The sequence below is a fragment of the Streptomyces sp. CG 926 genome (genome assembly GCF_003148825.1).
GTDB lineage: Bacteria > Actinomycetota > Actinomycetes > Streptomycetales > Streptomycetaceae > Streptomyces.
Genome location: NZ_QGGZ01000010.1, coordinates 278209 through 392065, shown reverse-complemented (window position 1 = coordinate 392065; position 113857 = coordinate 278209). Strand labels below are relative to the sequence as shown.

At 72.5% G+C, this 113857-nt stretch carries 100 protein-coding genes and 1 pseudogene (2 of these 101 running past the window's edge); 61 read left to right on the top strand and 40 right to left on the bottom strand.

Annotation, left to right across the window (positions count from 1 at the left end; genetic code table 11):
* Positions 1 to 1506: the 5' portion of a SpoIIE family protein phosphatase gene (locus BCL76_RS26995; RefSeq protein ID WP_258309930.1), read on the bottom strand. Its footprint begins 708 nt before the window's first position; the window shows 1506 of its 2214 coding nt (coding positions 1–1506); the start codon lies at positions 1504 to 1506; its stop codon lies beyond the left edge, outside the window.
* Between the two features lie 190 nt (positions 1507 to 1696).
* Here BCL76_RS26995 and BCL76_RS26990 point away from each other — a divergent pair, with 190 nt between their 5' ends.
* Positions 1697 to 2434 carry a class I SAM-dependent methyltransferase gene (locus BCL76_RS26990; protein ID WP_109781970.1) on the top strand — a complete coding sequence of 246 codons (738 nt, stop codon included), beginning with the start codon at positions 1697 to 1699 and terminating at the stop codon, positions 2432 to 2434.
* Between the two features lie 41 nt (positions 2435 to 2475).
* Here BCL76_RS26990 and BCL76_RS26985 read toward each other — a convergent pair whose 3' ends face one another.
* A complete protein-coding gene (locus BCL76_RS26985; protein ID WP_109781969.1) occupies positions 2476 to 3384 on the bottom strand; it encodes an alpha/beta hydrolase fold domain-containing protein in 909 nt (302 codons plus the stop codon).
* A 212-nt stretch (positions 3385 to 3596) separates the two neighbouring features.
* Between BCL76_RS26985 and tdh the strand changes: the two genes are divergently transcribed.
* The 4 genes from tdh (at position 3597) to BCL76_RS26965 (ending at position 9265) form a co-directional block, all read left to right on the top strand.
* Entirely contained in the window at positions 3597 to 4625 is a 1029-nt protein-coding gene (gene tdh, locus BCL76_RS26980; RefSeq protein ID WP_030772742.1) for an L-threonine 3-dehydrogenase, read from the top strand.
* A 229-nt stretch (positions 4626 to 4854) separates the two neighbouring features.
* Positions 4855 to 6063 (top strand): glycine C-acetyltransferase, encoded by a 1209-nt coding sequence (locus tag BCL76_RS26975; protein WP_109781968.1) that lies wholly within the window; start codon positions 4855 to 4857, stop codon positions 6061 to 6063.
* 48 nt (positions 6064 to 6111) lie between these two features.
* Positions 6112 to 7026 carry a LysR family transcriptional regulator gene (locus BCL76_RS26970; RefSeq protein WP_109781967.1) on the top strand — a complete coding sequence of 305 codons (915 nt, stop codon included), beginning with the start codon at positions 6112 to 6114 and terminating at the stop codon, positions 7024 to 7026.
* A gap of 325 nt (positions 7027 to 7351) precedes the next feature.
* The gene (locus tag BCL76_RS26965) at positions 7352 to 9265 is read left to right on the top strand and encodes a S41 family peptidase (protein WP_109781966.1); all 1914 of its coding nucleotides are present in this window, start codon (positions 7352 to 7354) and stop codon (positions 9263 to 9265) included.
* Positions 9266 to 9405: 140 nt separating this feature from the next.
* Here BCL76_RS26965 and BCL76_RS26960 read toward each other — a convergent pair whose 3' ends face one another.
* Positions 9406 to 10185, bottom strand: a complete 780-nt coding sequence (locus tag BCL76_RS26960) for a DeoR/GlpR family DNA-binding transcription regulator (protein ID WP_109781965.1) — start codon at positions 10183 to 10185, stop codon at positions 9406 to 9408.
* 157 nt (positions 10186 to 10342) lie between these two features.
* Here BCL76_RS26960 and BCL76_RS26955 point away from each other — a divergent pair, with 157 nt between their 5' ends.
* The 3 genes from BCL76_RS26955 to BCL76_RS26945 all read left to right on the top strand — a co-directional run bounded on the left by BCL76_RS26955 (position 10343) and on the right by BCL76_RS26945 (position 12706).
* A complete protein-coding gene (locus BCL76_RS26955) occupies positions 10343 to 11245 on the top strand; it encodes an SIS domain-containing protein (RefSeq protein ID WP_109781964.1) in 903 nt (300 codons plus the stop codon).
* On the top strand, positions 11242 to 12078 hold the full coding sequence (locus BCL76_RS26950) for a class II fructose-bisphosphate aldolase (protein WP_109781963.1): 837 nt from the start codon (positions 11242 to 11244) through the stop codon (positions 12076 to 12078). Before BCL76_RS26955 ends, BCL76_RS26950 begins: the two co-directional genes overlap by 4 nt.
* A gap of 88 nt (positions 12079 to 12166) precedes the next feature.
* Positions 12167 to 12706, top strand: coding sequence for a hypothetical protein (locus BCL76_RS26945; RefSeq protein WP_146228432.1), 540 nt, complete (start codon positions 12167 to 12169; stop codon positions 12704 to 12706).
* A 21-nt stretch (positions 12707 to 12727) separates the two neighbouring features.
* Here the strand turns inward: BCL76_RS26945 and BCL76_RS26940 are convergent, their stop codons facing one another.
* Together BCL76_RS26940 and BCL76_RS26935 are read right to left on the bottom strand one after the other, a co-directional pair.
* Positions 12728 to 13414: a hypothetical protein gene (locus BCL76_RS26940; RefSeq protein WP_109781961.1), complete on the bottom strand. Its 687-nt coding sequence runs from the start codon at positions 13412 to 13414 to the stop codon at positions 12728 to 12730.
* 73 nt (positions 13415 to 13487) lie between these two features.
* The gene (locus tag BCL76_RS26935; RefSeq protein WP_109781960.1) at positions 13488 to 14039 is read right to left on the bottom strand and encodes a DinB family protein; all 552 of its coding nucleotides are present in this window, start codon (positions 14037 to 14039) and stop codon (positions 13488 to 13490) included.
* Positions 14040 to 14164: 125 nt separating this feature from the next.
* On the opposite strand from BCL76_RS26935, the gene BCL76_RS26930 reads away from it, so the two are divergent.
* The gene (locus tag BCL76_RS26930) at positions 14165 to 15355 is read left to right on the top strand and encodes an acyl-CoA dehydrogenase family protein (RefSeq protein ID WP_109781959.1); all 1191 of its coding nucleotides are present in this window, start codon (positions 14165 to 14167) and stop codon (positions 15353 to 15355) included.
* 82 nt (positions 15356 to 15437) lie between these two features.
* Here the strand turns inward: BCL76_RS26930 and BCL76_RS26925 are convergent, their stop codons facing one another.
* Genes BCL76_RS26925 through BCL76_RS39155 form a run of 3 tightly spaced genes read right to left on the bottom strand, consistent with a single transcriptional unit; the run spans position 15438 to position 18737 of the window.
* A complete protein-coding gene (locus BCL76_RS26925; protein WP_146228431.1) occupies positions 15438 to 17471 on the bottom strand; it encodes a hypothetical protein in 2034 nt (677 codons plus the stop codon).
* Between the two features lie 4 nt (positions 17472 to 17475).
* On the bottom strand, positions 17476 to 18321 hold the full coding sequence (locus BCL76_RS26920; RefSeq protein ID WP_181382741.1) for an ATP-binding protein: 846 nt from the start codon (positions 18319 to 18321) through the stop codon (positions 17476 to 17478).
* 44 nt (positions 18322 to 18365) lie between these two features.
* Complete coding sequence (locus BCL76_RS39155) at positions 18366 to 18737, bottom strand: hypothetical protein (protein ID WP_181382740.1); 372 nt, start codon at positions 18735 to 18737, stop codon at positions 18366 to 18368.
* 446 nt (positions 18738 to 19183) lie between these two features.
* Here BCL76_RS39155 and BCL76_RS26915 point away from each other — a divergent pair, with 446 nt between their 5' ends.
* The 3 genes and pseudogenes from BCL76_RS26915 to BCL76_RS39985 all read left to right on the top strand — a co-directional run bounded on the left by BCL76_RS26915 (position 19184) and on the right by BCL76_RS39985 (position 20032).
* Positions 19184 to 19369, top strand: a complete 186-nt coding sequence (locus tag BCL76_RS26915; RefSeq protein ID WP_109781956.1) for a hypothetical protein — start codon at positions 19184 to 19186, stop codon at positions 19367 to 19369.
* Positions 19354 to 19608, top strand: a pseudogene (locus BCL76_RS39990) (DUF6308 family protein); the annotation flags it as partial. The gene BCL76_RS26915 and the pseudogene BCL76_RS39990, both read left to right, overlap by 16 nt.
* Positions 19609 to 19654: 46 nt before the next feature.
* Complete coding sequence (locus tag BCL76_RS39985) at positions 19655 to 20032, top strand: DUF6308 family protein (protein WP_258309924.1); 378 nt, start codon at positions 19655 to 19657, stop codon at positions 20030 to 20032.
* A gap of 142 nt (positions 20033 to 20174) precedes the next feature.
* Here BCL76_RS39985 and BCL76_RS26905 read toward each other — a convergent pair whose 3' ends face one another.
* A complete protein-coding gene (locus BCL76_RS26905; protein ID WP_109782022.1) occupies positions 20175 to 20537 on the bottom strand; it encodes a DUF1330 domain-containing protein in 363 nt (120 codons plus the stop codon).
* A 102-nt stretch (positions 20538 to 20639) separates the two neighbouring features.
* Positions 20640 to 21536 (bottom strand): LysR family transcriptional regulator, encoded by an 897-nt coding sequence (locus BCL76_RS26900; protein ID WP_109781955.1) that lies wholly within the window; start codon positions 21534 to 21536, stop codon positions 20640 to 20642.
* 139 nt (positions 21537 to 21675) lie between these two features.
* On the opposite strand from BCL76_RS26900, the gene BCL76_RS26895 reads away from it, so the two are divergent.
* Positions 21676 to 22494: an inositol monophosphatase family protein gene (locus BCL76_RS26895; protein WP_109781954.1), complete on the top strand. Its 819-nt coding sequence runs from the start codon at positions 21676 to 21678 to the stop codon at positions 22492 to 22494.
* A gap of 44 nt (positions 22495 to 22538) precedes the next feature.
* Positions 22539 to 23135 carry an NADPH-dependent F420 reductase gene (locus BCL76_RS26890; protein WP_109781953.1) on the top strand — a complete coding sequence of 199 codons (597 nt, stop codon included), beginning with the start codon at positions 22539 to 22541 and terminating at the stop codon, positions 23133 to 23135.
* A gap of 7 nt (positions 23136 to 23142) precedes the next feature.
* On the opposite strand, the gene BCL76_RS26885 is transcribed toward BCL76_RS26890, so the two are convergent.
* From BCL76_RS26885 to BCL76_RS26855, 7 genes are all read right to left on the bottom strand, one after another.
* Complete coding sequence (locus BCL76_RS26885) at positions 23143 to 23529, bottom strand: hypothetical protein (RefSeq protein ID WP_109781952.1); 387 nt, start codon at positions 23527 to 23529, stop codon at positions 23143 to 23145.
* A gap of 31 nt (positions 23530 to 23560) precedes the next feature.
* On the bottom strand, positions 23561 to 26515 hold the full coding sequence (locus BCL76_RS26880) for a CHAT domain-containing protein (RefSeq protein ID WP_109781951.1): 2955 nt from the start codon (positions 26513 to 26515) through the stop codon (positions 23561 to 23563).
* Positions 26512 to 27249 carry a DUF6338 family protein gene (locus BCL76_RS26875; protein WP_109781950.1) on the bottom strand — a complete coding sequence of 246 codons (738 nt, stop codon included), beginning with the start codon at positions 27247 to 27249 and terminating at the stop codon, positions 26512 to 26514. Before BCL76_RS26875 ends, BCL76_RS26880 begins: the two co-directional genes overlap by 4 nt.
* A gap of 33 nt (positions 27250 to 27282) precedes the next feature.
* On the bottom strand, positions 27283 to 27471 hold the full coding sequence (locus tag BCL76_RS26870; RefSeq protein WP_109781949.1) for a hypothetical protein: 189 nt from the start codon (positions 27469 to 27471) through the stop codon (positions 27283 to 27285).
* Positions 27472 to 27613: 142 nt separating this feature from the next.
* Positions 27614 to 28036: a VOC family protein gene (locus BCL76_RS26865; RefSeq protein ID WP_109781948.1), complete on the bottom strand. Its 423-nt coding sequence runs from the start codon at positions 28034 to 28036 to the stop codon at positions 27614 to 27616.
* Entirely contained in the window at positions 28033 to 28596 is a 564-nt protein-coding gene (locus tag BCL76_RS26860; protein WP_109781947.1) for a MepB family protein, read from the bottom strand. Before BCL76_RS26860 ends, BCL76_RS26865 begins: the two co-directional genes overlap by 4 nt.
* Positions 28597 to 28755: 159 nt before the next feature.
* Positions 28756 to 29148: a TOBE domain-containing protein gene (locus tag BCL76_RS26855; RefSeq protein WP_109781946.1), complete on the bottom strand. Its 393-nt coding sequence runs from the start codon at positions 29146 to 29148 to the stop codon at positions 28756 to 28758.
* Between the two features lie 154 nt (positions 29149 to 29302).
* On the opposite strand from BCL76_RS26855, the gene BCL76_RS26850 reads away from it, so the two are divergent.
* The 4 genes from BCL76_RS26850 to BCL76_RS26835 all read left to right on the top strand — a co-directional run bounded on the left by BCL76_RS26850 (position 29303) and on the right by BCL76_RS26835 (position 34570).
* Positions 29303 to 30208 (top strand): oxygenase MpaB family protein, encoded by a 906-nt coding sequence (locus BCL76_RS26850; RefSeq protein WP_109781945.1) that lies wholly within the window; start codon positions 29303 to 29305, stop codon positions 30206 to 30208.
* A gap of 26 nt (positions 30209 to 30234) precedes the next feature.
* Positions 30235 to 32346: a serine/threonine-protein kinase gene (locus BCL76_RS26845; protein WP_109781944.1), complete on the top strand. Its 2112-nt coding sequence runs from the start codon at positions 30235 to 30237 to the stop codon at positions 32344 to 32346.
* Positions 32343 to 33911, top strand: coding sequence for a phytoene desaturase family protein (locus BCL76_RS26840; RefSeq protein WP_109781943.1), 1569 nt, complete (start codon positions 32343 to 32345; stop codon positions 33909 to 33911). Before BCL76_RS26845 ends, BCL76_RS26840 begins: the two co-directional genes overlap by 4 nt.
* Before the next feature lie 251 nt (positions 33912 to 34162).
* Positions 34163 to 34570 carry a PPOX class F420-dependent oxidoreductase gene (locus BCL76_RS26835; protein WP_109781942.1) on the top strand — a complete coding sequence of 136 codons (408 nt, stop codon included), beginning with the start codon at positions 34163 to 34165 and terminating at the stop codon, positions 34568 to 34570.
* An 82-nt stretch (positions 34571 to 34652) separates the two neighbouring features.
* Here BCL76_RS26835 and BCL76_RS26830 read toward each other — a convergent pair whose 3' ends face one another.
* Both BCL76_RS26830 and BCL76_RS26825 read right to left on the bottom strand, forming a co-directional pair.
* Positions 34653 to 35102 carry a nitroreductase family deazaflavin-dependent oxidoreductase gene (locus BCL76_RS26830; protein WP_109781941.1) on the bottom strand — a complete coding sequence of 150 codons (450 nt, stop codon included), beginning with the start codon at positions 35100 to 35102 and terminating at the stop codon, positions 34653 to 34655.
* 40 nt (positions 35103 to 35142) lie between these two features.
* Positions 35143 to 36351 (bottom strand): FAD-dependent monooxygenase, encoded by a 1209-nt coding sequence (locus BCL76_RS26825; RefSeq protein WP_109781940.1) that lies wholly within the window; start codon positions 36349 to 36351, stop codon positions 35143 to 35145.
* A gap of 106 nt (positions 36352 to 36457) precedes the next feature.
* On the opposite strand from BCL76_RS26825, the gene BCL76_RS26820 reads away from it, so the two are divergent.
* From BCL76_RS26820 to BCL76_RS26805, 4 genes are all read left to right on the top strand, one after another.
* Positions 36458 to 37126, top strand: coding sequence for a TetR/AcrR family transcriptional regulator (locus BCL76_RS26820; RefSeq protein ID WP_109781939.1), 669 nt, complete (start codon positions 36458 to 36460; stop codon positions 37124 to 37126).
* A gap of 411 nt (positions 37127 to 37537) precedes the next feature.
* The gene (locus tag BCL76_RS26815) at positions 37538 to 38941 is read left to right on the top strand and encodes an alpha/beta hydrolase family protein (protein WP_109781938.1); all 1404 of its coding nucleotides are present in this window, start codon (positions 37538 to 37540) and stop codon (positions 38939 to 38941) included.
* 179 nt (positions 38942 to 39120) lie between these two features.
* Positions 39121 to 39678, top strand: a complete 558-nt coding sequence (locus tag BCL76_RS26810; RefSeq protein ID WP_258309923.1) for a hypothetical protein — start codon at positions 39121 to 39123, stop codon at positions 39676 to 39678.
* Between the two features lie 9 nt (positions 39679 to 39687).
* A complete protein-coding gene (locus BCL76_RS26805; protein WP_109781937.1) occupies positions 39688 to 40062 on the top strand; it encodes a VOC family protein in 375 nt (124 codons plus the stop codon).
* 36 nt (positions 40063 to 40098) lie between these two features.
* On the opposite strand, the gene BCL76_RS26800 is transcribed toward BCL76_RS26805, so the two are convergent.
* Complete coding sequence (locus tag BCL76_RS26800; protein ID WP_109781936.1) at positions 40099 to 42000, bottom strand: serine hydrolase domain-containing protein; 1902 nt, start codon at positions 41998 to 42000, stop codon at positions 40099 to 40101.
* Between the two features lie 298 nt (positions 42001 to 42298).
* Here BCL76_RS26800 and BCL76_RS26795 point away from each other — a divergent pair, with 298 nt between their 5' ends.
* The 4 genes from BCL76_RS26795 to BCL76_RS26780 all read left to right on the top strand — a co-directional run bounded on the left by BCL76_RS26795 (position 42299) and on the right by BCL76_RS26780 (position 47191).
* Positions 42299 to 43414, top strand: coding sequence for a nitronate monooxygenase (locus BCL76_RS26795; protein WP_109781935.1), 1116 nt, complete (start codon positions 42299 to 42301; stop codon positions 43412 to 43414).
* Positions 43415 to 43419: 5 nt separating this feature from the next.
* Positions 43420 to 45003 carry an acyl-CoA synthetase gene (locus tag BCL76_RS26790; protein WP_109782021.1) on the top strand — a complete coding sequence of 528 codons (1584 nt, stop codon included), beginning with the start codon at positions 43420 to 43422 and terminating at the stop codon, positions 45001 to 45003.
* Positions 45004 to 45271: 268 nt separating this feature from the next.
* Positions 45272 to 46375, top strand: a complete 1104-nt coding sequence (locus BCL76_RS26785; protein WP_109781934.1) for a calcium:proton antiporter — start codon at positions 45272 to 45274, stop codon at positions 46373 to 46375.
* Positions 46376 to 46456: 81 nt separating this feature from the next.
* Positions 46457 to 47191, top strand: a complete 735-nt coding sequence (locus BCL76_RS26780) for a hypothetical protein (protein WP_109781933.1) — start codon at positions 46457 to 46459, stop codon at positions 47189 to 47191.
* Between the two features lie 12 nt (positions 47192 to 47203).
* Here BCL76_RS26780 and BCL76_RS26775 read toward each other — a convergent pair whose 3' ends face one another.
* Positions 47204 to 49651 (bottom strand): penicillin acylase family protein, encoded by a 2448-nt coding sequence (locus BCL76_RS26775; protein ID WP_109781932.1) that lies wholly within the window; start codon positions 49649 to 49651, stop codon positions 47204 to 47206.
* A gap of 156 nt (positions 49652 to 49807) precedes the next feature.
* On the opposite strand from BCL76_RS26775, the gene BCL76_RS26770 reads away from it, so the two are divergent.
* On the top strand, positions 49808 to 51403 hold the full coding sequence (locus BCL76_RS26770; protein WP_109782020.1) for a fatty acyl-CoA synthetase: 1596 nt from the start codon (positions 49808 to 49810) through the stop codon (positions 51401 to 51403).
* A 52-nt stretch (positions 51404 to 51455) separates the two neighbouring features.
* Here BCL76_RS26770 and BCL76_RS26765 read toward each other — a convergent pair whose 3' ends face one another.
* Both BCL76_RS26765 and paaK read right to left on the bottom strand, forming a co-directional pair.
* Entirely contained in the window at positions 51456 to 52319 is an 864-nt protein-coding gene (locus BCL76_RS26765; protein WP_109781931.1) for a YhjD/YihY/BrkB family envelope integrity protein, read from the bottom strand.
* Positions 52320 to 52390: 71 nt separating this feature from the next.
* Positions 52391 to 53695, bottom strand: a complete 1305-nt coding sequence (gene paaK, locus BCL76_RS26760; RefSeq protein WP_109781930.1) for a phenylacetate--CoA ligase PaaK — start codon at positions 53693 to 53695, stop codon at positions 52391 to 52393.
* Positions 53696 to 53800: 105 nt separating this feature from the next.
* On the opposite strand from paaK, the gene BCL76_RS26755 reads away from it, so the two are divergent.
* Entirely contained in the window at positions 53801 to 54652 is an 852-nt protein-coding gene (locus BCL76_RS26755; RefSeq protein ID WP_109782019.1) for an alpha/beta fold hydrolase, read from the top strand.
* 146 nt (positions 54653 to 54798) lie between these two features.
* Positions 54799 to 55320 carry a hypothetical protein gene (locus BCL76_RS26750; RefSeq protein ID WP_258309921.1) on the top strand — a complete coding sequence of 174 codons (522 nt, stop codon included), beginning with the start codon at positions 54799 to 54801 and terminating at the stop codon, positions 55318 to 55320.
* Between the two features lie 27 nt (positions 55321 to 55347).
* On the opposite strand, the gene BCL76_RS26745 is transcribed toward BCL76_RS26750, so the two are convergent.
* The gene (locus BCL76_RS26745; RefSeq protein ID WP_109781928.1) at positions 55348 to 56976 is read right to left on the bottom strand and encodes an acyl-CoA synthetase; all 1629 of its coding nucleotides are present in this window, start codon (positions 56974 to 56976) and stop codon (positions 55348 to 55350) included.
* A gap of 198 nt (positions 56977 to 57174) precedes the next feature.
* Between BCL76_RS26745 and BCL76_RS26740 the strand changes: the two genes are divergently transcribed.
* From BCL76_RS26740 to BCL76_RS26720, 5 genes are all read left to right on the top strand, one after another.
* The gene (locus BCL76_RS26740) at positions 57175 to 57975 is read left to right on the top strand and encodes a crotonase/enoyl-CoA hydratase family protein (protein ID WP_109781927.1); all 801 of its coding nucleotides are present in this window, start codon (positions 57175 to 57177) and stop codon (positions 57973 to 57975) included.
* A gap of 225 nt (positions 57976 to 58200) precedes the next feature.
* The gene (locus tag BCL76_RS26735) at positions 58201 to 59160 is read left to right on the top strand and encodes a Zn-ribbon domain-containing OB-fold protein (protein WP_109781926.1); all 960 of its coding nucleotides are present in this window, start codon (positions 58201 to 58203) and stop codon (positions 59158 to 59160) included.
* On the top strand, positions 59160 to 60218 hold the full coding sequence (locus tag BCL76_RS26730; protein WP_109781925.1) for a thiolase domain-containing protein: 1059 nt from the start codon (positions 59160 to 59162) through the stop codon (positions 60216 to 60218). The genes BCL76_RS26735 and BCL76_RS26730 overlap by 1 nt, the downstream gene beginning before the upstream one ends.
* Positions 60215 to 61381 carry a thiolase domain-containing protein gene (locus tag BCL76_RS26725; RefSeq protein ID WP_109781924.1) on the top strand — a complete coding sequence of 389 codons (1167 nt, stop codon included), beginning with the start codon at positions 60215 to 60217 and terminating at the stop codon, positions 61379 to 61381. Before BCL76_RS26730 ends, BCL76_RS26725 begins: the two co-directional genes overlap by 4 nt.
* 145 nt (positions 61382 to 61526) lie before the next feature.
* The gene (locus BCL76_RS26720) at positions 61527 to 61754 is read left to right on the top strand and encodes a DUF397 domain-containing protein (protein ID WP_375137968.1); all 228 of its coding nucleotides are present in this window, start codon (positions 61527 to 61529) and stop codon (positions 61752 to 61754) included.
* Positions 61755 to 61821: 67 nt separating this feature from the next.
* On the opposite strand, the gene BCL76_RS26715 is transcribed toward BCL76_RS26720, so the two are convergent.
* Entirely contained in the window at positions 61822 to 62706 is an 885-nt protein-coding gene (locus BCL76_RS26715; protein ID WP_109781923.1) for a hypothetical protein, read from the bottom strand.
* Positions 62707 to 62791: 85 nt separating this feature from the next.
* A complete protein-coding gene (locus tag BCL76_RS26710; RefSeq protein WP_109781922.1) occupies positions 62792 to 63232 on the bottom strand; it encodes a hypothetical protein in 441 nt (146 codons plus the stop codon).
* A gap of 260 nt (positions 63233 to 63492) precedes the next feature.
* Here BCL76_RS26710 and BCL76_RS26705 point away from each other — a divergent pair, with 260 nt between their 5' ends.
* From BCL76_RS26705 to BCL76_RS26690, 4 genes are all read left to right on the top strand, one after another.
* Positions 63493 to 63900 carry an ACT domain-containing protein gene (locus BCL76_RS26705; protein WP_109781921.1) on the top strand — a complete coding sequence of 136 codons (408 nt, stop codon included), beginning with the start codon at positions 63493 to 63495 and terminating at the stop codon, positions 63898 to 63900.
* Positions 63901 to 64036: 136 nt separating this feature from the next.
* Complete coding sequence (locus BCL76_RS26700; RefSeq protein WP_375137966.1) at positions 64037 to 66865, top strand: ATP-binding protein; 2829 nt, start codon at positions 64037 to 64039, stop codon at positions 66863 to 66865.
* 233 nt (positions 66866 to 67098) lie between these two features.
* Positions 67099 to 67578, top strand: a complete 480-nt coding sequence (locus BCL76_RS40530) for a maleylpyruvate isomerase N-terminal domain-containing protein (protein ID WP_109781919.1) — start codon at positions 67099 to 67101, stop codon at positions 67576 to 67578.
* A gap of 133 nt (positions 67579 to 67711) precedes the next feature.
* Complete coding sequence (locus BCL76_RS26690) at positions 67712 to 68212, top strand: hypothetical protein (RefSeq protein WP_030758373.1); 501 nt, start codon at positions 67712 to 67714, stop codon at positions 68210 to 68212.
* A 33-nt stretch (positions 68213 to 68245) separates the two neighbouring features.
* Here BCL76_RS26690 and kstD read toward each other — a convergent pair whose 3' ends face one another.
* The 3 genes from kstD to BCL76_RS26675 form a co-directional block, all read right to left on the bottom strand.
* Complete coding sequence (gene kstD, locus BCL76_RS26685; protein WP_109781918.1) at positions 68246 to 70042, bottom strand: 3-oxosteroid 1-dehydrogenase; 1797 nt, start codon at positions 70040 to 70042, stop codon at positions 68246 to 68248.
* Between the two features lie 90 nt (positions 70043 to 70132).
* Positions 70133 to 70726: a hypothetical protein gene (locus BCL76_RS26680; protein WP_109782018.1), complete on the bottom strand. Its 594-nt coding sequence runs from the start codon at positions 70724 to 70726 to the stop codon at positions 70133 to 70135.
* A gap of 232 nt (positions 70727 to 70958) precedes the next feature.
* Positions 70959 to 72083, bottom strand: coding sequence for an aminoglycoside phosphotransferase family protein (locus tag BCL76_RS26675; RefSeq protein ID WP_109782017.1), 1125 nt, complete (start codon positions 72081 to 72083; stop codon positions 70959 to 70961).
* A gap of 231 nt (positions 72084 to 72314) precedes the next feature.
* On the opposite strand from BCL76_RS26675, the gene BCL76_RS26670 reads away from it, so the two are divergent.
* The gene (locus tag BCL76_RS26670; protein WP_109781917.1) at positions 72315 to 73802 is read left to right on the top strand and encodes a DNA-binding protein NsdB; all 1488 of its coding nucleotides are present in this window, start codon (positions 72315 to 72317) and stop codon (positions 73800 to 73802) included.
* Positions 73803 to 73904: 102 nt separating this feature from the next.
* On the opposite strand, the gene BCL76_RS26665 is transcribed toward BCL76_RS26670, so the two are convergent.
* Positions 73905 to 75326: a PP2C family protein-serine/threonine phosphatase gene (locus tag BCL76_RS26665; protein WP_109781916.1), complete on the bottom strand. Its 1422-nt coding sequence runs from the start codon at positions 75324 to 75326 to the stop codon at positions 73905 to 73907.
* A gap of 488 nt (positions 75327 to 75814) precedes the next feature.
* Between BCL76_RS26665 and BCL76_RS26660 the strand changes: the two genes are divergently transcribed.
* The 4 genes from BCL76_RS26660 to BCL76_RS26645 all read left to right on the top strand — a co-directional run bounded on the left by BCL76_RS26660 (position 75815) and on the right by BCL76_RS26645 (position 82234).
* Positions 75815 to 78115, top strand: a complete 2301-nt coding sequence (locus BCL76_RS26660; protein WP_109782016.1) for a xanthine dehydrogenase family protein molybdopterin-binding subunit — start codon at positions 75815 to 75817, stop codon at positions 78113 to 78115.
* A 21-nt stretch (positions 78116 to 78136) separates the two neighbouring features.
* Positions 78137 to 78592: a (2Fe-2S)-binding protein gene (locus BCL76_RS26655; RefSeq protein WP_109781915.1), complete on the top strand. Its 456-nt coding sequence runs from the start codon at positions 78137 to 78139 to the stop codon at positions 78590 to 78592.
* Between the two features lie 177 nt (positions 78593 to 78769).
* Positions 78770 to 80224, top strand: a complete 1455-nt coding sequence (locus tag BCL76_RS26650; RefSeq protein ID WP_258309920.1) for a PucR family transcriptional regulator — start codon at positions 78770 to 78772, stop codon at positions 80222 to 80224.
* 51 nt (positions 80225 to 80275) lie between these two features.
* A complete protein-coding gene (locus BCL76_RS26645; protein ID WP_258309919.1) occupies positions 80276 to 82234 on the top strand; it encodes an APC family permease in 1959 nt (652 codons plus the stop codon).
* Here the strand turns inward: BCL76_RS26645 and BCL76_RS26640 are convergent.
* Complete coding sequence (locus BCL76_RS26640) at positions 82134 to 83441, bottom strand: helix-turn-helix domain-containing protein (RefSeq protein ID WP_146228430.1); 1308 nt, start codon at positions 83439 to 83441, stop codon at positions 82134 to 82136. The two genes, BCL76_RS26645 and BCL76_RS26640, sit on opposite strands and share 101 nt — an antisense overlap.
* Positions 83442 to 83570: 129 nt before the next feature.
* Between BCL76_RS26640 and BCL76_RS26635 the strand changes: the two genes are divergently transcribed.
* The 9 genes from BCL76_RS26635 (at position 83571) to BCL76_RS26595 (ending at position 91935) form a co-directional block, all read left to right on the top strand.
* Entirely contained in the window at positions 83571 to 84134 is a 564-nt protein-coding gene (locus BCL76_RS26635; RefSeq protein ID WP_109781912.1) for a TetR/AcrR family transcriptional regulator, read from the top strand.
* A 56-nt stretch (positions 84135 to 84190) separates the two neighbouring features.
* Positions 84191 to 84811, top strand: a complete 621-nt coding sequence (locus tag BCL76_RS26630; protein ID WP_258309918.1) for a DUF6461 domain-containing protein — start codon at positions 84191 to 84193, stop codon at positions 84809 to 84811.
* A 110-nt stretch (positions 84812 to 84921) separates the two neighbouring features.
* A complete protein-coding gene (locus BCL76_RS26625) occupies positions 84922 to 85164 on the top strand; it encodes a helix-turn-helix domain-containing protein (protein ID WP_030723034.1) in 243 nt (80 codons plus the stop codon).
* A 161-nt stretch (positions 85165 to 85325) separates the two neighbouring features.
* Entirely contained in the window at positions 85326 to 85766 is a 441-nt protein-coding gene (locus BCL76_RS26620; RefSeq protein ID WP_109781911.1) for a hypothetical protein, read from the top strand.
* Positions 85763 to 86560, top strand: coding sequence for a hypothetical protein (locus tag BCL76_RS26615; RefSeq protein ID WP_109781910.1), 798 nt, complete (start codon positions 85763 to 85765; stop codon positions 86558 to 86560). The genes BCL76_RS26620 and BCL76_RS26615 overlap by 4 nt, the downstream gene beginning before the upstream one ends.
* 71 nt (positions 86561 to 86631) lie before the next feature.
* Positions 86632 to 87051, top strand: coding sequence for a roadblock/LC7 domain-containing protein (locus BCL76_RS26610; RefSeq protein ID WP_109781909.1), 420 nt, complete (start codon positions 86632 to 86634; stop codon positions 87049 to 87051).
* Positions 87052 to 87177: 126 nt separating this feature from the next.
* Positions 87178 to 87552, top strand: a complete 375-nt coding sequence (locus BCL76_RS26605; protein WP_030758398.1) for a hypothetical protein — start codon at positions 87178 to 87180, stop codon at positions 87550 to 87552.
* A gap of 195 nt (positions 87553 to 87747) precedes the next feature.
* Positions 87748 to 91326 carry a bifunctional glycosyltransferase/CDP-glycerol:glycerophosphate glycerophosphotransferase gene (locus BCL76_RS26600; protein WP_109781908.1) on the top strand — a complete coding sequence of 1193 codons (3579 nt, stop codon included), beginning with the start codon at positions 87748 to 87750 and terminating at the stop codon, positions 91324 to 91326.
* A gap of 126 nt (positions 91327 to 91452) precedes the next feature.
* The gene (locus BCL76_RS26595) at positions 91453 to 91935 is read left to right on the top strand and encodes a VOC family protein (RefSeq protein ID WP_109781907.1); all 483 of its coding nucleotides are present in this window, start codon (positions 91453 to 91455) and stop codon (positions 91933 to 91935) included.
* A 57-nt stretch (positions 91936 to 91992) separates the two neighbouring features.
* Here the strand turns inward: BCL76_RS26595 and BCL76_RS26590 are convergent, their stop codons facing one another.
* Positions 91993 to 92721: an SIR2 family NAD-dependent protein deacylase gene (locus tag BCL76_RS26590; protein WP_109781906.1), complete on the bottom strand. Its 729-nt coding sequence runs from the start codon at positions 92719 to 92721 to the stop codon at positions 91993 to 91995.
* A gap of 152 nt (positions 92722 to 92873) precedes the next feature.
* On the opposite strand from BCL76_RS26590, the gene BCL76_RS26585 reads away from it, so the two are divergent.
* From BCL76_RS26585 to BCL76_RS26570, 4 genes are all read left to right on the top strand, one after another.
* A complete protein-coding gene (locus BCL76_RS26585; RefSeq protein ID WP_109781905.1) occupies positions 92874 to 93302 on the top strand; it encodes a hypothetical protein in 429 nt (142 codons plus the stop codon).
* A 42-nt stretch (positions 93303 to 93344) separates the two neighbouring features.
* Positions 93345 to 94292, top strand: a complete 948-nt coding sequence (locus BCL76_RS26580; protein WP_109781904.1) for an ATP-grasp domain-containing protein — start codon at positions 93345 to 93347, stop codon at positions 94290 to 94292.
* A complete protein-coding gene (locus BCL76_RS26575) occupies positions 94289 to 95137 on the top strand; it encodes a GNAT family N-acetyltransferase (protein ID WP_109781903.1) in 849 nt (282 codons plus the stop codon). Before BCL76_RS26580 ends, BCL76_RS26575 begins: the two co-directional genes overlap by 4 nt.
* Before the next feature lie 79 nt (positions 95138 to 95216).
* The gene (locus BCL76_RS26570; protein WP_109781902.1) at positions 95217 to 95666 is read left to right on the top strand and encodes a sel1 repeat family protein; all 450 of its coding nucleotides are present in this window, start codon (positions 95217 to 95219) and stop codon (positions 95664 to 95666) included.
* A gap of 54 nt (positions 95667 to 95720) precedes the next feature.
* Here BCL76_RS26570 and BCL76_RS26565 read toward each other — a convergent pair whose 3' ends face one another.
* A complete protein-coding gene (locus BCL76_RS26565) occupies positions 95721 to 96164 on the bottom strand; it encodes a subtilase-type protease inhibitor (protein ID WP_258309917.1) in 444 nt (147 codons plus the stop codon).
* A gap of 327 nt (positions 96165 to 96491) precedes the next feature.
* Here BCL76_RS26565 and BCL76_RS26560 point away from each other — a divergent pair, with 327 nt between their 5' ends.
* Positions 96492 to 97229: an ABC transporter ATP-binding protein gene (locus BCL76_RS26560; protein WP_109781901.1), complete on the top strand. Its 738-nt coding sequence runs from the start codon at positions 96492 to 96494 to the stop codon at positions 97227 to 97229.
* Positions 97223 to 99721, top strand: a complete 2499-nt coding sequence (locus BCL76_RS26555; RefSeq protein WP_109781900.1) for an ABC transporter permease — start codon at positions 97223 to 97225, stop codon at positions 99719 to 99721. The genes BCL76_RS26560 and BCL76_RS26555 overlap by 7 nt, the downstream gene beginning before the upstream one ends.
* Before the next feature lie 36 nt (positions 99722 to 99757).
* Here BCL76_RS26555 and BCL76_RS26550 read toward each other — a convergent pair whose 3' ends face one another.
* Both BCL76_RS26550 and BCL76_RS26545 read right to left on the bottom strand, forming a co-directional pair.
* Positions 99758 to 100219 carry a Crp/Fnr family transcriptional regulator gene (locus tag BCL76_RS26550; RefSeq protein WP_181382739.1) on the bottom strand — a complete coding sequence of 154 codons (462 nt, stop codon included), beginning with the start codon at positions 100217 to 100219 and terminating at the stop codon, positions 99758 to 99760.
* A 164-nt stretch (positions 100220 to 100383) separates the two neighbouring features.
* Positions 100384 to 100698 carry a hypothetical protein gene (locus tag BCL76_RS26545; protein ID WP_109781899.1) on the bottom strand — a complete coding sequence of 105 codons (315 nt, stop codon included), beginning with the start codon at positions 100696 to 100698 and terminating at the stop codon, positions 100384 to 100386.
* Between the two features lie 241 nt (positions 100699 to 100939).
* On the opposite strand from BCL76_RS26545, the gene BCL76_RS26540 reads away from it, so the two are divergent.
* Positions 100940 to 102862: a glycoside hydrolase family 5 protein gene (locus BCL76_RS26540; RefSeq protein WP_109781898.1), complete on the top strand. Its 1923-nt coding sequence runs from the start codon at positions 100940 to 100942 to the stop codon at positions 102860 to 102862.
* A 21-nt stretch (positions 102863 to 102883) separates the two neighbouring features.
* On the opposite strand, the gene BCL76_RS26535 is transcribed toward BCL76_RS26540, so the two are convergent.
* Positions 102884 to 104380, bottom strand: a complete 1497-nt coding sequence (locus BCL76_RS26535; protein WP_109781897.1) for an MFS transporter — start codon at positions 104378 to 104380, stop codon at positions 102884 to 102886.
* 77 nt (positions 104381 to 104457) lie between these two features.
* Between BCL76_RS26535 and BCL76_RS26530 the strand changes: the two genes are divergently transcribed.
* Both BCL76_RS26530 and BCL76_RS26525 read left to right on the top strand, forming a co-directional pair.
* Positions 104458 to 105045 carry a helix-turn-helix domain-containing protein gene (locus BCL76_RS26530; RefSeq protein WP_109781896.1) on the top strand — a complete coding sequence of 196 codons (588 nt, stop codon included), beginning with the start codon at positions 104458 to 104460 and terminating at the stop codon, positions 105043 to 105045.
* Positions 105046 to 105217: 172 nt separating this feature from the next.
* Positions 105218 to 107947, top strand: a complete 2730-nt coding sequence (locus BCL76_RS26525; protein WP_109781895.1) for a DNRLRE domain-containing protein — start codon at positions 105218 to 105220, stop codon at positions 107945 to 107947.
* Between the two features lie 68 nt (positions 107948 to 108015).
* Here the strand turns inward: BCL76_RS26525 and BCL76_RS26520 are convergent, their stop codons facing one another.
* The 4 genes in view from BCL76_RS26520 to BCL76_RS26505 are tightly spaced (each overlapping or abutting the next) and all read right to left on the bottom strand, a layout consistent with a single transcriptional unit that may run on beyond the window.
* Entirely contained in the window at positions 108016 to 110532 is a 2517-nt protein-coding gene (locus tag BCL76_RS26520; RefSeq protein WP_258309916.1) for an acyl-CoA reductase, read from the bottom strand.
* Positions 110529 to 111677, bottom strand: a complete 1149-nt coding sequence (locus BCL76_RS26515) for a LuxE/PaaK family acyltransferase (RefSeq protein ID WP_109781894.1) — start codon at positions 111675 to 111677, stop codon at positions 110529 to 110531. The genes BCL76_RS26520 and BCL76_RS26515 overlap by 4 nt, the downstream gene beginning before the upstream one ends.
* Positions 111674 to 112822: a GNAT family N-acetyltransferase gene (locus BCL76_RS26510; protein WP_181382738.1), complete on the bottom strand. Its 1149-nt coding sequence runs from the start codon at positions 112820 to 112822 to the stop codon at positions 111674 to 111676. The genes BCL76_RS26515 and BCL76_RS26510 overlap by 4 nt, the downstream gene beginning before the upstream one ends.
* On the bottom strand, positions 112819 to 113857 hold the 3' portion of the coding sequence (locus BCL76_RS26505) for an MFS transporter (protein WP_109781893.1). The gene runs 278 nt beyond the window's last position; only the last 1039 of its 1317 coding nucleotides appear in the window; its start codon lies beyond the right edge, outside the window; its stop codon occupies positions 112819 to 112821. Before BCL76_RS26505 ends, BCL76_RS26510 begins: the two co-directional genes overlap by 4 nt.

Below are 113857 nucleotides of genomic sequence, written 5' to 3'. Positions count from 1 at the left end.
GGCGAGCGCCACCTCGTTGTCGTAGCGCCGGGCCCGGGCGAGCGCCTGCGCGATCAGACCGGCCAGCGCCGTCAGCACCGCACGTTCCTCCGGGCTGAAGCCGCGGGGCGAGTCGAAGCCGAGGATGCACGAGCCGACGGGACGTCCGGAGGCGATCAGCGGCAGGAAGGCGCGGGCGCCGACATCGGCGTCCAGCGGGATGCCCGGGTAGGCGGTGGCCAGGTGCTGCATCGACTCGAAGAACATCGGCCGGCCCGTGGTCAGAGTCTCCACGCCCGGCAGCCGGACATCGAGGGAGACCCCGTCGAACCGGTTGAGGAAGCCCTGCGGGAAACCGGTCTCCCAGGCCAGGTAGAGATGCCGTTCGTCCAGCAGGTAGATCGCCAGCTGGCGGCCGCCGAAGGCCGGCAGCAGCTCCTCGGTCACCACCGCCGACACCTGCCGGGCCGTGACCGCCTCCGTCAGCGCGATGGCGAGGGCCACCGGTCGGTACAGGGCCGAGGCCTCGTCGGCCGACACGTCGAGGTCCGGCTGCCCGTCCGCGTCCACGCCCGTGTCTGTTTCCGTGTCGGTGTCGGCGTTCGGGTCCTGCCGGGCCTGTGACTCGGGCGTGTAGGCCGGTTTCGCGGAGGTGCCCAGCGTCAGGGTCACCCCGTCGGCCGAGGGATACAGGTCCACCGACAGCCACTGCCCGGGCGCGTGCCGGCCGCGCCGGGCGGGGAAGTGCACGGGCTCGCCGGACATGAAACCGGCCCGGAAGTGGTCCTCGTAGGTGGGATGCCCGAGCCACGGCAGTGCCTCCCACAACAGCCGACCCTGCAGATGCGGCCCGTCGAGCCCGAGCAGCTCCTCCGCCGCGGTGTTCACATAGCCGATCCGGCCCTCCCGGTCCAGGGAGAGCACCGCCTGTACGAGCCGGTCCGCGGCCCTGCGGGCACCCTCGGGCCCGGCCTCGGGCGGTGGCGCCGGCACGCCCATCGGGTCGCCCTTCCACAGCACCGGCCCCCCGGCCGCCTCGAGGTCGGTGAGGTCGGCGGCCAGCCGCTCCGCGGCCCGGCGCAGCCGTTCGCGGTCCGCGGTCCCGACCGGGATCCCCGGCGTGGCCTCGCGCAGCACCACCAGCACACCGAACCGTTCCGTCCCGGCGGTCACCGGCTCGTACAGCGAGGCGAAGGGGAACGGCAGCCCGGCCATCAGCTGCGGGAAGCGGCTCATCGCCGACTCCGCGTCGGGCAGGAGCACGGCCTGCCCGGAGCGGTAGGCCTCGGCCACCGGATAGGGGCGGTTCACCTGCATCCGCCACCACGGCCGGAACAGCTGCAGCGGCAGCCCGGTGAACACGGCCAGCAACAGCAGCCCGGTGGTGGGCGAGCGCAGGTAGATCCCGCCCGCGTACCCGCCGACGGCCTCCAGCGCACTGATGACGGCCCGTACGAGCACCTGGGCCGTCGCATCGGGGGCATCGGTGGTATCGGGTGCGGGGCCGACGCTGTCCGCTCTGGCCATCACACAGCCAGGATGCGCCCTCGGCGGCGGCCCCTGCATCCCGGCCGGCCGCGACAGCGCCCGGCCGACCGCTAGGCCGACCGCTTCCCTCGTCCGGGGGACGCACGGGTGTGCGGGCCGTCCCCCGGACGTCGCCGCGGGCACGATACCCAGGCGTCACACCCCCCGGCAGGCCCCCGGAAGGCAGAGCATGCGGTTCCAGTACGACACCATCGGCGAGCGCTACGCGGAGTCCACGAGCACGGCGGCCTTCTCCGCGGCCGACACCTACACCCTGCACGGAGCCCTCGACGCGCTCGGCGGGGTGCGCGGGCTCGACGCCCTCGACCTCGCCTGCGGATACGGATACAACACGCGGCTGCTGGCCCGCGGCGGGGCCCGGCGGACCGTCGGTGTGGACGTCTCGGAGGAGATGATCCGCCAGGCCCGCGAGCACGCGGCGACCAAGGACCGGCCGGACGTCGAGTACCACGTCGCCGATGCCGCCGGCCTGCCGCACCTCGGCCCCTTCGACCTCGCGACCGCCGCGTACGTCTTCAGCTACGCGCCCGACCGCAGGTCCCTGCACGCGATGTTCCGGTCCGTCCGCGCCCACCTGCGCGCGGGCGGGCGGCTGCTGGCCATCGTCCCCAACGCGGGGGCGTTCCCCCGCGTGGACTGGTCGCCGTACGGGGTGCGCATCCTGGACCGGGTCCCGGACGGGGACGCTCCGCTGCTCAAGGCGCATTTCCTGACCGAGCCGCCGGTGCCCTTCGAATTCCGCGAATGGGCCCACGCCGACCTCGCCGAGGCCGCCGTCGAGGCGGGCTTCGTCACCGTCGGCTGGCAGCCGAACCGGACCCCGCCCGCCGACTCCGTACGCGACGAGGCGTACTGGACGGCGTACCGCGCCTGGCCGATCAGCTCACTGATGACCTGTACGGCGTAGGGGGCGGCCCGTACCGATCCGCCGCCACCGCCGTGCCCCCCTCAGAGCTCCGCCGTCGACCTGATCAGCTCGACGATCCGTTCCCGCGCCGCCCGCCCCTCCGGGACGGGCATCAGAGGGTACCCGTGCGGCAGCCCCGCCGCCTCGTGGAACTCCACCTCGGCCCCCTCCGCGCGGGCCCGGAGCAGCAGCTCCCGGCTGTCCGTGGTCAGCACGTCCCGGGTTCCGGTGAACACCGTCAGCGGCGCCAGCCCGGCGAAGCCCCCGTGCAGCGGGCTCACCCGGGGATCGTCGGCGTCCAGGGTCCCGGCGTACAACCGACCGGCCTCCAGCAGCCCCGGGCGGGCCAGCAGCGGATCGGCCGCCTCGATGGCCGCCTGGTCCGGATGGCTCATGGTCACGTCCAGCCAGGGCGAGATCAGCACGATCCGGGAGGGCTGGTCCCCGGTGCGGTCGCGCAGCCGCTGCGCGGCCGCCAGCGCCAGCCCGGCCCCGGCCGAGTCCCCGATCAGCACCGTGCCGGCGGAGCCGCCGCTCGCGATCAGCCCGCTCAGCAGGTCCGCGGCGACCGGGACGGTCCGGTCGGCGGTCCCGCGCGGAGCGAGGATGTACGCCGGTACGACGACCCGCGCCCCCGCCCGTGTGACCAGGGTCCGGATCAGCGCCCAGTGCGGGCGCTGCAGCTCGTGGACGTAGCCGCCGCCGTGCACGTACAGCACATGGGCCGTGGGCTCCGTCCCGAGCGGGGAGACGTCGTACACCGGCCAGGCTCCGACGAAGGTCCGCGAGATGTCGGCGACCCGTCCCAGCCAACGCGGCGGCAGATGGGAGGCGGGCCTGCGGGCGGACTCCGCCACCCTGGTCCGGACGGCATCCGCGCTCGCGTACCGTCTTCGCCGTCCCGCCGCGATCAGCGCCGCCGACAGCGCCCTGCTGCGCAGACTCGGCACGCCCCTCACCTCCCCTTTTCCCCCGCGCCGTCGCCGGCGCGAGCCCCTTCCCCATTACGGGAGGAGCATAGGCGTGAAGCTGTGCTGTCGACCCGCTTAAGAAAGTCTCGATGGACTGATCACCGCGCCGATCGGCAAATTGGTGCACGTCACCGCCGCCGTTCGGGCCCATCCGCCCGCGGCGTAACCTTCCGCATGCCTGGAGCCACCCCATGAAGGCACTCGTCAAGCACAAGGCAGAGCCCGGCCTGTGGCTCATGGACGTCCCCGAGCCCGAATACGGCCCCGGCGACGTGCTGATCAAGGTGCTGCGCACCGGTATCTGCGGAACGGACCTCCACATCCGCGCCTGGGACGGCTGGGCGCAGGGCGCGGTCAAGACCCCTCTCGTCCTCGGCCACGAGTTCGTCGGCGAGGTCGCGGCGCTGGGCGCGGACGTCCAGGACATCGAGGTCGGCGCGCTGGTCAGCGGCGAGGGCCACCTGGTGTGCGGCAAGTGCCGCAACTGCCTGGCCGGCCGCCGCCACCTGTGCCGCAGCACGATCGGCCTCGGGGTCGGCCGTGACGGAGCCTTCGCCGAGTACGTGGTGCTGCCCGCCCAGAACGTGTGGGTGCACCGCACCGCCGTCGACCTGGACGTCGCCGCGATCTTCGACCCCTTCGGCAACGCCGTGCACACGGCCCTGTCCTTCCCGCTGGTCGGTGAGGACGTGCTGATCACCGGCGCCGGCCCGATCGGGATCATGGCGGCGGCCGTGGCCAAGCACGCCGGCGCGCGCAGCGTGGTCATCACCGACGTCAGCCCCGAGCGGCTGGAGATCGCCCGCAAGGCGGGCGCCACCCTCGCCGTCAACGTCGCCGAGTCCTCGATCGCCGAGGCGCAGACCAAGCTCGGGCTGCGCGAGGGCTTCGACATCGGCCTGGAGATGTCCGGCCGCGCCGAAGCCATGCGCGACATGATCGACAACATGACGCACGGCGGCCGGATCGCCATGCTGGGCCTGCCGGCGCAGGAGTTCCCGGTGGACTGGGCGAAGGTGGTCACCTCGATGATCACCATCAAGGGCATCTACGGCCGTGAGATGTTCGAGACCTGGTACGCGATGACCGTGCTGCTGGAGGGCGGGCTCGACCTCAGCCCGGTCATCACCGGCCGCTACTCGCACCGCGACTTCCAGGCCGCCTTCGACGAGGCGTCGACCGCCCGCAGTGGCAAGATCATCCTGGACTGGACGGCGTAACCGCCCGCCGGACCGGCCGGGCAGGCCGGACCGGACAGGCCTCGCCGCACGAGCCGTGCCGCACGGGCCTTGCGGCACGGGCCGCCACCGGCCCCGCCGCACCGGCCGCCGCACCACCCACCGAACCATCTCCCTCGGGCCGGGCCCCGCCACCCTCCCCCCTCCGCGGGGCCCGGCCCCCTCCCTCGTCGCCCTCCGTCGCCCTCCGCCGCACAAGGAGAACCGCACCATGTTCGAGACCGTCCGCGAGGACCTGCGCGCCACCCTCGACGAGATCCGCGCCGCCGGCCTGCACAAGCCCGAGCGCGTGATCGGCACCCCGCAGAACGCGGCCGTCGCCGTCACCTCGGGCGGCGCCGCCGGCGAGGTGCTCAACTTCTGCGCCAACAACTACCTGGGGCTGGCCGACCACCCCGAGGTCGTCGCCGCCGCGAAGGAGGCGCTGGACCGCTGGGGCTACGGAATGGCCTCCGTCCGCTTCATCTGCGGCACCCAGGAGGTGCACAAGGAGCTGGAGGCGCGGCTCTCCGCCTTCCTCGGCCAGGAGGACACGATCCTCTACTCCTCCTGCTTCGACGCCAACGGCGGCGTCTTCGAGACCCTCCTCGGCGCCGAGGACGCGGTCATCTCCGACGCCCTCAACCACGCCTCGATCATCGACGGCATCCGCCTGTCCAAGGCCCGCCGCTTCCGCTACGCCAACCGCGACCTGGCCGAGCTCGAAGCCCGCCTGAAGGAAGCCACCGAGGGCGGCGCCCGCCGCAAGCTGATCGTCACCGACGGCGTCTTCTCCATGGACGGCTACGTCGCCCCGCTCGCGGAGATCTGCGACCTGGCCGACCGCTACGACGCCATGGTCATGGTCGACGACTCGCACGCCGTCGGCTTCGTCGGCCCCGGCGGTCGCGGCACCCCCGAACTGCACGGCGTCATGGACCGCGTCGACATCATCACCGGCACCCTCGGCAAGGCCCTCGGCGGCGCCTCCGGCGGCTATGTCGCCGCCCGCGCCGAGATCGTGGAGCTGCTGCGCCAGCGCTCGCGCCCGTACCTCTTCTCCAACTCCCTCGCCCCGGTCATCGCGGCCGCCTCCCTCAAGGTCCTGGACCTGCTGGAGTCCGCCGGTGACCTGCGCGAACACCTCGCCGCGAACACCGCGCTCTTCCGCACCAAGATGACCGAGGCCGGCTTCGAGGTCCTGCCCGGCGACCACGCCATCGCGCCCGTCATGATCGGCGACGCGGCGAAGGCGGCCAGGATGGCGGAGCTGCTTCTGGAGCGCGGCGTGTACGTGATCGGCTTCTCCTACCCGGTGGTGCCGATGGGCGCGGCGCGCATCCGCGTCCAGCTCTCCGCGGCCCACTCGACGGCCGACGTCGAGCGCGCGGTGGCCGCCTTCATCGACGCCCGTGCGGCCCTCGGGACCGCTGGGGCCTGAGGGAAGCACGAGGTTCGAGGGGTCGCTGCACCCTGAGACAATGGTGGGGTGATCGACCCCCGCCGGCTGCGCATCCTGCGGGCCGTGGCGGACCACCGTACGGTGACCGCCGCGGCCGCAGCCCTGTACCTCACCCCCTCCGCCGTCTCCCAGCAGCTCGCGGCGCTGGAACAGGAGACGGGCCACGCGCTGCTCACCCGCAGCGGGCGCGGCGTACGGCTCACCGCCGCCGGTGAGATCCTGCTCGGCCACGCCCACGAGGTGCTGGCTCAGCTGGAGCGGGCGGAGGCGGAACTCGCGGCGTACGCGGGCGGTTCGGCGGGCGAGGTCACCGTCGCCGCCTTCGCGACCGGCATCGCCGAAGTACTGGCCCCGGCCATCGCCCGGCTCGCGCTGGAACGGCCGGGCATCCGGCTGCGGGTCCGGGACGCCGAGGGCGACCAGAGCCTGCCGCTGCTGCTGGACGGCGAGGCGGACCTCGCGCTGGCCGTCGAGTACCGGGGCGGCCCGGGCGCCGACGACGCACGGCTGTCCGTCCTCCCGCTGTACGCGGAACCCTTCGACGCGGTCCTGCCCTCGGGGCATCCGCTGGCCGACCTCCCCGCGGTGTCGCTGGCCGAGCTCTCCGACTCGGACTGGGTGGGCCAGTACCCCGGCAACCCGTGCCACGACGTGACGCTGCTCGCCTGCGAACTGGCGGGCTTCCAACCCCGGTTCGTGCACTCCTCGGACGACTTCCGCGCGGTGACGGCCCTGGTGGGCGCGGGGGCCGGAGTGGCCCTCGTCCCGCGCTCGGCCCTGCGCGGCATGGACCTCAAAGAGGTCCAGGTCCGCCCGGTCACCGGCCCGGCGGCCACCCGCCGCGTCTTCGCGGCGACCCGCCGCGGCGGCGAGACCCACCCCCTGATCGCGCCTGTCCTGGCGGCCCTGGTCCGGGAGTCGGAGCGGCTGCCGGCCCACTAGGGTGCCGGCCCACCAGGCCGTCTCTTCCGGATCAGGCCGGGCCCGCGGGGCACGGCACCGCACCCGGCCGCGTCGTCGGGGCGACCGAGTACGTCCGGTACACGGGCGCCCCTGCCCCTGCGCCTTGCCGGGTACGGCGCCGGACGCCGCGGGTTCGGCCGCCACGATCCGAAAGAGACGGCCCGGGACCCGTCGGCGGAAGGGCGAATGGTTTCGCCACGCGACTGGACGGGTGAACTCCGGCGCGCGCTCTGTCGCGGCCGGTCATCGCGGTCGAAGACTGTGCCCCGAGCCGTCGGAGCCCCACCCCGATCACGGAGGCATCATGGGCCGATCCACCGCCGAAACCGCCCCCGAGTACCTCAGTCTCACGGCCGAACCGGTGCGTGAGCACCTGGCCGCCGCCACCCAGCTCGAAACCTTCCTGACGGGTGCGGGCACCCTCACCCTGGACCAGCGGATGCTCCTCGTCGACCAGGCGCTGGTGCTGCTGGAGCAGAACTACGTACACCTGCCCCTGAAGATCTCGATGCACGCCGTCAACCCCGTACAGCGGCTGCGCCTCGTCCGCCGGCAGCTGGAGCAGCAGACGGCGGCCACCATGCCGCCAGAGTGGATCTTCCACGCGGAGATGTCCAAGGTCTTCCACTCGGTCCGGGACCTGCACACCAACTACCAGCTGCCCGCTCCGTTCGCCGGGAAGATCGCCTTCCTGCCCTTCCTGGTGGAGGAGACCACCGACGGACCGGAGCCCCGTTTCCTGATCACCCGCGTCGTCCAGGGCTTCTCCGCGCCGGCCTTCGCGCCGGGCGTCGAGGTCACCCACTGGAGCGGCGTCCCCATCGAACAGGCCGTCGAGCTCAACGCCGCCCGGTTCGCCGGCGGCAACGCCGCGGCGCGCCGCAGCCGGGGCGTCGAGTCGCTGACGGTGCGCTCGCTCTCGGCCCATCTGCCCCCGTTCGAGGAATGGGTGACCGTCAGCTACGTCGGTACCGACGGCGTCGCCCGCGAACTGCGCGAGAACTGGCAGATCGTGGAGAACCGCCCGTCGGCGGCCGGTCCCGAGGGCGAGGCCTCGCTCGTCCTGGGCCTGGACCACGAGTCCGAGGAGGTCAGTCGGGCCAAGGTGATGCTCTTCGTCCCCCATGTCATCGAGCAGCAGCTGGCCGTGGACGCGGGGCGGTCCCCGGACACGGCGGCGGGCGAGACCGCGAGCACGATGCCGGAAGTCTTCACGGCCCGTACCGTCCAGACCCCCTCGGGCACCTTCGGCCACATCCGCATCCACACGTTCCACGTCCCCAACGCCGGTCCCTTCGTCGAGGAATTCGTCCGGCTGATCGGCGAGCTGCCGCAGAACGGCCTGATCGTCGACGTGCGCGGCAACGGCGGCGGCTCGGTCTGGGCCTCGGAACTCACCCTCCAGACCCTGACGCCCCGGCGGATCACCCCGGAACCGTTCCAGTTCATCAACACCCCCCTCAACCTGCGCATCTGCCGCAGCAACCCCAGCCTGCGGCCGTGGGTGAACTCCATGGAGCAGTCCGTCGAGACCGGCGCCACCTTCTCCGCCGCCCTGCCCCTGACCCCGGAGGACCTCGCCAACCAGATCGGCCAGCAGTACTTCGGGCCGGTCGTCCTCATCACCAACGCACGCTGCTACTCGGCGACCGACATGTTCGCGGCCGGCTTCCAGGACCACGCGATCGGCACCGTGCTCGGCACCGACGACAACACCGGCGCGGGCGGCGCCAACGTCTGGGAGCAGGGCCAGTTCATCGAGGACTTCCCGGTCACCTCCTCGCCGTACCAACCGCTGCCGAACGGAGCGGGGATGCGCGTGGCGATCCGTAGGTCCCTGCGGGTCGGCGAGCGGGCCGGTACGCCGCTGGAGGACCTCGGGGTCGTCCCGGACGAGCGCCACCGGATGACCCGCCGGGACCTGCTGGAGGGCAACGTGGACCTGATGGCACGGGCCGGCGAACTCCTTCGGGCCCAGCCCGTGCGCGAGCTGACCATCGCCGACGTCACGCGCGCCGACGGCTCGCTCCGCCTCAGCCTGAAGACGGCCAACGTCGACCGCGTGGACGTGTACCTCGACCGGCGTCCGCGCACGTCGGTGGACATCCCCGACGGCCGGGCCGACGTCACGGTACCGGGCGCCGGCGCCGCCACGTCGGTACGGGTGGACGGCTTCGCCTTGGGCGAGCTCGTCGCCAGCAGCAGCCGGCGGCTGTAGGGGACGTCCGTGGCCGACGGCAGCGGGGACGGGAGCGGGGACGGGAGCGGGGACGGGAGGGCGGCCGGGTCCCGGGGGCTCGGCCGCCCTCCCGTCCCTCGCACCCGCGCGCCCGCGCGCCGGTGCGGGGGCGCGCGCCCTCACACCCGCAACACCTCCACGCCCGCGGCCGCGAACTCCTGGGCGACCTCCGCCGTCAGGCCGGTGTCCGTCACCAGGACGTCCACCGACGAGGTCGCGCAGATCCGGGCGAACGCGCGAACGCCCAGCTTGCTGGAGTCGGCCGCGACGACCACCCGGCGGGCGCGTTCGCACAGCAGCCGGTTGATCGAGGCCTCGTCCTCGTGGCGGGTCGCCGCGCCGTCCGTCGGGTCGAAGCCGTCCACGCCGAGCACCGCCGTGTCCACCGCGAGCTGGCCCAGTACCTGCTCGGCGAGCGGGCCCGTCAGCTCGTACGACTGGGGGCGGGCCACCCCGCCGGTCAGCACGATCTTGAACTGCGGCCGGATCACCAGCTCGCCCGCGATGTTGAGGGCGTTGGTCACCACCGTGAGCGCCGGCGAGCCCTCGGCCAGGTCCGGGCGCCCGGCCAGGGCCCGCGCCACCTCGGTGGTCGTGGTGCCGCCCGTCAGGCCGATCACCTCGCCCGGGGTGATCAGGGCCGCCACCGCCTCGCTGATCCGCTGCTTCTCGGCGGCGCGGCGCGACGTGCGGTAGCGCAGCGGGAGTTCGTACGAGACCCCGTGCAGCACGGCTCCACCGCGCGTGCGGACCAGCAACTGCTGCTCGGCGAGCTGGTCGAGGTCGCGGCGGATGGTCGCGGCGGACACGCCGAGGGTCTCCGCCGCCGGTTCCACCTCCACCTCGCCCCGCTCCACGAGCAGGTCCAGCAGCGCCTGCCAGCGCTCCTTGCGGGTCATCGGCCGCCCCCTTCCATGGTCACCATCGGCCTATCCGGCGACACTAACTCAGCCGCTCCAGCCGTGGATGCTTGAAGTTGCGTGAAACGGGCCGCTACCTTGCAGGAAAACGCATTCAGCGCATTCAGAAACCCGCCTGTCGCACGAGGGAGCCTGTATGAGTCACGTCGCGTACGAGTTGGGCACGCAGCCCGCATGCTGGGAGCGGGCCGCCGAACTGGCCCCGGCCCGGCGGGCGGTGCTGCCGCAGCCGGGGGAGCGTACCGCGATCGTCGGGTGCGGGACCTCGTACTACATGGCTCAGGCGGCCGCCGCGCTGCGCGAAGCGGCCGGCCAGGGCGAGACCGACGCCTTCCCCGCCTCCGAGTTCCCGCGCCACCGCCGCTACGACCGGGTCGTCGCCCTGACCCGGTCCGGCACCACCACCGAGGTACTGGACCTGCTGGCCGGGCTCCGCGACGCGGGCGTACCCACGACCGCGGTCGTCGGTGACCCGGCGACCCCGGTGATGACCGCCGCGGACGAGCTCGTGATCCTCGACTTCGCCGACGAACAGTCCGTCGTGCAGACCCGTTTCGCGACCACCGCCCTCACCCTGCTGCGCGCCCACGTCGGGCTGCACACCCCCTCCGTGGTCGCCGACGCCCGCACCGCCCTGATCGAGCCGTTGCCCGCCGACATCGCCGGCCGTGGGCAGTTCACCTTCCTCGGCCGCGGCTGGAGCGTCGGGCTCGCCCACGAGGCCGCGCTGAAGATGCGCGAGGCCTCGCTGTCCTGGGCCGAGTCCTACCCGGCGATGGAGTACCGGCACGGGCCGATCAGCGTCTCCGGTCCCGGCACCGTCACCTGGTCGCTCGACGAGGCCCCCGACGGGCTCGCCGAACAGGTCCTGGCCACAGGCTCCCACTGGGTGCGCGGGGAGCTCGACCCGCTGGCCGAACTGGTCCGCGTACACCGGCTCGCCCTCGCCGTGGCCGCCCACCGGCAGTTGGATCCGGACGTACCGCGCCACCTCACGCGCTCGGTGATCCTCGCCACCGGTGAGGAGGCCGTCCGATGAGCCTCGTCCGCGCCGGCGACCTGGTCCTGGAGGCCGCCGCGGCCGGTCGGGCCGTCGCCGCCTTCAACATCATCACCCTGGAGCACGCCGAAGCCGTCGTCGCCGGGGCCGAGGCGGCCGGCCTGCCGGTCATCCTCCAACTCAGCGAGAACGCGGTGAAGTTCCGCGACGGCAGGCTCCTGCCGATCTCCCGGGCCGCCGGCGCCTGCGCGGAGGCCGCCGGGGTCCCCGTCGGCCTGCACCTCGACCACGTCAAGAGCCCCGAGCTGCTGCGGCAGGCCTGCGACGCCGGATACAGCTCGGTGATGTACGACGCCGCGCAACTTCCCTACGCCGAGAACCTGGAGGCCACCCGCTCCGCGGCCGACTGGGCACACGCCAACGGGCTGTGGATCGAGGCCGAGCTGGGCGAGGTCGGCGGCAAGAACGGCGCCGCGCCGCTGGATCCGCACGCGCCCGGCGCCCGTACCGACCCCGACGAGGCCCGGCGGTTCGTCGCCGACTCCGGGGTCGACGCCCTGGCCGTCGCCATCGGCAGCAGCCACGCCATGACCAGCCGGACCGCGGCCCTGGACCACGTGCTGCTGGCCCGGCTGGCCAAGACCGTGGACGTGCCGCTCGTCCTGCACGGCTCCTCCGGATTGCCGGACGCCGAACTCGCGGCGGCCGTCGCGGGCGGCATCCGCAAGGTCAACATCGGCACCGCCCTCAACGTGGCGATGACCGAGGCCATCCGTACCCACCTGACCCCGGCGGACCCGCGGCCGTACCTGAGGGCGGCCCGTACGGCGATGGCGGCGACGGCTACGGCTATGATCGGCGCCCTGAACTGAGCGGGCGGCCGGTGACCGGTCGTCGGTGACCGGTCACGGGGCCATGGGCCATTGGCGATGGGCGATGGGCGACGGGGGGACGGCGATCATGGAAGCGCAGCGGGGACACACGAACCGCCGCCGGTTCCTGCTGATCGCCGGCCTCCCGCTGCTGACGGTGGGCGCGGGCCTGACGTACCTGATGTGGCCGGAGCCTGGGCCCCGGCCCGAGGTTCGGACCGACCTGGAGCCGCTGAACCGGCGGCTCGGACCGTTCCTGGGCGAGCTGAGCGACGCGCACTGGCTGGGCTACGACATCGACGACAAGGGTGACGACCGGAGCATCCCGAGCCCGGACTCGCGGATCCGGGTGGTCGGAGTCGCCCACCTTCCGGCGGGCGGCGCGGCCGCGATCACCGGCAGACCCGATCACGCCTTCGCCGCCGCCGGCGCCCCGTCCGACCTGCCCGCCGCACTGAAGGGGTACCTGCCCGCCGCCGCGACCTGGCAGCACAGCCCGGGCTTCGACGCGTACGCGAACGGTCGGGGAGCCGCCGACCAGGCCTCGGACGGGATCCCCTCGGGCCGGTACCTCTTCGACACGGCCCGCGACCTCGTCCACTTCGACGTGCTGTACCTCTTCACCTGACCCGGCCCCTCGGGGCGGGCGTCAGCGCGGTGCGAGGCGGGCCTGGTGGTACTGGATCCCGTGCCACCGGGCCTGGTCCGCGCGGGCGCCCCGGTCCAGGGTCCGGGTGCCCTCGGCGAGCGTCAGGGCGCGCCCGGAGGACAGGACGAGGGCGACGAACCAGCTGGTCCGGTCGGGCTCGACGGTCTCGTCGTAGTACCAGTCGGCGGTGACCCGGTCCTCCCCGGTGAGGAACGGGCGCTGCAGGAAGTCCTGCACGGGGAGCGGGAAATGGCCGAGCACCCCTTGGGCCTCCCGGTCCAGCTCCAGGCGGAGCACCGGAGCCCCCGGCAGGCCCGGGGCGGTGGCCCGCCCGTCCGCCGGGGGCCTCCCGTCGAAGGATCGGCTGTGCAGCGAGCCCGGCTCCACCCGGGCGCGCTGCCCGCGGTACTCCGGCACGCCGTCCCGCAGCACCTGGCCGACCCGGCACAGCCCCCGGTCCCCGACCACCAGCGCGGCGGGCCGGCCTTCGGAATCCGGCCCGGCCCACCAGGTCAGGCACGCGCCCGCCTTCTCCAGCAGCCGGGCCCGTACGTCTCCCGGAAGCAGCTCCCAGTAGGCGTGCCGGGCCGGGATCTCGGGGTCCGTGGGGAGAGCGCCGGGCTCGTGGATCTGCGTCACCGCCCGCGTGAACTCGGGGTCCTCGCGGCGCCATGCGTCGATGTCCATATCCGCCCATTGTCCGGCAGACATCCGAACTGCACATGCATTTTGGGCGAGTTGGGAGAGGAGACTCGCGCTCTCAGATGCCTATGGCCCCGTCGATCCGCTCGCGCAGCAGGTCGGCGTGCCCGTTGTGCCGCGCGTACTCCTCGACCATGTGGATCAGCACCCAGCGCAGCGACACCTTCCCGCGCCACACGTCGACCGCCTCGACGTCCAGATCGGGTGCCTCGGCCACGAACCTTTCGGCGAAGGCCACTTCGGCGCGCCACGCCTCCCAGGCCGCCTCGACCGCCGGGGGATCGCCGAGGGCCGCGTCGAAGGCCCCGTCGGGATCCTCCGCCGAGGAGAACCGGGGCGGCGCGTCCTGACCTGCCAGGACCAGTCGGAACCAGCGGCGCTCCACATCGGCCAGGTGTCGTACCAGTCCGAGCAGGGAGAGCGTGGACGGCTGCACCGAGCGATGCGCCAACTCATCGCTCAGACCTCTGCACTTGAGCTCCAAGGTGGCGCGATGGTCCGCGAGGAAGGCGATCAGCATCTGTCGCTCGTCACCGGTCGCGGGGCCGCTGAAGCGGCCGTCCCGCTCGGGTTCGACGAAGAATTCCGCTCTGCTGCGTGGGCTCGTCATGGTGGCGATTATGAACGCCGCCCCGGAACGGCCGGCACTCCGGTCCTTCCGAATTCTTGTAACAGGTTCTACTCTGACCGCCGCCACCACAGCGCCCGGTTGGACCGTGAGACCCCGGAGGGGCCGTGCACCTCGAATACACGCCTGAGCAGCAGCAGTTGCGCACCGAACTGCGCGCCTACTTCGCCGAGCTCGTGCCGCAGGACGTCTACGCCCGCTACGAGGACCCGGCCGCCCAGAAACGCTTCTACCGGGACACCATCCGACGGCTCGGCGCCGACGGCTGGCTCGGCGTCGGCTGGCCCAAGGAGTACGGCGGCCGCGGGATGACCCCGATGGACCAGTTCATCTTCTTCGACGAGGCCGCGCAGGCCGTCGTACCGTTGCCGCTGATGGCCCTCAACACGGTCGGGCCGACCATCATGCAGTTCGGCACCGAGGAGCAGAAGGCCTACTTCCTGCCGAAGATCCTCGCCGGGGAGATCGACTTCGCCATCGGCTACAGCGAGCCCGACGCCGGCACCGACCTCGCCGCTCTCAAGTGCAAGGCCGTCCGCGAGGGCGACGAGGAGACCGGGACCTACGTCGTCGACGGACAGAAGATCTGGACGACCAACGGAGACACCGCCGACTGGGTCTGGCTCGCCGTACGCACCGACCCGGACGCCCCGGCCCACAAGGGCATCACCATGCTCCTGGTCCCGACATCGGACCCCGGCTACTCCTGCACCCTGATCAACACCCTCGCCTCGCACGACACCACCGCCAGCTACTACGAGAACATCCGCGTCCCGGCGAGCCGCCGCGTCGGCCAGGAGAACAAGGGCTGGCGCCTGATCACCAATCAGCTCAACCACGAACGCGTCACCCTCGCCGCACACGGCACCATGGCCATCCGGGCCCTCCACGACGTCCAGCGCTGGGCCGCGGCGACGAAACTCGCCGACGGCCGCCGGGTCATCGACCTCTCCTGGGTCCGTGGCCGCCTCGCCCGTACCCACGCCCGGCTCGACGCGATGAAGCTGCTCAACTGGCAGATGGTGGGCGCGGTCCAGGCAGGCACCCTCACCCCGCAGGACGCCTCCGCGGTCAAGGTCTACGGCTCGGAGGCCCGCCGGGACGCGTACGCCTGGCTGATGGAGATCGTCGGCGCGGCCGGCTCCCTCAAGGACGGCTCGGCGGGCGCGGTCCTGCACGGTGAACTCGAACGCGGCTACCGCAGCGCCGTGATCTTCACCTTCGGCGGGGGCAACAACGAGATCCAGCGCGAGATCATCTCCTGGATCGGCCTCGGCATGCCCCGCGTACGCCGCTGACCCGGATGCGGTCGGGTAGCCGGAGCATCGCCGATCTCCGGCCCCGTCACGTCACATCCGAGAACGGTGGGCCCTCGTGGTGTCATCCACGCAAGGAGGCTTCCACTTCGTTCGTACCTTGCTGCAGAGGGCGGGCAGCAGCTCTCCTCACACCGGCCACGACCACACAGGTACCCAGGCAGTAGAAGAACGCCACGCCTGAGACGATCAGGCTGGCGAAGAGGGTACCGGTGTTGGCGTTCGGTACGGCGGCGGCAGCAATGGCCACGACCGCGTTGCTGTTGCGAATGAATCGCAGTGGCTTGCTGGTGTAGACGTGCAGCGGCTCGCTGCCGTGGTGCTGGACCCTGTCGCGGGAGAAGTCCACCAGTAGCCCGACGGACGCGACGACGGTGGCAAGCACGGTCCACATCGCGGTGCCCTGAAGGAGGAACAGCAGAAAGAAGGCGGTCACCGAGATCAACATGCACAGCGCTCCGGTGCGCTGCACGTCGCCGAACTCCTGGTCGGTCGGACGGAAGCCCAGGTCGACCTCGATGCGCGCCATGCCCTCGCCGTCGTCGTCCTCCGTGCCACCGGCGCCTTCCACGTCGAACCGCTGCAGGGCGGAGACGGACCTCTCGCTGTGCACCGGTACGAGCGGGTCGCCCGACCTCTGCCAGAAACCGGCTGGTGCGAGCCCATCGGGGGTGACGAACTCGAGGCGGTTCCGCACTTCTCGGGGAAGCGTCAGTGAGAGCGACACGGCGGCTCGGCCCCATCCGACACGGCGCGTGGTGCAGTCTTCCTGGAATTCGTACGTCACCTCGGAGGGCAGACCCGGATGGACGTCGAGCAGGGCCACCACCGGCATGTGGCGCATCAGGCCTCCGACGCGCCGGCGCAGGGACTCGTCCACGTCCTGTGCCTGTCGGGTGCGGTCCAAGAGTGCGGTGAGCTCATCGGTGCCGCTGCGCCAGCCGAGAGTGCCCAGCCGGCGGGCCAGCTCGGCGCGCGTGGAGTTCTCGGTCGGCTCTCCGCCGGCGTCCAGAAGCCGGTGCACGCCGCGCGCGACGGCTCGGACCATCTCGTTCGGTCCGAGCACCGTGACGGGGCGCGAACCACGTTCGCTCAGGCGCAGGCCTTCCAGGCGGTCCTCCCGGCTCCACGGCACAAGGTCCGCGAGGACCATGGTCCGTCCGGCACGGTCCTCCGTCGCCAGCTTCGTGGTGACCTGGTGCAAGGCGACGGTCGTGGAATCCAGCTCCACCCGCTGGGTGCGGGCCGTAATGGCCCGAGACGGCGCGGCGATGTCCTGCAGCAGCCGCAGCTCGCCCCCGAGTACCGGCAGTCCGCGCGGATCAACCGCGGCGGTGACACCGGGGGCCGCCAAGGCTGTCAAGGTGGTCACCGGATCCGGTCGCTCCGTGTAGTACGTGACGAGGTCGCGTGCGAGCGACACGAGACGGGTGGCCGCCGGATCGAGGGGCACCGCATAGCGAGCGAGCAAACTGTCCAGTTGGATGACAGTGCCGTGCTCGACTTGCGTCGGTGCGTTCAGAATCTCGGCCAACCCCTGGATGATTCCGGCCAGCAGCCGGTCGTCGAGGACCGGGGAAGCATCGGCTACCACGGCCGCAGCCCGGCCGGCAGCCTCGGCGTACCCGGCGATGAGCGCACCATGGGCGAATGCCGCGAGGCGCCTCGACGCGAGCTCCGGCCGTACGGCAGCGAGATGACGTAACTCGTGCACGTACCAGGTGAGACGATCCGTGCGGAGGGGGTTCAGTGACTGGTGGTAGTAGGTCGCCGCGATTCTGTGGGCCTGACGGTACGCTGCCGGCCGGTCCGAGCGCATGCGCTGGTAGAGGGCGTCTCGCAGGACGGGCCGGACTCCGTATTGCTGATCGTCATGGCTGGGGGTCTCGAAGGTTCCGAACAGAGCCCGGTCCACAACGACAAAAGTCGACGCGTACACCCTTTCGGCCTGTACGCCGACGCCCAGATCCGCAGCGGTGTACGTCACGACGTCCGCGGTGAACCACTGGTGCACGGCCAGGGCTTCGAACAGCCGCACCTCGTCGGTCGGAAGCCTGTCGATACGGGCCAAGGCCTGCTGGGCCACGGAATGCGTCATGCCGTCACCCCTCCCGGCCGTCGTCCGGGCCACCCGGTGCATATCCCGCTCCGGCCTCGGCCGACTCGATGTGCAGCTTGAAGAACTCGTCGAGCAACTCCGGGATGCCTCCATGAACCTGCTGGATCGCCGCGGCCTCGTCCTTGAGGCCGACGATCCCGAGCGATTCGATCCATTCATGTACGGCCGCTACGTCGAACGGCGGTAATGCCAGGGTGCGCACGGAGCCGGCGTACGGACGCGTCAAGCTCGGCAGCTGCCGTCCCGCCACGAATACGCTGATCTCCCTCCTAGACAACAGGTTCGGCAACAGGCTCCGGCCCAGCCAGTCCCGCATGGGTTGCGCGCAGGCCTCGAAGCCGTCGAGGCAGATGACCGGCCTGCGCGCGTCGGCGACCAGATTCCCCAGTAAGGCGTCGCTGAGTGAGGCGGTTTGCAGGGTGCGGTCCTGGGCCGCGGCAAGGAGCTGGAACGTACCGTTTCTGATCCGGACGTTGTTGAAGTCCACGTGCGTTTGCGCCGACTGTTCGGCGAACCTCGTTCGCGTGCTCTCGTAGCTCGGTACGTCGACCTGATTCCTACGTGCCTGCATGGCCAGGCTTTCGAGTACGTGATGCTCCGCGGGTATGCGAGGCAGATCGAGGAAGTACGCGCCGTCGGAGGCGTGGCGCTCGTAGATCTCCCAGAGCAACGAAGATTTGCCGATGCCCTGTGGTCCTTCGAAGAACAGCCCCTGCCGCTCCCTGTGCCTTGCGCCGTCCCCCTCCGTGCCCCGAGCCGTGAGGCGTGCCGCATCCTCCAACTGCTCGGCACGGTCGATGTGCCTGTGCCGGTCCGCTGATTCGCGCACCTGCTTCCCCCGCCCCGTGTTCCTTCGTGTGCGCTTCCGGTGAGCTAGCCGGCGTGTCCGCCGGGGCCGGAGGGACCCGGGGGAAACGTTGGTCCGGTTCCGGGCTCCTGAGCGGCGCCCGTACCGTCGGGCACGATTTCCACCACGCTGTTCTTGAAGCGCGACCTCTTGAACGACGTCTTCGCCCCGAGCATGATCCTGAACCATGACGACTTGGCCTTGACTTCATCTGTTTGAATCGTCTGGTTCGTCAGCGGCTTGGACTCTGCGGCGCCTTCAATACGCGCACCTATTCCCATTCCCCGGACGCTGGCGCTCCGGAGCGAACCCCGCCGTAGTCCCAAGACCACGAGCGCGACCAGGACGAGCACGACACCGCCGATGATCAGCAGCTGCGTAGGACTGAGATCGACCACCTTTTCCCCCGCTCTCCACGACCCGCTTCCCCTGCAGACCGTGAGAACCATCCCATAACAACACGCGGGCCAGTGGGCGTTGGGGACAACTACTCCCCGGTAGTCGCCGTTGGGCCGCTCCGTTCTCCTGAGTTCGTCATCCGAGGAGGGCGGAGGGCCGCGCCGACCGCCCGCCTTGCCGGGTAGGCGCATCGGCAAGCCCGGACGATCGGGCATCAGGGGTCTGTTGTTTTCCCCTGGCGATCAAGGGGGCAAGGATGCAGGCGATGTCGTTCCTCGGAGCGGACGCCATGGTTCGGGCCGATGAGGCTTGGTCTTCTACAACCACCGCACCCAAGACGGTGTGTCAACTGCCGGCCCGGTCGTCACGGCCGAACTCGGCAGGTCCGTGCCGTGGGGCAGGGCTACGCCTCCGCTCTGGCTTGCCCGCGACGGCTACGGCGCCGATGTCGAATCCGAGGCGCCGCAAGCCGGCCGGCAAGCTCGTGCACTACAAGAACCTCAACGCGGCCACCTCCGCCACCTTCACCTACGTCGCCTTCCGTGCCGCGAGCAAGTACCCTGGATCGGTGCCCGACGACAGGCTCTACGCAGTCTTGGTGAACGCCTTCGCCTCATGGTTGCGGCATTGAGCCAACCACCGCTCACTCGGCTTCTGCGCAGCCTCATCGCCTCTGATCAGGCGGTATCCGACCTCCGACGTTACTTCGGCACCGGCCCGTTCGACGACGCCGTCCCGTTCACGGGTAGCCGTTTCGAGCACTTGGCCGGGGGAGGGGACCGTGAGGCGGTCGCGAACATGGTGACCGCCGACGACCTGATCGCTGTGCAAACCCTGTCGGTCAGGATTCCCGCGCAGGTAGCCCTCGACCTCCTCGAAGGTGACCTCGGAGTTCGGTTGTCCGAATTGCTGAGCTGTGTTCGCTTCGACACCGGCGGATGCCGAAGCTGCCGACCTGACCGAAGGGTCACCGGCCCACACTGCCTGGCATGTTCTCCGCGACCGGCCCGGTATCGGGTGGGTGACGGCAGGCAAGCTGCTCGCTCGAAAGCGGCCACGGCTGCTCCCCGTCTACGATCAGGTCGTTCGCTGCCTTCTCGGTCGGCCGAAGTCGTTCTGGCTTGACCTGCACGACGCGCTGCGTGCCGACAACCGTGCGCTGCACCGCGACCTGACGGCCCTACGGCAGTCCGCGGACCTGCCCGCGACCGTCAGCGCGTTGCGTGTCTGCGATGTGGTGCTCTGGATGCATCACCGTACGGATCACCAACAGGGAAGCTGCATCGGGATCTGAGGTCCGTCGATCGTGGCCGAGCGGCCCTTCCGCCCGGAGGGCGGACAGCGCCTTGTTCTCCGGCGAAACACCTCGTGAGCTGTCGTGTACCGAAGTGCCGACGACGAGGCCGCGGGCCTCGGGCGGCGTCGCGCGTGCCGGTCTAGGTGGTCGGTCGGTTCGCCCGGTCCGCTTCTGCTCGCAGCTTGCGAGCTCGTTCGGCCGGATGGTAGTTCGGGCCGACGCCCTCGATCAGCAGCAGGTCGCCTTCGATGTGGTCGGTACGCAGGTGCAGGATCGTTCGGTAGGCCGGAGAGTCGTACCAGGCACGGGCCTCGGCCAGGCCGGGGAACTCGATCAGCACCATGCTGCCGGGCCATGTGCCCTCCACGACCTCGGCCGGCGGGCCGTGGATGACGAAGCGACCCGAGAAGGGGTCGAGGGTTTCCTGGATGCGCTCCAGGTACTCGATGACGTCGGAGTGATTCCGGCGGCTGCGGAGATGGGCGAAGCCGTAAGCGGGCACCACGGGGCTCCTTCGTTCCGGGGTGGGTGATGGCCGCGAACGTAGTCGAGGGCGGTCGGGCGATGCGATTACCTCGGAGGTAATCGCATCGCCCGACGATCCTCAGCGCACGGTCAGCGCGTCCCGCGCCAGAGCGCGCAGCCAGGCGTGGGCGTTGTCGCTGTCGTAGCGCTGATGCCACGACAGGTATACGGCTGCCGAGGGCAGTTCGAGCGGCAGGGGGAGTACGACCAGGCCGAGATCGGCGATCGTGGCGCGCGTGATGGCTTCGGGGACGGTGATCACCAGATCGGAGTCGCGCGCGAACGCGAACGCGGCCGCCTCCGTGGGCGCGGTCGCCACCACGCGGCGGGTGAGGCCGAGCCGCGCGAGGGCGTCGTCGAGGGCGTTGCCGAGGTTTCCACGCCGCGAGACGGTGACATGGTCGGCCGCGGCGTACCGCTCTGCCGTCAGGGCCTTGTCGTGGGTGAGGGGATGTCCCCGTCTCACGACGACGACGAGGCCGGTCTCGCCCACGTGCTCGGCACGGATGTCCGGTGCGCTCGGACGGTTGGCGTTCGCCTCCAGGTCGACCTCGCCGCGGCGCAACCCGGGTGTGTCGACACTCGATTCCGCGACGAAGCACAGCCGCACGCCCGGCGCCTGTGCGCGCACGGCCGCGAGCAGTGCGGGTCCGCTCAGGGCGACCAGGGAGTCGTGCCAGCGCAGCGTGAAAGTGCGATCCAACGTCGCCAGATCGAGGGCACGGCTCGGTGCCAGGACCCCCTGGACCTGCTGCAGCAGCTCGTGCACCTGCGCCCGGACGGCGAGCGCATACGGCGTCGGGGTCATCGTGCGGCCGGTGCGCACCAGGATCTGATCCCCGGTCGTGTGCCGGATGCGGCCCAGGCTTCGGCTCATGGCGGGGGCGGTGACATGCAGGCGCGCGGCCGCCCCGGCCACGCTGCCCTCCTCCAGGAGTGCATCGAGCGCGGTGAGCAGGTTCAGATCCAATTGCATGTGAGTAATCCTAAGCCTTCCTGACATGCATTTGAAGTTAATGATGATGCTCTCTACCGTTGAGGTGAAAGCGCGCGACGGAACGCGCGGGTCGGCCCGACCGACGCACCAACACCCCTCCCCAGGCAGGAGCATCACCATGTCCGCAACGCTGCAGCCCACCGGCATCACCACCACCGACGCCGAACTGCTGGACCACACCGTGCTCGCCGTGCGAACCGCCGGTTCGGCGCTGCGCGAGCGCTTCGGCGAGGTGATCCGCCACGAGACCCGCGAAGAGCTGATGAACGCGCTCGCCGCCAACGACGACACGGCCCTCGCCATCCTGCGCCCCCGCCTCACCCAGCTGCGGCCGGACGCCGGCTGGGTGGAGGACGAGCTGGACGGGGGCGCGCTGCCGGCCGGCGAGTGGTGGGTCGTGGACCCGGCCGAAGGCAACGTCAACCACCTGCACGCCCTGCCGGAGTGGGCCGTCACCGCCACCCTCGTGCGCGACAACCAGCCGGTACTCACCGTGGTCCACGTGCCGTTGACCGGCGAGACCTACACCGCGCTCGCCGGAGCGGGCGCCCACCTCGACGGCCGGCCCCTGCACGTCTCCGACACCGCGAACCTCGACCTGAGCATCGTCGCCACCAGCCAGGCCCGGCCGGACGAGGACGAGGAGGTCGTGCGGCGCGTCGGCCGCTCGATCACCGCGATGCTCTTCGACGCACTCGTCGTCCGCACCTCCGTGCCCGCGACCCTGCACCTGGTGAACGTGGCCGCCGGCAGGACCGACGCCTTCTGGCAGTTCGCCGGGGCCCGCGCGGACCTGCTCCCCGGGGCGCTGCTCGTCCGCGAGGCCGGCGGACAGATCTCCGACGCCGAAGGCCGCCCCTGGACCCCGCAGAGCGACAGCTTCCTGGCCGCCGCACCCGGCATCCACGCCGAAGCCGCAGCAACGCTCTCCCGCTGACCCGAAACACACCACAACCCGTACGTACGGAAGGACCGAACAACATGACCACGATCGCAGTACTCGGAAACGGCCGCGTCGGCGGCAACCTGGCCGCCGCCCTCACCCGGGCGGGGCACCAGGTCACCGTGGCGGACAGCACGCCGGGCGCCGCCGCCGACGCCGCGCGCACCGCCCGGATCGTCATCAACGCCACACCGGGCGCCGGCGCACCGGAACGCCTGGCCGCCCTGCGCGACGAACTGCGGGGCAAGATCCTCGTCGACGTCTCCAACGCCACCACCGACGGCCCGGACGGACTGCCCGCCGACCTGCTCCACCCCGGCTCCAGCCTCGCCGAACAGCTCCAGGAGGCGCTCCCCGAAACCAGTGTCGTCAAGACACTCAACACCATGCTCTACCCGGTGATGACCGCGCCCACCATGCTGTCCCGGCCGCCGACCGCGTTCCTCTCCGGCGAGGACCCGCAGGCCAAGCAGACCGTCCGCGAACTGCTCACCGACCTCGGCTGGCACAAGGAGTGGATCACCGACCTCGGCGGAATCCGGACCGCCCGCGCCACGGAGGCCGCGATCCTGTTCGTACCGCACGTCATCCGCGCCGACGGATTCGCGCCCTTCGCGATCTCGATCGCCCGCTGACCCCGCTTCAGGACCAGCGCAGGCGCTTCAGCTTCTGCGTGTAGGTACTGAACGGCGCCCCCTCGCGGCCGACCAGATCTTTGGCCTGCAGCCTTGTCAGTGAGCTGTGCCTCTCGGTCACCACAGGATGTCCGCCCTCCTTGGACCCCCAGGAGTACGAGTAGAGCTCCGCATCCGTACCGAGGATGATCTGGTCGTTGTTGCCCCAGACCTCCTTCCAGTCCCCAGGGGCGTTCGAGTACAGGGTCTCCGAACTGTAGGAGTTCCCGTGATCCACGACCCAGCCCTCGACGGTGACTCCTTGGTGGGAGACGGTCGTCCTCGCGTTCCCCTTCGCCTGCAGGTGTCCGACCAAGGTGCGGGCCAGGGTCCTGAATTCCTCGTATTCGTCCATCGTGATGCCTCCTGGTTGTTTGCTCCACACGTCACCTGACGGTGCCGACGCAGTGGAATAGGTGCCATTCCTCCCGCAGGCGGGGAGCCTTGGGGTCGTCGCGGGCCCGGCGCTGCAGATCACGCAGCGCGGCAGCGGGGCTCCGGCCGTCCAGAACGCGCTCCGCCAGCTCCGGCAGGAGGGCCGCGCACGTACTGCCGTGCACCTTCTTGATCGGGGCGACCACCTGGCGGGCGCCGGCGAGCATGAAGCTGAGCGCCAGACCGGACGGCTCGCTGCCCGGCTGGTGCCAGATCCGGCCACTGCCGCAGCAGCCGAGGACGACCGTGGCGGGCACCGCCAGTTCGAGTACGGACCAGTCGTTGAGCGCCCCGGCCTCGGTGAGGATGTCCTGCCCGGGACGATGCCCCGCCTCACCGTGCGCGGCGCAGTAGAGGAGGTCCGCGGCTCCCTCCGCCAATGCGGCCGCCAACTGGTCGTAGGAGGAGGCCCGTCGCACCGGCGTGCGCTTCTCGAGCCGCTCCAGTTCGAGCTCGCCCATGGGGGCATCCGTCGGGAAGAGCCCGACGACCCGGTGCTCACGCCCGGGTCCACGCGGCCGGCCCTGCTGTTCGGGCCGGCCCGAGAGGATACGCATCGACGGCGTCAGGGTGATCACGGCCTTGTCGACGAGCTGCCCCGTGCTCCCGCTCAGCGGCAGGGCCGCGTAGGGGACGTTCCACAGCTCGTTCGCCGGAAGGACGAACAGCCGAATCGGGTCCGTCTCGGCGCACGCAGCCAGTACGGAGGCCAGTCCGGACGGCAGCAGCCGGTCGGCCAACTGGGACCAAGCAGGGTCCGCGCGCAAGGACGGCTCGCCGTCCTGGCCGATGTCCTCCCCGTCCCGGAACCGGGTGAGCAGCGCTACGGCCTCGGGCGACAGCGGGCCGTGGCCGGCCTCCAGCGATCCGTTCGGATGCCGGCACACCGAGACGACCTCCACCGTCCGGTCCGCTCCGGTGAACAGCTCCACGTACAGGGCGTATTCGCGGGCGCCGAGTCGATGGTGGTCGATCTCGTCAGGCCCGTGCTCCGGCTCGGTCTCGCCCGTGGCGGATCCCGCGCGCTGTTCGGTCGTGGGCAAGGACTGGGTGAAGGCGAAGAACAGCTGTTCGTGCAAGGCCCGGTGGGCGGATTGCCACGCTGTGCGCTGCGCGGCCGGGGCCCCCTCGGGAGGTCGTTCGTCCTCGTGGCGCTTCAGGTCGGCGTGCAGCCGACGGAAGGCGGGGGAGAGGTCGGCCACGCCGGTACGCAGAGCCCCGGTGATGGCCCAGTCGCGTGCGGACTCCAGCCACTGCTCGGCGAAGGCCGGGTCCCCGGACACGGCCGGCATGAGCAGCGGGAGCGCCGCGGACCGGGTGCCGTGCAGGAAGCCCGCCCGGGTGACGGCGTCCGGTGATGTGGCCCGGACCTCCTCGATCGCGAGCAGCGCGCTTCGCCCGTGGGCCAGGGCTCGCCGCTCGTCCCCCGCCCGCAACCAGGCTTGCGACAGGGCCCATTGCCCTTCGATCTCCCCCAGCCGGTCGTTGGCTCCGGCATAGCGCCGGATCGCCTCCTCCCCGGCCTCCACGGGGGAGTACCCGCCCACACGGATGCCGCCGCGTACCGCGACGAGGAGTACCAAGGCCTCGTTGCGTAACTGACCCAGTTGCTCGAACCCGCTGAGCGCGGCGGTCAGTATCCGCTCGGCGCGACGGTGGTGACGACGGGGTTCCGCGCCGGCCGAGGCTTCCAGGGACAGCAGCCGGCCGAGAGAGGTGAGCATGCGCAGCCGGTTCATCGGATCCGCCGTCTGCCGGCCCAGCGGTGCGACCGCTCGCGTCAGCAGATCGCGGGCGGTGCTCGGATCGCCTTCGTCCATGGCCAGCTCCGCGAGCTCACGCGCGCTGTTGTGGAGTCCTCGGGGTTCGTCGGCCTCCCGGTACCACCGGTAGGCCTCCTCGAAGTGGCGGCGGGAGTGCTCGGGGCCGGACAGCAGGCCGAGGAGTTCGCCCAGTTCGAACTCGATGTTGGCGAGCGTCAACGGATTCACGCCATCGATGCGACGCAGTGCCGAACGAGCGCGCCGATAGCCGTACATGGCTTCGCGCAGATTCCCCGCGAGCTTGTCGGCCATGGCCAACTCCCGCCGGCTCTCGGCCTCGGCCACCAGGTCGCCGCCGCCCGAGGTCGCCTTCCGAACGGCGGCCTCCAGGAGTTCTCGGCTCCTTTCGGCGTCGCCCTGGACGCGTTCGGTACGCCCCCACCACAACAACACGGTGGCGGTCGCGGGCGCCGGGGCACCGGCGTCCTCGTAGAGCCGCACCGCCCGGCCGTAACTCTCCCGAGCCGCCTGTACGTCGCGCCGTTGTTCCTTGACCTCCCCCAGATTGCGCGCGGCGTGCCCCGCGGCGAGGAGCGAGGGCCGCAGGCACCGCTCGGCCTCCTCGATCCTCGCCGCGTAGGTGGCCGTGTCGCCCGACTTCTGGGCCACCAGGGCGAGGTCCAGCCAGAGCGTGGCCTCGGTGACACCGTCCTGGGCGCGCCGCGCGAGCAGCAGGGCCTCGGTCAGCGCGGCCTCCGCGTCCCGGTGGGAGGTGATGCGCAGGACGTTGGCCCTCGACTGGGCGGCTCGGGCGACACCCACCCGGTCGCCGGCCCGTTCGTAGGCGGCGCGGGCGAGGTCGGCGTTCTCGACCGTCGACGGATAGTCGTCCCGCTGCCAGGCGTATTGGGCGAGCATGAAGAGCGCGCGACCGAGCAGGTGGTCGTCCCCGTCCGCACGTGCCCGGGCGGCTGTCCGGCGTACCTCTTCCACGGCGTCCGGCGACCGGTCGAGCAGTACCGGGGTGCGCAGGCGGTGCAGGCCGGCCTCATCGGGTGTTTCCGTGACGCCGAGAGCGGCGAGCGCCCGCTCCGTCGCCGCCGCGAGGGTGTCGTCCGGTCGGGCGCTGTCCTGTGTGTTCATGGCATGGCCTCGGGTGGGACGACGGTACGGGGTGGGTGCGGGGTGTCCGGTGGGTCGGGCGGTGCCTCGGTCGGTGGCTCGGCCGGTGACGGCACCCGTGCCTCGGGGCGGAGGTAGGACCCGTACACGAGGACGATCTGCGATCCGGGCAGTACGGCGAACTGAGCGGGGTGTCGGACCCGGCCCCGGGTGGGGACGGTGACCGAGAGGGGCCCCTGCAGAACGAGATCGCCCTCACCGAGAGGGCCACGCTCGTCGTCCATGCCTTTCAGGAAGCCCTCCCACACCCGGCCGTCGGCCAGGTGCACCGCGAGGAAGGGGTGGAGTCCCGCAGGCGTCGTCTCGGCGACCCGGTGGAGGGCGGAGGCGGAGGTGCTGCGGGTGGCCGACCGCCGGCGCCGGACCTCCCCGAGGCCGGCCGCGACGGACAGGCCGACGCTCACGGTGAACGCGAGCACGACGGACCAGATGGCCTGCCAGATGTGCGGGCGTACGTAGGAGGTCCCGAGGAGCAGCCCCTCCAGGGGGAGCAGAGCCGTCCACCGACGGGCCAGGACGAGGACCGCCAAGACGGCGACGACACTGCCGGCGGCTCCGACACAGATCAGGTCCACGAGTTCCATCACGGAACTCCGGCGCCTCCGGGGGACTTTGACTTCGACGATACGGACGAACGCGTATCCGGGAGCCGCCGCCGCCAGGAGTACGGCGAGGGCGGTGAACGTCGTGGGCATCGGAGGTGCTCGCGTCGGCCGCTCCGGCTCGGGTCAGGACCGGTCGTCGGTCGGTTCGGGTTCCACGGACTGCGCCGGTTGTCTGAGCAGTTCGGCGTCCGCTTCGGCGAACGGGTCCGGCAGCGCGATACGGGCGGGGTCGCCGAGCGAGGGCATGTCGGTGGCGCGGTGGCCGTCCGAGGTCAGGTCCTCGGCGGGTTCCGTCTCGGCGTCGTCAGGCATCCGGGGACTGGGCATGAGGGCTCCCGCGAGCTGGGGTCGGACGGGGTCGGCGTGCCGGCGCCCTAGGCGTCGGACGCTTCGTGAACCATGGTAGGCACCCACTGCCCGACTACTCCGGAGTACGGGTGAATTGCTCTTTCCCTCACTTCGGTTGGGGAGAGGGGATCGCGACGAGCTCGACCTCGAAGCCGTCCGTGTTCTCCAGGTAGGCGGCGTAGTGCCGCGGTCCGCCGGCGTGGGGGTGTCGGTCCGGGAACATCAGGTGCCAGCCGTGGCGGGTCGACTCCTCGGCCAGACGGTCGACCGAGGCCGCGTCCTCCACGTGGAAGGCCAGGTGGTTCAGCCCCGGCCGACAGCGGTCGTGCCGGTCGGCGGTGAGGGCCGGGGACCGTTCGACGACCAGGTAGGTCGATCCGAGGCGCCAGCTGCGGCCGTCGGCCCAGTGCTGGTACGGAGTGTGTCCCAGGGTCTCCAGGAGCCAGCCGAGCGAGGCGATCGCCCGGTCGAGGTCCGGCACCCACAGCTCGATGTGATGCAGCGTCCCGCCGGCCGGCCGGCTGCTCACGCGTAGAGCTTCCGGGCGCGGTCCAGGTCGACGGGACCGTCCTCGGGCCGGGGCAACGGCAGGAAGTGGTCCAGCTGCCACTTCTGCGCGCTGCCGGCCTGGCGGTTGGTGGTGGTCACCCAGGGTGGATAGACGCGGAAGGCGCGCTTCCCGCCGGAGCCGTCCGTCGATACGACACCGTGCCGGCGGAGGGCGTCCAGCGGGAGGACGAACTGGCCGAAGTGCTCACCGTCGCGCGTACTGATGACGAAGAGGTCCACCGGGTCCGCCGCGTCGAACGGCTGGATCGGACCCTCCGGGGAGCGCTTCCAGACGGTGACGAACTGACCGACCTTCGTCGGGGTCGTCCGCGCCGCGCGGAACCGGACGGAGAGGCCGTCCACGGTGAAGGTGTGGGCGGCGTAGTCGGCGCTCTCCGCCTCCGGGACCGGCTGTGAGCAGCTGAATCCGCAGGGGTCGTAGACGAGCGCCTTCGCCGCGACGAGGTCCGCGTGGGTCGTGGTGGTGTCCGACCAGGGGTGGGGGTGGGGCGGGTACGAGGGTTCGTGGTGCGTCGTCATGCCTTCACCCTGTCATGGCCCGGACCGGCCCGATCCCGCCGCCCATCGCCGACCACGGTCCGACCGGTGCTCACCTACGCGGACCACGTGGGGCTCCTCGCGCAGGAGATCGGGCCCACGGGCGAGCAGTTGCGCTGCCCGGGCCGCCCGGCGCCTCGGTCAGTCGAGGTCGATGTGGACGCTGGTGGACTTCACCCGGGCGACGGCCTGCACACCGACCGCGAGTCCGAGTTCCTCGACCGCCTCGCGGGTCAGCAGGGAGACCACGCGGTGCGGGCCGGCCTGGATCTCGACCTGGGCGGCGACCTCGCCGAGCGTCACCGCCGTCACGATCCCGGGCAGCGCGTTGCGCGCCGAGGTCGCGGACTCGCCGTCCCCCTCGGCCGTCTCCTGGGCGAGCGCCACGCAGAAGGCGGCCAGATGCACGCCCTCGATCATCCGCTTGTTGCCCTCCCGCAGGGTCGGGAAGCGGCCCGCGTCCGCCCAGCGGCGGGCGGTGTCGGTGCTGACGCGGAGGAGTTGGGCGGCCTCGCCGATCGTGTAGAGCTGCACGCCGCAACTCTATGCCGCCGAGGCCCCCGCCGAGCCCGCCCCGACGCTCTCGCCGAGGCCCTCGTCGGTGCTCGGCGGCCCCCGAGGTCCCGCCCACGGCCGCCCCGGATCGGTAGGCTGGAGACGCCGGGCGCCTGCGACGGGGAGGTACGCGATGGGGACCACCGGGACCGGACCGCGCCCCGGCGCCGATCCGGGGTTGTACGGTCCGTCGTCCGTCACCTGGCAGTGCCACGGCGACCCGATGATGTGGATCGCCGGGCTCCGCGCGCTCTACCTCCAGGCCCTGCATCCGCGCGCCGTCCGCGGGGTCATGGAGAACTCCGACTTCCGGCAGGACGCCTGGGGACGGCTGCTGCGCACCGCCGACTTCGTCGGCACCCTCACCTACGGCACCAGCGAGGCCGCCGAGCGTGCCGGCCTCCGCGTCCGCACGATCCACCGCAAACTGTCCGCCACCGATCCGGACACCGGCGAACGCTTCCCCGTCGACGACCCCGAGCTGCTGCTGTGGATCCACTGCGCGCAGATCGACAGCTTCCTGCACGTACTGCGCCGCTCCGGCGTCCGTCTCACCGCCGCCCAGGCCGACCGCTACGTCGACGAGAACCGCGTGGGAGCCCGCCTCGTCGGACTCGACCCGGCCGAGGTGCCCGCCGACACGGCCGGGCTCGCCGCGTACTTCCGACGGATCCGCCCGGAACTCGCCGCCGGCCCCGACGCCCTCGCCGTGGACGACTTCCTGCGCGGCCCGCCCGTCCCTGCCCTTCTCGTGCGTGGCCGAAACCTGCTGTGGCCGCCGATCACCGGCCTGGCGTACGGTTCCCTCCCGGGCTGGGCGCACCAGCTGTACGGGCGGCCCGCACCGGCCCCGCGCAGCGTCACTCGACGCCTGCGCCTCACCGGGCGCGTGCTGCGCAGCATTCCCGCAGGTCTACGCTGGCAGCTGCCTCCAGGTCACATCTTGAAAGCGATGCGCCGCGTGGGCCCCGGGAGCCGCCCCTCGCCGTACACACTGCGTACATCAGCGGCCATACTGGACCGGCCGGGGAGGGCGTAGCACGACAACGGGGGCGGCTTTAAGACATGGCGGAGTCCAGACTGATCCAGGGCCGTTACCGGTCGCTCGATCTGATCGGGCGCGGCGGTATGGGCGAGGTGTGGCGCGCCCGGGACGAGTCGCTGGGCCGACAGGTCGCCGTGAAGTGCCTCAAGCCGATCGGCGCCGAGCAGGACGCCCACTTCACCCAGGTGCTCCGCGAGCGGTTCCGGCGCGAGGCCCGCGTGGCCGCCTCCCTCCAGCACCGCGGGGTCACCGTCGTCCACGACTTCGGTGACGACAGCGCCGCCGGCGGCCCCCTGTACCTCGTCATGGAGCTCCTCGAAGGCCGCAATCTCAGCCAGCTCCTGGAGGACAACGACACCCGCCCGCTCCCCGTGGACGTCGTCGTCGACATCGCCGAACAGATGGCCGCCGCCCTCGGCTACACCCATGACCAGGGCGTCGTCCACCGCGACCTGAAGCCCGCCAACATCATGCGGCTCACCGACGGCACCGTGAAGATCTGCGACTTCGGCATCGCCCGCCTCGCCCACGACATCGGCTTCACCGCCAAGCTCACCGGCGGCGGCATGGCCATGGGCACCCCGCACTACATGTCGCCCGAACAGATCGCGGGCGGCGAGGTCGACCACCGCAGCGACCTCTACTCCTTCGGCTGCGTCCTGTACGAGATCGCCACCGGCGCCCCGCCCTTCGACCTCGGCGACTCCTGGTCGGTGCTGGTCGGCCACCGTGACAACGCGCCCGTACCGCTGCGCGAGCACCGCCCCGAGCTGCCCGGCTACTTCGACGAGGTGGTCCTGGACCTGCTCGCCAAGCGTCCCGAGGACCGGCCCGGCGACGCCCGCCACGTGCACCGCCGGCTCGTCGAGGCACGGCTGGGACCCGGCGGGCTGCCCGGCGCCCAGGCCCCGCTCCCGCCCTGGGCCCGCGGGATGACCGCCGGACGCAAGGCCGGGATCGACGCCCGGCCCGCGAGCGGTGAATGGGCCGTGCTCACCGGAGCCTGGACGGCCGCGCGCCCCGCCGGCCGGCCGGCGGTGCCGCGCCCGCGCGACGCGTACCCCCCGGTCCACCCCGGCACCACCACCATCGTGCGACCCGCGCCCGCCGAGGACCCGCGGCTCACCGCCGCGTACGGATTCCCCCGCCCCGCCGGCCCGCGCGGCAGCGGCCCCGACGCGCTCGCCGCCGGCCACGCGCGCGCGTACGCCCTCAGCCGTGAGGGTCGGCCCGCGGAGGCGCTCGCCGGGTACTCCGCCGTGGCCGAGGGGCGCACGCGGGTACTCGGCGCCGACCACGCCGACACCCTCGCGGCGCGCCAGGAGACGGCGTACGAGCTGGGCCGGCTCGGGCGCCACCAGGAGGCGCACGACGTCTACCGCGCGGTGCTCGTCGCCCGTGAGCGGACGATGGGCCCGCTCCACCCCGACACCCTGCGCTGCCGGCACAACCTGGCCTGCGCGCTGGGCGCCCTGGGCCGGTTCGAGGACGCCCACGCCACCGCCGCCGAGGTCGCCGCCGACCGGGCCGCCGTCCTGGGCGCCGAGCACGCGGACACCCTGCTGACCCGGTACGAGGCGGCGTACGCGCTCGGCCGCCTGGACCGCTGGCAGGAAGCCCTGGTCGCCTTCCACGAGGTCGCCCTCGTCCGGGAACGGGCCCTCGGCCGGGACCACCCGGACACCCTGGCCGCCCGCTACGAGGTCGGCATCGCGCTGGGCCGCACCGGGAAGAGCGCCCAGGCCCTCGACCTGTTCCGGGCCCTGGTCCGCGACCGCACCCGCGCCTACGGGGTCACCGACCCCGAGACGCTGCGCGCCCGGCACGTCCTCGGGGTCAACCTGGGCCGCCTGGAGCGTTGGGCGGAAGCGGTGGCCGAGGCCCGCCAGGTGGGCGCCCTACGGGCCGAGGTGCTCGGCCCCGAGCACCCGGACACCCTGGTCAGCCGCCGGGAACTGGCCGGCGGGCTGGGCCGGCTGGACCGCTGGGACGAGGCGTTGCCCATCTACCGCGACCTCTCCGGGATCCGCGAACGGTCCCTCGGCGACGAGCACCCCGACACGGTCCTGGCCCACGCCGACGAGGCACACTGTCTGGAGCGACTCGGCCAGGTGTGCTACCAAGAGCCATGACGACCTTCGGGCGGGACGTGTACGACGACGTGATCGTGGGCGGCGGGCACAACGGCCTGGTGGCCGCCGCGTACCTGGCCCGGGCCGGCCGCTCGGTGCTGGTCCTGGAGCGGCTCGGGAACACGGGCGGGGCGGCGATCTCCAGCCGCCCCTTCGTGGGCGTCGACGCCAGACTCTCGCGCTATTCGTACCTGGTCTCCCTGCTCCCGTCGAAGATCGTGCGCGACCTGGACCTGCGGTTCGCGGTACGCCGCCGGACGATCTCCTCGTACACGCCCACCGAGCGCGGCGGGCGGCCCGGCGGACTGCTCGTCGGCGGCGGCGAGCAGCGCACGCGGGAGTCCTTCGCACGACTGACCGGCTCGGAGCGGGAGTACGAGAACTGGCGGGCCTTCTACGGGAGCACCGGGCGGGTCGCCGAGAAGGTGTTCCCGACGCTGACGGAGCCGCTGCCCACGCGGGCCGAGCTGCGGGCCCGGATCGACGACGAGGCCGCCTGGCGGATGCTCTTCGAGGAACCCCTCGGGCAGGCCGTGGAGCGGAACTTCGCCGACGACCTGGTCCGCGGGGTGGTCCTCACGGACGGGCTGATCGGCACCTTCGCCGACGCGCACGACCCCTCCCTCGCGCAGAACCGCTGCTTCCTCTACCACGTCATCGGCGGCGGGACCGGCGACTGGGACGTCCCGGTCGGCGGCATGGGGGCGCTGACGGACGCCCTCGCGGCGGCGGCGAGGGCCGCCGGAGCCGAGATCGCGACCGGCCACGAGGTGCTGCGGATCGACACGGACGGGGTAGCTCCGGCCGAGGTGGTGTTCCGCACGGCGGCCGGAGAGGGCCGGGTCGTCGGCCGCACGGTCCTGGTGAACGCCTCGCCGAAGGCCTTGGCCGAACTCCTCGGCGAGACCCCGACGGCAGGCGCGGCCGCGGCCCCGGAGGGCGCCCAGCTCAAGGTCAACATGCTGCTGCGGCGACTGCCCCGGCTCCGGGACACCTCGGTGGACCCGCGCGAGGCCTTCGGCGGCACCTTCCACATCGCCGAGGGCTACGCCGAACTCGCCCGGGCCTACGCGGAGGCCGCCTCCGGCGAACTGCCCTCCGTACCGCCCTCGGAGATCTACTGCCACTCGCTGACCGACCCGACGATCCTCGGCCCGGACCTGGTGGAGCAGGGCTACCAGACCCTCACCCTCTTCGGCCTGCACGCCCCGGCCAGGCTCTTCGGACACGACAACCAGCAGGCCCGCGAGGTGCTCCTGACGGCCACCCTCGCGCAGCTCGACGCGCACCTGGCCGAACCGCTCACCGACTGCCTCGCCTTCGACGCGGACGGCCGCCCCTGCATCGAGGCGAAGACCCCGCTGGACCTGGAACGCGAACTGCGGCTGCCCGGCGGCCACATCTTCCACCGGGACCTGTCCTGGCCCTACGCCGACCAGGGCGGCCGGTGGGGCGTGGAGACCGCCCACCGCAACGTCCTGCTGTGCGGGGCGGGCGCGGTCCGCGGCGGCGGCGTCAGCGGAGTCCCCGGGCACAACGCGGCGATGGCCGTCCTCGGTCGCTAGGCCGTCTCTTTCGGCCAGGGGAGCGGGGACTCGGCCGGACGGGTGGATCGTGCGTACCGCGTCCGCCCGCCGGGCCGGCGCTGCGGCCCGGGCCACGAACCGGAACCGGGGTGTCCGGGGGCGCGGCGCGCGGTGCGGCGCGGTGGCGGCGGAGCTTGCCCGGGGTGGCGGCGATTTTGCAGGCTGTCCGTTGCCGGTCCCCTCCCCAGTCGGCCCGGGGACGGCAGTCAGCCGAGGGAAGGAACCGCCGCGTGCCCGCCGCACTCTCCGACGACCTGAAGAAGCTCATCGACGACAGCCCGGTCTTCGCGACCGTGGCCACGATCCAGCCGGACGGCAGCCCGCAGCTGTCGATCACCTGGCTCACCCGGGACGGCGACGACCTGCTGGTCTCCACGACGGTCGGCCGCCGCAAGGAGAAGAACCTGCGCGCGGACCCGCGGATCACCGTCATGATCAACCCGGCGGACGCGCCCTACTCCTATGCCGAGGTCCGCGGCACGGCCGCGCTGACCACGGAGGGCGGGTACGAGCTGATCGACGCGCTCTCGCGCAAGTACACGGGCAAGGACTACGCGGACTTCAACCCGGCATCGAAGGACGACGCCGAGCGCGTCGTCGTCCGCGTCACCCCGCGCAAGGTCGTCGGCTCGATCTGACGCCCCGCCGGACGGGCCGGCGGGAGACGGACTCCCGCCGGCCCGCGGACCGCCGGCCCGTCGGTCCGTCGGTCCGCCGTGGTCATCCGGTGGGTTCGATGACGACGATCGGGATCTCGCGGTCCGTCTTGGACTGGTACTCGTCGTACGCGGGCCAGTGCCCGACCATCACCGGCCAGTACGCCGCGCGTTCCTCGGGGCTGGCGGTACGGGCCGTCCCCTGCATGATCTTCGTGCCGACCTGGATGCGGACCGTGGGGTGCTCGGAGAGGTTGCGGTACCACAGCGGGTGCGCGGGATCGCCGCCCTTGGACGCGACGACCAGGTAGCCGCCGTCGGCCTCGCCGTAGATGAGCGGGGTCCGCACGGGCTTGCCGGACACCCGGCCCAGGGTGGTGAGCAGGAGGGTCTGGGTGCCGTTCCAGTACTGGCCCTCCGAGCCGCCCGAGCCCGCGTAGAGCTTCACGTGGTCCAGCTGCCAGGTTCCCTCCCGGGGGTCGGTCGGGTGGTCCCAGTCGATGTCGGTCGTCATGTGTCTGCGCCTGCCTTCGCGTCGAAACAGTCGGCGAACCTCACCAACGAGCACCAACGCCCGTGGGCACGGTGTCCATTCCGTCCGGAAGCGCGAATCCGTCGAACAGCGCAGCCATCGCCCGGTTCGTGGCCCGGGCCGGGGTGGCGCGGACGGCGAGGTCTCGGACGGCCACGGCGAGGGGGTGGGTGAGGGCGGCGACCCGGCCGGCCCGGCGGGCGCGGACCCGGATGGCGTCGGTACGGGCGCAGCGGGCCGCGCTGTAGGCGGCGAGGGCGGCCGGGACGTCCTGCCGGCCGGCGCCGGCCAGCAGGTGGCCGAGGACCGCGGCGTCCTCGACGGCCTGGCAGCCGCCCTGGCCCAGGTTGGGGGTCATCGCGTGGGCGGCGTCGCCGAGCCAGGCCAGGCGCCCGTGGTGGAACCGGGGGAGCGGGGCGGCCAGGTCGTACAGGTCGTGCTGGAGCACGGCCGCCGGGTCGATCCGCTCCAGCAGGGCCGGGATCGGGTCGTGCCAGGTGCCGTAGCGGCGCAGGAGTTCGGCGCGGACGTCGGCGGGACGGTGGCCCGCGGGGACGACGGCGGTGGCGTAGAGGTAGATCCGGCCGTCGGCGAGCGGAACCACCCCGAAGCGCTCGCCGCGGCCCCAGGTCTCGGCGGTCACCGCCCCGGCGAGGCCCGCGGCGGCGGGCAGGACCGTGCGCCATGCGGTCTCGCCGCTGTGGTGCAGGCCGGGGTGGTCGGGAAAGTACTGATGGCGCAGCGGGCTGTGGATGCCGTCGGCGGCGATGACGAGGTCGGCGCCGTCGAGGTCGCCGGCGTCGGTGCGGACCACGGGGGCGCCGGTGGCGTCGTCGACGGAGGTGACGGCGACGCCGTAGCGGATCGCCGTGGCGGGGAGGGCATCGGCAAGGGCGCCGGCGAGGGCCGAGCGGTGCAGGGCGAGCGGCGGGCCGCCGAAGCGGGCGGCCAGTGCGGCGGTGTCGGCGCGGCTGAGCCATCGGCCGTCCGGGCGGCGCAGGCCCATCGCGGCGGGGACGGCACGGCCCGCCGCGCGGGTGATGTCGAAGCCGATGGTGTCGAAGGCGCGCAGGGCGTTGGGGGCGAGCACGATCCCGGCGCCGACGGCGGTCGGCCCCGCCGCCCGCTCGCACACGGTGACCCGCCAGCCGTGCCGGTGCAGGGCCAAGGCCGCGGTGAGCCCGCCGATCCCCGCGCCTGCCACGACCGCATGACGCTGAACTGCCGACATGACGAGTCCCTCGCTTCCTCTTCCTCGGTTTTCCGGGTTCTCCTCAGCCGGATCCTCTACATGTGTAGAGTCCGCTGTGGTCACTCTACAGCTGTAGAGTGGAGCGATGTCCACCCCACGTGCGAGCCGGCCCGCGGCAGATCGCAGAACGCTGATCGCCGACACCGCGATCGACCTCGTCGCCACCTCCGGCCTCCGGGGCCTGACCCACCGCGCGGTCGACGGCTCGGCGGGGCTGCCGGCCGGGAGCACCTCGTACTACTTCCGGACCAGGACGGCGCTGATCGGGGCCTGCTACGCGCGACTGGCCGAGCTGGACCTCGGCGACGTGGGAGATTTCGGCAGCAGCGGCTCGGTCGGCTCGGTCGGCTCCGTCGGCGACATCGGCGACATCGGCGGCGTCCACGGGTCCGCGGCGACGGACCGGGAGACGGCCGCGGCCGCTTTGGCCGCACTGCTGCACCAGTGGCTGACGGTGGGCCGCGCGCGTCAGCTGGCCCGCTTCGAGCTCAGCCTCGAAGCGGCCCGCAACCCCGAGCTGGAGGCGGACTTCCACCGGGCGGGCCAGGGCGCCCGGGCCCGCGCCTCGGGCATCCTCGCCGCGCTCGGGGCGCCGCGACCGGAGGAGGCCGGCGAACTGCTGGTCGCCTGGACGGACGGGCTGCTCTACGACCGGCTGGCCGGCGCCCTCGCCCGTTCCCGCCCGGCCCCGGACCTCACCGAGCTGACCGCCGTCACCCGGCGGATGCTCGACGCGGTCCTCGCCGGATCCTGACCCTCGGCGGCGGCTCCGGAAACCGCGACCGCCCCCGGGAACTTCCCGGATTGGTTGACCGTTCATCCAGGTGTGGCCGCGTGCCCCCTCGAACGCCCTGGCCGGCCATCCCCCCCGGTCGGCCCGGGCCCGCCCCGATCGGCCTCCCCCCCCGGCCGGTCGGGGCCCATACGTACCGGGGACGCCACCGCCGCCGTCGTTCCGCCGAGGCGGTCGGCGTGCGGACCGGCGCCGCGTCCCCCGGACGGCGCAAGACCGACGGCGCCCGGAAGGCCGCGCTCCGTGGCGCGTCCCCGGCCCCGCCACCTGCCGCTCAGGGCCACTGCCGGGGCGCGGGCGGGTCGAGCGGCGCGGACCGCACGGGGCCGGACGGCAGGCCGGAGCGCCGGGTCGGCGCTACGTTCCGGAAGCATGAACCGCATACCTGGTGATCGGCACTCCGGCCCCACCCGACGCGCCCTGCTCACCGCCGGAGCCGGTGCGGCCCTCGCGGCGGGTTGTGCGCGTGGCGGCGCCTCCGGCGCTCCGGCGGCGACGCCCAGCGGCGCGGCCACACCCACCGCGGCCGCCGGCGGCATCACCCCGGGCGCGATGACCCTGTTCAAGGACCCGGCGTACAACTTCAACGGCCTCCTCGCGCTCGGCGCCTCGGGCGCCGGCGCGGCGGAGGTCGGCGAGGTCCTCACGGCCGTCAACGCGATCAACGGCGCCGGACTGACCGCCCAGACGTACGTGAAGACCTTCCGGGCCCTCGGCGACCAGCTGCTGAAGGCGCCTCCTGGCGCGCCGGCCGACGGTCCGACCAAGCGCTTCCGGGCGCTGCGCGCCGCCCAGTACTACGGCCAGGCACTCTTCTTCGTCCTCGGGTCGGACGACCCCGGCAGCGAAGAACAGCTCTACAAGGCGGGCCGTGGAGCCTGGGACATCTTCTGCGACCTGTGCGATCCCGCCCCGGTGAAGGCGAACGTGCCCTACGGGAGCACACCGCTGCCGGTGTGGTTCTTCCGCCCCGACGCGAGCAACACCCCCCGCCCGACGGTCATCCTGACCAACGGGAGCGACGGCCAGAACGTGGACATGTGGACCTACGGGGTTCCGGCCGCGCTGGACCGGGGCTGGAACGCGCTCGTCTACGACGGGCCGGGCCAGGGCCAGTTGCTCTTCGTGGACCAGGTGGTGTTCACACCCACCTGGGAGAAGGTCGTCACGCCCCTCGTCGACTGGCTGTCGGCCCGCCCCGACGTGGACCCCGACCGGATCGCCCTGACGGGTCTGAGCATGGCGGGGGACCTCGCCCCGAGGGCGGCGGCCTTCGAGACCCGGATCGCCGCGCTGGTCGCCATGCCCGGCTGCCTGGAGCCGTGGCTGGGTTTCCCGCCCGAGATCCGGCAGATCCTCACCCCCGACAAGCAGGAGACGAACGACATCTGGAACAAGGAGGTCGTCCCCGAACTGCCCCCGGACGCCGCCGACGTGATGAAGAAGCGCTTCGAGCCCTTCTCCGTCCCCGCCATGCTCGAGGCGCGGCAGGGCAAGCTGTTCACCGACTTCTACACCCCCGCCACCCGGATCCAGGCGCTGTCCATCACCGACGTCGTCGGCCGGATCAAGGCCCCCACCCTGGTGCTGGACTACGAGGGCGAGCAGTTCTACCCCGGCCAGCCGCGCCGCATGTACGACGCCCTCACCTCGCCCAAGGACTACCTGAAACTGACGGCCGCAGAAGGCGCCCAGCTGCACTGCTCCCCGATGGCCCCGCAGTTGCACTGCGAAGTCGTCTTCGACTGGCTCCAGAAGACGCTCCCGGACCGCTGACGGACGTCTGCACGCCCCGCCGAAGGACGGACCCGGCCCCGGGTGACGCTGCCTCGACGGGGCACAAACCCCTGGCCGGGGCCGCCCGGACCGCGGATCATGGGGACACGGCCGCCCGCCCGCCGGCCCGAGCGGGCGACGCCGTCGACGTCGATCCTTCGGAACGGAGCAGCACTGTCATGGCGACCATCGCGGTGACCGGCCACGTGAACCTCGCCGAGGCGAGCGTCGCGCCCATAGAGGAGGCACTGCGCGCATTGCTCGCCCGCTACCCGGCCGCCGAGCTCACCGGCATGTCCTGCCTGGCCCCCGGCGCCGACACGGTCTTCGGGGACGCCGTACTCGCCCTGGGCGGGCGGCTGGTGGCGGTGCTCCCCGCGGCCGACTACCGGGCGCGGATGCGGGAGGGCCCGGACGCCGTCGCCTTCGACCGCCTCCTGCGGGCCGCCACCGACGTCGAGGTGATGCCGTACCGACGGGCCGGCGCGGACGCCTACGCCGCCGCCAACCGACTTCTGCTCGGCCGGGCCGAACTCCTGGTCGCGGTGTGGGACGGCGGGCCCGGCGGCAGGCAGGGCGGGACGGCCGACGCGGTGGCCGCGGCCCGTGCGCGGGGGCTACCGGTGGAGGTCGTCTGGCCGGCCGGGGCCGCCCGGCGGGACCCGGCGCGGCCGGCCGGCCGCGCCGATCGCGGCCGGCGCGGGCCGGGCCGGTCCGATCGACGAGGCACCCCCTAGGATCCGACCATGATCGCTGAACTGCAATGTGTGGTCCTGGACTGCCCCGAGCCGCAGTCGCTCGCCGAGTTCTACCGGTCCCTGCTGGGCGGGAACGTCAACCAGCAGGACCGGCGTTGGGCGCTCGACGAGAGCTGGGCGACGCTCCACACGCCCTCGGGACCGGTCCTCGCCTTCCAGCAGGCCCTGAACCACGTGCCTCCGCGCTGGCCCGACCCCACCCGGCCGCAGCAGTTCCACCTCGACCTCGGCGTCCCGGACCTGGACCTGGCCCAGGAGGAGGTGCTGGCGGCCGGCGGGACACTGCTCGACGGATCGGACGGGCGCGGCTGGCGGGTCTACGCGGACCCGGCGGGGCACCCCTTCTGCCTGGTCCGACACTGAGTCTCCGACACTGAGTCACCGACCCGGTCCGGGCGGTCAGTCCGCCGATCGGGTCCAGCCGATGGGCTCGATGCGGTCCGCGTCGGCCGGGCGGTCCTCCGCGAAGAGCAGCCGACCCGGTTCCGCCACGCGTACGACGTCCACGTAGGCCCCGCGTCCTACGTAGCGGCCGGTCGCGGTGTGGCGGAAGCGCAGCCGTACCTCGCGTCCCGCCCAGGCGGTGGTGAGGGGGGCTTCGAGGCGGTGCCAGACGCGGCCCGACCAGCCGCTCACCGAGCCGCGCGGCCACTGTTCGGGTGTACCGCCGGTGGACCGCAGCGTGCTGAAGGGCAGCGGCTCCCAGTGCTCCCCGTCGGCGGAGGCCTCCAGGTGCAGGGCGCCCTCGCCCGGCACGGTGTCCCACCACACGGCGCACCGCAGCCGGGCGGCGGCCGTCGCCGGGACGAGCGGCGGCAGCGTGAGGGTGCCCGAGGCGCCGGGCCGGATGTCGGAGAACCAGGCCGCGCCGCCGTGTCGGGTGCGGACCGGGACGGCGCGGGCGAAGCGGTTGCCGACCGCGACCCGCGGCGCGCTGCCGGCCCGCCAGGTCCTTACGGGGTGGACGGAGTTGCCGAGCAGGATCAGGAACGAGTCGGTGGAGGGGTCGAGGACCAGGGAGGTGCCGGTGAAGCCGGTGTGCCCGGCGGAGTGCGGGGTGGCCATGGCACCCATGTACCAGTGCTGGTAGAGCTCGAAGCCGAGGCCGTGGTCGTCGCCGGGGAAGGCCGTGTTGTAGTCGGTGAAGAGCAGCTCGACGGAGGCGGGGCGCAGGATGCGCTTGCCCGCGTAGACCCCGCCGTCGAGGAGGGCGCGGGCCAGCACGGCCAGATCCCAGGCGGTTCCGAAGACCCCGGCGTGGCCCGCGACGCCGCCGAGCGCGTACGCGTTCTCGTCGTGGACCTCGCCCCACACCAGCCCGCGGTCCAGGCCGGACCAGGGCGGGCGCTGCACCTCGGTGGCGGCGATGACCCGGCGCCAGGAGAGCGGTGGGTTGTATCGAGTGCGGTGCATCCCGAGCGGAGCGGTGATCTCGTCGCGGAGCAGTGTGTCCAGAGTGCGACCGGTGATCCGTTCCAGGAGCAGTTGCAGCGCGATCAGATTGAGGTCGGAGTACCGGTAGACGGTGCCCGGTGTCTCCTGCGGCCGGACCGACCACAGCAGCCTCAGCTGACCCTCCCGCGTGGACTCCTGGTAGAAGGGCGCCCAGGACCGCAACCCCGAGGTGTGCGTGAGCAGCTGGCGGACCGTGATGATCTCCTTGCCGCCCCCGACGAACTCCGGTAGGTAACGGCACACCGGAGCCTCCAGCTCCAGACGCCCGCGTTCCATCTGCTGCACCGCCAGGATGGAGGTGAACAGTTTGGTCAGCGAGGCCAGGTCGAAGACGGTGTCCTCGGCCATGGCGATCCGCTCGGCCGCCGGGTACTCCCGGACCCGGTCGGTCCGTCCGTCGTAGTCCGCGTACCGGACCGCGTACCCCATCGCGCGGTGCAGGGCGATGGTGCGGCCGCGGCCGGCGAGGACCACCGCCCCGGCGTAGTAGGGGTGTTCGGGGGACGGGCCCAGGAAGCGCCGGGCCTCGTCCGCGACCCCTTCCAGGTGCTGCTCCAGCAGGCCCGCCTGGCGCGCCGACCCGTACCGCAGCCGCAGCCCCTGGAGCGCGCGCCGCTCGGCGGGACCGCCCGAGGCGCCCGCGGAGCCCGGGAGCGCCGCGTGCAGGACGAGCACCCCGCCCAGCGCGAGCAACCGTGCCCCGAGGCGCCGCCGGCTCGGCCCGCGGCCCGGTTCGGCCACGCCGGTGCGCTCCGCCCTGCGGTCGCGCGGTTGCTCGCGGCCGATGCCGCCCGACCGTTCCGTGCCGACCTCCGCCACCGCTTCGGCCCCCGTGTCCGCTGCCATGTCCGGTCCTCCTCGTCCGCAACCCGCGCCCACAACACCCGCACCCGCCGTGCGCATTCCGCCCGCGGTCCACATCCCGGCGCCCGCGTCCCCGGCGCGCCCGCATCCCGGCACCCGCGCCCCGCTGCCGGAGGCCCGCCGCAGCCCGTACCCGCCGAGCGCGCCGCAGGCGATCCGCACGGTAGTGGGTATCTGCCCGCCCGTCGGGCACCCTCCGCACCGACCGACCCGTAAAGAATCTGACACTGCATCAGAAAATCTCTTCCCTCGGCCGGCGGGCTGCGGCATCCTGCCGCCCATGAAGACGGAGTTGAGCAAGAAACTGGGAGTCGAGCACGCCATCTTCGGCTTCACGCCCTTCCCGGCGGTCGCCGCTGCCATCACCCGCGCGGGCGGTTTCGGTGTGCTCGGCGCGGTCCGCTACACGGCCCCCGACGACCTGAAACGCGACCTCGACTGGATGCAGGAGCACACCGACGGCAAGCCCTACGGCCTCGACGTCGTCATGCCCGCCAAGAAGGCCGTCGACGGCATCGCCGAGGCCGACATCGAGGCGATGATCCCGGCCGCTCACCGAGCCTTCGTCCGCGACACCCTCGCCAAGCACCACGTGCCCGAGCTCGCCGAGGGCGAGGCCTCCGGCTGGCGGATCACCGGCTGGATGGAGCAGGTCGCCAGGAGCCAGCTCGACGTCGCCTTCGACTACCCCATCAAACTCCTGGCGAACGCGCTCGGTTCGCCGCCCGCCGATGTCATCGCGCGCGCCCACGACCACGGTGTCCTCGTCGCCGCCCTCGCGGGCAGCGCCAAGCACGCCCGCCGCCACGCCGAGGCCGGCATCGACATCGTCGTCGCCCAGGGCTACGAGGCCGGCGGCCACACCGGCGACATCGCCACCATGGTCCTGGTCCCCGAGATCGTCGAGGCCGTCGCCCCCCTCCCGGTCCTCGCCGCCGGCGGCATCGGCAGCGGCGAGCAGATCGCCGCCGGCCTCGCCCTCGGCGCCCAGGGTGCCTGGCTCGGCTCGCTCTGGCTCACCACCACCGAGGCGGACCTCCACTCGCGCGCCCTCACGGCGAAACTGCTGGCCGCCGGGTCCGGCGACACCGTCCGCTCCCGCGCCCTCACCGGCAAGCCCGCCCGCCAGCTGCGTACCGAGTGGACCGATGCCTGGGACGACCCGGCGGGTCCCGGCGCGCTCCCCATGCCGCTCCAGGGCCTGCTCGTCGCCGAGGCCGTCTCCCGGATACAGAAGTACGAGATCCAGCCCCTGCTCGGCACTCCCGTCGGCCAGATCGTCGGCCGGATGACCGAGGAACGCAGCGTCCAGGCCGTCTTCGACGACCTCACCAGCGGGTTCGAGAGGGCGATCGACCGCATCAACCGCATCGCCGGCCGAGTCCGAGAGGCGTGACCGACATGACCGCGACGACGTCCACGACCCCCGCCACCGACCAGCAGCCGCCCAACGGCTTCTGGGCCCAGGCCGCCGCCGACCCCGGGCGGACCGTACTCGTGACCCCCGAGGGCGAGGAATGGAGCGCCGGCCGGCTGCACGCCGACGTCAACCGCCTCGTCCACGGGCTGCGCGCCGCCGGACTGGAGAAGGGCGACGTCTTCGCCGTCGTCCTCCCCAACGGCGTCGAGTTCCTCACCGCCTATCTGGCCGCCTCGCAGGCGGGCTTCTACCTCGTCCCCGTCAACCACCACCTCGTCGGCCCCGAGATCGCCTGGATCGTCTCCGACTCCGGAGCCAAGGTCCTCATCGCGCACGAGCGCTTCGCCGAGGCCGCCACCGCCGCCGCGGACGAGGCCGATCTGCCGGCGAGCCACCGGTACGCCGTCGGAGCGGTCGCCGGCTTCCTCCCGTACGCCCAGCTCCTCGACGGACAGCCCGCGACCGCCCCCGAGGACCGCACGCTGGGCTGGGTCATGAACTACACCTCCGGCACCACCGGCCGCCCGCGCGGCATCCGCCGTCCGCTGCCCGGCAAGCTCCCGGAGGAGACGTACCTGGGCGGCTTCCTCGGCATCTTCGGCATCCGGCCCTTCGACGGCAACGTCCACCTGGTCTGCTCGCCGCTCTACCACACCGCCGTTCTCCAATTCGCGGGCGCCGCCCTGCACATCGGACATCCGCTGGTCCTGATGGACAAGTGGACCCCGCAGGAGATGCTCCGCCTGATCGACGGCCACGCCTGCACGCACACCCACATGGTGCCGACACAGTTCCACCGTCTCCTCGCCCTCCCGCAGGAGACGAAGGACGCCTACGACGTCTCCTCGATGCGGCACGCCATCCACGGCGCCGCGCCCTGCCCCGACCACGTCAAACGGGCGATGATCGACTGGTGGGGCCGGTGCGTGGAGGAGTACTACGCGGCCAGCGAGGGCGGCGGCGCCTTCGCGACCGCCGAGGATTGGCTGAAGAAGCCGGGAACGGTCGGCAAGGCCTGGCCGATCAGCGAACTCGCCATCTTCGACGACGACGGCAACCGGCTGCCCGCCGGAGAACTGGGCACCGTCTACCTCAAGATGAACACCGGTGGCTTCAGCTACCACAAGGACGAGGGCAAGACGAGGAAGAACCGGATCGGTGACTTCTTCACCGTCGGTGACCTGGGGCTGATGGACGAGGAGGGCTACCTCTTCCTCCGCGACCGCAAGATCGACATGATCATCTCGGGCGGGGTCAACATCTACCCCGCCGAGATCGAGTCGGCCCTGCTCACCCACCCGGCCGTCGCGGACGCCGCCGCCTTCGGCATTCCGCACGCCGACTGGGGCGAGCAGGTCAAGGCGGTCGTCGAACCGGCCGAGGGCTTCGTCGCGGGCGACGCCCTGGCCGCGGAGATCCTGCACCACTGCGAGCGGCAGCTCGCGGGCTACAAGCGCCCCAAGACGGTCGACTTCATCGAGACGATGCCCCGCGACCCGAACGGCAAGCTCTACAAGCGGCGGTTGCGCGACCCGTACTGGGAGGGCCACGAGCGCGCCATGTGACGCGCGGCGCGGTGGTGTCCGAGCAGTGCTGGGGCGAGGGGTGCCGGGACGCGGGGTGCTGGGACGTGGGGCGCCGGGCCGCGCCCCCGCCCCGGCGGCCCGGCCCACCACCGGGCCGAGGTCCTGCCGGCACGCGGCGACCCATCGCCGCCCCGTTCCGGGAGCCGGTACCCACCACGCCGCGGAATGCCGTGAGAAACGCCACCTCATTGCCCCCGAGGCGCGCCTTGCGCCGCACCGAGGGGACAATTCTGGCAACTTTGCCGATATGAGTACGGCTACCCGCAGATCCCCCCTGACCGACTGGACCCTCGTGGTCCCCGTGGTGGCGCTGGTCGCGCTCGTCTTCAGCTGGGGGAGGGACCTACCCGGCTTCGCGGTGGCGCTCGTCGCGCTCTGTCTCGCGGGCGCGGTGCTCGCGGCCGTCCATCACGCCGAGGTCGTCGCCCACCGCGTCGGCGAACCCTTCGGCTCCCTCGTCCTCGCCGTGGCGGTCACCGTCATCGAGGTGGCGCTCATCGTCACCCTGATGGCCGACGGCGGAGACAAGACCGCCTCGCTGGCCCGGGACACCGTCTTCGCCGCCGTCATGATCACCTGCAACGGCATCGTCGGCATCTCCCTGCTCGTCGGCGCCCTGCGCAACCGGGTCGCCGTGTTCAACCCCGAGGGCTCCGGGGCCGCCCTCGCCACCGTCGCGACCCTGGCCACCCTCAGCCTGGTCCTGCCGACGTTCACCACCAGCAAGCCGGGCCCGGAGTTCTCCACGGCGCAGCTCACCTTCGCCGCCGTCGCCTCACTCGCCCTGTACGGGCTCTTCGTCGCCGTCCAGACGGTCCGTCACCGCAGCTACTTCCTGCCCGTGGACACCGGAGGGGGTGCCGCCGGCGGCGACGACCACGCCGAGCCGCCCACCGCCCGCGCCGCCCTCCTCAGCCTCGGCCTGCTGCTGATCGCGCTCGTCGCCGTGGTGGGCGATGCCAAGGCGGTGTCCCCGACCATCGAACGGGCCGTCGCGGCCGCCGGTCTGCCCCAGGCGGTCGTCGGTGTGATCATCGCCCTGCTCGTGCTGGCGCCCGAGACCCTCGCCGCCGTCCGTGCCGCCCGCCGCGACCGCATGCAGACCAGCCTCAACCTCGCCTACGGGTCCGCCATCGCCAGCATCGGCCTGACCATCCCGGCGATCGCCCTCGCCTCGATCTGGCTCTCCGGACCGCTCCTGCTCGGCCTCGGCCCGATCCACATGGTGCTGCTCGCCCTCACCGTCGTGGTCAGCGCCCTCACCATCGTCCCGGGGCGCGCCACGCTGCTCCAGGGCGGCGTACACATCGTGCTGCTGGCCGCCTACCTCTTCCTGGCCGTCAGTCCGTAGCCACCGCCCCGGACGCGGCCTCTCGCGAGGCCGCGCGACCCCGCGCGAGGCCGCGTCCGGGGTCCTGCCTACCCTCCTCCCATGACCATGGGCGTACACATCCCGGAGTACCTGACGGACCGCGAGCTGGTCGCGAGCGAGGACCTCGCCCGCGCCCCGGCCTTCTGGCTCGCGCATCTCCTCCTGACCATGGGCGATCCGAGCGAGCCGACCGAGCCGTACGGTGTGGACGCGTCCGCCTACGACGCCATGGTGGACCGCCTCGGTGACCCCGAGCAGCCTTGGCCCGTGCTGCGGATCCGCTTCGACGGCGGGCACACGGCCTATGTCGTCCACGCCAACGAGGAGGACCGCAACGACGTCGAGTTCTTCGTCCGACACCCCCGATGGGGGCGCCTGGGCCATCTCGGCCAGTGCGGCGCCGACGACGCACGCCCCGGCCTGTCCTGGCCGGAGCTGCAGACGCTCGCCACCCGCACGCAGGACGACGGTGAAGGCCTGACCGATCCGTCCGAGCGTCTGCTGCTCCTGCTCCCGATGCTCGGGGACGCCGCACTGCCCGCCGAGGCGCGCGACGTCGTGGCCCGTGCCCTCGCGCACTGCGGAATACGCGCGGACGCCGCCGGCGATCTGGCCGCGACCTTGGTGGGGGAGCCGGATCCGACCGACGGACCCCGGTGGACGGCCACCGAGGCCGACCCGATCGCGGTGTGTTCGTCCGCGTACAGCCCTCGCCGGGTACCGCTCGCCCTGGGCATCACCCCGGAGCAGGCCCGGGCGCTCGCCACCGCCCTCGGCGGGACGCGGGCCGGATGACCGGGCTCCCGGTCACCGTCGTTCGCGGACCAGGACCACCTTCAGCTTCGGCGACGTGAGGATGTCCCGCTCACAGAAACGCGAAGTGACCCAGCGTTCCTCGGAGTACATCCGGGTCTGGTCGGCGTAGTACGGCGAGAGCGGGTTCGAGGACTGGCTGTACGTCAGCAGGGTGCGCGCCACCGGGCAGCGGCTCCCGTCCCAGCCGACCGCCTGGATGTGGCTGGAGCCGTGCACGACCTCCGGGTATCCGCCGGCCGCCGCGTTCCACGGGGCCTCGATCTTGTTCCAGACGCCGAGCGCCTCCGTGCCGCCGCCCACCGGCAGCTTGCGCCCGCCACGGACCACGAACTGGTGCTCGCCCAGCGGTGCGTCCAGCGCGATCCCGGCCGCCTTCAGCTCCGCCACCGCGTCCGCGAGCGCCCGCCCGATGCCGGGCGCCGCCCGGTCGAGCGTACGGGGGGTGCGTACGGGATCGGCCGCCGAGAACGGCACCAGCCACAGGTCCTTGGCTGGCGTGGAGGCGGTCAGCCCGCGCCAGAACCGGTCGAAGAGCAGCGCGCCGCGGCTGCTGCTGTCGGCCGTACGGTCCCAGCTCGCCAGCACCGCGCAGGCCGCCGAGACGTCCACCGCACCGCCGTCGCTCGCCGTCGCCGTGCCGCCCGGCAGGGCGGAGCACGCCTTCGCGGCGTCGGCCGCCGCCAGATCACCGGCCGGCACCCGGTTCGCGAACTGCTGCTTCTGCAGGTCGGCCACGGTCAGTCGGCCCTTCGCGGCCATCGCGGACACGTCCTCGACCGCCCCGCGCGTGCGGGCCGAGCGCGGGGTGGCGACACTGCCCCAGATCCGCTCGTAGCCGGTCAGCGGCCGGTCGGCGTTGGCCAGCCAGGCACTGTCGTTGGAGTTCTCCGCGTACGGGGCGTCCCGCAGCGTCGGCGCCTTCCCCGGGCCGAAGACGCCGGGCTGCACCGCGTCCGGATCCGAGCCGATCGCGCAGTCACCGCGCGAGCCGTCCAGCACCGCCAGCCCCGAGGCCGGGTACGTGGCCCGGCCCAGCGGGGTGGAACAGCGGGCCGCCAGCTCGTCGGTGATCCGGGGGAGCACCTGGGTCTGCGTGAAGAGGGTGGCGCCCGCGGAGTCGGCGGCCACGGTGTTGACCCAGGGCAGGCCCTGGGTGCGCTTCAGCGCCTCCTGGATCCCGGCCACCGAACGGGCCTTGCCCATCGCGAGGCTGGTGTCGGAGCCGCGTAGGTTCGCCGCGTTCGGGTCGTTCAGCGCGTACGCCGTCCGCGCGGTCCACGGCAGGGGCAGGCTCGCGCCGAGATCCGAGACCACGGGCCCGTAGCGGGTCCACCACTGGGTGCGGGTGATGGGGGCGCCGCCGCCCGCCACCGGGACGGTGACGCTGCGCCGGGTCATCCGTTCCGGCTTGCCGTCGACCAGGTAGGCGGTCGGGTCGGCCGGGTCCAGGGCGAGCTGATGGAGGTTGACCGGGGTGCCGGTCGCCACGGTGTGGCTCCAGGCCACCTTCTCGTTGAAGCCGATGTTGACCACGGCGGTGCCGAGCAGGGAGGCACCCGAGACGTTCAGCTCGCCCGGGATGGTCTGCTGGAACTGCCAGAAGCGGCGGCCGCCCTGCCACGGGTAGTGCGGGTTCCCGAGGAGGAGACCGCGGCCGCTCGCCGTGGTGGAGCCGGCGAAGGCCACCGCGTTGGAGCCCATGTCGTACCGGCCGGTGTCGAAGAACTCCCGCGCGGCTTCGGCCGCGGCAGCCGGACCGGTCTCCTGGGGGGACGCCGTGGGGCCGGTCGGCGAGCCCGCGGCGCCCGGGGGCTGCGCGGCGGTGAGGCCGTCGACGGCGCGGCCCTGGCCGCCGAGGACCGAGACCGCGAAGCCGCGGGCGGCCACGTCGGCCGTGGTGACCGGGCGGACCCAGGCGGCACCCTTGCAGCCCGGATCGGTGATCTTGTTCTGGGCCAGCCAGGCGTTGTACCCGGCGGCCCAGCCGCGCATCAGTTCCTTGAGGTCCTCGGTGGGTCCGGCCGGGGCGGGGGTCGCCAGCAGCCGCTCCACCGTGCCGGACTCCCTCACGCCCTTGAAGTAGAGGTCGCTGGAGAGGTTCTTCGTGGCCGAGGAGAGCGAGAGGTCGGGCGCGGCGTCGGGGCCGAACCAGCGGGAACGCTCACCTGAGACGGTCACGAACCCGTCGGCGAGGACACAGACCTGGTCGGCGGCCTGGGCCCAGCCGGTACCGAAGCCGAGGTGCGCGTAGTCGCGGGCGAGGATGTGCGGGATGCCGTTCTCGGTGTACCGGATGACGGCGGACAGGCCGCCTCCGGCGGCTGTCAGGTCGTCGGGCGCTGCGGCCGCCGAGGCCTGGGGCACGGCGGCCGTCGCGGCGAGCAGAGCGGCGCCGACGAGGGCGACGCGGCGGAGTATCGGACGAGTGCTGAGATGCAACAGTCCTCCCAAGTAGCCTGTGAATGGGCGTGGTTACCCTCTGACAGGCGGTACGTCCGTGCCCCCACACTCATTCAGCCCGTCCGGCGAGCTGTCAACATGCCGTTCGGTATCCGGTTGTTGACCGTGGGCGTGGCGGAGGGCGAGGATCGCGCCATGACGGCAGCGCGGGCAGGGCAGGCAGGGCAGGCAGAGCCGGCGGGGCAGGCAGGCTCGGCAGGGCGGGCAGGGCGGGCAGGGCGAGCGGTGCGCGAGGACACGGTCGACGGACTGGTGCACGCCGCCGCGCGGCGGGTCCCCGACCGCCCGGCCGTGCGCTATCGCGAGCGGAGCTGGACGTACGCGGAACTCGACGCCGCCGTCACCACCGGCGCCGCCCTGCTGCGGGAGCGGTACGGACTCGCCGCCGGGGACCGGGTCGCCACCTTCGCCCACAACTCCGACGCCTACCTCCTCGCCTACCTCGCCTGCGCGCGGGCCGGGATCGTCCACGTCCCGGTCAACCAGAACCTCACCGGCGAGGACCTCGCGTACATCCTCGACAACTCCGCGAGCGCCCTGGTCCTCGCCGATCCCGACCTGGTCGGGCGGATCCCCGACGGGTACCGGGTACGGGCGCTGCGCGACGCCCCCGACTCCTTCCTGGCGGAGCTGGCCGAGCCGCTGCCCTTCGAAGGCGACCGGGACCCGGGCGCACTGGTTCAGCTCCTCTACACCTCGGGGACCACCGCCCTGCCCAAGGGCGCGATGATGACCCACCGGGCCCTCGTGCACGAGTACGAGAGCGCGATCGAGGCGCTGGACCTGACCGAGGACGACCGGCCCGTCCACTCGCTGCCGCTCTACCACTCGGCGCAGATGCACGTCTTCCTGCTGCCCTACCTGGCGGTGGGGGCGCGGAACACGATCGTGGACGCGCCGGTCGCGGAGCAGATCTTCGACCTGGTCGAGGCGGGGGAGGCGGACAGCCTCTTCGCCCCGCCGACGGTGTGGATCGGCCTGGCCGGTCACCCGGACTTCGCGGTGCGTGAGTTGGGCGCGCTGCGGAAGGCGTACTACGGGGCATCGATCATGCCGGTGCCGGTCCTGGAACGCCTGCGGGAGCGGCTGCCCGGCCTCGACTTCTACAACTGCTTCGGCCAGAGCGAGATCGGTCCGCTGGCCACGGTGCTCGGACCGGCGGAGCACGAGGGGCGGATGGACTCCTGCGGGCGGCCGGTGCGCCACGTGGAGGCGAAGGTCGTGGACGAGGACGGCAAGGACGTGCCGGACGGAACGGCGGGCGAGGTGGTCTACCGCTCGCCGCAGCTCTGTCTGGGGTACTGGAACGACCCGGTGGCCACGGCGAAGGCGTTCCGGGACGGCTGGTTCCGCTCGGGCGACCTCGCGGTGCGCGACGCGCAGGGGTACTTCACGGTCGTGGACCGGGTGAAGGACGTCATCAACTCGGGCGGGGTGCTCGTCGCCTCACGGCAGGTGGAGGACGTGCTCTACACCCACCCGGGCGTGGCCGAGGCGGCGGTGATCGGGCTGCCCGACGAGCGCTGGATCGAGGCGGTCACGGCGGTGGTGGTGCCGCGCGGGGAGGCGGGGGAGATGACGGAGGCGGAGCTGATGGCCTACGCCCGGGAGAGGCTCGCCCATTTCAAGGCCCCGAAGCGGGTGCTCTTCGTGGACGCCCTCCCGCGCAATGCCAGTGGCAAGATCCTCAAGCGGGAACTGCGCGACCGCTTCGCCGAACCCGGCCGCTGACGCCCGGCCGCTGACGCCCGGCCGCCGACGCGGGGGAGGCCGGTCGGTGCGGTCAGTGGGGATGCGGAGGATGCGGAGGGCGCGCGGCGGGGTCCTCGGGCGGGAAGAGCCCGCTGCGCCGCAGCCGCCGCAGGGTGAGGTGCTCGTGCACGAGACGGCCGACGAGCGCGCCCCCGTAGACCACGAAGCCGACGCCGACCAGCCAGGACTGGACGACGAGCAGGGTGCCGAAGGGGCCGTAGATCACCGCGTTGGAGGCGATGAGCGGGGAGAACACCAGCTGCGAGAAGATCCGCAGCCCCAGCAGCCCGAGGCTGGTCGCCACCGCTCCCGGCACCAGGGCGCGCCAGCGGACCCGGCCGCCGAGCAGCAGGCGCTGCGAGCCGATGAAGAACAGGCAGGTGCCGACGAGGTCGCCCAGCGCGCCGAGGATCGTGCCGATGGCGTTGTTCGACGGCGAGGGGATTCCCACGAGCAGGCCGAGGTAGCAGACCAGCAGGGCGAGCCAGACGACGTGCAGCCACATGGTGTGCCAGCGCGCGGTCGGCAGGTCCCAGACCTTCTCGTAGCCGGTCTGCACCGCCGATCCGAAGGTCAGGCCGAACACCGCGAGGGCGGCCAGACCGAACGCCGTGGTCCGTTCCAGCGCCAGGTCGGCGGCGCCGAACAGCATCTCCACCCGGACCCGCGAGGCCTCCGTCACCCCGAGGGCCTGACCCAGCCAGCGGCCGAAGCCCGAGCCGCTCCCGGGCGCGGCGGCCGCCACGACCACCAGCAACGGCACCAGGGTCAGGAAGCCGAGGGCCGCGAAGCCCATCGCCCGGTGCATCAGCTCCATCTCCCGGCCACGGCTCCAGGCCAGCCCGATCTGGGAGCCCTGGAGCCGGTCGTAGAGCTGCCGGAGGGTGGAGATCACACCTCATGCACTACCCCCGAGCGCCGGATCGCTCCCGGGGACCACCCCCAAATGGGCCCGAAGGGGTGGTTTCAGCCACCGGCTCCGCGAAGGTCGACCAGTCTCTTGATCTTCCCCACCGAACGTTCGAGCGTCTCCGGGTCGACCACCTCGACCCGTACGGAGACTCCGACGCCCTCCTTGACGGCCCGGACCACGGCGGCGGCCGCGTCCTGCCGCCGCTCGGCATCGGTCTCCCGGCGCGCCTCCACCCGTACCGTCAGGGCGTCCATCCGGCCCTCCCGGGTCAGCCGCAGCTGGAAGTGGGGAGCCAGGCCCGGCGTCCGCAGCAGGACCTCCTCGATCTGGGTCGGATACACATTCACCCCGCGCAGGATGATCATGTCGTCGCTGCGGCCCGTGATCTTCTCCATCCGACGGAACGCGGGCCGGGCCGTTCCGGGCAGCAGCCGCGTCAGGTCCCGGGTGCGGTAGCGAATGATGGGCATGGCCTCCTTGGTGAGGGAGGTGAAGACCAGCTCGCCGGGCTCGCCCTCCGGCAGCACCGCGCCGGTCAGCGGATCGACCACCTCGGGATAGAAGTGGTCCTCCCAGATGTGCAGGCCGTCCTTGGTCTCCGCGAACTCTTGGGCCACGCCCGGTCCGATGACCTCGGACAGGCCGTAGATGTCCACCGCGTCGATGTCGAGCCGTTCCTCGATCTCCCGGCGCATCTCCTCGGTCCACGGCTCCGCGCCGAAGATCCCCGTCCGCAGCGAGGTGGCGCGCGGGTCGATCCCCTGGCGCTCCATCTCGTCCAGCAGGGTCAGCATGTAGGAAGGGGTCACCATGATGACCTCCGGTCGGAAGTCCTCGATGAGCCGGACCTGCCGGTCCGTCATCCCGCCCGACGCGGGCACGACCGTGCAGCCGAGGCGCTCGGCGCCGTAGTGCGCGCCCAGGCCGCCGGTGAACAGCCCGTACCCGTAGGCGATGTGGATGATCTGGCCGGGCCGTCCGCCCGCCGCGCGTATGGACCGGGCGACGACATCCGCCCAGGTCGAGAGGTCTCCGTCGGTGTATCCGACGACGGTCGGCCGGCCGGTGGTGCCGCTGGAGGCGTGAATGCGGCGCACCTGCGAGCGCGGCACGGCGAACATCCCGAAGGGGTACTGGTCGCGCAGATCGGCCTTGGTGGTCAGCGGGAACAAGGAGAGGTCGGCGAGCGACCGGCAGTCGTCGGGATGCACCCCCGCCTTGTCGAAGGCCTGCCGATAGAAGGGGACCTTCTCGTAGGCGCGGTGCAGTGTCGAACGCAGCCGCGTGAGCTGGAGCGCGGCCAACTCGTCGCGGCCCAGCCGCTCGCCCTCGTCGTGGAGATCCGTGTACACCGCCATGCCGTCACCTCATCATGAGAACCGACCGATCATTCGGTAGATTGCCAGGGACCTGCAGGTTAAATCAATGACTCGAACGAGTGATCGTCTGTTGTGATGGCCCGCATGCCTACCTTCACCACCTACGACGGAACCGAACTCGCCTATCACCTCCAGGGGGACGGTGAGCCGCTGGTCTGCATCCCGGGCGGCGCCATGCGCGCATCCGCATACCTGGGCGACCTCGGCGGACTCGCGGACGGGCGTCTTCTGATCCTCCTCGACCTGCGCGGCACGGGCGACTCCGCGGTACCGGCCGACGAGTCGACGTACCGCGTCGACCACCAGGTCGGCGACGTCGAGGCGCTGCGGGCTCACCTGGGCCTGGAGCGCATGGACCTCCTCGCCCACTCCGCCGGCGGCAACCTCGCTCAGCTCTACGCGGCCGCGCACCCCGAGCGGCTGCGCCGAACCGTCCTGGTCACTCCGACCGCGTGGGCGGTGGACCTCCCGGTCACCACCCGGGACCGGCTGGAGGGGGCGCGGCTGCGGGCGGGCGGCGAGCCCTACGACACGGCCATCGCGGCCTACGAACGGATCCTCGCGGACACCGCCCACGAAGAGGAGGACTGGGAACTGGCCGCGCCGCTGTTCTACGGGAACTGGGACGAGACGGCCCGGGCGCACTGCGCGGCGAACGCGCGGCAGCAGAACGAGAAGGCGGCCGAGGCCTACGCGGGCCCCGGCGCCTTCGACCCGCCCGCCACCCGCGAGGCGCTCCGCCGGGTCACGGGCGAGGTCCTGGTACTGGCCGCGGAACTGGACGGCAACCCCAGCCCCGCCCTGGCGGCCCGGCTCGCCGCGCTGTTCCCGCAGGGCTCGGTCGACGTCCAGCCTCGGGCCGGCCACTTCCCGTGGCTGGACGACGGGGCCTGGTTCACGGCCCGCGTGGAGCGGTTCCTGGCGGCGGGGGCCTGACGACGCGATGCGGCCGGGCCGGTTCCCGGCCCCGCCGACCGCTGACCGCCGACCGCCGACTGTCGACCGGTGGCCGCCGGTTCTTCAAGATCGGAGGGGTGGCAGACTGGCCGGCCGTACCGCGAACCGAGAGGACCGACAACATCGTGCGACGGATACTGGTGCTGACAGCCGTGGCGGCCGTGGCTTTGGCGGCATTGGCGACGGCCACGGTGGCCGTCGGCGCGTATCTGCTGCGGGACCTCGGCCCGCTGCCCCCGCGATACTCCGGTCCGCCGCTGCCTCGCGAGACGGTGGTGTCGGAGATGACCTCGATACTCGCGGCGGAGGGGATCACGGTGGAGCGGGAACCCTCCGCGGGCATGCACACGTGCCACGAACGGCTCTCAGGGCGTCATGCGCCGGAGACGGTGGACGCCGCCGTGCAAGCGGCCTTCGCTCGGGCCCGTTCCGACCACGGCTGGCAGGACGGCCCCGACCTGGGTGAGCGGACGCTGACCCTGACGAAGGGCAACTGGACGGCGAGCGCCCGCCTCACGGGTGAGGAAACGTCAGGTCTGCCCGCGACCGTATTCATGGTGCTGACCTGCGTGGACGAGGAAGACGCCGCCACCGCCCCCACGACACCCTCCGCCCCGGCCCTCACACTCGCGCCCGCGGCCTCCTGAGCGAGCGCGGGGCGTACGACCCCACGGCTACGCCGTGTCCGCCTCCGTCGCCACCGCCTTCGCCCAGCGGTAGTCCGCCTTGCCGCTCGGGGAGCGCTGGATGGCGGGCGCGATGACCAGCTGGCGCGGGATCTTGTAGCCCGCCAGCCTGGTGCGGCAGTGGCTCTGGATCTGGTCCAGGGACGGTACCTGCGCGCCCTCCCGGACCTGGACCACCGCGGCCACATGGCTGCCCCACGTCGGGTCCGGGACCCCTGCCACCAAGGCGTCGTACACGTCCGGATGGGACTTCAGCGCCTGCTCGACCTCCTCCGGATACACCTTCTCGCCGCCGGTGTTGATGCACTGCGAGCCGCGGCCGAGCACCGTGACGATGCCCTGTTCGTCGACGGTCGCCATGTCGCCGAGCAGCACCCAGCGCTCCGTTCCCTTCTGGAAGAAGGTCTCGGCGGTCTTCCCCGGATCGTTGTAGTAGCCGAGCGGGACGTGCCCGCGCTGGGCGAGGCGACCCGGCTCGCCCACCGCCACCGGTTCGTGCGTCACCGGGTCCACCACTTGCGTACGGTCGTTGACCACCAGCCGGAAGCCCTTCTCCGGGCCGGAGTCGTCCGTCGCCCGGCCGTTGGACCCGGACTCGGAGGACCCGAAGTTGTTCAGGAGCAGCACGTTCGGCACCAGCCGCTGGAACTCGGCGCGCACCGTCTCCGACATGATCGCCCCGGACGAGGAGACGCTGAACAGCGAGGACAGGTCCGTGCCCTTGAGCGGGCCGTTCAGGGCGTCGATCAGCGGCCGCAGCATCGCGTCGCCGACCAGCGACACACTGGAGACCTTCTCCTTCTCGATCGTACGGAGCACTTCCTCGGGCGCGTACTTCCGGTGGATGACCACCCGTTGGCCGTAGTTGAAGGCGATGAAGGAGGTCAGGGTCGACGTGCCGTGCATCAGCGGGGGCGCCGGGAAGAAGGTGAGCCCGGCGCCGCGCGCCGCGACCCGTTCGGCCAGTTCCTCTGGCCGCTTCACCGGCTCGCCCGAGGGCTCGCCGCCGAAGAGTCCGGCGAAGAAGAGGTCCTCGGCCCGCCACATCACACCCTTGGGCATGCCGGTCGTGCCACCGGTGTAGATGATGAAGAGGTCGTCGGGGCTGCGCGGCGGAAATCCGCGCCCGGGCGAGCCGGCCGCCTCGGCGTCCGCGTACGGGACCGGCGCCACGGACGGCTCCGGGGCGCCTTCGGGGGCCTCCCCGACCCGGATCAGGTGACGGAGCTTCGTCGTCTGCGGCAGTGCGGCCGCGACCCGCTCGGTGAACTCGCCCTCGAAGACGAGGGCGGCGAGATCGGCGTCGTTGTAGAGGTAGACCAGCTCCTCCTCCACATAACGGTAGTTGACGTTCACCGGCACCAGCCGGGCCTTCAGGCAGGCCAGCACGGTCTGCAGGTACTCGATCCCGTTGTAGAGGTGCAGGCCCAGGTGCTCGCCGGCCCGCAGGCCGCTGTCGAGCAGGTGGTGGGCGATCCGGTTCGCCGCCGTGTCGAGCTCCGCGTACGTCAGGCGGCGCTCGGAGCCGGTCCCGGGGTGGTCCACGTACACGAGGGCCTCGCGGTCCGGGACCACGTCCACGACCGACTCGAACAGGTCGGCAAGGTTGTACTCCACCGTTCCTCCTGACCCTGGATGTTCCCGAAGTTCCCGACGACCGGCCATGTGGCCGGCCTGCTCCGGCGGTCATTAGAGCGCCGGAGAAGGCAACTGGGAAGGGAGCCGTCCAAGAAATCTGACTGAGTGTCAGCAAACTATTGAACTGCACCCTCCCCTACTGCAACCTGTTCTAGGTCTTGAGACGGGAGGACGGCAATGGGTGGGACGGAACACCTGACCGTGGATCGGCACGGCGCCACGCTGGTGCTCACCATGAACAGGCCCGAGGCGAAGAACGCGCTCTCGCTGCCGCTGCTGGTGGGGCTGTACGACGGCTGGCTGGAGGCGGACGCCGACGACGGGATCCGCTCGGTGGTCCTCACCGGCGCGGGCGGGGACTTCTGCGCCGGAATGGACCTCAAGGCCCTGGCCGGGAAGGGAATGGCGGGCGACCTCTACCGGGACCGTCTGAAGGCCGACCCCGACCTGCACTGGAAGGCGATGCTGCGGCACCACCGGCCGCGCAAGCCGGTGATCGCGGCGGTGGAGGGCTACTGCGTGGCCGGCGGGACCGAGATCCTGCAGGGCACGGACATCCGGGTGGCGGCTGAGGGCGCCACCTTCGGACTGTTCGAGGTCAAGCGCGGGCTCTTCCCGATCGGCGGCTCGACGGTACGGCTGCCACGCCAGATCCCGCGGACGCACGCCCTGGAGATGCTGCTGACCGGCCGCTCGTACTCGGCCTTGGAGGCGGAGCGGATCGGGCTGGTGGGGCGGGTGGTGCCGGACGGTACGGCGCTGGCGGCGGCCCTGGAGATCGCGGAGCGGATCAACGCGTGCGGGCCGTTGGCGGTGGAGGCGGTCAAGGCGTCGGTCTACGAGACCGCCGAGATGACGGAGCGGGAGGGGCTGGCGTCGGAGCTGTTGCGGGGGTGGCCGATCTTCGACACCGCCGATGCGAAGGAGGGGGCGCGGGCCTTCGCCGAGAAGCGGCCGGCGGTGTATCGGCGCGAGTAGCTGCCGCCGTCCGGAGCGGCCCGTGTCCTCGGCGCGGCGCCGTTGCCGGGGGCGCTGCCCCCGGACCCCCGCGCCTCAAACGCCGGCGGGGCTGAAAGAGCGCCTCGAACGCCGGCGGCGCTGGGTCAGGTGCGGCGGGGTTGAAGGAGCGCCTCGAACGCCGGCGGGGCTGGGTGAGGTGCGGCGGGATTGATATCACCGGAATCGATTGCATCGGAGAGCACCATGACAGCTGCCCCCCCACCGGAGGTGCTCCGCGCGCCCCTCGTCGTCGAGTTCCCCTTCACCCGGTCCCTCGGGCCCGTCCAGAGCGCCTTCCTCACCGGGCTGCGCGAGGGCACCGTGCTCGGTGTGAAGACCTCCGACGGCACCGTGATGGTCCCGCCCGTCGAGTACGACCCCGTCACCGCCGAGGAGATCCGCGAGCTCGTCGAGGTCGGCGCCACCGGTACCGTCACCACCTGGGCGTGGAACGATCGACCCCGCCCCCAACAACCCCTGGACACCCCCTTCGCCTGGGTGCTGGTCAAGCTGGACGGCGCCGACACCGCCCTCCTGCACGCCCTCGACGCGCCCGGCCCCGACGCCGTCCGCACCGGCATGCGGGTACGGGTCCGCTGGGCCGCCGAGCGCACCGGCGCCATCACCGACATCGCCTGCTTCGAACCGTACGAGGGCCCCGCGGGCGGGGTGGCCGTCGCGCACGACGGGGGCTTCGACGGCGCCGTCACCGGCATCGTCGCCGAGGCCCGCCTCGACTACGTCTACAGCCCCGGCCGCGCCCAGACCGCGTACATCGAGGCCCTCTCCGAGCGGCGGACCGTCGGCGAACGCTGCCCCTCCTGCCACAAGGTGTACGTCCCGCCGCGCGGCGCCTGCCCCACCTGCGGGGTCGCCACCACCGACCGCGTCGAGGTCGGCCCCGCCGGCACGGTCACCACCTACTGCATCGTCAACATCAAGGCGAAGAACCTCGACATCGAGGTCCCCTACGTCTACGCCCACATCGCCCTCGACGGCGCCGGCCTCGCCCTCCACGGCCGGATCGGCGGCATCCCCTACGACCAGGTCCGCATGGGCCTGCGCGTCGAGCCGGTATGGACCGAAGGCGGTCGCTACCCCGACCACTACCGCCCCACCGGCGAACCGGACGCGGACTACGACGCGTACAAGGAGCTCATCTGATGGCCCGATACGCCCGCGAGGTCGCGGTGGTCGCCTTCGCGCAGAGCGACCACCTGCGCCGCACCGACGAGCTCAGCGAAGTCGAGATGGTCATGCCGGTCCTCCACCAGGTGCTGGCGGCCACCGGCCTGAAGGCCGGCGAGATCGGCTTCACCTGCTCCGGCTCCAGCGACTACCTCGCCGGCCGGGCCTTCTCCTTCACCATGACCCTCGACGGGGTCGGCGCCTGGCCGCCGATCTCCGAATCGCACGTCGAGATGGACGGCGCCTGGGCCCTCTACGAAGCCTGGGTCAAGATCCAGACCGGCGAGGCGGACACCGCGCTCGTCTACTCGTACGGGAAGTCCTCACCCGGGTCGGTACGCGACGTCCTCACCCGGCAGTTGGACCCCTACTACGTCGCTCCGCTCTGGCCCGACTCGGTGGCCCTGGCCGCCCTCCAGGCCCAGGCCCTGATCGACGCGGGCGAGACCGACGAGGCCGCCCTGGCCGCCGTCGGAGCGCGCAGCCGGGACGCGGCCGTCGCCAACCCGCACGCCCAGCTGCGCGGCCCTGTCCCGCAGGGCGACTACCAGGTACGGCCGCTGCGCACCGGGGACTGCCCGCCCGTGGGTGACGGCGTGGCCGCCGTCGTGCTGGCCGCCGGTGACCTCGCGCGGCGGCTGTGCGAACGCCCCGCCTGGATCACCGGCATCGACCACCGCATCGAGGCCCACAGCCTGGGCCTGCGCGACCTCACCGACTCCCCGTCGACCCGGCTCGCGGCCGAACACGCGGGTGTCTTCGAGGCCCCCGTGGACACGGCCGAACTGCACGCGCCGTTCTCCTCCCAGGAGGTCGTGCTCCGCAAGGCGCTCGGCCTCGCCGACGACGTGAACGTCAACCCCTCCGGCGGCGCGCTCGCCGCCAACCCGATGATGGCCGCCGGCCTGATCCGCATCGGCGAGGCGGCCGCCCGGATCCACCGCGGCGCGTCGCGCCGGGCCGTCGCCCACGCCACCTCCGGCCCCTGCCTCCAGCAGAACCTGGTCGCCGTCCTGGAAGGGGACGCAAGGTGAGTAAAGAGCCCGTGGCCATCGTCGGGATCGGCCAGACCAAGCACGTGGCGGCCCGCCACGACGTGTCCATCGCCGGCCTGGTCCGTGAGGCGGCCGCCCGCGCCCTCGCCGACGCCGAACTGACCTGGGCGGACATCGACGCGGTCGTCATCGGCAAGGCCCCCGACTTCTTCGAGGGGGTGATGATGCCCGAGCTGTACCTGGCGGACGCACTCGGCGCGGTCGGCAAACCGATGCTGCGCGTGCACACGGCCGGTTCGGTCGGCGGGTCCACCGCCCTGGTCGCCTCCAACCTGGTGGCGGCCCGCGTCCACCGCACCGTCCTGACCCTCGCCTTCGAGAAGCAGTCCGAATCCAACGCGATGTGGGGCCTGTCGCTCCCGGTCCCCTTCCAGCAGCCGCTGCTCGCCGGCGCCGGCGGCTTCTTCGCCCCGCACGTGCGCGCCTACATGCGGCGCACCGGCGCGCCGGACACGGTGGGCTCGCTGGTGGCGTACAAGGACCGGCGCAACGCGCTCAAGAACCCGTACGCGCACCTGCACGAGCACGACATCACCCTGGAGAAGGTCCAGGCCTCGCCGATGCTGTGGGACCCGATCCGCTACTCGGAGACCTGCCCCTCCTCCGACGGCGCGTGCGCGATGATCGTCACCGACCGGGCGGGCGCGGCCCGTTCGTCGAAACCGGCCGCCTGGGTGCACGGCGGTGCGATGCGCAGCGAGCCCACCCTCTTCGCCGGCAAGGACTTCGTGTCCCCGCAGGCGGGCAAGGACTGCGCCGCCGACGTCTACCGGCAGGCCGGCATCACCGACCCGCGCCGGGAGATCGACGCGGTCGAGATGTACGTGCCGTTCTCCTGGTACGAGCCGATGTGGCTGGAGAACCTCGGTTTCGCGGCGGAGGGCGAGGGCTGGAAGCTCACCGAGGCCGGGGTCACCGAACTCGACGGGGACCTCCCGGTCAACCCCTCGGGCGGCGTGCTGTCCACCAACCCGATCGGCGCCTCCGGCATGATCCGCTTCGCGGAGGCGGCCCTCCAGGTCCGCGGCCAGGCCGGGGAACATCAAGTTCCGGGCGCCCGCCGGGCGCTCGGGCACGCGTACGGCGGCGGCGCGCAGTTCTTCGCGATGTGGCTGGTGGGGGCCGAGGAGCCGACCTCCTGAACACAAGCCCGGCCGACGACGGAGGGGCCGGCCGGGGAGCCGGACCGGCCACGGGTGACGCACCGTGGCCTGTCCGGCACCCGCCGCGGTGGTTAACCTGGCCCCCGGACGACGTACCGGGAGGAGCACGCACGTGGCCGAGAGCATGACTTCACAACCCCTCGCCGGCTGGGGGAAGCCGGACCTCGATCTCACCGAGGCGGACTGGCAGTCGAGCAGCCGAGGAGTGGGCGACGTCCAGATCGCCTTCGTCGAGGGCTTCATCGCGATGCGCAACAGCGAGCGCCCCGAGAGCCCTTCGCTCATCTTCTCGCCGGACGAGTGGCACAAGTTCGTCCTCGGCGCCCGCGGCGGTGACTTCGACCTCACCTAGGCGTACCGGGTCGTGATCACCGGGTGGTCCGGGTGCGGTCTTCGACCCGGACCACCGGGAGGCGAGCTCAGCCCTTCGCGAGGATCGCCTCCGCCGCGGCCACCTTCTGCCGGTGGACGTCCTGAAGCTTCTGGAGTAGTTGCCGGTCCTTGGCGATCATCGCCGTCTGGAGCTTCGACTCCTCGGTGAACCACACGTCCAGCAGGCCGGTCCGGCGCTTGCAGGCGACATCGGCCCCTGCCGTCGCCTTCTCCCGCTCCGTCACGGGGCCTTCGCGGAATTCCTGCGCAGCGAAAGGATCACGGGGTGATGCGTATGTGTATCCATTCTCCTGCATACATGCCGACCAACTGCTGAAGCCGGCCTGTACTTCCGGAAGCTGCATGGACTGCTCGTAGCTCTGCGACGATATCCGGCTGGCAGCCTCGGCTCCATCCGGATCCGAGTAGTCCTTGCGAAGGTCGCTCTGGGCCTGTCCGAGGCATCCGTTTTCCGGGACCTTCTGCCCCCGGTACTCGGCGGGCACAGATGCGTCCTCCCGCTTGCCGTACAGAACGGCGCGTACGTCGGCGTCGAGCTGCGGGGGCTGCTTCGGGGCCTCGCTCGGATCCATGCGATAGCCGAAGAGGGCTGCGGACTTCTCGTCCGACAGGCCGTACCGGCGGTCGGCGCTCGGCTGGGGCGGATTCGGCGGGGGTGGCTGGTAGGTCAGGGAGAAGCGGGCCATGCAGGTACGTGCCAGCATGTGCTCGGCCGCCGCGATGGAGGCGTACTCCGCGTCCGTGTAGCTGTACGCGGCGATGGGCAGGCGGTACGTGTAGGACCCCTTCGCCGCCTCGGAATCCTTGGTGGGGCGGTTCGACCCCGCCGGGTCGCCGTCATCCTGCGATCCCTGTGCCGTGCACCCCACCAGGGCGAACATGGCCAGCATGGCTGGCACCAAACGTCTCATCTGGTTGCTCCTGCGGTGCCCCGTGCAGGCCATGAGGTCACACGGGGCCGACATGCAAAGAAGGAACGGATTACCCGTCAGTCCGTCAGTTGAACTTGTAGCAGTTCGAGCCGGACGCGCCGAACGCCAGCGCGGCGTTGTTGTTGTACGTGTTCGCCAGACGGTTGGCGTTCGTGTACGGGGCGACGGTGTCGCAGGCGCCGTTGTAGCCGCTGTTGAAGAAGATCGTGGTCGGGGTGGGGCTGCCGTTGTAGAAGGAGGCCGCGCCGTTCTTCACCGGCGTTCCCTTGCCGGCACCCGAGTCCAGGAACTTGTAGCCCGCGAGGTCGCTGATGCTGCCGTTGATGCCGCCGCTGCCGGTGAACGTCGTGCGCGATCCATTCAGACCGGAGTTGTAATAGAAGGTGCCACAGTTGGCCTCTCCCGTGCAGTAGATACCGACGCCGGCCTGTGCCGGAGACACGCTGAAGGCCAAGGCGGCCGCAGTGGGAAGTGCAACGGCTATGGCGCGCCGAATGTTGGTCATGAATATCCTCCAGAAACCTTGATCGCCAGAGTGGCGAGGGTGGAGTGTAGGTGGACGCCGAGCCGTCGAGTCAAGCCAGTTAAGCAAGGCTTGAGGTTTCCCTCGCAGAGCAGGTCGACGCGGAGTGAATGAGGAGCCGACGCAAAGTCAGAATCCCTGGGGTGGCGGGCACTCGATGCGCACGGCGCGAGGGCATCCGTGGGCGCGCCCGTGCCGCGGGTCGGCCGCGGCCCGCGCACTCCGCCGGGTACGGTGGACGCGTGATGGCCGAGCGGGACCTGAAGCGGCTGCTGAGCGGGATGCGGCCCGAACTGCTGGACGAGCGGTACGTCTTCACCACGGTGGAGGGCGTCGAGGTGCCGGCCGGGCTGCGGCCCGCGGCCACCGTGCGGGAACCCGAGGGGCTCACCCTGGTGCTGCGTCAGGAGGAGGCCGACGCGGCCGGCCTTCCGTACGACTACGTCGCCGGGTGGATCACCCTCCGCGTCCACTCCGCCCTCGACGCCGTCGGGCTCACCGCCGCCTTCGCCACCGAACTCGGCGCACACGGGCTGAGCTGCAACGTCATCGCCGGCTACCACCACGACCACCTCTTCGTGGCCGCCGACCGGGCGCAGGAGGCGGTGGCCGTCCTGGAGGACCTCGCAGCCCGCTCCGTACACGACTGAAGCCCCCCGGAAAAGAAGATCGGATTCTTTTCCGCAGTGGCATCCCTCGCGCTGTGCGCCGGGCGTACGCTGAACCCCCGAACAGGCCTGGGGGGTACCAGCCATGACGGACCGCCGGACCCGCACACGGCGCACGATGGTCGAACGCGATGCCGAACTCGCGATCGTCGACGAAGCCCTGGACCAGCTCACCGGTCCCGGGCCGGACGCGGGCGGCGCGCTGCTCGCCTTCTCCGGCCCCGCGGGCCTCGGCAAGACCACCCTGCTCGCCGAACTGCGCCGTCGCGCCCTCGCCCGCAACTGCACCGTCCTCGCCGCCCGCGGCGGCGAACAGGAACAGAGCCAGCCCTTCCACGTCGCCCGGCAGCTCATCCAGCCCCAGCTCGCCGGTACCTCCGAGCAGGAGCTGCGCGCCGCCCTCGGCGGCTGGTACTCCATCGTCGGTCCGGCCCTGGGACTGTGCGCCCCCGAACAGGGCGTCCCGCCCGACCCCCAAGGCCTGCGCGACGGACTCGACTGGGTCCTCACCCACCTCGTCGTCAAGCGCGCCCCCGTCGCCCTCGTCCTCGACGACGCCCACTGGGCCGACCCCGAGTCCCTCGGCTGGCTCGCCGCCTTCGCACCGCGCGCCGAACACCTCCCGCTGCTCCTCGTCGTCGCCTACCGCCCCGACGAACTGCCCGAGCACGCCGACGCCTTCCGTACGCTGCCCGGCCGGGCGGGACAGCGCCCGCTGCCCCTGGCCCCGCTCACCCCGGCCGCCGTCGCCACCCTGGTCCGCGAGGCCGTCGGCGCACACGCCGACGACGCCTTCTGCCAGGAGGCGTGGGCCGTCACGACCGGCAACCCCTTCGAAGCCGTCGAACTCACCGTCAAGGTCCGCGGCAAGGGCCTGACACCGGTCGAGGCGAACGCCCCGCAACTGCGCGACCTCGCCGCCGCCCAACGCGGCAGCGGTCTCGTCGCCCGCCTGGAGCGACTCGGCCCCTCCACCGTCCGCTTCGCCTGGGCCTGCGCCGTCCTCGGCACCGCCATCCCGCAGGACCTCGCCGCCCGGGTCGCCGCCCTCGGCGCCGAGGAGGCCGTCGACGCCACCAGGCGACTGCGCGACGCCCGCATCCTGTCGGCGGCCACCGCCGAGGAGAGCGACGCCGGGCTGGAGTTCGTCCACCCGCTGATCGCCACCGCCATCTACCGCGCCATCCCCGACGCGCTCCGCGTCGCCCTGCACGGCAAGGCCGCGGCGGCCGTCGTCGACGCCGGACTCGGCTCCTCCGCGGCCGCCCGCCACTTGCTGGAGACCCACCCCGAGAACGACCCCTGGGTCGTGCGCACCCTGCGCGAGGCCGCCGGCGAGAACCTCCGGGCGGGCGCCCCCGAGGCCGCCCGCCGCCAGCTCGCCCGCGCCCTGCTCGAACCCCCGGACTTCGACGAACGCGCCGCCGTGCTCTACGAACTGGGCTGCGCCTCCCTGCTCACCGAGCCCGCCAACACCGTCAACCACCTGCGGGCCGCTCTCGCCGAACCCTCCGACGACCCGGCCCTGCGCCAGGGCATCGTCATCCGGCTCGCCCAGGTCCTCGCCCACAGCGACCGCCTGGCCGAGGCCTCGGACTCGCTCGCGCGGGAGATCCCGTACACCCAGGACGTACGCGCCCGGCTGCGCCTGCAGTCCGAGCAGTTCATGTGGGACGCCTTCAACGCCGCCGAGACCGACTCCCCGGCCCGCTCCCGACGGCTCGCCCGCCTCGCCGACCGGCTCACCGGGCGCGACCTCACCGAGCGGTACATCATCGGGCTGCGCGCCTGGGACGCCTGCCTGCGGGGCGAGCCCGTCGACGTGGTGCTGCACCACGCCGGACGGGTACTGGAGCGCCCCTTCAGCTGGGCCCACGAGGACCGCGGCTTCGAGGTCCCGGTACTGGCCGCGATGGTCCACATGTACGCCGACCGGCCCGGACGGGCCGAGGAGCTGTTCGAGGCGGGCACCGCCGAGTTCGAGCGGCACGGCTGGCGCGGGGCGCACCTCTCCTTCGCCTACAGCCTGCGCGCCTACGTCCGCTACCGGCGCGGGCGGCTCGTGGAGGCCGAGGAACTGGCCCGGGCCGGGCTGCGGCTCGCCGAACGGGTGGGCCGGCGTACCCCCGTGCACTGGTACGCCATAGCCATCCTCCTCACCACCCTGCTCGCGCGCGGCCGGCCCGAGGAGGCCTGGGAGCTGGCCCGGGAGCACGAGTACGGCAGCCCCTTCCCGGCGGCCGTCGTCTTCCCCGACTCCCAGACCGTGTACGCCGAACTGCTCCTGTCCCGGGGCGAGAAGCAGGCCGCGATCGTCGAACTGGAGGCGGTCGACCGGCGGCTGACCCCGCGCGGCATCCAGAACCCGTCCTGGTGCCCGTGGCAGCTGCACCTGGCCCGCGCGGTGGTCGCGGACGATCCGCGGCGGGCCCGCGCCCTGGCCGACGACGCCGTCCGCCGGGCCCGCGCCTTCGGCGCCGCCTCGGGCATCGGCCAGGCCCTGCGGGTGGCGGCCCAGGTCGCCGCCCCCGAGGACCGGGCCCCGCTCCTCCAGGAGGCGGTCACCCTGCTCTCGGCCTCACCGGCGGGCTACGAACTGGCCCGCGCCCTGGCCGCGCTGGGCACCGAGCTGCGCGACGAGGACCTGCTGATGCAGGCCCTGGTGACGGCGCGGGAATGCGGCGCGGACGGGCTGGCCCGGGAGACGACCGACACCCTGCTGGGGCTGGGCGGTGCGGTGCCGTGCGGACTGGCTTGGGAGGACGGGCTCACGGAGGAGGAGCGGCGGGCGGCGGACCTCGCGGTGCGCGCCGAGAAGGAGCCCGTGCCGGAGGTCGTGGTGCTGCCCGCGCCGGACTGGGCGCTGTCGGCGGCCTGCCGCAAGCTGGGCACCGACCGGCCCGGTCTCAGGGAGGCGCTGGAGGCGTTCGCCCGTAGCTCGACGTGATCGGGTCCGCCGCCCGCCGGGCACGGTGAACCGTATGGAGCACGACGAGAGACGCGTCGTCCTCCGGATCGAGGCGGCGGCGTCCGAGAAGGCGGTGCGCCGGGCCCTCACCCTCGACGGGCCGGTGCCCGCGGCGCCCTCCTGACGGGGCTCGTCGGTCACCGACCTCGTCCGCCACGTGGGCGGAGTGCGCCGCTACCTCGCACACGTCCCGCACGGGCGGCCCGGACGCGGTGATCGACTGGTTCGCGGAGGGCGCCGGGGAGCCGGCGGAGCTCTTCCACGAGCTAGGACCCGACACCACGGCCCGGACCTGGTCGGCGGAGCAGACCTCCGGTTCCTGGCTGCGGATGCGGCTGATCGAGCCGGCCGTGCACCGCTGGGACGCCGAATCCGCGACCGGTACCCCGGCCGGCCTCGCACCGGACCTCGCACCGGACCTCGTGGCGGACGCCGTGACCCGGGCGATCGAGGTGAGGGCCCCGGCCCGGGCGGGGCCGGTGGCAGGCACCGCGGGGAGCGGGGGAGAAGTACCGCTTCCGGCGTACGGACGTCCCGGAATCCTGGACGGCCCTCCTCTCGGGGGACCAGATCCTGCGGGTGCCCGGTGTCACCGGCCCGCCGGTGGACGTCGCGGCCGCGGGCAGCGCCTGCGACCTCGCCCTGTGCCCCTGGGACCGCCTCCCACCCACCGTCGTGCGCGTCGAGGGTGACACCGCCCTGCTGCCACACCGGTTCACCCTCGTACCACCGGCCCGAGGGCCGGGCCGGCGGGCCCGACCCGGGCAGGTCCCCGGATGCGGGCCCCCGGACCGGAAAACTCGCGCGGCCACGTACCATGGCGGCATGTCCTTCCTCCGCCGCCACCGCGCCGCCACACCCGCCGGCCCGGACTTCGATGTCCTGGCCATGGACCCGGGGGACTGGCCGGGCAATCTCGGGGCCGGGCTGCTGCCCGCGCCCGACGGCAGCTGCCAGGGTGTCTTCCTCCGCTACGACCTGTTCGGCGGACGCGGACCCGCGATGATCATCGGGAACCTCCCGGAGGGTTCCCCGGCCCGTGACCTCACCGACGACCAGATCCCCTTCGAGGTGGCGCAGCTCCTCGACGCCCTGGAGAACGACGAGGACGTCGAGGTCACCGGCGTCGAGGACTGCCCGGTCATGCAGGGCGACAACCTCCTCATCGTCCGCAAGATCAAGCTGTCGGAGTCCCGCATCTCCTGCGTCCAGTTCGACCGCAGTGACAACGTGCTGGTCACCATCGCCAGCTGGGACCGCCCGATCACCGATGACCTCTACGCCCTCCTGAAGCCGCTCCCCGCCGAGCTCTTCCAGCAGGGCTGACCCCGTCCGCGTCCCCGGGTCGGGGCCCGGGCCTCAGGCGTCCGCGATGGCGTTCGCCGCCACGTAGCCGAACGTCATCGCGGGGCCGATCGTCGATCCGGCGCCCGCGTAGCTGTGGCCCATCACCGCCGCGCTCGCGTTGCCGGCCGCGTACAGGCCCGGGATCACCGACCCGTCCGGGCGCAGCGCCCGGGCCCGGGCGTCCGTGACGATCCCGCCCTTCGTACCGAGATCCCCCGGCACGATCTTGAACGCGTAGAACGGCGGGATCAGGACGGGCGCCAGACACGAGTTCGGATGCACGTTCGGGTCCGTGTAGTAGTGGTCGTACGCCGTGTCACCCCGGTCGAAGTCGGCGTCGTCACCGCTCCACGCCTGCGCGTTGAACCGGCCCAGCGTCGCCCGCAGGGCGCCCGCCGGGACCCCGATCTGGCCGGCCAGCGCGTCCCAGGTCCACGCCTTCTTCGCGGCCCCCGCCTGGTACCACGCGTCCGGGAAGGGCAGGGTCGGCAGGATGTCCTTGAACAGGTACTTGTTGCGGTAGTACTGATCCACGATCAGCCACGCCGGGATGTGCGAGCCGACGGCGCCGCGGTCCTTCTCGTACATCACGTGCACCACATCGCTGTACGGCGCCGCCTCGTTGACGAACCGCGCGCCGTTCGCGTTCACGATCAGCCCGCCCGGCAAGGTCCGTTCGGCGAGGCAGAAGTACGGCTCCCCGGGCAGCGGGATCGACGGCCCCCACCACGCGTCCTCCATCAGCGCCAGCGAGGCCCCGGCGCGCTGCCCCGCCCGGATCCCGTCGCCGGTGTTCTCCTTCGCGCCCACCGACCACTGGGTGCCGATCGGTTGTTGCTGGTACTGCGCCCGCATCGCCGCGTTGTGCTCGAAACCGCCCGAGCCGACGACCACCCCGCGCCGGGCCCGTACGGTTCCCCGTACGCCACCCCGCTCCACCACCACGCCGGTGACCGCGCCGCCCTCCTGGACCAGATCCACCAGCGGGCTGTTCAGCCACACCGGAACTCCGGCCCGCTGGAGCCCGGCGCGCAGACCGGCCGCCAGGGACTGGCCCATCGTCAGCGGTTTCTCGCCGCGCAGCGCCGCCTTCGTACCGCGCGCCAGGCACTCGGTGGACACGGCGAGGCCCTTGGCGCTCACCGCGGCCAGGTTCAGCCACCTGTAGTCCTGGCTGAACACCACCATTCCGGCCGGGACCGGCATGTACGCCGGGTTCAGGTGCGCCAGTTCGGAGCCGAGGATGTTCCCGTCCAGCTGGTCCGGCTCGATGGAGCGACCGTTCGGCATTCCGCCCGGCAGATTCGGGTAGTAGTCGCTGTAGCCCTCCATGTAGCGGAATCGCAGCGGGCTGTTGGCCATCACGAAGTCCAGCATCCGGGGCCCGTTGGCGAGGAACGCGGCCTGTCGGTCGGCCGGCACCTCGGACCCGACGACGGCGGCCAGGTACGTCGCCGCCTTCTGCGGGGTGTCCGGTACCCCCGCGCCCAGGATCACCGAGTTGTTGGGCAGCCAGATACCGGCTCCGGACCGGGCGGCCGAACCACCGAAGGTCGGGGCCTTCTCCACCACCAGGACGCTGAGCCCCCGCTTGGCGGCGGTGAGCGCGGCGGTCATTCCGGCCGCCCCGGACCCGACCACGACGACGTCGTACTCGCCGAGCGGAGGCCCGTCCTGGGCGCCGTCGGCCCGGGCGGTGGCGGACGGCAGCACGGTGGCGGCGAGCACCCCGGCGCCCGTGCCGGCGAGGACCGTACGTCTGGACGGGAGGGCGGCGGGGGTGGTGGTGCGTGAAGCGCTTGCTGACATGGGCAGGCTCCGGCGGAGTGGGGAGGAGGGGAAGTGCCTCCAGCATTTCTGATGCTGAGTCAGAAAAGGTGTTCGGGGGATCATGTGATGTCAAGGCATCCGGCGCCGCCGCCTCCAGTACGCCACGGTCACCACGCCCAGCAGCGGGCCCCACAGGACCAGCGGGGCGTAGCAGACGTAGAACCACAGGGCGCTCCAACCGCCCACCTCACTGGGGAAGTCGGCCGGCACCGGATCGCCCTGGAGGGTGGTTCCGGCCACCTGGCTCACCGGCACGAGGACGCTCCAGAGGCCGGTCAGCGCGACGGCACCGAGCGCGGCCGGGACGACGGCGACCGCCACCGGGATCCGCCGGCCGCTCAGAACCGGGATCCAACGGGGGAACACCTCGCCCCACGCGGCCACCAGCCCGACCGCGGTGAAGGCCAACAGCTCGGAGACCAGCGAGAGGATGACGACGTACACGTCCAGCGGCAGCCAGTGCGGCAACTGCCCGCTGTCCGCCGACGAGTGGTCGACGAAGAGCAGGCCCAGCCGCCACAGGCCGGACGGCAGGACGGCGAACGGGATGGCGAACGCGCAGATCCGCGCCCAGCGCGGAACCCCCGCCACCGGGGCGTGCGCGGCCTTCCAGGCGGCGCGGACACGCCCGCCCGCCGGACGGGCATCGGTAGGTACGGACACGGTCTCCTCCGGAGCCGCGGGCAACCCTTGCCCGCTCCACTTCGAAGATCGCAGTCGTGCGGGCGCCTGCGGATCGCCCGCCGGACGGATGCGCCTCCACCGGGTGGGGGAGACCCGTCCGCCTCGCGGATGAGGGGGCCGCGCATCCGGGTCCGTACACCCCGGGTCGCACGTGTGAACGGCGAAGCCCCGTGGCGGTGGGGGCCACGGGGCTTCGCGTATCGGGGGACGGTCAGCGCGTGCCGACCGCCGCGCGGACCGCGCGGCGCGCCATTCCGGCATCGTCGTGCAGCCGGCGGAGCAGCAGCCGCTGCTCCTCGCCGGAGGACAAGGAGCCCACCGGCATTGGCTGGGTCGGGGCGGTCGCCAGCATCGAGCGCTGCACCGCCGTCTCGGACATCCGGATCTCCCGGGTCAGTACCAGCATCAGATTGACCAGGAAGGCGTCCCGCGCTGCCGGACCGGCCGACTGGGCGAGCCGGCTGATCTGGGCGCGGGCGGCCGGGGCGTCGCCCAGTACCGTCCACAGCGTCGCCAGGTCGTACCCGGGCAGGTACCAGCCCGCGTGCTCCCAGTCGAGCAGGACCGGGCCGGCCGGCGACAGCAGCAGGTTCGACAGCAGGGCGTCACCATGGTTGAACTGCAGGGACGTGCCCGACAGCTTCACGCCGTGCAGCAGCTTCTGCAGGTCGCCGAGGTCCCGGTCGGTCAGCAGGCCCAACTCGTAGTCGCGGGCGATCCGCCGCGCATAGTTCATCGGGGTGCCGAACAACTCCGCCGGCGGCCGCCACTGGTTGACCCGGCACACCGCGCCCAGGGCCGCCCGGAGGTCCACCCGCGGCGGCGGCTCCACCGGGTGCCGCTGCAGTGCCGCGACCCGGCCCGCCATCCGCTCCACCACCAGCGTGCAGTTCTCGGGGTCGGCGGCGATCAGCCGCGGCACCCGGACCGGCGGGCGGTGCCGGACGAAGGCCCGGTATGCCGCTATTTCGTGCCGGTAGCGCTCACGCCATTCGGGCGAGTGATCCAGTAATACCTTGGCGACGGCGGTCATCCGTCCGGTGGTGCCCACCAGGAGGACCGAGCGGCCGCTGCGCCGAAGTACCTGCACCGGGGCGAACTCCGGACAGATCCGCTGCACCGAGGCAAGCGCGGTACGCAACTGCGCCCCCTGCGGCCCCGAGAGGTCGATTCTTCCGCTGACGGGCAGTGATCCGGTACCCGGCATCCGCCGCGCCCGGACGGCGCCCTGTGCAGGAGCCGACGGGCGGCCGGGTTCGAGGTAGGGGCCGCCGCCCGCCGGGAGCGTGCGGTGCGACCGGACCGGTGCGGACACGGAGGACGTTGCTGCGTACATGGTGATACGGATCCCTTCGTGCGCCGACGAGTTGCGTACGCCGCCCCGCCGGATCCCGTACTTCACCCTGGGGAGTTCCGCCGGTGAACCGGGTCGGGGAGGCGCATTCCTACCTGACACCCGGCGCAAGGTGGCGAACCATCGGGCGTGCCCTGGCGAAGCCTGGCGAATAGTCGCTGGGCATCTGACGGCGGGCTACTGTCAACTCAGCCGAGAACCTGGGGGCTTGACGTGAGCAAAGGTCCGAACACCCGCTTGAACGATCTGTTCGGCCTCGCCGGCTGGTCGAAGGGCGAACTGGCGAGGATGGTGAACAGGCAGGCGGCGGCCATGGGCCACCCCCAGCTGGCCACCGACACCTCGCGGGTGAGGCGCTGGATCGACATGGGGGAAGCCCCCCGCGAACCGGTGCCCACGGTACTGGCAGCACTGTTCACCGAGCGGCTCGGTCGTGTCGTGACCATCGAGGACCTCGGGTTCGTACGGCAGCGGCGCACCACCAGACGGCAGCCGGACGGGGCTCGTGAGAACCCCGACGGGATGCCATGGGCGCCCGAACGCACAGCCGCGGTCCTCACCGAATTCACGGGAATGGACCTCATGCTCAACCGTCGCGGTCTGATGGGCGCGGGAGCGGTGCTCACCGCCGGCTCCGCCCTCAGCAACGCCATGTACGACTGGCTGCACACCGACCCCGCCATGGCCAAGGAGACCCGGAACTTCGGGGACTCCTTCCAGGTCGACCCGGCGGGCTACGACCGCTACGAGGCGGCGCCCATCGGCTCCCAGGAGATCGAGGCGCTGGAGCGCTCCGTGGAGGTGTTCCGTGCCTGGGACGCCTCCAGAGGTGGCGGACTCCAGCGCAAGGCGGTCGTCGGCCAGCTCAACGAGGTGGGCGGGATGCTCGCCTACCACCACCCGGACCACCTGCAGCGGCGCCTGTGGGGGGTGGCGGCCAACCTGGCGGTGCTCGCCGGCTGGATGTCCCACGACGTGGGCCTCGAACCCACCGCGCAGAAGTACTTCGTCATCGCCGCGCACGCGGCCCGAGAGGGCGGCGACCGGCCGCGCGCGGGTGAGGCGCTGTCCCGCGCCGCCCGCCAGATGGTCCACCTGGGCAAGCCCAACGAGGCCCTGGACCTGATGAAGCTCGCCCAGTCCGGCTCGGGCGAGCAGACCCTCCCGCGGACGCGCGCCATGCTGCACACCATCGAGGCCTGGGCGCAGGCCGCCATGGGCAAGGGCCAGGCCATGCGCCGCACCCTCGGCGAGGCGGAGGAGCTGTTCGTCTCCGACAAGGGCGATGTCCCGCCGCCGAGTTGGATGCAGCACTTCGACGAGGCCGACCTGCACGGCATGCAGGCGCTCGCCTACCGGACCCTCGCGGACCACGACGCCGCCGCGGCGCCGATCGCCGCGCGCCACGCCAAGGAGGCCCTGCGGCTGCGCGGCGAGGGCTACCAGCGCTCGCAGATCTTCGACTACATCTCCATGGCCTCGGCCTGCTTCATCGCCGACGAGCCGGAGCAGGCCGACCGGTACGCGCGTCTCGCCCTGGTCTCGATGAACGAGACCTCCTCGCACCGGACCTGGGACCGGCTGCGCGAGATGTACCGGCTCACCGCCCAGTACTCCGGGTACGCGCGCATCGAGGACCTGCGCCAGGAGATCAAACTGGCCCTCCCGGACACCCCGGCGCCGCGCGCCACGGGGGTGTAGGGCGGTCAGGTCCTTGCGCGAGGCCCGCGAGGCCATCGTACGGAGACGAGAAAGGCCGCGCCTTCCGGCGCGGCCCTGAAGTCACTTACGCACGTGACTCGTTCACCCACCGATGCGGGCGACGAGTACGCAGGCGTCGTCCTCGCGCTCGCTCTCGCCGAACTCCTCGATCACGATCCGCACGCACTCCTGCGCCGACCGCGCCGCCGAGAACCGTGGCGCCAGTGCCAGCAGCCGTTCGGTCCCGTCCGCCCGGCTGAACTCGATGCTGCGCGGCGTCAGTCCGTCGGTGTGCAGCACCAGCAGGTCGCCGACCTCGAGGCTCTCCTCGGCCTGCCCGTAGGAGGCTCCGGAGGTCGCGCCCAGCAGGACGCCTTCCGGCGGCAGCAGGGAACGCCCCGATCCGCGACGGAACAACAGGGGTGCCGGGTGGCCCGCCTGGGCCCAGGACAGGACCTTGCGCTCGGGATCGTAGCGGCAGCACACGGCCGAGCCGAGCGCGGGCTGTACGGAGGTCTCCAGAAGCTGGTTGAGCCAGCCCATCAGCGGGCCGGGCTCGATGCCCGCCATGGCCATGCCGCGCAGGGCGCCCAGCATCATCGCCATCCCGGAGGTGGCGGTCACGCCGTGCCCGGTCAGGTCGCCGACCGTCAGCATCGAGCAACCGTCGGGGAGTTCGAGCGCGTCGTACCAGTCGCCGCCGATCAGCGCGCTGGTCGCGGAGGGCAGGTAGTGCGCGGCCACGTCCAGCGTGCCCGCGCTGCCGTACGGGAACCGCAGGGAGCCGCGCCACGGGGGGAGCACGGCTTCCTGCAGCTCGACCGCCAGCCGGCGCTCGGTCTGCGCGATCTCCTGCCGGCGCTGCAGCGAGTCACGCGACTCGCGCACCGCGCGCTGGCTCCGGCGCAGTTCGCTCACGTCCCGCAGCACGGCCCACATCGAGGCCGTACAGCCGTCGGAGTCGAGTACCGGCTCGCCCCTCATGTGCAGGGTCCGGACCCGGCCGTCGGCCCGGACGATGCGGAACTCGCCGTCGATCGGCCGGCCGTCCACCAGGCAGGCGGTGACCCATGCGGTGAGCAGCGGCTGGTCCTCGGAGAACAGGGTCGAGCCGAGTTCGTCGAGGGGGAGCGCGCCGGACTCGGGCGAGCGGCCGAAGATCTGGAACAGCTCCTCGGACCAACTGACCTCGTCGGTCAGCAGGTTCCACTCGGCGCTGCCGACACGGGTCTGGGCCTCGAGCCCGACCTCGGGAGCCACCGGCGGGAGTTCGACGGGCTCGGGCGCCGCCGGCAGGCCTTCCTTGAGCTGGCCGAGGTGCTCGCGGAGGTCGTCGAGGTGGTGGACGGCGAGATCGCACAGAGCGCGCTGCCAGCGGCCCTGGGCGTCGTCGTCGTCGACGACGGTGTCGCGGCGGACCGCGTCCACTTCCCCCCGCAGCCGCCGGGTCTGCGAGATCAGCGCGTCCACCGACCCGGGCTCGGGCGGCTGCGCGGGACGGTCCGCGAACAGGTGGGACGGCATGAGAACTCCGATACAGGCGCGGCACGGCCAAGTCTGAAGGAAGGACCGGTAACGACTGTTGCACAGGGCGCGACGGTGTGTAAGGCGTTTGGCAACATCCGCTACGTTCTTGCTTCTGGTATATGCCGTAGGCCTTCCGGCCCGCTCGGAGCGTGCGAACGAATCCGGTCAGGCGAACTCCCGGGCGGATCGCGGACATAGGCCGGTCCGGGTCGTTCCGCCCTGGTGACGGCGGCCGGAATCGGGCCATCCGGTGGCCGTCGCTCGATCGTACGGCCGAGTTGTACGAGCCCTGCCGGCGCCGGAAACACATAAGGAACGGATCAAGGCGGGCCCTCGGATTACCCCCGAAAGAGTGATGTCGGGGGAGGTGACGCGGCGTGATCAGGGCTTCCCAAGGCCCTGCCGGGTCGCTACCCTACGTGCCGGTAATGAACCGGGGGAGGTCTGCGCGGGCGGGCCCGCACAGCGTGGGGACACACGACGACATGACCGGGCCGAACCACGCCACCGGGCCGAACCACGCCACCGCGCCGAACCACGCCACCGGGCAGGACGACACCACGGGACGGACCGACACCACGGGGCAGAGCCGCCGTTCCTTCCTCACCTACCTCGTGGCCGCACCGACCCTGGCCCTGGTCACCCGGGCCGGCGCCGACGCGCTCGCACCGCAGCCCGCCCACGCCGTGGTGCCCACGCTGCCGGCCGTCGCCGACCTGATCGACCTCGGCGACCTGTTCATCCTGGCCGGAGCCCCCACCTCCGCCCTGCTGGCGCTCGCCGTCGAGGCGGACGGCACCATCCGCTTCCGGCTGCCGCGCGAGGAGGTAGGCCAAGGCCTCACCACCGCCGTGGCCATGCTGGTGGCGGAGGAACTCGACGTCCCACCGGCCGACGTCCGGGTGGAGCTGGACGACGCCCGGCCCGAGCTGGTCTTCAACCAGCTCACCGGTTCCTCCAACTCCATCCGCTCCCTCTACGGGCCCGTCCGCCAGTGCGCCGCCACCGCCCGGGCCCGCCTCGTGGCGGCCGCCGCCCGCCGGTGGAAGCTGGCTCCCGCCTCACTGACCACCTCCGGCGGCACCGTCCGCGCCCCCGACGGCCGCACCGCCGCTTACGGAGACCTCGCCGCGGCCGCTGCCGATCCCGGTTTGGTCGTCCTCGGCGCCACCCCCAAGAAGCGGGCCGGGCACACCCTCGTAGGACGGCCCACCGGCCGTGTGGATGCCCGCGCGATGGTCACCGGCGCCCTCCGGTACACCCTCGACCTCGACGTGCCCGGCGCCGAACCCTGCGTCGTGCGCCGGCCGCCCACCCTCGGCGGCACGGTCCGCGGCGTCACCAACCTCGCCGCCGTCCGGGCCATGCCCGGAGTCCTGGACGTGGTCACCGTCCCGACCGGGGTCGCCGTCGTGGCCCAGACCTTCGGTCAGGCCATCGACGCCAAGGCGGCCCTCCAGGTCACCTGGGGTCCCGGACCCGCCGACCAGCTCTCCGACGACGGGATCCGCGCCAAGTTGCGGGCCGCCACACCGCCGTTGCCGGTCCCGCCCCTGCTGACCCCGTACGTCGACGCCGAGTTCGACTTCGCCTTCGTCAGCCACGCCCCGATGGAGACCAACTCCGCCGTCGCCGACGTGCGCGAGGACCGGGCCGAGATCTGGTCCGGCCTCAAGTCCCCGATCGTGGCCCGCGAGACCATCGCCGCCGAGCTGGGTCTGCCGCTGTCCGCGGTCACGGTGCACGTGGTCCAGGCCGGCGGCTCCTTCGGCCGGCGGCTCTTCTTCGACGCGGCCCTGGAGGCCGCCCGGATCTCCAAGGCCTGCCGCCGCCCGGTCCGGCTCATGTGGACGCGCGTCGACGACACCCGGCACGGCCGGATGCGGCCCGCGACCCACCACAAGATCCGTGCCACCCACCTGCTGGGCGAGGTGCTCAGCTTCGAGCACCGCGTGGCCGCCGCCGAGACCGACTTCCGGCACGGCCTCGGCGAGATCATCACCGCCACGGCGGCCAGTCTGCCGCTCGGCATCGGCAATGCCACCCTCGCCCAGACCCTCTTCCTGACCACGGTGAAGTCCCCGTACCACTTCGGACTCACCACCCAGGCCCTCACCGAGGTGCCCACCGGCATCCCCACCGCCTCCTGGCGCTCGGTCTACTCCGCCAACACACGCGGGGCCGAGGAGATCGTGGTCGACGAACTCGCCGCCCGGACGGGCCGGGACCCCTACCGGTTCCGACGCACCTTCCTCAAGACCGACGCCCAGCGCGCCGTGCTCGACAAGGTGGCCCAGGAGGGCGACTGGGGAAGGCCGATGCGGTCCGGGTGCGCGCAGGGCATCGCCTTCCACGAGGAGTACAAGTCCCGCACCGCGTGCCTCGTCGAGATCGACACCCGCGATCCCGAGCACGTCCGCGTCACCAAGGCCGTCATCGCCGTGGACGTGGGCCTGCCGGTCAACCCGCTCGGACTGGAGGCACAGATGATCGGCGGCCTCACCGACGCGATCTCCACCACCCTGCGGGCCGGGCTGCACCTCGACAAGGGACTTCCGCTGGAGGGCAGCTACAGCCAGTTCCACTGGGCCCGGCAGCGCGACACCCCGCGCGACGTACGGGTCTTCGTACTGCCCGCCACCGGGGAGGAGCCGGGTGGCGCGGGGGAGCTCGGAGTGCCCGCCGCCGTCGGGGCGATCGCCAACGCCTGGGCCAGAGCCACCGGTTCCACACCGCGCAGCTTCCCGCTCGACTTCGACGTCGACTTCACCCCCTACCCCCGATAGCCCCGGATCCAGGAGTACGCAGTGCCCTCGCACACCTTCACCGTCAACGGGCGGAGCGTCACCGTGGACGCGCCCGACGACCTGCCCCTGCTGTGGGTGCTCCGCGACATGCTCGGTGTCCGCGGCCCCAAGTACGGCTGCGGGGTGGACGTCTGCAAGGCCTGCACCAGCCACCTGGACGGCGCCGACATCCGCCCCTGCGTGGTGCCCGTCTCCGCGTGCGCCGGCCGGGCCGTGACCACCATCGAAGGCCTGGCGAACGGCGACGACCTGCACCCGGTGCAGGAGGCCTGGCTCGAACAGGACGTCTCCCAGTGCGGTTTCTGCCAGCCCGGTCAGATCATGGCCGCCGTCGCCCTGCTGAAGCGCACGAGCGAGCCCACGGACGAGGACATCGACGCCATCGCCAACATCTGCCGCTGCGGCACCTACTTCCGCATCCGGGAGGCCATCCGCAGCGCGGCCCGCAAGATGTGAGTGAGGGCGGGATCCCGGGACCTCCCCCGTGTCCGATCGCATCGAAGCCGCCGGGACCCTGCCGCTCGACGCCCAATGTAGGCGCGGGCCGGGCCGTTCGCAGGGTTCGCTCCGCCCGGTGACCGCGCGAGACGGGTATCACTGTGCACAGTGTCCGGCAGGTGGTTGAATGCCGCCGTGTCCCGGTCCGACGACGTCCTCAAGGTGCACCGGCTCGCCCAGGCCGGGGGATCTGCCGCGCTCCTGGAATGGCTCGCCGCCCACCTCGGCGGTTGGGTCGGGGTGGTGGACTCCGAGGCGGAGCACGGGCGGGTGCCGGAGGCCGCCGTACGCGGCGCCGCCGAGCTGACCGCCCGCGGGGTACGGTCGGCGGTCCTGCACGACGGTGACCGCGCGACACTGCTGTTCGCGCTCGACGGCCCGCGCGCGCCGGCCGCCGTACTGGCCGCCGTACTGGAGCAGCCGCCCCACCCGGGCGTGACCGCACTGCTCGCGGACGCCGCCGTGCCGCTGGCCCTCGTCCTACGTGCCGAGGAGGCCGAACGGCGTGCGGAGCGGGTCCGGCGCGCCGAGCTGCGGACCCGCGAGGCCGTCCTGCGCCTGCTGATGAGCGGCCTGCTCCCCACCGCCCACCAGATCGCCGGGGCCCTGGGCCCCACGCTGCCCGACCCGCTGCGCCTGTACGTCGTCGAGTGCCCGGCCGGCCGGCTCGCCGAAGTGGGCGCGCTGTGCCGGGAACTGACGGGTGGCCGGGCCTGGATCGTGCGCTGCCCGGTCTACGTGCGCCACCTCATCGTGCTCGCCCCGGTCGGCCCCGCCGCCGGCCCCGCCGCGGGCCGCCCCCTGGCCGGCGCACTGGTGGAGGCGGCCCCGGACTGCACGGTCGGGGTCAGCGGGGAGATGTGCCTGAGCGAGGCCCCGGTCGCCTACACCCAGGCCTTCCACGCGCTGGCCGTCGCCCGGGGCAGGCCGGAACGGCACGCCCGGTTCGGGCCGGGCCCCGAGCTGGCGCTCGCCGCGCACGAGGCGGGGGCCGACTGGGCCGGGACCCTGCTCGCTCCCCTGCACACGTACGAGCCCCGGCGCCCCCAGGACCCGGGCGGGCAGGAGCTGCGCGCCACCGCCGAGGCCTGGCTGAACTTCGCCTCGCACGCCACCCGGCTGCTGAGGATCCACCGCAACACCCTCGCCGCCCGGCTCCGCCTGATCGAGGTGCTGCTCGGTCTGGACCTGGCCCGCCTGCCCGATCAGGCGGCGCTCTCCCTGGCCCTGCGGCTGACCCCGGGCGCGGGACGGGCGAGCGGCACGGATCCGGAGCCCGCCGGCGCTCCCGGCCTGGACGAGGTGCTGAGCGATCCGCGCCTGACCGACTGGGCCCGTGGCCATCTGAGCGGGCTCACCGGGCCGGACGCTCCGGCGGGGGCCCGCGACACCGTGCGCGTCTGGCTGGCGCACGACGCCCAACTCGGCCCGGCAGCGGCCGCCATGGGCGTCTCCGTCCCCGGCGCCCGCAAGCGGCTGACCCGGATCGAGGCGCTCCTGGAGCGCTCCCTGCTGCAGTCCCCGAGCGCGCGGTACGACCTGTGGCTCGCGCACCGGGCGGAGGGTCTCGCGGAGGACCTCGCGAGGTGACACAAGCCCCAGAAGGGGTGATCGGCGAATGAAATGCACGATCATGCCCGAATGAGGCGTATCAATGCGAAACGCATGCTGGTCGGCGAACCCCTCGACACGGCCCGCCTGGGCGAGACCCTGCTGCCCAAAAGACTCGCCCTGCCGATCTTCTGCAGCGACCCGCTCTCCTCCGTGGCCTACGCCACCGAGGAGATCCTGCTGATCCTCGCCCTCGGCGGCGTCGCCCTGCTGCACCTCACCTGGTACGCGGCCGCCGCCATCGTCTTCCTGCTCATCGTCGTCGTCGCCTCGTACCGGCAGACCTGCCACGCCTACCCGGGCGGGGGCGGCGCCTACGTCGTCAGCTCCGAGAACCTCGGGCAGACCGCCGCGCTCACCGCCGCCAGTGCCCTGCTCGTCGACTACGTGATGACGGTCGCCGTCTCCATCGTCTCCGGCGTCTCCGCCATCACCTCGGCCGTCCCCTCGCTCAGCGACCACGAAGTGGTCCTGTCCGTCGCCTTCGTGGTGCTGCTGACCCTCATGAACCTGCGCGGCGTACGGGAGTCGGGTCGGGTCTTCGCCATCCCCACCTACGGCTTCGTCCTCGTCATCTACCTCATGTTCGCCGTCGCCGCCGTACGGCTCGGGACCGGCGCCACCATCCGCGCCGAGTCCGCCGACCTCCCGATCACCCCGGTCGACACCTACACCGGACTCGCCCTGGTGTTCCTCACGATGCGCGCCTTCGCCTCCGGGTGCACCGCCCTCACGGGCGTCGAGGCCATCAGCAACGGCGTCCCCGCCTTCCGCAAGCCCAAGGCGACGAACGCCGCGACCACGCTCGCCGCGATGGGCGTGCTCTCGGTGACCATGTTCGTCGGCATCACCGCCCTGGCCATGTCGTACCAGGTGCACGTCGCGGCCGACCCCACCGAACTGGGCCTGCCCCCGGGCACCCCGACCTCCACCGCCCTCGCCCAGATCGGCCGCGCCACCTTCGGCAGCTGGCACTTCCTCTTCTACCTGCTCCAGGCCGTCACCGCGGGCGTCCTGATCCTCGCCGCGAACACCGCCTTCAACGGCTTCCCGATGCTCGCCTCGATCCTGGCCAAGGACCGGTACGCGCCCCGCCAGCTCTTCAACCGCGGCGACCGGCTCGTCTACTCCAACGGCGTCGTCCTGCTCGCGCTCGCCGCCATCGCCCTCATCGTGGCCTTCGACGCCGAACTGACCCGCCTCATCCAGCTCTACATCATCGGCGTCTTCGTCTCGTTCACCCTCTCCCAGTCGGGCATGGTCCGGCACTGGAAGAAGGTGCTCGCCTCGCCCGCCACCCCGCGCGAGGAGCGGATCCACATCCACCGCAGGCTCGCCATCAACGCCGTCGGCGCCGCGCTGACCGCCCTGGTCCTGGTCATCGTGCTGCTCACCAAGTTCACCCACGGCGCCTGGCTGGTCGTCATCGCCATGCCCCTGCTCTTCCTCGGCATGAAGGGCGTCCGCCGCCACTACGACCAGGTCGCCCGGCAGGTCGCCATCGCCCCCGACGCCGGCCCGCGCCGGCCCGCCCGCCACCACGTCCTGGTCCTGGTCGCCGCCGTCCACGCGCCCACGCTCAAGGCCATCGGCTACGCGCAGGGGCTGCGCCCCGACACCCTGACGGCGGTCACCGTCGCCGCGGACGAGCAGGAGGCGACCCGGCTGCGCGAGGCCTGGGCCAGGCACGACACGGGCCTGCCACTGCGGATCCTGCACTCGCCGTACCGGGAGGTGGTGGGCCCGATCATGGCCCACGTCGAGGAACTGGCCGCCGCGCCCGGGACGGACATGCTGTCGGTGGTGATCCCGGAGTACGTGGTCGGTCACTGGTGGGAGCAGCCCCTGCACAACCAGAACGCCCTGCGGCTGAAGGCGCGACTGCTCTTCACACCGGGCGTCGCGGTGATCGACGTGCCGTACCTCCTGGAGTCCGCGAGGTCCGCCCGGTCCGCCCGGTCCGCGAGCCCGGAGCAGCGGGACGCATGACCGATTCCGCCTCGACGCGCTGCAGCACCGCCGCGTGCGCCAGCGCCAGCTCCACCACGTGTCGGGGGTCGGACAACGAGCGGCCGGTGAGCTGCTCCACGCGCCGCAGCCGGTTGGAGACCGTGTTGCGGTGGCAGTACAGCCGCTGCGCGGCGTCCGTGGTCGAACCCTGACAGGCCAGCCAGGTCCCCAGCGTGGTCAGCAGGGTCCGCCGGTCCTCCGCGGGCAGTGCGAGCACCGGACCCAGCACCACCTGACGCAGCCGGCCGGCGAGTTCGGCCTGGGCCGCGACCAGCGCCGCCGGCAGCCGTTCGTCCAACAGCGCGGTACGCGGGCCCTCCGACTCGGGGGCGGTGCGCAACGCCAGGGCGGCCAGTCGGTGCGCCCGAGCCAGTTCGGCCGGCGCCGTCACGACCGGGCCGACCCCGGCGCGCACCCCGAGCGGCGCGAGCAGGTCCCGTACGGACTCCAGCGGATGGTGGCCCAGCTCCACCAGGCCGACCTCCCCGTCGGCGCGAAAGCGCCACAACACCCGTGGCGAGGAGGCGACCCCGGATCCTGGGGCCGGGGTGGGCGCGGCCGATGGGGCGGGCGGGGCGCCGGATCCCTCGGCGGCCAGCACGACCACCGTGAAGCGGCCCCGCTCCGGCAGCCCCAGCTGCGCAGCGGCAGCCGCGGCCGCCTCCTCCGTCGCCGACGGCCCCTCCGCGCCTGCGAGCAGCACGTCCAGCAGCGCGGCCCGGCGCTCCCGGTCCCGGTCGCCGTGCGCGGTCTCCGTCCGGCGGTACGACTCGGTCATGGCGTCCGTCATCTGGTCCACCACGTCCCACAGTACGGACGCGCCCGGCAACAGAGCGGGCAGCGCCGCCCGGTCGTGCGCGGTCACGGCATCGGTGAGGCTCTGCCAGAGCAGCAGGCCGCCGCGGCGGTGGGTGCGCAGCAGGGAGGCGAGCGGCAGGCCCTGCTCGGCCCGGAGCGCCCCGACGGCCCGGGCGCCGGCGAGCTCCACCGGCAGACCCCGGGCACCGCGGAGCAGCCCCTCGACGGCCTGGTGGAGGGTGTCGTGGATCCGCTCGCGCAGCTCGGCCCGGCCCAGCAGGGCGGCGTAGGCGGGGTCCTCGGCCAGCGTCCGGTCGGCGAGCCGGTCCGCCGCCACGGCGAGCCGGCGGGACAGGTCCTCGCGTATCTCCTCGATGATCCGCTCCATGACGCGCAGCCTGACACGGGTGAGGGGGCGGTGGGGAGGGTCCGGACCGGGCACGTCCGCTACCGTGTGCGAAGCACTGCACCTGCAGTGCTCACCCGACGTGCCCCACCCACACCCAGGGACCCGCCCTTGCGCCAGAACCCGCAGCGCCGCGCCGCACTGCTCGACGCCGCCATCGAAGTCCTGGCGCGCGAGGGCTCGCGCGGCCTGACCCTGCGCGCGGTGGACGCCGAGGCGGGTGTGCCCACGGGCACCGCCTCGAACTACTTCGCCAACCGCTCCCAGCTGCTCGTACAGATCCTGCACCGCACCCGCGAGCGGCTGGTCCCCGATCCGGCGGACCTGGTCGGCCCGCCGGACACCGAGGTCCTGCTCACCCGGCTCCTGGACCGGATGCGGCGCGAGCGCAGTGTGCACATCGCCATGATGGAACTGCGGCTGGAGGGCACCCGGCGCCCCGAACTCCAGACGGAGCTCGCCTCCTTCCAGGGCCTGGAACTGGAGGCCAACATCAGGTGGCACCTGGACGCGGGCCTGCCCGGGGACCGGCAGGGCGTCGTGCTGATGTACCTGGCCATGCTCGGCCTGATCGTGGACGACCTGACCGCGCCCGCGATGCTGGAGGCGCACCCGGCGCAGGGGCTCATTCGGACGATGGTCGAGCGCCTCCTCCCGGAGAAGCCCGCGGACTGACTATCGTGCCGGTGAACAGGCACCGGCGGGGTGGGGAAACCGTGGGGAGTGCGGACATGGCGGACATCGCAGAGGACGTGGCGGACGGAATCCGGTGGCTGGCCGACTGGGACCAGTGGTTCGCCGGTCTGACCTTCGCCCGGGGCATAGGCCCCGACGAACTCGCCGCGCGGCTCGGCGCACTGCCGGGCGTGCACCCCGGGCCGCTGGGCGCCCTCGACGCCTGGAGCATGGTCACCGAGACCGCGGACGGTGACGGCGTGGCCCGGGTCGGCCGGTGGGGCGGCTGGTCCTTCGCCGTCGAACACGGTCTGCCGGCCGGCGCCGAACGGCTCGCCGAGGTCTCCCGGGGCGGCGTCGAGGCCGTCCACCTCGACCCGCAGCCCGATCATCCGCCCAAGCAGTTCGCGTACGCCCGGGACGGCGAGCTGGTCTCCTGCTTCGGCCTCGGCGAGGAGTGCTGGCGCGGCGGCCACCGGCCGGACTTCCTGCTCCCGGAGCTGATCGCGGCCGGGATCCTCACCCCGGACGGCGCGTGCGCCCGCCCGCCCGGCGAACCGGACGCGGACCGGGACCGCCACACCCTCGCCGTCGTGGAACGCCGCTTCGGCCTGTCGCTGCCCCGCCGGCTGATCGCGGACACCCCGCTCCCGGCGTACGTCACCTGTACGCGCTAGGCGAGCGGCGGTGATCTTATGCTCAGGTTTACGCGAGTCCGCTGGTTTTGCGCCCGGTGAGCCACTTTGATGGGTTTGCCAGGCCTCGTACCGGAGCAGGGGGACCAGACATGGGCACCGACCACAGTCAGAAGGACAGCACACCCACCCTCATCGGCTCCGTGCAGCGCGCACTGCGCCTCCTGGAGGCGATGTCCGCGGAAGGCGGGGTGACGGCGAAACGGCTCGCCCGGCTCACCGGGATCCCGCTGCCCACGGTCTACCACCTGCTGCGCACCCTCAGCCATGAGGGTTATGTGCAGCGCGAGGGAGGGTCTTTTCGCCTTGCGGACGATCTTCCGCTCGCTTCGTGATCAAATTCCGACGCGTTCCGGCCAAGCTCTCGCACCCTTCCTGGCATGTTCCAGCGGAAAATGCCAGAACGCCCTTTCGTACAGTGGAACTTGAGTAAGTTCCCTCCTGTCGCGCCGTACGAACCGTGCACCCCGCACGTCCGGCCGGGAGGGGAGCCCGCGTGCCCGGGATCGACGAATGCCTGCTCGAAGCCATGGCCCTGCCTGGTGCGCGGGGGGCCGCGCTGGTCGACTGGAGCAGCGGACTGGCCCTCGGCACCGCGGGGGAGTCGCCCGTGGGCGACCACGAGACCACCGCCGCCGAGACCGCCGAACTGGCCCGGGCGGCCGCCGAGTACGAGTCCTTCGCCCCGGCGGCGTCCGACCCGACACACGGTGGCGGAGCCGTTCCCTCCGCCGGTCCGTCCGTCGGCTTACCGGCCGGCCCGCCCGTCGAGGATCTGATCGTCACCACCCGGACTGGATACCACGTACTGCGCTTCGTCGAGACGAGCTTCGACAGCAGCGTATTCCTGCACCTGTGGCTCGACCGCGCCGACGGCAATCTCGCCCTCGCGCGCCACAGGCTCCGTGCCCTGGCCGAGGGGCTGGTACTGAGATGACCTCCCCGGCCACCGCCACGGCCCCCCATGCCTTCGCCGCCGTCTCCCCCCTTCTCACCCGACTCGCCGCGGAGCGCGCCACCGGCGCCCTGCTCCGCGACCGCGGCACCCTCTTCCTGGAGGACGGTCGCATCGTTCACGCGGAGAGCCCGGCCACGCCCGGACTCGACGTACTGCTCACCACCGGTGGTGGCCTCGCCCCCGAACGCTGGCGCGAGGCCGTGGACCGGGCCGGTGCCCGTCGCCAGGTCGCGCGCTTCCTCGTCGACAGCGGCGGGCTCGCCGGCGGTGAGCTGGAGATATGCCACCTCGCCGCCATATTCGACGCCGCCTTCTTCGCCCTCTCCCCGGGCAGCGGGCCCTCCCGCTTCCGCCGCGGAGCCACCCACTGGATCGGCTCGGTCCGCTCCGTCCCCGCGGCCGCCGTCGAACGGGAGACCCGGCGCCGCCGGGACCTGCTCGACGCGGTCTGGCCGTACCCCCTGCTCGACACCTCCCCGGTCGTCCCCCGGGCGGCCGCGCCCGGCCAGACGATCACCGCCCGACAACGGACCCTGTTGGGCCAGGCCGACGGCCTGCGCACGCCGGCCGACCTCGCGTGGGTCCTGGGCCGGCCCGCCTTCCACACCCTGCTCGACGTACGGCGCCTCGCGGCGGCCGGACTGGTCGACACCCCGCACACCCCGGCCCCGCCACCGGCCGTGGCACCCCTGCCCGACTGGATGACCGAGGCCCAATCCCCGGACGTGGCGCTGCTCCGCCGGTTACGCGACGCACTGGAGGCAAGTCTGTGAGGCTCCCGCTGCGACCGGCCCTGCGCGCCGACCGCTCCGAGCGTAGGCAGCCCGAAAGGAGTAAGGCCGACATGAGTACGGTGCCCCCCGAGGCGGAGGCCGAGATACTCGCCGAGCTCCGCAGGTTGCGGGCCCGGGTACCTCAGCTCACCGGCGCCCTCGCCGCGAGCGCCGACGGATTCGTGCTCGCCCAGGACAGCGCGGCCGCCGAGGCCGAGTCCGTCGCGGCGTTGACCGCCGCCGCCCTCGGGGTGGCCCAGCGGCTCAGCGACTGCACCGGCCAGGGCGCGTTCCGCGAACTGCTGGTGCGCGGTGAGGACGGGTACGTCGCGACCTACGCGGCCGGCCTGGCGGCGGTCCTCACCCTGACCGCCGAGCCGCGCGTCAACGTCGGGCGCCTCCACCTGGAGGCCCGGCGTTCCAGTCTCCGGATAGCCGAACTGATCGACCACACCCTCGGGCGGCGGGGCCCCGGAGCCCCACCCGGGTGATGCGCGTTCCCACCGGCGGCCGAGCCCGACATGTCCGGTGCGTTCCAGCACAGCCACATCCCACTACAGCCAGTCACGTTCCCCTCACATCCCAGTCACCAGTGAAACGAGAAAGAGGACCCTCTCATGGTCAATGTGGAGACCGCGCTCAAGGAAGCCACCACCACCATCGAAGGCGCCATCGGTGCCGCGCTCGTCGACTACGGCAGTGGCATGGCCCTCGGCACCATCGGGGGCGGCAAGGACCTCGACCTGGCGGTCGCGGCGGCGGGCAACACGGACGTGGTGCGCGCCAAGGTCCGCACGATGGAGATGCTCGGCCTCAAGGACGAGATCGAGGACATCCTCATCACGCTCGGCGGCCAGTACCACCTGATCCGACTGATGAAGAGCCGCGGTTCCACGGGCTTCTTCCTTTACCTGGCCCTCGACAAGAAGCGGGCCAATCTCGCGATGGCCCGCCATCAACTGAAGAAGATCGAGGCCGACCTGGAGGTCTGACCGGCCCTACGGGGCACGGGCGGGCCGCTTCCCACCGCATCGCCGAAGTGGCGGACGGCTGAATTCTTTGCCGTCCGCCTTGGCGGTTGGCTTCGTATGCCCCATATGGGTGGAGTTTATGACTCTGTTACAGAGTAGGATGCTGTGAGCAGCTGATCATCGACAAAGCATAAAACGCTGGAGAAACCGCCACCCATGCCGCCGCGCCTGAGTATCGTCGTCCCCGTCTACAACGTTGAGCTGTATCTCGACGAGTGCCTGGAGTCCATCGCATCCCAGACCTTCGCAGACTTCGAGGCCATCCTCGTGGACGACGGGTCCACGGACACCAGCGCCGTCATAGCCAAGGCGTTCGCCGCCAAGGACAAGCGCTTCCGCGTCGTGATGCAGGACAACGCAGGCCTCGGTGCGGCCCGTAACGTGGGTGCCCGCCACGCCGACAAGGACAGCGAATACCTGGCCTTCGTCGACAGTGACGACACGATGCCCGACTACGCCTACCAGCGGCTCATCGACGCGCTCGACGAGACGGGTTCGGACTTCGCGGGCGGCAACGTGAAGCGCTTCCGTTCCGTCGGCATGCAGCAGTCCTGGGGACACCGCGCCGCTTTCGCCCGCACCCAGCTGAAGACCCACATCTCGAAGTTCCCGGCGCTGGTCACCGACCGCACCGCGTGGAACAAGGTGTACCGGCGCAGCTTCTGGGACGAGCACGGCTTCCAGTACCCGGAGGGCATCCTCTACGAGGACGCCCCGGTCAGCATCCCCGCACACTACTTCGCCTCCAGCGTCGACATCATCAGCGACTGCGTCTACCACTGGCGTGTGCGCGAGACCGGCGAGCGCTCCATCACCCAGCGCTCCACCGACCCGATCTCCCTCATCGACCGCGTGAAGTCCGTACGCCTGGTCCGTGAGTCCCTCAAGGCCAAGCAGGGCGCCAAGTACGTCCGTTACCTGCGGGACTACGACTACAACGTGCTGAGCGAGGAACTCCCGCTCATCTACAAGTACGTCGGTGAGGGCGGCCCCGACTTCCGCGCCGCGTTCGTCAAGGAGGTCGGCGGTCTCGTCCGCGAGATCGGCACCGGCCCCTGGTCCGACCTGACCGTCGCCGACCGGCTCAAGGCGTACCTCGCCGGCGAGGGTCGCGTCGAGGACTTCATCGCGCTCCAGGACCACCAGCGCGACTACAGCTACAGCGTGCCGGTCAAGGGCCTCGCCCGTCCGCAGGCGGACTACCCCTTCCTGCACGGCCGTCCGCCGGTGCCGGCCAAGATCCTCACCCTCGGCCCGCGCGAGCGCCGCGTCGTCAGCCGCCTGGAGCAGGCGGCCTGGGTCGACGGCAAGCTGCTCCTGCGCGGCTACGCCCTCCCCGGCCACCTCGGTGCGGAGAGCCGCCTCGGTTCCCGCAAGGCGCTGGTCTTCCGTGAGGGGGGCAAGCGCCGCCGCTCCGTCGTCAGCACCCGTACCGTCGCCTCCCCGATGGCCACGGTGAATGCCCCGCACCTCGCCCTGCGGCACGCCGACTGGGCCGGCTTCACCGCCGTCGTCGACCCCTCGATGTTCCAGTCGGGCGGCAAGTGGAACCAGGGCATATGGACCACGTCGATCGCCGTCACCGGAGCCGGCGGGCTGCACCGCGCCCGCCTGCGGGGCGGGGAGAGCGACACCGGCCAGAACCCGCCCCCGCACTGGGTGGCCCCCGACGTCCGGATCGTCCCGGTCGTCTCCGGCGCCCTCACCATCCAGGTGGAGATCGCACGCGCCCGCGCCCTGGACGCCCACGCCGCGGGTGACGACGCCGTCGAGATCACCGGCGAACTCTCCGCCGAGGCCGTCGGCTCCACCGCCCTGCAGGCCGTCCACGTCACCACCGGCACCGTCCTCTCCTTCCCGCTGGAGACCGCCGCGTCCGGCGCCGGCCGGGCCTCGTTCACCGCCCGCGTACCGCTGGCCGACCTGGCCGCCGTACCGGACGCCGAGTGCAAGCCCGGCGAGTGGACCCCGGAGCCCTGGAGCCTCTCGGTCATCGGCCCCGACGGCACCGAGCACCGCATGGTCCACGACGAGCGCGGCGGCTTCGACGGCCTGGTCCTGCCCCTGCCCGGCGAGGACGCGGACCGCGCCCTGTTCGCCAAGCGCGGGAACACCGGCCACCTGACCCTCTCCGTGCAGCCCTCCCCGCCGCTGGTGGACGAGGTCATCGCCGAGGACGGCACCCTCACCCTGCGGGGCCGCTTCGTCGCGCCGACCGACGAGTCGTACGAACTCGTCCTGCACAACGCGAACGGCGTGGAGTACAGCTACCCCGTCACCCGTGACGGCGACGCCTTCGAGGCGGAATTCCGGCCCATGCTCCCCGAGGCGTACGCCGGCCGCATCCCGCTCCCCGAGGGCCGCTGGTGGCCGACGCTGCGCCCGGCCGCCCAGGGCGGAACCACCGCCGGACTGCTCGGTGTCGACCGCGGCGCCCCCGTACAGATGGCCCCCGGCCTGCTGTTCGCCGGTCCGCACCCGCTCACCGTGCAGGGCCGCCGGATGCGGGTCGAGACCCGCTTCCACGACCGCATGGTGCTGGTCGCCGACCCGCTGATCAGCCCGCACGACCGCTCCAACTACGCGCAGCGCGTCGCCCGCTTCGAGACCTACCCCGCGCAGCGCGCCCTGCCGGTCAAGGACGTCGTCGTCTACGACACCCACCACGGGCAGGGCTCCGGCGACTCACCGCGCGCCATCCACGAGGAACTCGTGCGCCGCGGGGAGAAGCTGGAGCACATCTGGCTGGTCCGCGACGGCCAGACCGAGGTCCCGAAGACCGCCCGCGCCGTCCAGTACAACAGCGTGGAGTCGTGGGAGGTGCTGGCCCGCGCCCGTTACTTCGTGACCAACGACAACGTGCCGCAGCGCTTCGAGCGCCGCGCCGGCCAGGTCGTCGTACAGACCTGGCACGGGACGCCGATCAAGCAGATCGGCCACGACTTCGTGCACGACTACTACACGAGCCCGGAGATCCTGGAGGGGCTGGAGCACGACAGCGCCCAGTGGACCCTGCTCGCCTCCCCGAGCTCCTACGCCACGCCCCTCCTCAAGCGCGCTCTCGGCTACGACGGCGAGGTCATCGAGGCCGGCAGCCCGCGCACGGACGCCCTGGTGCGGCCCGACGCGCAGCGGATCGTCGAGGTCCGCCGCCGGCTCGGCCTGCCCGAGGGCAAGAAGGTCGTCCTCTACATGCCCACGTGGCGCGAGAACAACGAGGGCTTCTCGGGCGGCTACAAGCTCGACCTGCGGATCGACCTGGACCAGGCCCGCCGTGAGCTGGGCGAGGACCACGTCCTGCTGATCCGTAGCCACCGCCACGTGACGGAGCAGGTCCGCGACGGCGTCCGCGACGGATTCGTCGTCGACGTGTCCCGCTGGCCCGACGCGACCGACCTGCTGCTGGTCGCCGACGTACTGATCTCGGACTACTCCTCCGCGATGTTCGACTTCGCGCACACCGACCGGCCGATCCTGCTCTTCACGTACGACCTGGAGCACTACCGCGGCACGCTGCGCGGCTTCAACTTCGACCTGGAGACGAAGGCGCCGGGACCGCTGCTGGCGGACTCGGCGAGCCTGATCGAGGCCGTGCGCAACGCGGACGCGCTCGGGGCGGAGTACGCCGAGGCACGGGCGGCCTTCCGCGCCGAGTTCTGCGACCTGGACGACGGCAGCGCCACCGAGCGCGTCGTCGAGCGCATGCTCGCGATGGGCGCGGAGCCCGCCAAGTAGGCCGAACGGGCGAATTACCGGCTGCACACGGACCGGCCCCGGACCCACCGATGAATTTCGGGTCCGGGGCCGGTCTGTATGTGAGGGACGGTGTCCACCGTCCCCGTCACCGGCCCGGAGGCAAAGATGAGCGGCAACGGATTCACCACGTGTCTGTGGTTCGACGGCAACGCGGAAGCGGCCGCCGACTACTACCTGTCCGTCTTCAAGGACGGCAAGATCGGCCGGATCGGCCGCTACACGGAGGCGGGCCCCGGCCCGGCCGACGCGGTGATGGTCGTGGAGTTCGAGATCAACGGCCAGCAGTTCATCGGCCTCAACGGCGGCCCCCAGTTCCCCTTCACCGAGGCGATCTCCTTCCAGATCCGCTGCGCCGACGAGGCGGAGGCGGACTACTACTGGGACGCGCTGACCGGTGGCGGCGGCGAGGAGGGGGTCTGCGGCTGGGTCAAGGACAGGTTCGGGGTGTCCTGGCAGGTCATCCCGCCGGGCGCCATCGACCTGATCGCCGACCCGGACCCCGCGCGCGCCGCCCGGGCCACCGCCGCCATGATGCGCATGAAGAAGCTGGACGTGGGAGAGATGCGCCGGGCGGCGGACGAGGGGTAGGGCACGGTCGGACGCGGGCCGGGTCACGACCGGGCCGGCCCCGGCCCCGGGGGCGCGTCAGGACGCGGCGAACCGGGCCAGCAGGGCCGGCAGGGCGGTGCCGATCGGCTCGCGGACGATCTCGTCGGCGAGCGGATCGTACGGGGTCTCCTCCGCGTTCACGATGATCAGCCGGGCCCCGGCCTCCGCGGCCATCCCGGCGAGCGACGCGGCGGGCTGCACCTGCAGGGTCGACCCGACGGCGATGAAGACCTGGCAGCCCTTGGCCACGGCCATCGCCTGCCCCAGCACCTCGGGGTCGAGCCGCTGGCCGAACATCACGGTCGCCGACTTGAGGATCCCGCCGCACACCAGGCAGGCGGGATCCGGCTCTCCGGCGGCCACCCTGGCCAGCGCCTCGTCCATCCCCGTCCGGGCGTGGCAGGCCGTGCACACCACCGACCGGGCGCTGCCGTGCAGCTCGAACACCTTGCGGTCGGGCATCCCGGCGAGCTGGTGCAGCCCGTCCACGTTCTGGGTGATCACTCGTACCGGGGTGCCACCGCGCTCCAACTCCGCCACGGCCAGGTGCGCGGCGTTCGGGCGTGCTCCGAGCGCGCCGAGCTCGGCGCGCATCAGCCAGGAGCGGCGCCGGATCTGCGGATCGGCCATGTAGTACTCGTAGGTCACGAGCTTCTCGGCATCGGGTTCCCGCCGCCACAGGCCTTGGGGCCCCCGGTAATCCGGAATTCCGGAGTCGGTGGACATTCCGGCCCCGCTGAACACTGCGACAAGTGGCTTCCCCATGCATCGACCCTACGTACGGGTGCGGGCCGCCCGCGAGCGGATTTCCGCGCACCGGCCGGAGGGTCGTTTCTGCGGTGAATCCCGCCCCCCACAGGAGTGAGATCCGGGCCCCGCCCTCCCGATCCACCGGCGTGGCGGGTACAAGACCGGACATGATGCTCAAGCCGTACCGTCTCGGTGCCCTGCTGCTGACCCTGCTCGTGCTGCCGGTCATGCCGTCCGTTCCCGCCCTCGCCGCGTCCGCCGCCCTCGCGGGGAGGGGGCACACCGCTGCCCAGATCGGCGACTTCCTCAGCGGCTTCTACGGTGACCACGGTCCCTCCGCGCAGGACCGGGAGACCCGGATCTCGCAGATCCTCAAGGAGAGACAGCAGGTCAACGAGGAGGTCGACGTCCTGCTCTGCTCCCACGAGGAGCCGCAGGAGATCAGCATCGGCCCGGTCACCGTCGCCAAGGCCGCTTCGGTGGGCTGGGCCACCGTGACCACCCGGTGGGCCGCCGGCAACACGGACACCTTCACCGCGTACGTGCGTCTCGACTCCGACCCCATCCGGCTCGACGACGTGATCTGCGCGGGCTGAAATTCGTACGGTGATCGACGGGACCGTTCATAGGGTGGGCGCATGGCTACGACAACCGCGACCACCACCGTCCTGCACTGCCGCGACCCGTTGAACGAGCGCCGGGCCGACGCCCACTTCGCGGCGGAAGCCCGGCAGTTGCGTGCCGCCGGGGGCACCGTCCTGCTCATCGACCACGACGCGCTGCTCGCCGGGGACGCGGAGCGGGCGGTCGCACGCGTTCCCGAGGGGACCGGAGCCGTCTGGTACCGGGGCTGGATGATCCCCGCCGGTCGGTACGCCGCCCTGGACGCGGCCCTGCGCCGGCGCGGTGGCGAGCTCGTGGTCACCCCGGAGGCGTACCGCCGCGCGCACGAACTCCCCGGCTGGTACGAGACCTTCGCCGGACTGACCCCGGTCAGCGGCTGGTTGCCGGTGGGGCCGGGCGTGGTCCCGGACGCGGAGGGGCTCGGGGCCCTCGCGGCCGGCCTGCCGCCGGGAGCCGCCGTCGTCAAGGACTACGTGAAGTCCCGCAAGCACGAGTGGGACGAAGCCTGCTACGTGCCCGACCTCGGCGACCCGGCCGCCCTGCACCGCGTCGTGGCCCGCTTCGTCGAACTGCAGGGCGAGTTCCTGACGGGCGGGGTGGTACTGAGGGCCTTCGAGCACTTCGTCATCCCGCAGGGATCGGCCGCCGAGGTGCGGGTGTGGTGGCGGGACGGGGTGCCCCGGCTGGTCACGGCCCACCCCGACAGTCCGGTCGCCGAGGTCCCGCAAGCGTTCGAGCCGGCGCTCGAACCGGTCCGGGCGGCCGTCGAGGCGCTGGGCTGCCCCTTCGTGACCACCGACCTCGCCCTGCGCGCGGACGGGGTCTGGCGGGTCGTCGAAGTAGGGGACGGGCAGGTCAGCGACCTCCACCGGGAGGCCGACCAGGTGGCCTTCACCAGCCTCCTGACGGCTGATCGGGCACTCCTACGGACACCTTCCCCGTCTGGTACAACACCGGCATGACGGGATTCGAGATCGCCGGCGCGAGCGCCGCCGACATGAAGCTGATCCGCGACTGGGCCGACGAGGAGGGCTGGAACCCGGGGGACTCGGACCGGTTCGCCTTCGCGGTCGCCGACCCGGAGGGCTTCCTCGTCGGGCGGCTGGACGGCGAGCCGGTGGCCTGCATCTCCGCCGTGCGGTACGGCGGAGGCTTCGGCTTCATCGGCTTCTACATCGCCCGGCCCGCCGTCCGCGGCCAGGGCTACGGCATCCGACTGTGGCACGCCGGGATGGAACGGCTCGACGGGCGGCTCGTGGGCCTGGACGGAGTCGTCGACCAGCAGGACAACTACCGTAAATCCGGATTCCGTTCGGCTTGGAACAACTTCCGCTACGAAGGCGTCCCGCAGGGCGAAGGAGAAGCCGACGGCGAGGTCGAGATCGTGGACGCGGGCACCCTGCCCTTCGGTCGGCTCGCCGCCTACGACCGGCGGTTCTTCCCCGCGTCGCGGGACGCCTTCCTGTCCGCCTGGACCGGGTTGCCCGGCCGCACCGCCCTGGCCGCCGTCCGGGACGGCCGGATCGAGGGCCTCGGGGTGATCCGTCCGTCCAGCGCCGCCCACCGGATCGGCCCCCTCTACGCGGCCACCCCGGCGGTGGCGGCGGCCCTGGTACTGCGGCTGGCCCGGCACACCCCCGACGGGCTGGTGTCCGTGGACGTACCGGATGCCAACCCGGCGGCCGGCGCGCTCTTCGAACACCTCGGCCTGGCACCGGCCTTCGAGACCGCCCGCATGTACACGGGCCCGACACCGGATCTCGCCCTGACGGAACTCTTCGGGGTGACCAGTCTCGAACTGGGGTAAGGATCCGGCCGTGTTGACGGTTGATCGGTCCTGGGCACGGTCGGCCCGACCGCTGCCGCGCCGTTCCGGGGGGAACGTCATGACCTATCTGCTGCTGCTCGTCGCCGCCGTGCTCAGCATTCTGGGCTCGATCAACGACAGCGAAGGCATGATCACCGCGAGCTGGGTGGTCTGGGGTGTCGGCATCCTCTTCCTGCTGCTCCGATGGCGGCGGAACCGCCGCAGGTTCGCCTCCCTGGAGCAGGCCGAGGCCGCGGCGGCCGCCGGGAACACCCGCGCGATGCGCGCCCTCGCGATGCGGCAGAAGCTGCTGGACGACTTCACCGAGGCCGAGCGGCTGCTGCGCGCCGCGGTGGAGTTGGGGGACGTGGAGGCGATGTGGGAGATGGGACGGCTCGTGGAGCAGCGGGACGGCCTGGAGGCGTCCGAGCCGTGGTTCCGGATGGCCGCGGAGCGCGGGCACTTCTTCGCGAAGCGGTTCTTCCGGCCCGGGCACGCCCTCAACATGGACGGCGGCAACCCGCTGTGAGCCGGGCCGGACGGCGGTCGCACGGCGTCGCCCGGTCCGGAGCTTCACAGGGGGTCAGAAGCCGAACAGCGTGCCGGAGGTGTTCCGCAGGCCGCACGGGTTGGCGAAGGTGTACGTGTAGGTGAGCCGGCGGCCCTGCCACACGCCGACGGCCGTCACCGTCATCGGGTTCCACTCCCTGGTACAGGCGGCGCCGGCGGCCGGCGCGGCGAGCGGGTCGAGCCGCGAGCCGTTGGCGCGTAACTCGGCGCACGCCGCGACCGGGTTGGGGTGCGTCCCGCCGGGCGTCGGCGAACAGACGAGGGTCACGGCGCGCAGGACCGTGCCCACCTGGGCATCGGGCCCGGCCGTCACACTGAGCACCAGAGCGGACGGGGCGTAGAGGCTCTCCGTACCGGTCGGCGCGGCTCCGGCCGTACCCGGCCAGGCCAGTGCGGTGAGCGCGGTGAGCGCCATGGCGGCGGAACCGAGCCCGAGACCCTTTGCGATGGACCGCATTTCGAACACTCCCTTGGGTTGGTGTTTCGGATAGCGGACGCAGTCTTGCCGAACCGAACCGTGAACGCCCGTTCGCACCGCCATTTTTCGTCACCGATCGTGTACGAATGACTGCAGACCGCAGCCATGCGAGTGGGCTGACCTGTGTGGGAGCGAGCCGCCGAATCGGCCGAACACCGACCGGGACACGTCCCCGAAACGTGCCGCACCACGGCTGTGATCTGCCGGGACGGGGTCCGGACCCCCTGTGGGGGTAGGGCCGGCCCCACCCCCAGGACACAGCCTGGGCCTGCTGTGCCGCGCCGCCTGCGAGGGTTGGCTGGGGGCATGGAGAACGACGCGATCCAACTCAAGGACGTCACCCGGGTCTTCGGCACCGGCGACCGGGCCGTCACCGCCCTCGACCGGGTCTGTCTCGACCTCCCCCGGGGCACTTTCACCGCGGTCATGGGCCCTTCCGGCTCCGGCAAGTCCACCCTGCTGCAGTGCGCGGCCGGACTGGACCGGCCCACCTCCGGCAGTGTGCGCGTGGGCGGAATCGAACTCGGCGGCCTCGGCGAGCGCGGGCTGACCCTGCTGCGCCGCGACCGCATCGGCTTCGTCTTCCAGGCCTTCAACCTGCTGCCCGCCCTGACGGCCGAACAGAACGTCGCCCTGCCGCTCCGGTTGGCCGGTCGCCGCCCCGCCGAGACGGAGGTGCGCGAGGCCCTCGCCCGGGTGGGCCTCGGCGACCGGGCCCGGCACCGGCCCGCGCAGCTGTCCGGCGGGCAGCAGCAGCGCGTGGCCCTGGCCCGCGCCCTGATCACCCGCCCCGAGGTGCTCTTCGGCGACGAACCCACCGGCGCCCTGGACTCACGGACCGGCCGCGAGGTGCTCACCCTGCTCCGGTCCATGGTCGACACCGAACAGCAGACCGTCGTCATGGTCACCCACGATCCCGTGGCCGCCTCCTACGCGGACCGCGTGGTCTTCCTCGCCGACGGCCGGCCGAACGGCGAACTGCTGGGCGCGCCCGCCCAGGACATCGCCGCCCGCATGACCGCGCTGGAGGCGGCGCCGTGCTGACCATCGCCCTGCGCACCGCCCGCGCCCGCTGGGTCACCTTCGTCGGAAGCTTCGTCGCCCTGGCCCTCGGCGTCGGCCTGATCACCACCATGGGACTCGGCCTCGCCGCCACCCTGGACGCCCCGCAGCGCCTCCCGGAGCGATTCCCCCAGGCCCCTGTCGTCGTCAAGGGCGACGACGTGCTGCGCGTCCCCGTCCCGGGCGGGGAGCGCACCGGCAAGCTCGCCCATCCCGGACCCGTCACCCCCGAACTCGCCCGGCGGCTCGCGTCCCTCGGCCCGACCACCGAGGACCGGTCCTTCCCCGTCCGCGCCGAGGGCGGGCCGAAGGACCTGGTCGGCCACCCCTGGTCGGTCGCCGCCTTCGCCCCGTACACCCTCGACACGGGCCGCGTCCCGCGCTCCGACGACGAGGTCGTCACCACCGGTTGGGCTCGGACCGGCGCCCGGATCGGCACCGACCACGGACCCGTCACCGTGGTCGGCACGGTCGCCGACCGCGGCTTCGAGGACGCCGTCTTCTGGACCGATGCCCGGGCCGCCCGGCTCTCGCCCGCCATCGACCAGCTCGTCGTCGTCGCCGACCCGACCGCCGTGCGGGATGCAGTGCGGGACGCCATGCGGGACACCGCGCCGGACGCCGTACGGGCGCTCCCGGGCCAGGAGTCGGAGGTACGGGTCCTGACGGGCCGGGACCGCCGGCACGCCGACCCCGACCCCGAGCGCGAGCGCGAAGCCCTGCTCGCCGTGAACGCCCTGCTCGGCACCGCGGGTGGCGTCACCGGCTTCGTCTCGGTGTTCGTCGTCGCCTCCACCTTCGCCTTCGCGGTCGCCCGACGCCGCAAGGAGTTCGCCCTGCTGCGCACGGCCGGCGCCACCCCGGGGCAGATCCGCCGCACGGTGGTCGCCGAGGCCTTGCTGCTCGGCGTGGCCGCCTCCGCCACGGGCTGCCTGCTCGGGGCGTACGGGGCGCCCGTGTTCGTCTCGTACCTGGTGGACGAGGACCTCGCCCCCCGCTGGTTCACCCTCGGCGACGCCACCTGGCCCTACCACGCCGCCTTCTGGGCCGGTCTGCTCGTCGCCCTCGCCGGAGTCGTCGCCGCCTCCTGGCGGGCGGGCCGGGTCGCCCCCACCGAGGCGCTGCGCGAAGCCGCGTTCGAGACGCGGAGCATGACCCCGGGGCGCCTGCTCCTGGGCGCCGCACTGCTACTGGCCGGCCTCGTCACCCTCGCCCACGCCCTGCTCACCGACCCGTCCGACCTGCTCCACCGCAAGACGTACATCAGCCGCCCGATGCTCTTCATCGTCGCCTTCGCACTGCTGTCGCCGCTGCTCGTGCGGCCGCTGGTCCGGCTGATCGCCTGGCTCCCCGCCCGGCTGCCCGGCGCCAGCGGGATGCTGATCCGGGAGAACGCGGCCGCCGGCGTCCGCCGTACCGGGGCCGTCGCCGCGCCCGTCCTGGTCACCGTGGCGCTCGCCGGATCCCTGCTGGGCACCACCGCCACGCTGAACGAGGCCAAGGCCGCCGAGATCCGGCAGCGGACCACGGCCGACCACGTGATCACGGCCGGCCCCGGCGGGTTCGATCCGGCCACGATCGAGCGGATCCGGGCCGTACCCGGGACGGAGATCTCCGCGACGGCCGCGACCGCCGTCCATGTACAGGAGGAGGGAACGGCGCTGATCCGCTCCGACGCCCGCGCCGTGGACCCCGCCGCGCTGGCCCGGACCGCCCGACTGCCCCTCACGGCGGGCTCGGTCACCGATCTCGACGACGACTCCGTCATCGTCACCGAGGAATGGGAGCGGCACACCGTGGGATCCACCGTCGAGGTGTGGCTCGGCGACGGCACCCGCAAGGCCCTGCGGATCGCCGCCGTGATGAGCATCGGCACCGGTGGCAACGGCGCCTACGTCACCCCCGCGAACGCCCCCGGCGCGACGGTGGACCGGATCGACGTACGCCTCGCCCCCGGCGCCGACGGCCGGGCGGTCGGCGCCGCGCTGGCTGAGGCCGCCCGGCCCGCAGGCGGCCGCGTGCTCACCGCCGACCGGTGGATGGCCGAGAACCGGCCCGGGACCCGACGTACCACCCGGACGGGCCTCCTGCTGGTCCTCGGGATCGCCCTGCTCTACACGGGCATCGCGCTCGCCGGCACCCTGGTCATGGCCACCTCCGACCGGGCCCGCGACCTCGCGGTGCTGCGTCTGGCCGGCGCCACCCGGGGGCAGGTCCTGCGCCTGGTGGCGGGGGAGTCCCTGCTGGTCGTCCTCGTCGGCGCGAGCGCCGGCACCCTGGTCGCCGCCCTGAACCTGGCCGGGGTCCGGGCGGCGCTGGGCCTCCTGCACGTCCGCAGCGGCCTGGTGGTCCCGTGGGACGCCCTAGCGGCGACGTTCGGCGCGTGCGCGGCCGTGGCGGTGGCCGCCGCGGTCGTCCCGGCCGCGCTGTGCCTGCGGCGCGGGGCGGTCGAGAGGGCGGGAGAGCGCGACTGATGGCTCCAGGGGGTGTCCGGTGGATCAGGGCACCCCCTAGGCGGTGCTGGTGAGGCGGGGCGCGTACAGCTCCAGCAGGCGGGTGCGCGTCTGCTGCAGGCGCATCGCGAGGACGCGCCCGACCCAGTGCCCGATCGCGGAACCGAAGGTGGGATCGGCGTCCATCAGCATCCGGACGGTCGCCGCGTCGAACTCGTACGCCCGGACCGGAGTCATCGCCTCCGCGCCCAGCTGCCACACGTACGGCGGGAACAGCCAGGACCAGCCCACCAGCTCGCCGGGGCCGAGGCTCTCCACGGGCGCGGGCCGGCGGCCGGCGACGGGGATCTCCAGGGTCACGGTGCCGGAACGCACGATCCAGAAGGAATCCGCCCGGGTGCCCTCGTCGAAGATGCGCGCGCTCTCCGGGAAATTGACCTCACGGGCCTGGGACATCAGCCGTCCACGGTGCTCGGTGGACAGGACGGCGGCGATCCGGATGGGGGAAGGTGTGCTCACGACGGCCTCCGATCACGACCCCCCACGACGCTCCTGCTCTCCCAGTGTCGCCGACAGCCGCCGAATCGCGGCCGGACGGGACCCGGTTTCTTCCGTGCCCGGAGCGGGAACGGGGCTCCTGAGGCCTTGTGCGCCTGGGTTTCCTCCAGATCCTGTCCTTCGGATCAGGCCTCAGGGGCGTCCTCGGCATTCGCCTCCAGGCAGGCCAGCTCCATCGCGTCGAGGACGGCCTCGTGGCTGCGTCCGCTCAGCTCGGCGACGTTCTCGATCTGGGCCGTCGCCCAGGCCGCCAGTGTCATCACCAGCACCCTGAGCCCGTCGGTGCCGTGTTCGGCCAGCACCGCGTCGGCGACGACCATCGCCTCCTCGGGGACCTGCTCGGGCGGTTCGAGGCCCGCCAGCCCGCGCAACAGGGTGAGGGTGCGGCGGGAGATCTCCGGTGTCATACCCGCCAGCCGCATGTCTTCGTCGTCGTCCATCCGCCCCGCCCTCCGGTGCCGTGCCGTTCGCCTCGCCTCAGGGCACGGTAGAGGGGCGCGGCCCCGCGCGGGACCGTTTCTCCAGGGTGACGGTGCGTGATCGGGCCTCGACCGGCCGAAATCCGGCGGGTGACGACCATGGCCGAAACCGTCCCCGCGTTCGACTTCCCCCGCAAGCGACCCGCCGGTAACCTGCCCGCGGCAGCCGCCCGCCGGGACGGCCCATTCCGGCAGGAGCGAGATGAAGAGCCTCTTACGCGCGGTCCTGTGCGCGCTCCTGCTGGTGGCCGGCGCCCTGGCGGCGCCCTCCGCGCAGATCGCCCGCGCCGCCGCCCCGCCGAGCCCGGCAGCCCCGGGCGCCGCGGAGGCCTGGACGCCTCCGCTGTCCACCCGAGGCCGGTACATCGTCGACGCGCAGGGCAACCGCTTCCGTCTGCGCTCCGGGAACTGGGACGGCGCCCAGGGCTCCTGGAACGGCTCGGGCGACCGCGAGGATCCCGCCACGCACCACAGCGGGCAGAACGCCCACGGCATCCCGATCGGCCTGGACCGGACGCCCCTGCCCACCCTGCTCGCCGACTTCCGGTCCCTGGGGCTCAACAGCATCCGGCTGCCCTTCTCCAACGAGATGCTGCGCGCCACCACCCCCGTCCCGGACTCCGCCGTCGCCGCCAATCCGGCCCTGCGCGGCCGCACGCCCCTCCAGGTCTACGACGCCGTGGTCGCCGCTCTCACCGACGCCGGCTTCGCCGTCATCCTGAACAACCACACCGTCACCACCCGTTGGTGCTGCGGCCTGGACGGCAACGAACGCTGGAACAGCGGCCGCTCCACGGCCCAATGGGCCGACGACTGGGTCTTCCTCGCCCGCCGCTACCGCGACAACCCGCGGGTGGTCGGCGCCGACCTCTACAACGAGGTCCGCCGCGACGTCTGGGACGACCCCAACTGGGGCCTCGGCGACAACCACGACTGGCACGCCGCCGCCCAGGAGGCCGCCGACCGCATCCTCACCGAGGCCAACCCACAGCTGCTGATCGTCGTCGAGGGCATCAACTGGTTCGGGCTCCCCGTGGACGGCTTCCCGCACGGCCGGCCCACCCTGACCCCCGTACGCACCCTCTCCCACACCCTGGTCACCTCGAACAAGCTGGTCTACTCGGCCCACTTCTACGGGTACACGGGCCCCCGGCACAGCGGCGCGACCGGCATGGGCGAGACGCACGACGCCCGCTACCAGGACATGACCGCCGCCGAACTGGAACAGACCCTCTACGACCAGGCCTTCTTCGTCTCCGCGGAGACCGGTACGCACTTCACCGCCCCCGTCTGGATCAGCGAGTTCGGTATCGGGGCCGACGAGAACGGCGCCGCCCCGCGCACCTGGTTCGACCGCATCACCGGGTACCTGACGCGCTCCGACGCCGACTTCGCGTACTGGCCGCTCGTCGGCTGGAGCACCACCGCCCAGGGCACCCCGGGCGGCGACAGCTGGGCGCTCCTGCGCTACGACGCGACCGGCCGGCGCTCCGGCGTCCTGGACCAGGGCGACTGGCGCACCGCCCGCTGGTCCCCGCTCGTCACCACCCCCGGCCGTAGCGGACCGATCCCCGCCACCACCGCCTGGTACCAGCTGACCACGGACCACCGCGACCACAACGCCTCGCTGCGCACCCGGGCCGCCGGGGACTGGGACAGCGGGGCCCGCAAGGCGGTCTGCCCCGACGGCGCCCGCCTCGCCGGGCTCGCCCACACCGGCGGCCGCGGCCTGTGCACCACCTCCGACCTGCGCTCCCCGACGGGCGGGCACACCGTGGTCCGCGACGAGACGTACGTCCCGGCGGGCGGTGACTGGGCCGGCGGGTACACCAAGTTCCAGTGTCCGGCGGGCCAGTTCCTGATCGGCTACAGCCTGCGGGGCGAGCGGGTCTCGGCGGCGCTGTGCGCGCCGGCCCGTACAGCGCTGCCCGGAGGCGACCGGACGGTGTGGTTCGACCGCGGCGACAACCGCCCGGCGGGCAGTCCCGGCGGGGAGTTCGCCTACGGGAACTACAAGGGCCAGTGCCTGCCCACCGAGTACGCGGCGGGCATCGCCTTCACCACCCGCGCCGCCACCCGACCCTCCCCGGCCGCCCTGCTGTGCCGCCCCCTGCCCGCCATGTGATCGACCGTTGAGAGGTCGACGTCAGGCGGCCTGATCCTCGGTCGGACGGCCCTCGGTACGGCCCTCGGTACGGCCCACCGCGGCGACGGTGGCGAGGGCGACGAGGGTCAGGGCGGAGGCGACCAGGAAGGTGAACCGCATCCCGGTCGCCACGGCCCCGGGGGACGCCGAGGCGATGTCGGCCGACGCCGAGGCGTGCGCGAACACGGCGCCCATCACGGACGCGCCGGTGACCAGGCCGAGGTTGCGCGACAGACCGAGCATGCCGGAGACGGCGCCCCGCCGGTCCGGCCCGACGTCGGCCATGACGGCGGTGTTGTTGGCCGTCTGGAACACCGCGTAGCCGGCGGTCACGACCGCGAGCGGGGCGACGTACCCGAGGACACCGAGCGACACCGGCGTCAGGGACAGGACGAGGGCACCGGCCGTCATCGACAGCAGCCCGAGCAGGGTCATGCGCCGCGCCCCGAACCGGTCCGCGAGACGGCCGGCGGGCACCCCGGTCACGGCGGCGACCAGCGGGCCGACGGACAGGACGAGTCCGACCGGGGCCGCGCCGAGCCCGAGCGTCCGGGACAGGTAGAACGGCCCGACCACCAGCGTCGCCATCATCACCGTCGACACGAGGGCGCTCGACGCGAGGCCCGGACCGATCACCGGATCGCGCAGGAGCGCCCCTCGGACCAGGGGTGAGGCGGCCCGCGATTCGACGCGCACGAAGAAGGCCACCCCGCAGCCGGCGGCCAGGAGCAGCGCCGTGCTCGGAGCCCCGAGACGGCCGCCACCGAGGGTCATCGCCAGCGCGTACGCCGCCGAGGTCAGGGCGAGCAACAGCGCGCCCAGGTGGTCGAAGCGGGCCCCGTCGGCCCCGCGTGCGGGCCGGTCGGCGGGCAGATGGCGGTGGGAGAGAAGGAACGCCGCGATCCCCAGCGGCACGTTGACGAGGAAGAGGGCCTGGTGGCCGAACCCGGCGAGCAGGGCCCCGCCGAGCGAGGGACCCAGAGCCGTGCCCACCGCGGACATCGCGGCGAGCAGCCCCATGGCGCTGCCCGTCCGCTCCTTGGGGACCGTCTCACCGACGAACGCCATGGTGAGGGTCATCATCACGGCGGCGCCCACCCCCTGGGCCGCCCGGGCGCCGACCAGCAGCCACAGCGTGGGCGCGGCGGCGCACAGCGCCGAGGCCGCGGTGAACAAGGAGATCCCCGCCAGGAGCAGCCTTCGGCGGCCGACGAGGTCACCGAGCCGGCCGACACCCACGACCAGGCTCGTGACGGCGAGGAGATACGCGAGGACGACCCACTGGACCTCCTGGAAGGAGGCGGAGAACACCTTGGCGAGGGTCGGCAGGCCGACGGGGGCGATGCCGGTACCGAGCGCGGAGAGCAGGACGGAGAGGGACAGACCGGCGAGCACCCACCGGACCGCGGGCCGGTGCGCGCCGGCGGACGCCGTCCCGTCCTCGCCGCCGGTGCGGTGCTGTCGGTGTCCGGTCGCGGAATCACTGTGTGGGCTCATGCCGGCAGGGTGCGGTCGCCGGCTCGCCGACGGCAAACCTTGTTGCCGTTTCCGGGACGGCCGGGTGCAATGGTCGTATGGACGACAAGCCATCCCCCCACCAGGCGGTCCTCGACGAGGTCGCCCCCCGGCTCAGAGGGCTGCGCGCCCGACGCGGACTGACCCTGGCCGCGCTCTCCGAGACGACCGGCATCTCGAAGAGCACCCTGTCCCGCCTGGAGTCCGGGCAGCGCCGCCCCAGCCTGGAGCTCCTGCTGCCGCTCGCGGCCGCGTACCAAGTGCCCCTGGACGATCTGGTGGGCGCTCCCGAAGTGGGCGATCCCCGGGTTCGGCTGACCCCTCGTACCCTCCCGAACGGCGGTACCGCCGTGCCGCTGACCCGCGGACCGGGCCCCCTCCAGGCGTACAAGATGCTCATCCCCGACCGCGGTGGCGAGCCGGAACCGCGGACGCACGAGGGCTACGAATGGCTGTACGTGCTGGAGGGCCGGCTGCGCCTCGTCCTCGCCGAGCACGACCTGGTCCTCGGCCCCGGCGAGGCCGCCGAGTTCGACACCCGGCTGCCCCACTGGTTCACCAGCGCCGACGGGCGGCCGGTGGAGATCCTCAGCCTCTTCGGGCGGCAGGGCGAGCGCATGCACGTCCGGGCGAAGCCCCGCGCGTGATCGTGGGACCCGGCGCGATTTTGCATCCGATGTGTCAAGTGGGATGAATCAGGCCTCGAATCGCTCTAGGGTGCGCCCGTGGGCATGGTTATGGACTGCTGTTCGGCGATTTCCGGCCATCTCCCGCACGGTCGCACCCTACGGCCGTACCGCACATCGAACTGGGGGATTCATGCGTAGATCCCGAGGGCTGGTGGCCGCTCTCGCCCTGTCCCTGGCCGGAACCGGAGCGGGGGTGGGCCTCGGCCTCGTCCCGGAGGCGGCGGCGCTCACCCCGCCCGTCGCGTTCACCGCCGACCCGCTGTCCACCTGGCAGCCCGACGGCGTCGTCTGGGCCCTCGCCGAGGCGGGCGGCCGGGTCTTCGCCGGCGGCACCTTCTCCACGGTGCGCCCACCGGCCGGCGGCTCCGGAAGCGAGCGGTCGGCCGTGAACTTCGTGGCCCTCGACGCCGCGACCGGCGCCCCGACCTCCTGCGAGCTGTCCTTCACCGTGGGCTCCGGCACCGCCACGGTCCGCGCGCTCGCCCTCTCACCGGACAAGGAGACCCTGTACGTCGGCGGCTACTTCGGTGCCGTCAACGGCACCCCCGTCTCCAGCCTCGCCGCCGTGGACGTGGCGAGCTGCACGGTGAAGCAGGGCTTCCGCCCGGCCTTCGCGGCCACCGTGCGCGCCCTCGCCGTCACCGGCGACACCGTCTACGCGGGCGGTGACTTCCTCAGCGTCGCCGGTCAGCCGCGGCAACGCTTCGCCGCCGTCGGCGCCACCGACGGCGCCCTGAAGCCCTTCACCGCCGACGCCGACGAGCCCGGGCGCGCCGTCGAGGTCACCCCGGACGGCAACAACGTGATCCTCGGCGGCGACTTCTTCACCGTCAACGGCACGAACACGCACGCACTGGCCGTCGTCGACGCGACGAGCGGCGCACTCACCAAGTCGTACGCCGGCTTCATCGAGACCAACTCCGTGGTCAAGGACATCGCGACCGACGCCACCGGCTTCTACACCGGCAACGAGGGCACGGGCGGCGGCGTCTTCGACGGCCGGATCGCCCTGAACCTCTCCGACTTCGGCCAGCGCTGGCGCGACACCTGCCTCGGCGCCACCCAGGCCGTGCTGCCCTACCAGAACGTGCTCTACAGCGCCTCGCACGCGCACGACTGCTCCAGCGTCGGCGAGTACCCCGACGGCCAGCGCCACCACCTGCTCGCCCAGCCCACCACCGGCACCGGCAAGCTCGGCTGGGCCCCCGACACCAACGACGGCATCGGCGAGGGCATCGGGCCGCGCGTGATGACCGTCGGCTCCAAGGGCGGCGTCCAGTACCTGTGGGTCGGCGGGGAGTTCACCACCGTCAACGGCGCGGCGCAGCAGAGCCTGACGCGCTTCGCCTCCACCGGGGACACCGGCGCGCCCACCGTGCCCGTGGCGAGCGCGGTCAGCTTCGAGCCGGACGAGGCCCAGGTGCGCTGGCGTACCAGCCTCGACCTCGACGACAGCGCGCTGACCTACCGGATCTACCGGAACGGCGCGGCCACGCCGATCGCCACGGTCACCGCCGACTCGCTGTTCTTCCGGCGGCCGCAGGCCTCCTGGACCGACACCACCGTGACGGCGGGCCAGTCGTACACCTACCGAGTGACGGCCACCGACGGGGCCGGCAACACCAGCGCCCTGTCCGCGACGGCGAGCGTGACCGTCCCGACCACGGCGGAGGGCTACCCGAACAAGGTCCGCACCGACGGGGCCGAGCTGTACTGGCGCTACGACGAATCGGCCCTGCCCTTCGTCGCCGACTCCTCGGCGGGCAACCAGAGCGGCGTCCACAACAACGCCCCCGCCCTGCGGCAGACGCCCGGCGCGGTCTCCGGCGCGAGCACCGCGATCGGCTTCAACGGCTCGAACACCCACGTGTACGCGGACAAGCGGCAGTCGATCGGCAGCACCTACAGCGTCGAGACCTGGTTCCGGACCGACACCACCCGCGGCGGCAAGCTGGTCGGCTTCGCGAACCGCCAGGTCGGCGCCTCCAACCAGTACGACAAGCACGTCTACATGACCAACGACGGACGGCTGGTCTTCGGCGTCTACACCGGAGCCACCCGCACCATCACCACCCCGGCCGCCTACAACGACAACCAGTGGCACCATCTCGTCGCCACCCAGGGACCGGGCGGAATGACCCTCTACGTGGACGGCGCGCCGAAGGGCACGCTGAACGTCACCACGCACGAGAACTACGCCGGCTACTGGCGCGTCGGCGGCGACAACCTCACCTCCTGGCCGAACCGTCCGACCAGCGACTACTGGGCGGGCCGGCTCGACGAGACCGCCGTCTACCCGACCGTGCTCAGCGCGACGCAGGTGCAGAACCACTACGCCCTCGCCACCGCCCCGGCCGACTCGGTGGTCCAGGTGCCCGCCGCCGAGGACACCTACGCCAATGCGGGGGCGCCCGCCACCAACTACGGCACCTCGGGATCGCTCGCCGTGCGCGGCACCTCGTTCTACGCGAGCTACCTGCGCTTCGACCTGCCCGCCGCGCCCGCGGGCACCGTACTGAAGTCGGCCGCGCTCAGCGTGAAGACGAGCACGCAGAGCGGCGCCGGCACCACGGACACCGTCTCGGTCGTCCCGATCACCGGCTCGTGGAGCGAGGGCGGGACCACGTACAACAACCGCCCCGCGCTGGGCGGTCCGGCGCTCGGCACCTTCGGCCCGATCGCCGACGGTTCGGCGGTGCACACCACCGGGCTGACCACCGCGAGCGTCGCGACGGCCCTCGGCGGCAGCTACGGCCTGGCGCTCACCAGCACCGGTACGGACGCCCTGTGGCTGTGGTCCGCCGAGGCACAGGCGAACGAAGGGACGCCGCAGCTGACGCTCACCTTCGGCGCACCGTGACCTGACGGTCCCGGAAGAACAGGAGGGGCGCGGACCGGCCCGCAGGCCGGTCCGCGCCCCCTCGTCGTCTAACGGCGCGCGTCCACCACGCCGAGGAGCTTGCCGCTGGTCGCACTGCGGTCCAGCGACGCGCCGTCCACCGCCTCGACCACCAGCTCCAGCAGCCGCTCGTCGACCGCCGAGCGCAGCTCCGGGTAGCCGGCCAGGAAGACCTCCCGCAACTGTTCCGGGTCCGTCGCCACGGTCCGCTCCACCCGTACGGTCAACCGCTCGCGTACGTCGGCGCAGTCGAGCCGGACCTGCAACTCGCCCCGGTGGCCGCCCTGCTCCTCGGCCAGCACCAGGAAGCGCCGCAGGTTCAGGAAGTACGTCGCCACCCGCATCACGTCACCGGTGCGCCCCCGCAGCTCGAAGCGCGGCGCGTACCGTCCGCACGGGCAGCGGCCCGGAACCTCCCGGCCCAGGTCGCCGATCACGTACCGGCCCAGCTGCTGGCCGCGCCGGGCGTGCGTGGTGAAGACCAGCCGCCCCGTCTCGCCCGGGACCACCGGGCGGTCCTCGGCCAGCTCCAGGATCTCCATCGTGTGCAGGTCGGCGTGCAGGTGATGGACGCCTCCGGAGCTCTCGGCACACTGGTAGCCCAGCGGGCCGAGGTCGGTGCTGCCGTAGGTGATCGAGCGGACGACCTCGATGCCGAAGGTGTCCCTGAGGGTGCGCTGCTGTTCCTCGGTGAAGTGCTCGCCCCCGTAGAACACCTTGCGCAGGCCGCCGTACGCGCGCAGCGCGTCCGCCTCCGCGTGCAGCAGCTGCCACAGGTAGGACGGCATACCGAAGAGGGTGTCGGCCCCGTGGTCGATCAGCGCCTGGGCCGTGGCCCGGTGGTCGGGGCCCGCCGACAGCGGCAACTGCACCCCGCCGAGCCGTTCCAGCACGGAGAAGAAGCTGATGAAGCTGCCGTACATCGAGCCGCAGTAGAACAGGTTGGCGGTCCGGTCCGCGGCCGGGTCGTAGCCGGCGGCCAGCAGGCCCCGGGCGGCGGCGTGCATCTGCGTGTCGTAGTCGTCGTAGCTGAAGACCGACAGCGCGGGCGCGCCCGTACTGCCGCCGCTGCGGAAGTACAGCTCGGCATCGGCCCGGGTCAGCCGACGGGCCGGCTCCTGCACGTCCTCCTTGCCCAGCAGCGGGCCGGCGGGAGGCGGCAGCAGTACCGGCCGGACCAGGTCGTCCAGGCAGGCGGTGGTGGCGAAGGCGGCCGGATCGGCCTGGACCGCGACGCGCCGGCTGTAGCGCTGCAGGGCGTAGACACCGTCGTGCGGCTCACCCGCGTAGCTCGCCTGCATGGCGCCGACCGGCGTGACCCGGGTGACGCCCGAGGCCAGCGCGGTACGGGACAGCTCGGCGATGTCCGTGGCGCTGCCCGCGATGCCCGCCGTCTGCAGGTAGCGGCGCATCGGCCGCAGGGTGGCGATCAGCCGCTTGCGGGGCAGCGGCTTGACCCACACGCTGCGGTGCAACGGCGAGGCGGTCAGCGGGGACCGGGTGTCGGCCATGACCCGCCACGAGCCGTCGGGAGCGGCGAACACCCGGGTCAGGCCCAGGTGCTCCTCCAACCGGGCCATCAGCTCGGTGGTGGTCAGCTCGGCGGCCTCCGCCGGGTCAGGCTCGCCCGCCGGAGCACCGGCGGCGGCCGGCGGCCGGGTGGCGAGGACCGCGGCGAACCGCTCGGCGAAAGCGAACACCTCGTCCTCGTCCTCGGTGTCGAGGTACACCACCTGGGGGCTGGAGCACGCCTCCTGCTCGTACAGGCAGACGTCCTCCGCCAGGGCGTCGAGCGTCCCGGCGTCCGACCAGGCATCGGCCGTCAGGTAGGCGAAGGAGATCCGGTGCCCCCACTCCACCAGTCGGCAGCCTGCCGGCACATGGGCGGCCACCCCTTCGACCGCGGCTTGCCCACCCCAGACGGCGACGGCGTCCGCCGGCGCGCACATCAGGCGCAGCCATTCCTGCCGGGAGGAGGGGAAGCGCAGGACGACGATCCGCGCGGCGAGTGCGCCGCCGGCGTCCTGGGTCGCGAGCTCGGCCATCAGATGCTGGGTCAGCAGGGTGTCGTCGCCGCTGGTCTTGAGCACGTTGACGTTGCCGGCGAGCAGGCCCTCGACGATGCTCAGCGGCGCGACCGTCACGGCGTTGCCCGGCGCGACGTGGGTGACCAGCCCGACGGGCGCCCACGCCTCGTAGACCGTCTCGCGCGGATCCGCCCGGTTCAGCCGGCCGGGCGTCGCGCCGCCCAGCTCCCGGCGCAGCTTGCGGGTCAGCTCCCGGCGGCCGAGGAGGACGCCCAGCTCGGCCAGGACGGCCGGGTCCTCGCCCTCGGGCAGGTGCGCGGCGAGCCGGGCGCGTACCGGGTGGTCGGGGTCGCGCAGCGCGGCGCCGAGGGCGTCGCACGCGGCCAGGACGGTCTCGGTCTCCAGCCCCTCGGCCAGCGCGGCCTCGACGGCGGCCGGCAGCTCGGCGAGGCGCCGTCCGGCCTCCTCGTCGTCGATGAACTCGCCCTGCCAGTAGTGGTGGTGCACGCTCACGGTCACGCCATTCCCTTCATCAGTTCCGCCGCGGCCACAGCGCAGCTACGGTTGCGGCTCACCCCGGCACGGCCGTGGACGGTGAACCAGGGGGTCGGGAGCTCGCACCCGCAGTCCTCGCCCGGCCGGAGGGAGGCGAGGTCGCCCATGACCACGCTCTGCGCCGGCACCGAGGTGATGTACGGCGACACCAGGTGCAGGTAGCCCCGCTCCCCGTACGGCAGGGGTTCGAGGGTGCGGGTCGAGCGGATCGTCACCCGCGACCAGACCGGCGCGTGCAACCGGTGGTGGTCGCACTCGATGTACGGGATGCAGTGCTCGACCGACCCGAAGGTGTCCCGGATCCGCTCACCCGGGATGCCGAGCTGCTCGGTGACACGCGAGTACAGCTCCTCCTTCTCGACGCGCCGGTCGGAGTGGCCCTTCCAGCCGCCGCCGAGGACCACGAGGGAACCCTCGGGCAGGCGCAGCGGAGGCAGCCCCATGGCCCGCATCCGCTCCAGGGTGAAGAACAGGAAGGCCGGGAAGCCGAGGATGCGGACCGGGGCGTCCTCCCGCTCGAAGCGGCGCAGTGCGGCGATGCAGCCGAAGGGGTCGAACTCGTGCTCGCCGCCGGTGTTGCGCAGTGCGTACGCGACGCTGCGCGCGGGGGCGAAATCGCACAGGTAGTTGTCGGTGAAGGCGGTCCCGAGGTTCAGCGAGGGAGCCGGTTCGTAGCTGTAGAGGAGGTAGTTGACCTCCTGATCGGGGGTGATCCACCCGTTGCGCTCGAAGATCCGGGCGACCATGCGCTGGGCGGAGCGGATGGTCCACCGGTCGAAGAACATCTGCGACTTCTGGCCGGTGGTGCCGGAGGAGGTCAGGTGCAGGTCGACGTCCTCGCGGGGGATGGACAGCACCTCGTGCCGCTTGAAGAAGTTCGCGTGGACGAGCGGCGTACGGTACGGCTCGGCCGCCGGAGTGGCCTCGTACAGGGAACGGAAGAACGCGGAGCGTTCGATGTGCCAGGCGTTGGTCTCCGCCATCGCCGCGGCGAACAGCGCGTCCTGCTCGGGGCCGAAGGCGTACGGGTCGGTCAGGTCGCACAGCTCTTGTACGTGCGGCAGCAGGGCCGGGTCCGGTACGGCGACCGGCGCGAGATGGGGGTTCATGAGGCAACCTCGGATGATGTGGGCAGGTGTGTCGACGCCCAGGCCGACACGTAGCAGTCCAGGTACGGCTGGAGGGGCGGTTCGACGGCGACGCCGCGGAAGTCGATGCGCTCGCCGGAACGGGAGAGCACGGCGTAGTCGTGGAAGCCCTCGCCGTCCGCGCGCATGGCCGGGTAGAGGGCCCCGGCGACGAACCCCTGGGCGAGGAAGGCCGACAGGGCCTCGTGGTGCGCGAGCGGGACCAGGGCTTCGACGTAGCCGGCGCCCGCGCGGGCCAGGGCCCGGGTGACGGGTTCGAGGTGGGCCGCGGCGGCGGCCGGGTCGGGATGGGCCGTCAGCAGGGAACCGTAGCCACCGGCGCGGTTGAGGTAGGCGTAGACCTCGAACCGGCCGTCCTCGGGGGTGAGCAGCACGTTCGGGGTGTGCAGCGGATAGAACCAGCCCTCGGCGCAAGGGAACCGCTCGCGGAAGCGGCGGCGGACGAAGGCCGGCGCCTCGATCACCTCCAGCCGCTCGACGGCCGCGTGCGGCGCGGGTGCCGCGGGCGGGCGGGCGGCGGCGGCCCTGACGCCGGGGTACTGGATGCCGAGCGCGGACTCGGAGGTGCGCAGCAACGGCAGGAGCGGGGCCGGTACTTCGGTGACCGGGATCCGGCGGTCGAGCACTCCGGCGGCGTGACGCGCGTAGAGCGCGAGGCTTTCGCGGGTGCTGAGATCGACCGCGTTGGGCAGGATGCCCAACGGGCGGAAGCCGTTGCGGGCGACGACGCGTTGCGGACCGGCGCTGACGGTGCGCACGGTCGCGTACACCGAGTCCAGGCGGCCGGTGTCGAGCATGCCGGCGCACAGGGCCTCGGTCAGGGCGGCGGCCAGGCCCGCCGAGCGGTGCTCGGGGTGCACGGCGATGCCCTCCAACCGGCCGGTGCGGCTGCCCGCCTCGCCGTGGATGGCGGCGGACGCGGTCAGCGCCCCGGTGTCGGCGCAGCGGGTGACGAGCCACAGGGAGTGCGGGTCCGCGATGAGCCGGGCCATCTCGGCCGGGTCGGTGCCCAGCGCCACGGGGTAGTGCGGACCGTAGACGGCGTAGTAGAGCTGACGCAGTTCGGCGATGTCCGCGCGGACGGCCGGGGCGATCACGGGGCTCATCGCTCGCCTCCCACGGGTTCAGCCGAGGCCGCCTCGGGCGTACGTGACCCGAGCAGGGCCAGCGCGCAGGCCGCGGGCAGCAGCCCGATGCCCTGCGCGAGGCAGAGCGTCTGCGGGGACAGGAAGTCACCGGCAGAGCCGAACACCAGGGACGCCACGGGCAGGGAGGCACCCAGGACGGCCTGCATCACGGCGAAGAAGCCGGGCTTGTCCGCCGTCGGCACCATCCGCTGGAACAGGGCGACGAAGCGGACGCTGACCGCCCCGGCACACCAGCCGGCCACGGCCAGGCAGCCCGCGACGACCGGGCGCTGCGCGAACAGTCCCGGCAGCGCCAGGGCGAGGGCCATCAGCGTCAGGCACCAGGCGCCGGCGACCGTGGGCCGTCCGGGCACGCGGGTGCCGGTGAAGGCACCGACGAGCGCACCGGTGCCCAGGGAGGCCTCCAGCAGGGCCACGGTGGCGCCGCCGCCGAAGAGGACCGACCGGGTGTAGAGGGGGATGACGACGAACACGGCGGCGGTGAACAGGTTCGCCGCGGTGAAGCAGATCAGGATCCGCCGTACGGAGGGCAGGTCGGCCAGGATGCGGCGGAGCGGGCGCCGCTCGGCCGGGGCCGCCCCGCCGTCCGCGTCGCCGGTGGCGAGGCTGCGGAACCGGGCGCTCGCGACGAGCACGGCGGCGCCGAGGTAGGCGGCCGCACAGCCGGCGGCCAGGCCGGCCACGCCCGCCCGGTCGACGGTCAGGGCGCCGAGCAGCGCTCCCACCAGGCCCGCCAAGGACTGGGTGGACAGTTCGAAGCCGGTGGCGCTCTCGATGTCGGCGTCGTCGACGAGTTCGGGGACCGAGGTGGTCAGACACGGGTCGAAGAACGCCTGGCAGGTGGCCAGCGCGAGACCGGCGGCGTACACGGTGGTCAGCGGCAGGCCCCCGCCGTACGCCCACACCGCGAGGGCGGCCGAGGTGACCCCGGCCACGGCGGCGGCGGTCCGCAGCACCGAGCGGTGCGCGCACCGGGCGACGGCCCCGGCCACG

Excerpts from the sequence above, each read along its gene's own strand:
- BCL76_RS26975 (WP_109781968.1), top strand. The coding sequence starts at position 4,855 with ATGTTCGAGACCGTCCGCGAGGACCTGCGCGCCACCCTCGACGAGATC.
- BCL76_RS26605 (WP_030758398.1), top strand. The coding sequence starts at position 87,178 with ATGGTCAATGTGGAGACCGCGCTCAAGGAAGCCACCACCACCATCGAA.
- BCL76_RS26755 (WP_109782019.1), top strand. The coding sequence starts at position 53,801 with ATGCCTACCTTCACCACCTACGACGGAACCGAACTCGCCTATCACCTC.
- BCL76_RS26900 (WP_109781955.1), bottom strand. The coding sequence starts at position 21,536 with ATGCAATTGGATCTGAACCTGCTCACCGCGCTCGATGCACTCCTGGAG.
- BCL76_RS26780 (WP_109781933.1), top strand. The coding sequence starts at position 46,457 with ATGACCATGGGCGTACACATCCCGGAGTACCTGACGGACCGCGAGCTG.
- BCL76_RS26810 (WP_258309923.1), top strand. The coding sequence starts at position 39,121 with ATGGCGACCATCGCGGTGACCGGCCACGTGAACCTCGCCGAGGCGAGC.
- BCL76_RS26805 (WP_109781937.1), top strand. The coding sequence starts at position 39,688 with ATGATCGCTGAACTGCAATGTGTGGTCCTGGACTGCCCCGAGCCGCAG.
- BCL76_RS26510 (WP_181382738.1), bottom strand. The coding sequence starts at position 112,822 with ATGAGCCCCGTGATCGCCCCGGCCGTCCGCGCGGACATCGCCGAACTG.
- BCL76_RS26830 (WP_109781941.1), bottom strand. The coding sequence starts at position 35,102 with ATGACGACCGACATCGACTGGGACCACCCGACCGACCCCCGGGAGGGA.
- BCL76_RS26720 (WP_375137968.1), top strand. The coding sequence starts at position 61,527 with ATGACTTCACAACCCCTCGCCGGCTGGGGGAAGCCGGACCTCGATCTC.
- BCL76_RS26795 (WP_109781935.1), top strand. The coding sequence starts at position 42,299 with ATGAAGACGGAGTTGAGCAAGAAACTGGGAGTCGAGCACGCCATCTTC.
- BCL76_RS26715 (WP_109781923.1), bottom strand. The coding sequence starts at position 62,706 with ATGAGACGTTTGGTGCCAGCCATGCTGGCCATGTTCGCCCTGGTGGGG.
- BCL76_RS26790 (WP_109782021.1), top strand. The coding sequence starts at position 43,420 with ATGACCGCGACGACGTCCACGACCCCCGCCACCGACCAGCAGCCGCCC.
- BCL76_RS26840 (WP_109781943.1), top strand. The coding sequence starts at position 32,343 with ATGACGACCTTCGGGCGGGACGTGTACGACGACGTGATCGTGGGCGGC.
- BCL76_RS26535 (WP_109781897.1), bottom strand. The coding sequence starts at position 104,380 with ATGAGCCCACACAGTGATTCCGCGACCGGACACCGACAGCACCGCACC.
- BCL76_RS26875 (WP_109781950.1), bottom strand. The coding sequence starts at position 27,249 with ATGCCCACGACGTTCACCGCCCTCGCCGTACTCCTGGCGGCGGCGGCT.
- BCL76_RS26590 (WP_109781906.1), bottom strand. The coding sequence starts at position 92,721 with ATGGGGAAGCCACTTGTCGCAGTGTTCAGCGGGGCCGGAATGTCCACC.
- BCL76_RS26665 (WP_109781916.1), bottom strand. The coding sequence starts at position 75,326 with ATGCCGTCCCACCTGTTCGCGGACCGTCCCGCGCAGCCGCCCGAGCCC.
- BCL76_RS26785 (WP_109781934.1), top strand. The coding sequence starts at position 45,272 with ATGAGTACGGCTACCCGCAGATCCCCCCTGACCGACTGGACCCTCGTG.
- BCL76_RS26880 (WP_109781951.1), bottom strand. The coding sequence starts at position 26,515 with ATGAACACACAGGACAGCGCCCGACCGGACGACACCCTCGCGGCGGCG.
- BCL76_RS26595 (WP_109781907.1), top strand. The coding sequence starts at position 91,453 with ATGAGCGGCAACGGATTCACCACGTGTCTGTGGTTCGACGGCAACGCG.
- BCL76_RS26850 (WP_109781945.1), top strand. The coding sequence starts at position 29,303 with ATGGGGACCACCGGGACCGGACCGCGCCCCGGCGCCGATCCGGGGTTG.
- BCL76_RS26885 (WP_109781952.1), bottom strand. The coding sequence starts at position 23,529 with ATGGACGAATACGAGGAATTCAGGACCCTGGCCCGCACCTTGGTCGGA.
- BCL76_RS26890 (WP_109781953.1), top strand. The coding sequence starts at position 22,539 with ATGACCACGATCGCAGTACTCGGAAACGGCCGCGTCGGCGGCAACCTG.
- BCL76_RS26960 (WP_109781965.1), bottom strand. The coding sequence starts at position 10,185 with ATGACCCGCAAGGAGCGCTGGCAGGCGCTGCTGGACCTGCTCGTGGAG.
- BCL76_RS26800 (WP_109781936.1), bottom strand. The coding sequence starts at position 42,000 with ATGGCAGCGGACACGGGGGCCGAAGCGGTGGCGGAGGTCGGCACGGAA.
- BCL76_RS26825 (WP_109781940.1), bottom strand. The coding sequence starts at position 36,351 with ATGTCGGCAGTTCAGCGTCATGCGGTCGTGGCAGGCGCGGGGATCGGC.
- BCL76_RS26565 (WP_258309917.1), bottom strand. The coding sequence starts at position 96,164 with ATGCGGTCCATCGCAAAGGGTCTCGGGCTCGGTTCCGCCGCCATGGCG.
- paaK (WP_109781930.1), bottom strand. The coding sequence starts at position 53,695 with ATGGCGGTGTACACGGATCTCCACGACGAGGGCGAGCGGCTGGGCCGC.
- BCL76_RS26530 (WP_109781896.1), top strand. The coding sequence starts at position 104,458 with ATGGACGACAAGCCATCCCCCCACCAGGCGGTCCTCGACGAGGTCGCC.
- BCL76_RS26570 (WP_109781902.1), top strand. The coding sequence starts at position 95,217 with ATGACCTATCTGCTGCTGCTCGTCGCCGCCGTGCTCAGCATTCTGGGC.
- BCL76_RS26515 (WP_109781894.1), bottom strand. The coding sequence starts at position 111,677 with ATGAACCCCCATCTCGCGCCGGTCGCCGTACCGGACCCGGCCCTGCTG.
- BCL76_RS26990 (WP_109781970.1), top strand. The coding sequence starts at position 1,697 with ATGCGGTTCCAGTACGACACCATCGGCGAGCGCTACGCGGAGTCCACG.
- BCL76_RS26915 (WP_109781956.1), top strand. The coding sequence starts at position 19,184 with ATGTCGAATCCGAGGCGCCGCAAGCCGGCCGGCAAGCTCGTGCACTAC.
- BCL76_RS26845 (WP_109781944.1), top strand. The coding sequence starts at position 30,235 with ATGGCGGAGTCCAGACTGATCCAGGGCCGTTACCGGTCGCTCGATCTG.
- BCL76_RS26860 (WP_109781947.1), bottom strand. The coding sequence starts at position 28,596 with ATGACGACGCACCACGAACCCTCGTACCCGCCCCACCCCCACCCCTGG.
- kstD (WP_109781918.1), bottom strand. The coding sequence starts at position 70,042 with ATGTCAGCAAGCGCTTCACGCACCACCACCCCCGCCGCCCTCCCGTCC.
- BCL76_RS26730 (WP_109781925.1), top strand. The coding sequence starts at position 59,160 with ATGGCCCGATACGCCCGCGAGGTCGCGGTGGTCGCCTTCGCGCAGAGC.
- BCL76_RS26710 (WP_109781922.1), bottom strand. The coding sequence starts at position 63,232 with ATGACCAACATTCGGCGCGCCATAGCCGTTGCACTTCCCACTGCGGCC.
- BCL76_RS26540 (WP_109781898.1), top strand. The coding sequence starts at position 100,940 with ATGAAGAGCCTCTTACGCGCGGTCCTGTGCGCGCTCCTGCTGGTGGCC.
- BCL76_RS26965 (WP_109781966.1), top strand. The coding sequence starts at position 7,352 with ATGGGCCGATCCACCGCCGAAACCGCCCCCGAGTACCTCAGTCTCACG.
- BCL76_RS26675 (WP_109782017.1), bottom strand. The coding sequence starts at position 72,083 with ATGTACGCAGCAACGTCCTCCGTGTCCGCACCGGTCCGGTCGCACCGC.
- BCL76_RS26625 (WP_030723034.1), top strand. The coding sequence starts at position 84,922 with ATGGGCACCGACCACAGTCAGAAGGACAGCACACCCACCCTCATCGGC.
- BCL76_RS26945 (WP_146228432.1), top strand. The coding sequence starts at position 12,167 with ATGGAAGCGCAGCGGGGACACACGAACCGCCGCCGGTTCCTGCTGATC.
- BCL76_RS26870 (WP_109781949.1), bottom strand. The coding sequence starts at position 27,471 with ATGCCTGACGACGCCGAGACGGAACCCGCCGAGGACCTGACCTCGGAC.
- BCL76_RS26815 (WP_109781938.1), top strand. The coding sequence starts at position 37,538 with ATGAACCGCATACCTGGTGATCGGCACTCCGGCCCCACCCGACGCGCC.
- BCL76_RS26585 (WP_109781905.1), top strand. The coding sequence starts at position 92,874 with ATGATGCTCAAGCCGTACCGTCTCGGTGCCCTGCTGCTGACCCTGCTC.
- BCL76_RS26660 (WP_109782016.1), top strand. The coding sequence starts at position 75,815 with ATGACCGGGCCGAACCACGCCACCGGGCCGAACCACGCCACCGCGCCG.
- BCL76_RS26615 (WP_109781910.1), top strand. The coding sequence starts at position 85,763 with ATGACCTCCCCGGCCACCGCCACGGCCCCCCATGCCTTCGCCGCCGTC.
- BCL76_RS26735 (WP_109781926.1), top strand. The coding sequence starts at position 58,201 with ATGACAGCTGCCCCCCCACCGGAGGTGCTCCGCGCGCCCCTCGTCGTC.
- BCL76_RS26955 (WP_109781964.1), top strand. The coding sequence starts at position 10,343 with ATGAGTCACGTCGCGTACGAGTTGGGCACGCAGCCCGCATGCTGGGAG.
- tdh (WP_030772742.1), top strand. The coding sequence starts at position 3,597 with ATGAAGGCACTCGTCAAGCACAAGGCAGAGCCCGGCCTGTGGCTCATG.
- BCL76_RS26700 (WP_375137966.1), top strand. The coding sequence starts at position 64,037 with ATGGTCGAACGCGATGCCGAACTCGCGATCGTCGACGAAGCCCTGGAC.
- BCL76_RS26895 (WP_109781954.1), top strand. The coding sequence starts at position 21,676 with ATGTCCGCAACGCTGCAGCCCACCGGCATCACCACCACCGACGCCGAA.
- BCL76_RS26645 (WP_258309919.1), top strand. The coding sequence starts at position 80,276 with ATGAGGCGTATCAATGCGAAACGCATGCTGGTCGGCGAACCCCTCGAC.
- BCL76_RS26770 (WP_109782020.1), top strand. The coding sequence starts at position 49,808 with ATGACGGCAGCGCGGGCAGGGCAGGCAGGGCAGGCAGAGCCGGCGGGG.
- BCL76_RS26545 (WP_109781899.1), bottom strand. The coding sequence starts at position 100,698 with ATGGACGACGACGAAGACATGCGGCTGGCGGGTATGACACCGGAGATC.
- BCL76_RS26630 (WP_258309918.1), top strand. The coding sequence starts at position 84,191 with ATGGCGGACATCGCAGAGGACGTGGCGGACGGAATCCGGTGGCTGGCC.
- BCL76_RS26610 (WP_109781909.1), top strand. The coding sequence starts at position 86,632 with ATGAGTACGGTGCCCCCCGAGGCGGAGGCCGAGATACTCGCCGAGCTC.
- BCL76_RS26740 (WP_109781927.1), top strand. The coding sequence starts at position 57,175 with ATGGGTGGGACGGAACACCTGACCGTGGATCGGCACGGCGCCACGCTG.
- BCL76_RS26690 (WP_030758373.1), top strand. The coding sequence starts at position 67,712 with ATGTCCTTCCTCCGCCGCCACCGCGCCGCCACACCCGCCGGCCCGGAC.
- BCL76_RS26940 (WP_109781961.1), bottom strand. The coding sequence starts at position 13,414 with ATGGACATCGACGCATGGCGCCGCGAGGACCCCGAGTTCACGCGGGCG.
- BCL76_RS26950 (WP_109781963.1), top strand. The coding sequence starts at position 11,242 with ATGAGCCTCGTCCGCGCCGGCGACCTGGTCCTGGAGGCCGCCGCGGCC.
- BCL76_RS26560 (WP_109781901.1), top strand. The coding sequence starts at position 96,492 with ATGGAGAACGACGCGATCCAACTCAAGGACGTCACCCGGGTCTTCGGC.
- BCL76_RS26640 (WP_146228430.1), bottom strand. The coding sequence starts at position 83,441 with ATGGAGCGGATCATCGAGGAGATACGCGAGGACCTGTCCCGCCGGCTC.
- BCL76_RS26935 (WP_109781960.1), bottom strand. The coding sequence starts at position 14,039 with ATGACGAGCCCACGCAGCAGAGCGGAATTCTTCGTCGAACCCGAGCGG.
- BCL76_RS26580 (WP_109781904.1), top strand. The coding sequence starts at position 93,345 with ATGGCTACGACAACCGCGACCACCACCGTCCTGCACTGCCGCGACCCG.
- BCL76_RS26820 (WP_109781939.1), top strand. The coding sequence starts at position 36,458 with ATGTCCACCCCACGTGCGAGCCGGCCCGCGGCAGATCGCAGAACGCTG.
- BCL76_RS26600 (WP_109781908.1), top strand. The coding sequence starts at position 87,748 with ATGCCGCCGCGCCTGAGTATCGTCGTCCCCGTCTACAACGTTGAGCTG.
- BCL76_RS26925 (WP_146228431.1), bottom strand. The coding sequence starts at position 17,471 with ATGACGCATTCCGTGGCCCAGCAGGCCTTGGCCCGTATCGACAGGCTT.
- BCL76_RS26575 (WP_109781903.1), top strand. The coding sequence starts at position 94,289 with ATGACGGGATTCGAGATCGCCGGCGCGAGCGCCGCCGACATGAAGCTG.
- BCL76_RS26525 (WP_109781895.1), top strand. The coding sequence starts at position 105,218 with ATGCGTAGATCCCGAGGGCTGGTGGCCGCTCTCGCCCTGTCCCTGGCC.